This window comes from Pseudoduganella namucuonensis, assembly GCF_900116645.1.
Lineage (GTDB): Bacteria > Pseudomonadota > Gammaproteobacteria > Burkholderiales > Burkholderiaceae_D > Rugamonas > Rugamonas namucuonensis.
On sequence record NZ_FPBO01000009.1, the window covers coordinates 113,936 to 224,100 of the forward strand.

A 110,165-nucleotide genomic window follows, 5' to 3' on the forward strand; every position below is an offset into this window, starting at 1 on the left:
ATCGCCTACCTGCGCACCAGCTACAAGCTAAGCCGCCGCTGGCAGCTGTCGCTGGACATCTTCAACCTGTTCAACCGCCGCATCAACGACATCGACTACTACTACGCGTCGCGCCTGCCGGGCGAGCCGGCCGGGGGCGTGGAGGACATGCACTTCCATCCGGCCGAGCCGCGCTCCTACCGCCTGACGCTGAAGGCCGGCTTCTAAGCGGCGCTTCGGCCAGGCGCTCAGGCCCGGGCGAACATCCACACCGTCAGCGCGGCGCCCACCAGCACCACGAAGCCGCGCATGACCTTCTCGGGCATGCGGTGGATCAGCCAGGAGCCGCACAGGCCGCCCGCGACGCCGCCCACGCACAGGGCCAGCGCGGCCGGCCAACTGATCATGCCGGAGAAGGCGAAGATCAGGGTGGCGGAGGCGTTCATCGCCATCGCCAGCATGTTCTTGGTGGCGGTGGCCATGCGGATCTGCTGGCCGGCGATGGTCAGCGCGGCCAGCATCAGGAAGCCGATGCCGCCGCCGAAGTAGCCGCCGTAGATGGCGATGCAGGTCTGCACCGCCACCAGCACGCCGGTGGGCATGGCGCTCACCGCGTGCAGCGGCTTGCTGCGGAAGCTGCCCCAGGCGAACACCGAGGTGGCGAACAGCACCAGCCACGGCACCAGTTTGGCGAAGAAGGTCGGCGGCGTGATCATCAGCAGGATGGCGCCCAGGATGCCTCCGCCGAAGCTGATGCCGATCAGCTGCTTGAACGACAGGCCGGCCACGCCGCCCGCCAGCTTGCGCCCCGCGATGGCGGACGTGGTCTGGCTGGGGAACATCGCGATGGTGGACGTCATGTTCGCCGCCACCGGGTTCAGGCCCGCCAGCAGCAGGGCGGGGAAGGTGATGAACGAGCCGCCCCCCGCCAGCGCGTTCTGCACGCCGGCGAACAGGCCGACGGCGGCGAGAATGAGAACGGTGTGTAATTCCAGGGCGGGGACGGCGGGCATAAGAAGAGGGAGGAATGGAGGCCGCTCGATTATAGCCTTCCGGGATGCGCGCAGGCCGGTGATGGCGAAAGGCGTGCGGCGCCGCGGCCGGCGTTCCGGCATCATATGGAGCTCGGGGAAAGGAGGCGTGTGATGGTTTATGAACTGTATTACTGGCCGACGATACAAGGCCGTGGCGAATTCGTGCGGCTGGCGCTGGAGGAGGCCGGCGCGGCATACAAGGACGTGGCGCGCCAAAAGAACGGCATGCCGCCCACCATGGCGTCGATCGACCCGTCGAAGGAAGAACATCCGTCCTTCGCCCCGCCGGTCCTGCGGGCCGGGGAACTGCTGATAGGCCAGACCGCCAACATCCTGCTCTACCTTGGCCGCAAGCACGGCCTCGCGCCGCGCGCCGAAGCCGGCTGGCTATGGGCGCACCAGCTGCAGCTGACGATCGCCGACGTCGTCAACGAAGCCCACGACACGCACCATCCGGTTTCCACCAACCTGTATTACGAGGACCAGAAGAAAGAGGCGAAGAAACGCGCCCGGGACTTCACGGCGGAGCGCATCCCGAAATACCTGGGCTACTTCGAGCAGGTCCTGCAAAACAATCCGGGCCGGGGCGGCTTCATGGTGGGCTCGCGCCTGAGCCATGTGGACCTGTCGCTGTTCCAGTTGATCGAAGGCCTGCGCTATGCCTTCCCGAAGGCGATGGCCAGGCTGGAGCCAGGGTGGCCGGGACTGGTGGCGCTGCGCGACAAGGTCGAGCGGCGCCCCAACATCGCGGCCTATCTCAAGTCGAAGCGGCGGATTCCCTTCAACGAGGAAGGCATCTTCCGCCGCTATCCAGAGCTGGAAGACTAGCGCGCCGCCGTCACCGGGAAGCCCGCGGCGACCACCGCCGCCGTCACATCCGCCAGCGCCGCCGACGACGCGACCTTGACCTGTTTGCTCGCCAGGTCGACGTCCACCGTGGCGCTTCCGTCCAGCGCCTTCACGGCCTTGGTCACGCTCGCCACGCAGTGGCCGCAGCTCATTTCCTGCACTTCAAGTTGATACATGGTGGTCCTCCTCGGGTTGGGTACGCTTGCACTGTAATGCTTCCCACGGTGGGAAGGTCAAGCCGAATGACCGGAAGTCCCCTTAAGCAAGCTCAAGTGCAAACACGCTTCTGCGTGCTCCCATCAGGGTGTAATATTTCCGGGAGCGTTACATGCACAGTGCGTTTCTTATCCGTCGCCTGCTGGCGGCAGGATGGTGTCACGTGTCCACGCGGGGCAGCCATTGGAAGTTCAGGCATCCGACTTCGGGCCAGACCGTTATCGTGCCGCATCCAAGAAAGGATCTGCCGATAGGTACGGTGCAGAGCATTTTGAAACAGGCAAATCTCAAGTGAGGACCGGTATGTATTATCCACTCTACGTATGGAAAGATAGTGGTAGCGCCTACGGCGCCACGTTTCCGGACTTGCCGGGCGTGAATACCGCCGCTGACGAAATCGAGGATTTGCCGGCGATGGCGCAAGAGGCTGTCGAATGCATGTACGACGGCGAGGACAGCATGCCGCCTGCCTCCCCGATCGAGCATTGGAAGGACTCAAAGGACTATCAGAGCGGCTTCTGGATGCTCATTGACATAAATCTCGCGCAGATACCTCGAAAGAACCATCGAACGACCTGATCCTAAACACAGCGGTCCATGTAAAAAGCCCCGCGCGCCTTTCGGCGCGCGGGGCTTTCGTTGGGACGCGAAGGCTTACAGCACGTCGCTCGCGTGGTCCGCCAGGCGCGAACGCTCGCCGCGCGCCAGGGTCACGTGGCCGCTGTGCGACCAGCCCTTGAAGCGGTCCACCACGTAGGTCAGGCCGCTCGAACCCTCGGTCAGGTACGGCGTGTCGATCTGCGCGATGTTGCCCAGGCAGAGGATCTTGGTGCCGGGACCGGCGCGCGTCACCAGGGTCTTGACCTGCTTCGGCGTCAAGTTCTGCGCCTCGTCGATGATCAGGAACTTGTTGACGAAGGTGCGGCCGCGCATGAAGTTGAGCGACTTGATCTTGATGCGCGAACGGATCAGGTCCTGCGTCGCCGCGCGGCCCCATTCGCCGCCGTCCGAGTCGGACTTGTTCAGCACTTCCAGGTTGTCGTCGAAGGCGCCCATCCACGGCGACATCTTCTCCTCCTCGGTGCCAGGCAGGAAGCCGATGTCCTCGCCCACCGGCACCGTGACGCGGGTGACGATGATCTCGTTGTACAGCTTGGTCTCCAGCACCTGCGCCAAGCCGGCCGCCAGGGCCAGCAGGGTCTTGCCGGTGCCGGCCTGGCCCAGCAGGGTGACGAAGTCGCACTCGGGGTTCATCAACAGGTTCAGCGCGAAGTTCTGCTCGCGGTTGCGCGCGGTCACGCCCCACACGCTGTTCTTGTTGTGCGAGTAGTCGCGCAGGGTCTGCAGCACGGCGGTCTTGCCGTTGATCTGCTTGACCTGGCCGTAGAACGAGGCCTCGCCGTTGTTCGGCTCCAGGAACACGAACTGGTTCACCAGCAGCGACGGCACGAACGGGCCGGTCACGCGGTAGAACGTGGCGCTCTGGCCGTTCTTGTTCTCCTGCCAGGACTCCATGTCCTTGCCATGCTTGTCCCAGAAGTCGTTCGGCAGCTGGACGATGCCCGAGTACAGCAGGTCGGTGTCTTCCAGCACGTGGTCGTTGAAGTAGTCCTCGGCCGGCAGGCCCAGCGCGCGCGCCTTGATGCGCATGTTGATGTCCTTGGACACCAGCACCACCGCGCGGCCCGGCTGGTCCGCCTCCAGCGAACGCACCACGGCCAGGATCTGGTTGTCGGCCTTGCCTTGCGGGAGGCCCTCGGGCAGGTCCGCCACTTGCAGCTTGGTCTGGAAGAACATGCGGCCCTTGGCGTCCTTGTTGCCCAGCTTGGACAGCGGGATGCCGTTCTCGATCGCGTCGTCGTCGGTGTCGGCCACCAGCGCGTCCAACGTGCGCGACACCTGGCGCGCGTTGCGGGCGACCTCGGACATGCCCTTCTTGTGGTTGTCCAGCTCCTCCAGCGTCATCATCGGCAGGTAGACGTCGTGCTCCTCGAAGCGGAACAGCGACGATGGATCGTGCATCAGCACGTTCGTGTCGAGCACGAACAGCTTGGTGGTGCCGACCTGGTCCGCGTGGCGGCTGGTCGACGATTTCAGTTGCAGCTCCACCGGCTTGTGCTTGACCGGATGCGGCGCCTCCACCGCCACCGGCGGGGTTTTGCCGCGCGGCGACTTGGCCTTGGTTTTGGTTTGCGGGACGTCGTCCAGCTCGGGCACGGGCGCCGGGGCGGGCGCGGCCTTGAGCAGGGCGGCCTTTTTCGGGGCCGACTTCTTGGCGGCCGGAACCAGCGCCGGGGCCGGGGCGGGCGCGGCGGCGACGGCCGGTTTGACGGCGACCGGCTTGGTGGCGGCCGTCTTGACGACGGCGGGCGCCGGCACCGGAACGACCACGGCTTTGGCGGCCTTCGCCGCCGGCACCGCCTTGACGGATGCCTTCTTCGGCGCCGGCGGCGCCTCTTCTATTTCAACGGGCAAAGGCAGGGGGCGCGCGCCGCTGGCCTTCGGGTAATCTTTAGCGAGCAACAACGTGGCTGGCTTGGTTGGCAGTTTTGGCAGTGGCATCAGGATCTCGATCTAAAAATAGCTTGAAGGGTCCGCCCATTGGACACACCGCGCAGATAGCGGCGCATGGGGTGGATGCTGGCGAAACGGTATAAGACTGCCTGCGGGCGGGGAGCGCCCGGATGTGGTGTACCGGGGGGCGGCAGCAGCCGCCGGGTACAGTTGGAGGGAGAACTTTGCGAACTCAAAATCAGATTTACACGCTCTATGATTTTACAAATTCCAGTACTTCGTCGACGTGACCGGCTACCTTCACGCCTCTCCATTCTTTCACCAATCGACCGCTAGCGTCAATGACAAACGTGCTGCGCTCGACGCCGCGCACCGTCTTGCCATACATCTGCTTCATCTTCATCACGCCGAACAGCTGGCACACCACCTCGTCCGGATCGGAGATCAGTTCGAAGGGCAGGCCGAGCTTGGTCTTGAAGCCCTCGTGCGAGCGGATCGAGTCGCGGCTGATGCCGTAGATCTCGGCGCCGGCGGCGGTGAACTGCTCGTGCAGGTCGCGGAAAGCCATGTTCTCGGTGGTGCAGCCGGGCGTGTTGTCCTTCGGGTAGAAGAACAGCACGGTGTGCTTGGCCGGGCGGCCGGACAGCTGGAAGGTCTTGCCGCTGGTCATGGCGGCGTTGAAATCGGCTACGGATGCTACGGATGGGCTATCAGCCACAGATGCTCTCCCGAACGGAACTTTGGCGCTGTTTTCGGTGCTGGCAGCGTACCCAGCGGGGTGTAAATGGGGTTGAAAATCAACATTTCAACCCCGTAACATTGCGAACCGTATACTTGTTACGCCGTCTCGATGATCAGCGCCAGCGTCACCTTGCGGCCCTCGGCCATCAGGATGTTGTAAGTCCGGCAAGCCGCCTGGGTGTCCATGCACTCGACGCCGATGCGCTTGGCGGTCAGCGAGGCGGTCAGCCGCGGGTGCACGAAGCGCTGGCGCTCGCCCGTGCCGAGGATCACCACGTCCGGCGTGTCGGCGGCGATTTGCTCGAAATGCTCGGCCGTCAGCTGGTCGAAATGCGCCACCGGCCACGCGCGCGGCGCCGTCTCCGGCATCACGATCAGGCTGTAATTGAAGGGTTGGGCGTTGATTTCGACGCCGCCGGCGAAATAGCCGGTGACGGTCTGGTATTGCTGCGTGGTACTGGCGTGGAGCTTCATATGAGGTGTATTCGGCTATATCTGTGCGTAAAGTGGCGTAAAGGTACGCGATTCAGGCCACTATTGTAACGTTTTCCCTCGATCCCGGGCCCTTGGAGGTTGATTTAATGGGGCGCTTTCGGCAGAATGGGTATTTTCGCAATGCACCATTTCCGCGCATTGAGCCTCACAAGATAGGATAGATTTTGCGACCGATTCAAAAATCCAACAAGCTGGCGGAAGTCTGCTACGAAATCCGTGGTCCGGTGCCCGAGAAGGCACGCCAAATGGAGGAAGAGGGCCACAAGATCACCAAGCTCAATATCGGCAACCTGGCGGTGTTCGGTTTCGACCCGCCGGACGAGATCGTGCACGACATGATGGTCAACCTGCACAATGCGGCCGGCTACACCGATTCCAAGGGCATGTTCGCGCCGCGCAAGGCGGTGATGCACTACACGCAGGGCAAGAACATCGGCGGCGTCGGCATCGACGACATCTACCTGGGCAACGGCGCGTCCGAGCTGATCGTGATGTCGATGAACGCGCTGCTGAACACCGGCGACGAGGTGCTGGTGCCGGCGCCCGACTATCCGCTATGGACCGCGGCCGTGTCGCTGTCGGGCGGCACGCCGGTGCACTACGTGTGCGACGAGCGGCAGGACTGGTTCCCGGACATCGAGGACATGCGCCGCAAGATCACCTCGAACACGCGCGCCATCGTCGTCATCAACCCGAACAACCCGACCGGCGCGCTGTACCCGGTCGAGATCCTGCAGCAGATCATCGAGCTGGCGCGCCAGCACCAGCTGATCATCTACGCCGACGAGATCTACGACAAGGTGCTGTACGACGAGGCCCAGCACACCTCGATCGCCTCGCTGGCGGACGACATCCTGTGCGTGACCTTCAACGGCCTGTCGAAGAATTACCGCGCCTGCGGCTACCGCGCCGGCTGGATGGTGGTGTCGGGCGAAAAACGCCACGCCAAAGATTACATCGAGGGCCTGAACATGCTGGCCTCGATGCGTTTGTGCGCGAACGCGCCGGGCCAGTTTGCCATCCAGACTGCGCTCGGAGGCTACCAGAGCATACAAGACCTGGTGGGCCCCGGCGGGCGCCTGTTGAAGCAACGCGATCTGGCTTACAAGCTGCTGACCGATATCCCGGGCGTCACTTGCGTCAAGCCGAAAGCGGCGCTGTACATGTTCCCGCGTCTCGATCCGAAGATCTACCCGATCGCGGACGACCAGCAATTCGCCTATGACTTGCTGGCCGAAACCAAAGTATTAATCGTCCAGGGCACCGGATTCAACTGGATTGCGCCCGACCACTTCCGCGTCGTGTTCCTGCCGAACACCGACGACATGACGGAGGCGTTCGGCCGCATCGCGCGCTTCATGGAAGGCTACCGCAAGCGCCACGGCAGCCCCATCTGATCAACCAGCGCCCGGCTCCGCGGGGCGCTGCAAGGAAAACCACTCATTATGAAACCCATCAAAGTAGGCTTGTTAGGCATAGGCACCGTCGGTGCCGGCACGTTCGACGTACTGGCTCGCAACCAGGAAGAGATTACCCGCCGCGCCGGTCGCGGCATCGAGATCGTTGCGGTCGCCGACTTGAACACCGCCCGTGCCACCGAGCTGACCGGCGGCAAATGCAAGGTCGTCGCCGACGCGCGCGAGATCGTCAACGATCCCGAGATCGACATCGTCATCGAGCTGATCGGCGGCTACGGCATCGCCCGCGAACTGGTGATGGCGGCGATCGCCAACGGCAAGCACGTGGTCACCGCCAACAAGGCCCTGCTGGCCACGCACGGCAACGAGATCTTCGCCGCCGCGCAGGAGAAGGGCGTGATGGTGGCCTTCGAGGCGGCCGTCGCCGGCGGCATCCCCATCATCAAGGCGCTGCGCGAGGGCCTGACCGCCAACCGCATCCAGTGGATCGCCGGCATCATCAACGGCACCACCAACTTCATCCTGTCCGAGATGCGCGACAAGGGCCTGGACTTCGACGTGGTGCTGAAAGAGGCGCAGCGCCTGGGCTACGCCGAGGCCGATCCGACCTTCGACATCGAGGGCGTGGACGCCGCGCACAAGGCCACCATCATGTCGGCCATCGCCTTCGGCATCCCGGTGCAGTTCGACAAGGCGCACGTGGAAGGCATCACCAAGCTGTCGGCGACCGACATCAAGTACGCCGAGCAACTGGGCTACCGCATCAAGCTGCTGGGCATCGCCAAGCGCGCCGTGGTGAACGGCGCCGAGGGCATCGAGCTGCGCGTGCACCCGACCCTGATTCCGGCCAAGCGCCTGATCGCCAACGTGGAAGGCGCGATGAACGCCGTGCTGGTGCAGGGCGACGCCGTCGGCGCCACGCTGTACTACGGCAAGGGCGCCGGCGCCGAGCCGACCGCCTCCGCCGTGATCGCCGACCTGGTCGACATCACCCGCCTGGCCACGGCCGATCCGGAACACCGCGTGCCGCACCTGGCGTTCCAGCCGAACGCGATGAACGACATCCAGATCCTGCCGATGTCCGAGATCACCACCAGCTACTACCTGCGCCTGCACGTGGTGGACCAGCCGGGCGTGCTGGCCGACCTGACGCGCATCCTGGCCGACGGCACCATCTCGATCGACGCCATGCTGCAAAAAGAGCCGGCCGAGAACGAGACCCACACCGACATCATCATCCTGACGCACCAGACCCAGGAAAAGAACGTGACCGCCGCCATCGCCAAGATGGAAGCGCTGGCCACGGTGGTGGGCAGCGTGACCAAGATCCGCCTGGAAAACCTGAGCTGATCTAGCAAACGAAAAAGGGGTCAGGTTCAATATTCCGCATAGCGGAATATTGAACCTGACCCCTTTTTCGTTTCGAGGCGAAAAAAAACCGGGCGGCGCTGGGCGCGGCCCGGTTAAAGTCTTACTCGCTGGGTAAAGCTACATCTACTGCAACTGCGATACTACTTGCTGCTTACTGCGGGGTGGAACAAACAGGTAGTTGCTACCTTTGCTGCTACTGCTTACTTGCCTCTTACTCGTCTCTTACTTGCTCGAGACGGTCAGTTCGCTCTTCACTTCCTTCACGCCTTCCACAGCCGAGGCGGCCTGGATGGCTTTGGTGCCGGCGTCCGTGTTGGCGACCTGGCCGGTCAGCGTGACCACGCCCTGGGCCGTCGAAACGCCCAGGCCTTTGTAGTCGGCCAGCGCGGCCTTGACCTTGGAGTTCAGTGCACTGTCAGTCGACGATGCGGCGGTGGCGACGCCCGCGCCAGCCATGGCGCCTTCTTGCTGCGCGGCAGCATGAACGGTGGCCATCGAAGCGGTCAGGGCGGCGGCTGCCAGCAGGCGGGTGATCAGTTTGGTGTTCGTCATGTTTGCTACTCCGTATAAAGTTTTCAAAGGAACGCCTTGTGACGTTGATCTCCATACAGCAAGCGGCGTGCCAGCTTTTGAAAACCCCATGAAATCAATGACTTGGCAGAAAAGACAAGATTAACTTGCTGACAGGAACTGGATTCGGGCGGGGATTTGTCGGGCGGTGGCGACAGCATCCGGCCGCCATGGCCCAAGTGATTGATTTGGAAGGGATTATTGCTGTCGCTCGGGGGCGACAGGCGAGCCGTCGCCGCGAAACTGGGCGGCGTTGAGGTCGTATTTCTGCAGCAGGCGGTAGAACTCCGTGCGGTTGCGCTCGGCCAGGCGGGCCGCGTCGGCCACGTTGCCGTCGGTGAGCTTGAGCAGCTGGACCAGGTAGTTGCGCTCGAAGCGCTGCTTGGCCTCGGTGTAGCTGAGCACCTCCAGCGACGGCACCCGCAGCGCGCGCTGCACCAGCGACAAGGGCACCAGCGGCGACGTCGCCAGCGCGCACACGTGTTCGACCACGTTGTACAGCTGGCGCACGTTGCCGGGCCAGGACGCGCGCGTCAGCGCCTCCAGCGCGTCCGGCGCGTAGCCGGTCACCGTCTTCTGGTACTTGGCGGCCAGCGCGTGCAGGAAGCGCGTGGCCAGCAGGCCGATGTCCTCGCGCCGTTCGGACAGCGGCGGCAGGGTCAGCGTGATCACGTTCAGGCGGTAATACAGGTCTTCGCGGAACTGGCCCTCCAGCATGGCAGCGTCCAGGTCGCGGTGGGTGGCGGACAGGATGCGCACGTCCACCGGCCGGCCCTGGTCCGACCCCAGCTGGCGCACCACGCGCTCCTGCAGCACCCGCAGCAGCTTCACCTGCAGCAGCAGCGGCATGTCGCCTATCTCGTCGAGGAACAGCGTGCCGCCGTCGGCCGCCTGCACCAGGCCCTCGCGGCTGTTGACGGCGCCCGTGTACGCGCCCTTCACGTGGCCGAACAGCTCGGACTCCAGCAGCTGCTCCGGTATCGCCCCGCAGTTGACGGCGATGAAGGGCGCTTTCGCGCGGCGGCTGGCGCGGTGGATGGCGCGCGCCAGCAACTCCTTGCCGGTGCCGCTCTCGCCGCGTATCAGCACGCTGGCGTCGGACGCCGCCACCAGCTTGGCCTCGGCCAGCAGCTCCGCCATGGCGTGGCTGCGGCTGACGATCTCCTCGCGCCAGCTCTCGTCGCCGCCGCCGTGCACCGGGGCGGGCGCCGTGAGGCTCAGCGCCTGCTCTATGCGCTCCAGCAGCACCTTGGCGTCGAAGGGCTTGGTCAGGTAGGCGTAGGCGCCCAGGGTGGTGGCCTCCACCGCGTCCGGTATGGTGCCGTGGGCGGTGAGCAGGATCACGGGCAGGGCGGGGTGCCGCGTGCGGATCTGCTGGAACAGCGCCATGCCGTCCTTCTCGGGCAGGCGCACGTCGCTGACCACCAGTTGCGGCAGTTCCACCGACAGCCGCGCCAGCGCCGCCTCCGCGCTGCCGACGCCGGTGACGCGGTAGCCGTTGGCGGTGAGGCGCAGCGACAATAGCCGCAGCAGGTCCGGGTCGTCGTCGACCAAGAGGATGTGGGCGCCGTTCTGCATCATTTGACTCCCTGCGAATAGGACTGGGATTGCGACTGCACGGTGGGCCGCACCGGCAGGTTGCGCTCGATGGCCTTCAAGCCCTCCAGCATCTCGTTCAACTGTTCGGTCTTGCGCTGGTTTTCCTTCAGCTGGCCGGCCAGGCGGTCGGCCTGCTCGGCCAAGCGGCGCGACTCGGCGCTGTGGCTGGACAGCAGCGCGGCCAACGGCGCCAGCCCCTGCGCGGCGGGTTCGGAGGAGGTGGCCACGCTGTCGAACAGCGCCTGCGCGCGCGCCAGGTCGCCGGGGCCGCGGGTCAGCATCAGGATCATGCCCATCTGGACCGTCACGCGGGGCGTGGGCTGTTGCAGATTCAGGCCGCTCAGTTCCTTCAGCAGCTCCCCCGGCGACTTGCGGCGCAGGTTCTGGTGGTAGGCCAATAGCGGCGAGGTCTCGTCCAGCGGGGCGAGCTGGGTCAGCGGCGGCATCACGGGAACGGTGACGGGCGGCGCCATCACCACGGTGGGCAGCGGCGGCGGGGTGGATGCGCAGCCGCCCAGCAGCAGCGCCAGCAGCGCCGGCAGTGCCGGCAACAGCGCGGCGAATGGATGTTTAGTCTTCATAAGGTAACTCTATCCTGAAGTGCGCCCCGGCCTCGGAGGGCAGGAGCTGGAGGCTGCCGCCGTGGGCGACGACGTATTCGCGCACGATGGACAGGCCGATGCCGTTGCCGCGCCGTGCGCCCGGCGGCTGGCGTTCGCCTTGGTAAAAGGGTTCGAAGACGCGCGCGGCGTCGTCCGGCGCCACGCCCGGACCCTGGTCGACGCAGTCGATGCGCAGCGCGCGCTGGTGTTCGGACAGCGCGAAGCGCACCACGCCGTCCGGCGGGCTGAAACGCACGGCGTTCGACAGCAGGTTGCTGACGGCGATGGCGATCTTGTCCCGGTCCAGCCGCGGCGGCCGCGCCGCGCCCTCGACCACGGCGCGCACGCCGCGCGCCTGCATCTGCAACTGCTGGGAGGCGACCACCCCGGCCAGCAGTTCGGCCGGATCGCAGGGCTGCCGCCGCAGATTCTGGGCTTCGAAGTTGGCGGCGTTGTAGCGCAGCAGGTCCTCGATCTGGTTCTGCAGCGAGGCCGTGTTCTGGCGCAGGATGGCGGCGATCTCGCGCTGCTGCGGCGTCAGCGCGCCCAGCACCTGGTCCTCCAGCAGCGACACGCCCTCGACCAGCGCCGCCAGCGGCGTCTTCAATTCGTGCGAGATGTGGCGCAGGAAGCGCGACTTGTCCGCCTCCAGGTCGAACAGGCGCTGGCGCAGCCAGTTCAGCTGGCGGCCCAGGCGGCGCAGGTCGCCGGGCCCGTACACGTCGATGGCGTCGCCGTACTGGTTCTCGCCCAGGCGGTGGATGGCCTGCTCGATCTGCTTGAGGGGGCGCGACAGCCACGCGCCGAAGCTCAGCGCCAGCAGCGCGGCCAGCGCGATCGACATCGCCACCTGGCTGGTGAGGATGGCGCGGCGCTGGTCCAGTTCATCCAGCAGCGCCTGGTTGCGGCGCTCCACCTCGCGTTTGACCTCCTCTTCCAGCAGGTGGCTGAGGGCGGGCAGGCCGTTCAGGGCCTGGTTCAGCGCCTGCTGGCGCTGGGCGCGTTTCATGCGCGGCGTTTCCAGCACCGCCCACGCGGCCTCGCCGCGCTTGCGCCAGTCGACGAAGGCGCCGGGCGGCGTGCCGGGCAGGCCGTCGGCGATGGCTTGCAGCACGGTCTGCGCGTCGCGCCAGGCGTCGGCGTAGCGGTCGCGGAAGGCGGGGTCGTCCAGCACCAGGAACTGGCGCGCGCTGCGTTCCATGGCGACGCTGCGCTCGGCCAGGCGCTGGGCGTTTTCGGTCAGGGCGATCGCGTGCCTGCCCGCTTCGCGGCTATGCGCGGCGAGGCGGTCCAGGGTGAGCAGGGCGTGGACCGAAGTGGCGCCCAGCAGCGCGGCGATCAACAGGAATACGCCCAGCAGTAATTGACGAAACGAAAGTTTCGGGAACATGGCGGAGTGGACAGGGCGGGGCGGACGAACGGGTTATCAAAGCCATCATAGTGGAAAGCGCCGAAAACCCGCGTCCGATTGGACGCCATCCGCCGGCCGCCGCCGGCGGGTTTGCCGAGGTCAGGACTTCCGGGAACCGTTGGCGACCTTTTTCAGCGTGGCGGCGTCGCCGTGCCGCGGCGGCACCACGCCCGCGAGCCGGGCCACCGGCGCCGGCGCCTTGGACGGAGCCATGGCCTGCATGTCGTGCAGCTTGAACACGCCGACCACCTGCGCCAAATTGTCGGCCTGGTCGTGCAGGGAGCCGACCGCCGCCGCCGACTCCTCGACCAGCGCGGCGTTCTGCTGCGTGACGTCGTCCATTTCCGATATCGCCTGGTTCACCTGGTCGATCCCGCCGCTCTGTTCCTTGCTGGCGTGCGTGATCTCGCCCATGATATCGGTCACCTGGTGGATGCTGGCGACGATTCTTTCCATGGTCGCGCCCGCCTCCTCGACCAGGGTGCTCCCGAGATCGACCTTCTCCACCGAGTCGCCGATCAGGACCTTGATCTCCTTGGCCGCCGCCGCGCTGCGCTGCGCCAGGTTCCTGACCTCGGAGGCCACCACCGCGAAGCCGCGTCCCTGCTCGCCCGCGCGCGCGGCCTCCACCGCCGCGTTCAGCGCCAGGATGTTGGTCTGGAACGCGATGCCGTCGATGACGCCGATGATGTCGACGATCTTGCGCGACGACGCGTTGATCGAGCCCATGATGTCCACCGCCTTCGACACCACCGCGCCGCCCGAGACGGCGATTTCGGAGGCCGTCAGCGCGAGCTGGTTGGCCTGATCCGAATTGGCCGCGTTCTGCCGCACCCGCGCGATCAGCTCCTCCATCGACGACGCGGTCTCCTCCAGCGCCCCGGCCTGCTGCTCGGTGCGCGAAGCCAGATCCAGGCTGCCGGACGCGATCTGGCCGGAAGCCGTGGCGATGGCGTCGGTGCCGGCGCGCACCTGGTTGACGATGCCGGCCAGGCTGTCGTTCATCACCTTCAAGGCTTGCAGCAGCTGGCCGGTCTCGTCCTTGGCGCAGGCGTCTATGCGGCTGGTCAAATCGCCGCTGGCCACGACCTGGGCGATTCTCACCGCCCGTTTGATCGGGCCCGTGATCGAACGGGTGGTGACGTAAGCCAGGCCGACGCCGAGCAACACGGCGGCGGCGCCCAGGCCCAGCATGGCGGAGCGGGCCAGGTCGACGTCCCGCTCCGCCCGCGCGCCGCTGGCCTCGACCAATTTCTTTTGAAATGCCACCAGGGCCTGGATGCTGTCCTGCAGCGCATCCAGCGCCGGCAGCGTTTCCGCCCTCATCAAGCGGCTCGCCTCGTCCCGGTTGCCTTCCGCGACCAGTTTGCCCACGCGGCTGAACGAGGCCACATAGGCCATGCGCTGCTGCCTGATCCGCGCCAGCAGGCTTTTCCCCTCCGGGGTGTCCACCAGGCGGTCCAGCGTTTCAAGCGCGACGTCGATTTTTTTCTTGTTGGCGGCGATCCGCTCGTTGATGGGGGCCAGCTTCGCCGGCTCCGGCTCGATCAGCAATTCCATGCTGCCGCGCGCGTTGGCCCGGGTGAGCGCGTTGACCGTGTTGGCGGCGTCGGCCTTGATCCAATCCACTTCGACGATGCCGCGGGTGACTTCGCCGATGCTGTTGAACCGGGTCACGCCGATCGTGATCAAGGCGATCATCAACGCCAGGACCATGCCGAAACCGATGGCCATGCGCGTGCCAATTTTCAAATCCAGGAAATGCATTCCGTACCTTTGTTTTTTTAATAATTCATCGACCATACCCTGCGACATTTTAGCCGGGTCCGCCGCCGGCCGCTCGCGCCGGCCGCCGCCACGGCCATAACCACGGCCTTAAGCGCCGGCCGGGAAGGCGATGCTGACCTTGAGGCCGTGGCCGCCGGCGCCGTCGGCCAGCGCGATGGTGGCGTGGTGCAGCACGGCGATGTCGCGCACGATGGCCAGGCCGAGGCCGGAGCCGCCGGGATTGTCCTGCATGGTGGCGGCGGCGCGGTAGAAGGGCGAGAACACCCGCTCGCGCTCGGCCGCCGGGATGCCGGCGCCGCTGTCCTCCACCTCCAGCACGGGCCCGGGCAGCACGCGCAGGGTGACGCTGCCGCCGGCGGGCGTGTAGCGCAGCGCGTTGTCCACCAGGTTGGCCACCATCTCGCGCAGCAGCAGCGGCTGTCCCTGCACGGTGGCCTCGTGCTCGGCCTCCAGCGACAGGTCGATGTGCTTGGCCACGGCCGGCACCGCCAGCTGCAGCGCCACCTGTTGCACCATGTCGCGCAGTTCCACCGGCGCCGGCGCCACGCCGCCGCTGTGCTCTATGCGCGCCAGCATCAGCAGGCGGTTGGCCAGGTGCACGGCGGAGTCGGTGGTGGCGGCGATGCTGCCCACCATGCCGCGCAGCGCGGCGGTGTCGCAGTGCTCGCGCGCGGCCTCGCGCTGGGCCAGTTCGGCCTGCGTCTTCAGCACCGTGAGCGGAGTGCGCAACTGGTGGGACGCGTCGGCGATGAAGCGGCGTTGGCTGGCGATCAGGCTCTGGATGCGCGACATCGAGCCGTTCATCGCCTCCACCAGCGGCCGCACTTCCTTGTGCACCAGCGCCGGATCGAGGTTGGACAGGTCGGACACGCTGCGCGTCTGCACCTCCTCCTTCAGCCGCATCAGCGGGCGCAGCACCAGGCGCACGGCGAACCACACCAGCAAGCCGGCCGCCAGCACCAGGCCGGCCTGCCAGATCAGCGTGTCGAACAGGATCTGGCGCGACAGGCCGCGCCGCGCGTCGGTGGTCTCGGCCACCTGGATCAGGGTGATGCCGCGCATGGAATCGTCGTACACCGGCTGCAGCAGGGCGGCGATGCGCACCGGCTGGCCGTTGTAGTCGGCGTGGTAGAAGCGCACCAGCGCCGGGTAGTTCTCGGAGCGCGGCACGTCCGGCGGCACGGGCGGCAGGTCGCCGAAGCCGGACACCGTTTCGCCGTTGATGCCGGTGACCTTGTAGTAGATGCGGCCCAGGGTGTCGGTCTCGAAGCTGTCCAGCGCCACGTAGGGCACGTTGGCCACCACCTTGCCGTCGACGATGGAGACGCGTTCGGCCAGCGCGCGGGTGGAGGCGAGCAGGGAGCGGTCGTAGGCCATGTCGGCCGCGTCCAGCGCGTTGCGGTAGACCGAGACCGCGTTCACCGCCATCAGCAGGATCAGTGGCACCAGCAGCCAGACCAGCAACTGCCTGCGCAGGCTGCCCAGCGGGGCGGCGGCGGCGCTATTGAAACCAGCGGCAACCGCAGGGGACAGACCCGATGGGTCTGTCCCCTGGTTTTGCCTCTGGTTTTCAAGCGGCGGCATATTCAGGCCGGCACGCGCGGCTGCAGCAGGTAGCCGATGCCGCGCAGCGTGGTGATGGCGGCGGCGCCGGGCTGGCCGCTGTCGAGCTTTTTGCGCACGCGGTGGATGTACAGGTCGATCGCGTCCAGGTTGGCGTCGTCGGCCAGCGCGAACACCTCGTCGAACAGCTTTTCCTTGGACACCGCGCGCCCGCTGCGGCTGATCAGCGTCTCCAGCACCGCGTGCTCGCGCGGCGTCAGCGCCAGCGCGGCGCCGTGGTAGCTGAACATGCGGGTGACGGTGTCGAAGCTGAGCGCGCCGCAGCTGTGCACCAGCGCCTCGTTGCCCACGCTGCGGCGCAGCAGCGCCTTCACGCGCGCCTCCAGCTCGGCCAGTTCGAAGGGCTTGGCGAGGTAGTCGTCCGCGCCCAGGTTCAAACCCTGCACGCGCTCCTCCAGCCCGCCGCGCGCCGTCAGGATCAGCACCGGCGTCTTGCCGCGCACGCCGCCGCGCGCGCGCAGGCGCTTCAGCACCTCCAGCCCGTCCATCCTGGGCAGGGTCAGGTCCAGGATCACCAGCGCGTATTCCTGCGTGTGCAGCAGGGCGTCCGCGTCGGCGCCGTTGTCGGCGCACTCCACCGTGAGGTGGGCGTCGCGCAGGGCCTTGGCCAGCCAGTGCTGGAGTTCGGTGTGGTCTTCCACTAATAGAATGCGCATGGTGGCGGGTCCGGTAAGGGGTTCAGGGCAGCATCATCGTCGCCGATGCGCAAAAATAAAAGTTTTTTCTGCTAGTGTTGCAAACACCGACACTGAAACTTGGGCTGAAAGACAATTGAAAGGAAGCCGAACCTATAGTGGAGTCCTGGTATTCAGTTATCAGGCATATCACTCATAATTATATCTATAGGAGACGTCCCAATGAACAAGTCCACTTTGGCACTGGCGGTACTGGCGCTGGCCGCGGGCGCGGCGCAGGCGCAGTCGAACGTGCAGGTCTACGGCCTGATCGACGCCGGTGTCGAGAACGCTTCCAACGCCTCCGCCGGCGGCGGTTCCATGACGCGCGTGGTTTCCGGCGGCATGAACACCTCGCGCTGGGGCCTGCGCGGCTCGGAAGACCTGGGCGGCGGCCTGAAGGCCGTGTTCCAGTTGGAAGGCGGCATCCTGCTCGACACCGGCGCGCAGGACGGCGCGCTGTTCCGCCGCCAGGCCAATGTCGGCCTGGAAGGCAGCTTCGGCCGCGTGGTGCTGGGCCGTTCGTTCAGTTCCGTGTACGACACCGTCATCTCCTACGACCCGATGGGCTTCGCGCCTTTGTATTCCTGGGCCACCAGCGGCCCTGCCACCGGCCCGTCGAAATACGGCTTCACCACCGGCTTCGACAACCTGGTCAAGTACAGCGGCAGCACCGGCGCTTTCAAGTATGGCCTGACCTACGGCTTCGGCGAGCAATCGACCGGCGCCGGCGACAGCCGCAAGATCGGCACCAACGTCCAGTACAACAAGAACGGCCTGGGCCTGATGGCGACCTGGGAGCGCATCAACGGCAACCTGGTGCCCGCCACCGGCAACCGCGACGAGAACACCGTCTACCACCTGGGCGCCAACTACGAGACCGGTCCGCTGAAGTTCTTCGGCGTGATGCGCAACTACACGCTGCAGTCTGGCCGCGCCGCCACGGCGGACGTGAAGGCCACCACGGTGTGGGGCGGCGTGGCCTACAAGCCGCAGCCCAACGTCACCATCACCGGCGCGGTCTATCACGTCAACGTGAAGAACGTCGCGGCCGGCCGGGACGCCGATCCAACCATGTACGTGGCGCGCTACCGCTACGCCCTGTCCAAGCGCACCGACCTGTACGTGGCGGCCGCCTACGCCAAGGCGAAGAACGGCCAGCTCACCGGCCTGTCGCGCGACGACGCCGGCTTCGACACCAACCAGCGCGGCGTCGTCACCGGCATCCAGCACCGCTTCTAAGCCGCCGATCCCAAGCCACCCATCCGAGCCGACCATGAAACGCCTGTTCGCCCTCATCGCCTTACTCGCCGCGGCCGCCACGCCGGCGATGGCGGCGCGCGTCGAATGCGTCGTGCCGTCCAAACCGGGCGGCGCGATGGACCTGACCTGCAAGCTGGCGAAGAAGGGCCTGCAGGCGCTGCCGGACGCCGGCCAGCGCGACATGAACATCAGCTACGTGCCCGGCGGCATAGGCGCCGTCGCCTGGCACTCGCTGCTGTCGCGGCGCGCGGAGCCGAACACGCTGGTGGTGTTCTCGGGCGGCTCCCTGCTCAACCTGGCGCAGGGCAAGTTCGGCAAGGCCACCGCCGGCGACGTGCGCTGGGTGGCGGCGCTGGGCGCGGACTACGGCATGATCGCGGTGCGCGCCGATTCGCCGTACAAGAACCTGGGCGAGTTGCTGGCCGCGCTGAAAAAGCATCCCGAAAAGGTGCTGATCGGCGTCTCCGGCACCATCGGCAGCCAGGACTGGCTGAAGATCGCGCTGGTGGTGAAGGCCGCCGGCATCGATCCCAAAGTGCTGCGCTTCGTGGCGCTGGAGGGCGGCGGCGAGGCCTTCACGGCCATGCAGGCGAACTATGTGCAGGTGGTGTCCGGCGACGCCTCCGAGGCGACGCTGAACGCCACCGCCGGCAAGACCCGCGTGCTGGCGGTGCTGTCCGAACAGCGCCTGCCCGGCGCGCTGGCCGCCGTGCCCACCGCGCGCGAGCAGGGCATCGACGTGGTCTGGCCCGTGATACGCGGGCTGTGGATGGGCCCCAAGGTGGCGGACGCCGACTACCGCCACTGGGTGCAGACCTTCGACCGCATGCTGGCCAGTCCCGAGTTCGCGCAGACGCGGGCGGCCTATGGACTTTATCCCTTTGCCCTGACAGGCGACGCGCTCACCGCCTATGTCAGGAAAGCCGTGGACGACTACGGCAAACGCGCCAACGAATTCGGCCTGGTGCGCTGACAGCCGAGCGCTGAAACACCAAAAAAATCCACTCAACGGAGACTGACATGCAATTCAAAACGACCCTGGCCGTCGCGGCCGCCCTTTTCACGTCTGTAGCTTTCGCGCAGGCGCCCGCCGGCTACCCGGCCGACTACCAGAAAATCATCGACGCGGCCAAGAAGGAGGGCAAGCTGGTGGTGTACGGCGCCACCGACAGCAAGGCCACACACCCCCTGATCAAGGACTTCAGCGCGCTGTACCCCGGCATCACCGTCGAGTACAACGACATGAACTCCACCGAGGTGTACAACCGCTTCATCTCCGAGGCGGCCGCCGGCGGCAACACGGCCGACGTGGTGTGGTCCTCCGCGATGGACCTGCAGATGCGCCTGGCCTCCGACGGCCACGCGATGAAGTACAAGTCCGTGGAGGTGCCCAAGCTGCCGGCGTGGTCGATGTGGGACGACAAGGCCTATGGCACCACCTTCGAGCCGGCCGCCATCGTGTACAACAAGCGCCTGCTGGACGCCAAGGAGGTGCCGCACACGCACGCGGAGTTCGCCGCGCTGATCCAGCAGCCCAAGTTCAAGGACAAGGTCACCACCTACGACATCGAGAAATCGGGCGTGGGCTTCATGTTCATGACGCAGGACGCGCGCGAGTATCCGAAGTTCCTGGAGCTGGAGAACGCCTTCGGCGTGGCCAAGGTGCGGGTGCAATCCTCCACCGGCACGATGATGGAGCGCATCTCGTCGGGCGAGAACCTGATCGGCTACAACGTGCTGGGCTCCTACGCGCTGGTGCGCGCCAAGACCGACCCGTCGATCGGCGTGGTGCTGCCGAAGGACTACACGCTGATCCTGTCGCGCGTGGTGTTCATCAACAAGGCCGCCAAGAACGTCAACGCCGCCAAGCTGTGGCTGGACTACATGCTGTCGCAGCGCGGCCAGACCGTGATCGCCAACGAATCGAAGCTGTACGCGATCCGCGCCGACGTGACGGGTGAAACCACCTCGGCGGACCTGATCAAGCAGATCGGCAAGGACAACGTCAAGCCGGTGCCGGTGCACCCCATCGTGCTGCAATTCCTCGGCCCCGAGAAGCGCATGGCCTTCCTGAAGCAGTGGAAAGAAACCGCCGGCAAGAAGTAACGCCCAACCAAGCGGCGTCAGCCACAAAAGGGGTCTGACCCCAATTCGCGGCTTACGCCGCTTACGCCTGAAGGACCTTGTCATGCAAACTCTCGCTCTCCCCGGCAGCGGCCGCCGCGGCCTGAACTGGCCGCGCGGCGTGGTGGTGACGCTCACCGCGATCGCCATCTTCCTGCCGCTGTACCTGATCTTTTACCAAAGCTTCCTGTCCGCGCCGTTCTTCATGCCGGAAAAGGTGCTGGGCCTGGACGCCTACCGCTTCATCTTCGATGACCCGGACTTCGCCATGGCCTTCAAGAACGGCCTGACCCTGGCCACCGGCCTGACCCTGATCGCCGTGCCGATGGGCGGCGCGCTGGCCTTCCTGATGATCCGCACCGACCTGCCGGGCCGCGGCTGGATCGCGCCCATGCTGCTGGTGCCGATCTTCGTCTCGCCGATGGTGATGGGCTTCGGCTACGTGGTCTCCATGGGCCCGGTGGGCTTCTATTCCACCTGGGCCAAGGATCTGCTCGGCTTCGTCCCCTGGAACATCTACTCCTTCACCAGCATCGTCATCATCGCCGGCCTGACCCACGTGCCGCACGTCTACCTGTACGCCTCGTCGGCGCTGAAAAGCCTGGGCTCGGACGTGGAGGAGGCGGCCCGCGTGGCCGGCGCCTCGCCGCTGCAGGTGATGCTGAACGTGTCGCTGCCGATGATCATGCCGGCCCTGGCCTACGCCGGCGTGCTGGTGTTCTTCCTCGGCTTCGAGGTGTTCGGCCTGGTGCTGGTGCTGGGCGACCCGGAGGGCCACCTGGTGCTGCCGACCTATCTGTACAAGCTGACCAACAAGCTGGGCACCCCGTCCTACCACCTGATGGCCGCCGTCGCCGTCTGCCTGGTGATGGTCACCCTGCCGCTGGTGATGATACAGCGCTGGCTGCTCAAGTCGGCCAACAAGTACGTGTCCATCAAGGGCAAGGGCGCGCGCAGCAAGGCCATGCCGCTCGGCAGATGGAAATGGCTGGCCTTCGGCGTGCTGTTCGCCTGGCTGCTGTTCACCATCATCATGCCGCTGACCGGCATCGTGCTGCGCTCCTTCGTGCAGTACTGGGGCGAGGGCGTCAACCTGGCCGACGTGCTGACCCTGCAGCACTTCCGCGACATCCTGGCCGAGCCGTCGCTGATCCGCGGCATCGTCAACACCGTGCTGATCGGCGTGATCGGCGGCGGCCTGGCCGTGGCCTGCTACAGCGCCATCGCGCTGGCCATGCACCGCAAGCCGGACGGCATCACCCGCGCGTTGGACTACAGCGTGCTGGTGCCGCGCGCCGTGCCTGGCCTGTTGGCCGGCCTGGCCTTCCTGTGGGTGTTCCTGTTCGTGCCCTCCTGGCTGGACGGCATGTTCAAGGCCAGCGACAGCGGCGTCGGCACCTGGCTCAGCGAGCACCTGATCCCGGCCCTGCGTTCGATCCGCTCCACCATCTTCGCGGTGTGGCTGGCGTACTCGGTGGTGTGGCTGGCCTACGGCATGCGCCTGATCTCCACCGCGCTGCTGCAGGTGGGGCCGGAACTGGAGGAGGCGGCGCGCGCCGTGGGCGCCAAGCGCGGCCAGGTGACGCGCGACGTGACCCTGCCGCTGATCAAATACGGCCTGCTGGGCGCGTGGCTGATGGTGTTCCTGATCTTCGAACGCGAATACTCGACGGGCGTGTACCTGCTGTCTCCCGGCACCGAGGTGATCGGCGCCATGCTGGTGTCGCTGTGGGCGGGCGGTTCGACCGACCTGGTGGCGGCGCTGTCTTTCATCAACATCACGCTGGTGGCCATCGGCCTGGGCATCGCCCTGCGCTTCGGCGTCAAGCTGCACAACTAAGCCGCAACACTGGGAGCACTTATTATGAAACGAGACATCATGACGAACGAACTGACCGTCGACGACCTGCACCTGGAATACGGCAGCGGCGCCACCGCCAACCCCATTCTGAAGGGCGTGTCCATGCACCTGCGCAAGGGCGAGGTGGTGGCCCTGCTGGGACCCTCCGGCAGCGGCAAGACCACCCTGCTGCGCGCGGTGGCCGGCCTGGAAAGCCCGAAGCTGGGCACCATCGACATCGGCGAGCGCCGCGTGTTCGACGGTTCGAAGGCCTTCGAGATGCCGGCCGAGCAGCGCAACCTGGGCCTGGTGTTCCAGTCCTACGCGCTGTGGCCGCACAAGACCGTGTTCGACAACGTGGCCTACGGCCTGAAACTGCGCAAGATGGGCGCCTCCGACATCAAGGAGCGCGTGATGGAGGTGCTGAAGCAGCTGGGCCTGGGACACCTGGCCGAGCGCTATCCGCACCAGATGTCCGGCGGCCAGCAGCAGCGCGTGGCGATCGCCCGCGCGCTGGTGTACAACCCGCCCGTGATCTTGCTGGACGAGCCGCTGTCCAACCTGGACGCCAAGCTGCGCGAGGAGGCGCGAGCCTTCCTGCGCGAGCTGATCGTGCGCCTGGGCCTGTCCGCGCTGATGGTCACGCACGACCAGGGCGAGGCGATGGCGATCTCCGACCGCATCCTGCTGCTCAACAACGGCAAGATCGAACAGCAGGGCAACCCGCAAAGCATGTACGAGACGCCCGAGACGCTGTTCACGGCCGAGTTCATGGGCAGCAACAACCGGCTGCCGGCCAAGGTGGTGCAGCGCGACGGCTCGCACGTGCGGATCGACGTCAACGGCGCGGCGCTGCACGCCACCGCGCGCGGCAAGGGCGGCGCCGAGCCGGCGGTGCTGATCCGCGTGGAGGAGGTGCGCGTGAGTTCCACGCGGGCCGACAACGCCATCGAGCTGCCGCTGCTCACCTGCATGTACCTGGGCGACCGGTGGGAGTGCCTGTTCAAGAGCGAGGACGGCGGCATCAACCTGCGCGCCTATTCCAAGTACAAGCTGGACGCCGGCAGCTACTGGCTGCAGCTCCCCGCCGACAAGCTCTGGGTGTTCTAAGCGTCCTAGCGAGCTGAGCCCCATTTGGGGCATGGCGGGGACGCCGAGTCACCAAATGGGGCTCAGCTCGCTTTGCCGGCCCGTAGACCCGAACCCATGCTGAAGTCCTTTCTGTACGCGCTGTTCGCCGGCACCCTGGCCGCGCTGCTGTGCGTCCACCTGAACACCCCGCTGCCCTGGATGACAGGCCCGCTGTTCGCCACCGCCGCGCTGCGGCTGGCGGGCGCGGACCTGCGCGTGCCGGTGCAGGCGCGCGAGGCGGGGCAGTGGGCCATCGGCACCGCGCTGGGACTGTACTTCACCGCGCCCGTGCTGGCGGTGCTGGCCGCCCGCGCCGGCTGGATCGCAGTGGCAGTGGTGTTCGCGCTGGCGCTGGGCTGCTTCTGCGCCTGGCTGCTGCGCAAGCTGTCCCGCACCGACCACGCCACCGCCTTCTTCGCCATGGCGCTGGGCGGCGCCTCCGAAATGGCGGTGCACGGCGAGCGCCACGGCGCCAACGTGGAACGCGTGGCGGCCGCCCACAGCCTGCGCCTCATGCTGGTGGTGGGCACCATACCGTTCGCCATCCAGTACTGGGGCCGGCACGGCCTGGGCATCGGAACGGACCTGTACATCCCCGGCGCCCGCGCCATCGATTATCCCGGCTTGCTGGCGCTGGTCTGCGCCACCGCCTGCGCGGCGCTGCCGCTCAAGCGCCTGAGGGTTCCCAACGCCTGGGTCATCGGCCCGCTCGCCATGGCCCTGCTGCTGACGGCCTGCGGCATCCACCTGAGCCGCCTGCCGGAATGGATGGTGCGGCTGGGCCAACTCCTCATCGGCGTCTCGCTCGGCACGCGCTTTTCGCCCGGTTTCCTGCGCACCGCGCCGCGCTACATGGCCAGCGTGCTGGCCTGCAGCGCCGCCGCGCTGGCACTGGCCGCCGGCTTCGGCCTGCTGCTGGCCGAGGCGGCGGGGCTGAATCCCGGCACCGCCATCCTCGCCACCTCGCCCGGCGGCATCGCAGAGATGTCGCTCACGGCGCAGACGCTGCACCTGGGCGTGCCGGTCGTCACCGCCTTCCACGTGTCGCGCATGGTGATTCTGGTGCTGGCCGTGGGCCCGCTGTTCCGCCGTTTGCGCCGCACTAATTAAATATCGGCCGCCGACAGGAATGCAGTGTGATAATTGGATAGATTGTCAAAAAATCCGAATAGTCAATAGGTGGATACTGAAAATATCTACTTAGTCATTTAATATCTCACCGTTTATAATGGATGCTTTGCGCGTCGCGCGCGCCGTGGCTCCGTTATGCGTGCACAAAGTGTTTCCTTCTCCATCGTCAATCATGCGGCCTGGGCGCCGGGCCTGGTCACGCCCGAGGCATGGGCGGAATGGAGCGGGGCGCCGGGACCGGTGACGGGCGAGGCGGAACCCGGGGTGCGCGCCATGCCCGCCATGCTGCGCCGCCGCGCGGGCCTGTTCGGAAAAATGGCGCTGGAGGCGGCCTACCAGTGCATGGGCGGCGACACCGGCATACCCGTCGTGTTCAGTTCCCGCCACGGCGACGTGGCCCGCGCCCTGGAGTTGCTGACGCAGCTCGCGCGCGGCGAGGCGCTGTCGCCCACCGCCTTCGGCATGGCGGTCCATAACGCGACGGCCGGCCTGTTCTCCATCGCGCGCGCGGAGCGCTGCAACCACATCGCGCTGGCCGCCGGCGCGAGCTCGCTGGAGCACGCGGTGATCGAGGCCTGCGGCCTGTTGGCGGACGGCGCGCCGCGCGTGCTGCTGGTGGCCGGCGATTGCCCGCTGCCCCGCGAGTTCGCGCACTTCGAGGATTGCGCCGAACAGCCGCACGCTTTCGCGTGGCTGATGGCGCCAGCCGGCGAGCAAGCGATATCGCTATCCTGGCGGGGCGCCGGCGGTGATGCGGCCTCTGATGCGGCCTCAGATGCGGCTCCCGACGCGCCCACACTGCCCGGCGGCCTGGACGTGCTGCGCTTCCACATCGCCGGCGACGCGGAACTGGTGCGCACGGCGGACCGCCGCACCTGGCGCTGGAGCCGCGATGCTTGAGCGGCTGTCGCTGGCTTGGCGCACGCTCGCCACCGGCCTGAGTTTCGCCTTGTTCGGCGTGGGCGGTCTGGTGTTGCGGATCGTCGTGTTCCCCTTGCTGCAGCTGCTGGTGCGCCGGCCGGAGCGGCGCGTGGCGCTGTCGCGCCATGTGATCCGGGTGGCCTTCCGCGCCTACATCGCCCTGATGCGCGCCATGGGCGTGCTGCGCTACGAGTTGCGCGGCCTGGAAAAGCTGGAGCGCGGCGGCCTGCTGATACTGGCCAATCATCCCACCCTGCTCGACACCGTGTTCCTGATGGCGCTGGTGAAGCGGGCCGATTGCGTGGTCAAGGCCGACCTGTGGAACAACGCGTTCACGGGCGGCCCGGTGCGCGCGGCGGGCTATATCGCCAACCACGGCGGGCCGGACCTGATAGACGATTGCATCGCCTCGCTGGAGCGGGGCAACAACCTGATCATCTTCCCGGAGGGGACGCGCACCGCGTACAACGGGGAGATCAGCCTGAAGCGGGGCGCGGCCAACATCGCCGTGCGCGGCGCGCGCGACATCACGCCGGTGCTGATACGCTGCGAGCCGGCCACGCTGCGCAAGGGCGAGCCGTGGTGGAAGGTGCCGCCCAGGCTGGCCAGCTTCAGCATCGAAGTGCAGGACGACCTGCGCATCGCCCAATTCGTCGCCGATGGGGCCAGCGAAGTGCTGGCGGCGCGCCGCCTGACGGAACACCTACAACAATACTTTACGGGGAAGTACCAACATCATGGTTGAACAAGGCATGCTTGAACAAGAAGTCAAAGAACTCATCATCGAAGTGCTGCAGCTGGAGGACATCACCCCGGCCGACATCGACGCCGGCGAGCCGCTGTTCGTCGAGGGCCTCGGTCTCGATTCGATCGACGCGCTGGAACTGGGCGTGGCGCTGCAAAAGCGCTACGGCATTTCCCTGTCCGCCGATTCGGCCGAGACGCGCCAGCATTTCGCCTCCGTGCGCGCACTGGCCGCGCTGATCGAATCGCAGGGCAAGAAGGGAGCTTGACATGATCGTACTGAGCGAAATGAGCAGGGACGAGCTTTACCAATGGGTGGTGAAGCTGCTGGTGGAGATGTTCGAACTGGACGCCGGCGGCCTGACGCCCGAGTCCAACCTGTACGCCGACCTGGACATCGACAGCATCGACGCGGTGGACCTGGCGGTCAAGCTCAAGCAGCTGACCGGCAAGCGCCTGCAGCCGGAAGTGTTCAAGACCATCCGCACCATCAACGACGTGGTGGACGCGCTGAGCGGCCTCGCGACCGAAAAGGCGGTGTAATGTTGTGGACGGCGCTGACGGCGGCGGTCACGTTGCTGTATCCGCTGGCGATCTGGTTCGGGCATGGCCAGGTGGAGCCGCGCTGGCTGGCGGCCCTGCTGCTGCTGGCCGCGGCCACCCGCCTGCCGGCGGTGAAGCTGAGCGGCGCCGCGCGCTGGTCGGTGGCCGGCGCGCTGGTGCTGGCCGCGTGCGCGCTGTGGAGCAATCTGCTGCTGCCGCTGAAGCTCTATCCGGTGCTGGTCAACGCCGCCTTTCTCGCCGCCTTCGGCTACAGCCTGACCACGCCGGTATCCATGGTCGAGCGCCTGGCGCGCCTGCGCGAGCCGGTGCTGCCGCCCGAGGCGGTGCTGTACACGCGCCGCGTCACGCAGGTGTGGTGCGGCTTCTTTATTGTCAATGGCGGCGTCGCGCTGGCCACCGCGCTGTGGGCGCCGGAGGCGGTGTGGTCGCTGTATAACGGCGTCATCGCCTACGTGCTGATGGGCGTGCTGGTCGGCGGCGAGTTGCTGACCCGGCGCCATTTCCGCCGCCTGTATCAAAGTTGATGTCCATGTTCGACCGCCTATCCCTATTGCCCGCCGCGTTGTCGGCACGCGACCCCGCCATGCTGGCCGGATGGCGCGACGGCGCGCCCGTGCCGTGCGGCGAAGTCGCCACGCGCATGCGCGCCTGGGCCGCGCTGCTGGCCGGCCAGCCGGGCCGCCACTACGCGCTCTACATCGAGGACAGCCTGGAGTTCGCCGCCGCGCTGCTGGGCGCCTGGCAGGCCGGCAAGACCGTGTGGCTGAGCGCCGACACGCTGCCGGCCAGCTGCGACGCGCTGGCCTTGAAGGTGGATGGCTTCCTGGGCGGGTTCCCGGCCGCGCTGGCGCCGTTGCGGCCGGGCGACGCCTGTGCGGTCGATGCCGGTGCATCCGACGGCGATGCCGATAGCGATGTCGATGCCGCCGTCGTAGCCGATGTCCCGTTCGCCGGAGCCGGCGCGGCGCTGAATCTCGCCGCGCCGGCGCTGGTCGTGCACACGTCCGGCAGCACCGGCGCGGCGCAGGCCATCCCCAAGACCCTGTCGCAGATCGACAGTGAAGTCACCGTGCTGGAACAGATGTTCGGCGCGCGGGTGCGCGGCGCGGCGGTGCTGGCGACCGTCTCCCACCAGCACATCTATGGGCTGCTGTTCAAGGTGTTGTGGCCATTGTGCGCCGGGCGTCCGCTGCACGCGGGCACGGTGGCGTATCCCGAGCAACTCGCGGAGCTGTTGGCTGCGCGGCCGTGCGTGCTGGTGGCCAGCCCCGCGCACCTGAAGCGCCTGCCCGACCATCTGGACTGGCGCGGCGCCGCCGCGCAGCTGCGCGCCGTGTACTCGTCCGGCGGCCCGCTGCCGGAGGACTCGGCCTACGCCTGCGAGGCCCTGCTGGGGCAGGCGCCCATCGAGGTGTATGGCAGTTCGGAGAGCGGCGGCGTCGCGTGGCGCCAGCGCGCGGCCGGCGCGGAGGCGCGGCATAGCGGCACTTGGCAGGCGTTTCCGAACGTGGCCTGGCGCGTCGCGGAGCCCGAAGGGGCGCTCGAAGTGCGTTCGCCGCACTTGCCGGACGACGGCTGGATGACCCTGGCCGACCGTGTCGGGCACGCCGCCGGCGGGCGTTTCGAATTGCTGGGCCGTGCGGACCGTATCGTGAAAGTGGAAGAGAAGCGCGTCTCGCTCGATGCGCTGGAACGCGCGCTGGCCGCCTCGCCGCTGGTGGCGGAGGCGCGCGTGCTGCGGGACGAGGGTCCGCGCGCGCAATTGGTCGCCGTGGTGGCGCTGACGGACCAGGGCAGGGAGCTCCTGGCCGCGCGGGGCAAGCTGGCCTTGAACCGCGCCCTGCGCGCGCTGCTGGCGGAGGTGGCCGAGACCGTCGCCCTGCCACGCCGCTGGCGTTATCCGTCGCAATTACCGGTCAACGCGCAGGGCAAGACCACGCTGGCCGCCTTGCAGGCGCTGTTCGACGACGAGGCGCCGGAGCAGGGGCTGGAGAAGGACGGGGAGGACGCGCGGAGATCGGAGCCGAAGCTGGAGCCAAAGCCCGGGCTAGCGTCGCGTCCACGCCAGCCGCTGCCGCGGGAGCTCGAGGTCACCCCGGACAAGGTCGTGCTGGAACTCTTCATCCCGGAGGACCTGCTGTACTTCGAGGGCCATTTCCCCGGCGCCCCCATCCTGCCCGGCGTCGCGCAGCTGGACTGGGCCGTCGCCTATGCGCGGCGCTACTTCGCGCCGTCCGGCGTGTTCCGCGACGTGGCGGCGTTGAAATTCCAGCAGGTGATCGCTCCCGGCGCCACGGTGCGGGCGGAGTTCACCTACGACGCGGCCAAGGGCAGCGTGCAGTTCCAATACCTGTCGGCCGCCGGCCGGCACGCGAGCGGCCGCATCATTTTCGCGCCGGCCGCCTAAATCAAGACCAAGTCAAGACCAAGAAAGAGACCATGCAAGACAAATCGTTTTCGCCCGAGCGCCAGTCCGCCTTCGCCGCCCGTTACGAGGCACAAAAGATCGCCTTCGGCCCGGTGGTGTTCCAGTGCGTGCGCTACGCCTGGAAGCGCGGCATGCTGCAGGCGCTGGCGGACGTCGGCTCCACCGGCCTGTCCTTGGCCGAGATGGCGGAAGGCGGCCGCTGGACCGAGTACGTGCTGAAAGTGGTGCTGGAATCGTGCCTGTCGGCCGGCGCGGTGCAGCTGCGCGATGGACGCTACGTGCTGGACAAGGTGGGCTTCTGCGTGTTGACCGACAAGATCACGCAGGTCAACCTCGATTTCACGCACGACGTCTGCTACCTGGGCCTGCATGACCTGGACAAGTCGCTGGACGACGAGCGGCCGCACGGGCTGAAAAAGCTGGGCGACTGGCCGACCATATACGAGGGACTGTCCCAGCTGGACGAACCGGCGAAGAGCAGCTGGTTCGCCTTCGACCACCACTATTCGGACACCTCCTTCCCCGCGATCATGCCGGACGTCTTCGCCACCGGCCCCCGGCGGGTGATGGACATCGGCGCCAACACCGGCAAATTTTCGCTGGCGGCGCTGGAATACAACCGGGACGCGAAACTGCACCTGGTGGACCTGCCGCGCCAGCTGGCGGTGGCCGAGCAAAACCTGCAAGCGGCCGGCGTGCGCGAGCGCGCCAACCTGCACGGCGTGGACATGCTGGACGCCGAGGCGCCGCTGCCGGCCGGCATGGACCTGATCTGGATGAGCCAGTTCCTGAGCTGCTTCAGCGAGCCTGTCATCGCCACCATCCTGCGCCGCGCCGCGGCCGCGCTGGCGCCGAACGGCCAGGTTCTGATCCTGGACACCTTCTGGGACCGGCAGCAGTACGACATCGCCGCCTACTGCCTGATCAACACTTCGCCGTACTTCACGGCCATGGCCAGCGGGAACAGCAAGGTCTACGAAAGCGGCGACTACGTGCGCCTGGCCGAGGCGGCCGGCCTGCGCCTGCTGACGGCGCGCGACGGCATCGGCTATTGCCATTCGCTGCTGCGCTTCGCGCTGGCCGGGGAGGTTGCGGAAAACAACGGAGCCGCCGGTGTTTGAACCCTGCTTCATCGTCCCCGTCTACAACCACGAGCACGCGATAGCGGCCGTGGTGGACGGCCTGCTGCCGCATGGCTTGCGCTGCGTGCTGGTCGACGACGGCAGCGCGCCCGCCTGCGCGGCCGAGCTGCAAAGGCTGGCGCGGCTGCATCCGGCGCAGGTGGTGCTGGTGACGCACGCCGTCAACCAGGGCAAGGGCGGGGCGGTGATGACGGGTTTCGCCAAGGCCGCTGAACTGGGCTGCACCCACGCCCTGCAAGTGGACGCCGACGGCCAGCACAATCTGGACGACGTGCAGGCCTTCCTGGCGCGGTCCCGCGCGCAGCCGCAGGCGCTGATCGTGGGCTGCCCGGTGTACGACGAGTCGGTGCCGAAGGGGCGGCTGTACGGCCGCTACGCCACCCATGTCTGGGTCTGGATCAACACGCTGTCGCTGCAGATCAAGGACTCCATGTGCGGCTTCCGCGTCTATCCGCTGGCGCCGGTGCTGGTGCTGATGCGGCGCCGCGCGCTGGGGCGGCGCATGAACTTCGACATCGAAATCCTGGTGCGCCTGTACTGGGACGGCGTGGCCATGGTGAACCTGCCGACCAAGGTCGGCTATCCGGCCGACGGCGTGTCGCACTTCCGCGTGTGGATGGACAATGTGCTGATCTCGCGCCTGCACGCCACGCTGTTCTTCGGCATGCTGCCGCGCGCGCCGCGCCTGCTGGCGCGCAATTGCGCCCGTATCGGAAAGGGACAGCGCGGATGAGCGCCGCGCCGCGCCACTGGGCCGCCATCAACGAAGTGAGCTTCGTGGCCGGCATGCGCCTGCTGTTCTGGATTTTCCGCGTGCTGGGACGCTGGCCCTTCCACCTGCTGCTGTATCCCGTGCTGTGCTGGTACTTGCTCACCAGCCCGCGCGCGCGGCGCGTGTCGGCGGCCTACCTGGACCGCGTGCGCGCCTACGCGCCGGTGCCGCGGCTGGGCGTGCTGCGCCACTTCGCCGCCTTCGCCGAAAGCATCCTGGACAAGATGCTGCTGTGGGGCGGCGTGTACGACGTGGGCGCCGTCACCCTGCATGGCGAGGACGCGTTCAACCGCATGCTGGCCTGCGGCCAGGGCGGCTTGCTGATCTGCTCCCACTTCGGCAACCTGGAGCTGTGCCGCGTGCTGTCGCGCCAGCGGCCGGACGTGAAACTGACGGTGCTGGTGCACACGCGCCACGCGCAGGCGTTCAACCGCATGCTGGCGCGCCTGAACCCGGACAGCCAGCTCAATCTTATGCAGGTGACGGAGCTGACGGCGGCCACGGCGATGCAGCTGTCCGAGCGCGTGGGGCGGGGCGAGCTGGTGGTGATCGCCGGCGACCGCGTGCCCGTGTCGGACAGGCCGCGCGTGGCGGTGGCGGACTTCCTTGGCGCGCCGGCGGCGTTCCCGGTGGGGCCGTACGTGCTGGCCAACGCGCTGCAATGCCCGGTGTTCCTGCTGTTTCCCCTGCAGCGTGCGGGCCGCGCGTCGCTGCACTTCGAACCCTTCCGCGCCTCGCTGCGCCTGCCCAGGCAGGGACGCGACGCGGCGCTGGCGGCGCTGGCGGCGGATTACGCCGCGCGCCTGCAGCACTACTGTGCCCAGGCGCCGCTGCAGTGGTTTAACTTTTACGACTTCTGGCATATAGAAAAACGGGATACCTCCGATGCACCTGGCTGACCTGAAAAACACGCGCCGCACCGTGCGCTTCGACCAATCGCGGCTGACGATAGAAGACATCGTCGACATCGCCCACGGCCGGGCGGGCGCCGCCCTGTCGGACGATCCGGCCTTCCGCGCCGCCATCTCGCGCGGCGCCGACTTCCTCGACCAGTTGCTGCGCGAGGACGGCACCGTCTACGGCGTGACCACCGGCTACGGCGATTCCTGCACCACCACCGTTCCCCCGGAACTGGTGGCCGAGCTGCCGCACCACCTGTACACCTACCACGGCTGCGGCCTCGGCGAGAACTTCTCGCCGGCGCAGACGCGCGCCATCCTGGCCTCGCGCCTGGCGTCGCTGGCCAAGGGCTTTTCCGGCGTCAGCGTCGAGCTGCTGGACCAGATCGTGCGCCTGCTGGACGCCGGCCTGCTGCCGCTGATCCCGTCCGAGGGCTCGGTCGGCGCCAGCGGCGACCTCACGCCGCTGTCCTACCTGGCGGCGGTGCTGTGCGGCGAACGCGAAGTGTGGCGCGACGGCGAGCAGGTGCCGGCCGAACAGGCCTTGCGCGAAGCGGGCATCACGCCGCTGCGCCTGCGCCCGAAGGAGGGCCTGGCCATCATGAACGGCACCGCCGTCATGACCGCGCTGGCCTGCATGGCGCACGAGCGCGCCGAGTACCTGGCCAGGTTGTGCACCCGCATCACCGCCATGGCCTCATTCGCGCTGGACGGCAACGCCCACCACTTCGACGAGGTGCTGTTCTCGGTGAAGCCGCATCCCGGCATGCAGCGGGTCGCGGCCTGGCTGCGCCAGGATTTGCCGACCGACCAGTGGGAACGCAACGGCAAGCGCCTGCAGGACCGCTACTCGATCCGCTGCGCGCCGCACGTGATCGGCGTGCTGGCCGACACGCTGCCGCTGTTCCGCACCCTGATCGAGAATGAGCTGAACAGCGCCAACGACAACCCGCTGATCGACCCGGTGGGCGAGCGCGTGCTGCACGGCGGCCACTTCTACGGCGGCCACATCGCCTTCGCCATGGACGGCATGAAGAACACCGTGGCCAACCTGGCCGACCTGCTGGACCGCCAGATGGCGCTGCTGGTGGACAGCCGCTACAACCACGGCCTGCCGGCCAACCTGGTGGGCGCCACCGGCAGCCGCGCGGCCATCAACCACGGCCTGAAGGCGCTGCAGATCAGCGCCTCCGCCTGGACCGCCGAGGCGCTCAAGCTGACCATGCCGGCCTCCGTGTTCTCCCGCTCCACCGAATGCCACAACCAGGACAAGGTCAGCATGGGCACCATCGCCGCGCGCGACTGCCTGCGCGTGCTGGAACTGACCGAGCAGGTCGCCGCCGCGCTGCTGATCACCGTGCGCCAGGGCGTGTGGCTGCGCTGCCGCGACTATCCGGAAGCCGTGCCGCACGCGGCGCTGGCGCGCATGCAGGAGTTGCTGTCGGAGGACATCGCCGCCGTGGTGGAGGACCGTCGCCTCGACCCGGAACTGCGCGTGCTGCTGGACCGTATCCGCAACCAGGAATGGAAACTCTATGCGTAGGAAGACCAAGGAAAGCCGCTGGTTCGCGGAGATGGAAACCAAGGTCCAGTTCTTCGACCTGGACCCGATGCAGATCGTCTGGCATGGCCGCTATGTGAAGTACCTGGAAATGGTGCGCTGCGAGCTGCTGGACAAGATAGGCTACAACTATGTGGAGATGAAGGAGTCCGGCTATTCCTGGCCCATCATCGACATGCACCTGCGCTACGCGGCGCCGGCCACCTTCGGCCAGGTGCTCAAGCTGCGCGCCGACATCGTGGAGTGGGAAAACCGCCTGACGATCGAGTACACCATCAGCGACGCCGCCACCGGCAAGCGCCTGAACCGCGCCACGACGATGATGGCGGCGGTGGAAATCACCACGGGCGAGATGTGCTTCGTGTCGCCGCCCGTGTTGTTTGAAAAGCTGGGCATAGAAAAGCCGGGGATGGAACAATGAGGAAGATACTGATAACGGCGGCGTTGCTGGGCGCCTGCGCCGCGGCGCCGGCCATCGCGCACGCCGCCGCGCCGATCGCCAAGATCCAGGCCATGCTGGCCAAGCCGGAGGTGCTGTGCGGCCGCTTCGACCAGACCAAGCAATTGGCCGGCATGAAGAAGCCGCTGGCTTCGCACGGCCGCTTCTGTGTAGTCGCGGGCAAGGGCGTGCTGTGGCGCACGCTGAAGCCTTTCCCGAACACGCTGCGCCTGACGCGCGACGAGATCGTCCACTTCCAGGGTGAGCGCGTGGCCATGCGCCTGGAGGCGAAGAACGAGCCGGTGGTCCGCATGATCAACAGCGTGCTGTTCTCGCTGCTGGGCGGCGACCTGGCGCAGCTGGACAAGCTGTTCGAGGTGGACGGCACGGCCGACGCGGCGGGCTGGCAAGTGGCGCTGAAGGCGCGCGAGCCCGCGCTGGCCAAGGCGATCGGCGCCATCAGTCTGGAAGGCGGCGCCCACGTGAAGAACATCGTCATGAACGAGGCCAGCGGCGACAAGACCACCATCGTGTTCTCCGCCATGCAGGCCGGCGCCAGCGCCATGACGTCCGAAGAGGCGGCGCTGTTTTGAGCCTGGGCCAGCCTATGCCGGGCAAGCGGCTCGCGCTGCTTTGGTTGCTGGCCGTGAGCCTGCTGCTGGGCCATAACGCCTGGCTGTGGCTGGGCCAGCGCATCACGCCGGACACCGACATCCTCGCGCTGCTGCCGGTGCAGGAGCGCGACCCGGTGCTGCAGCAATCCTTCCTGCACATGGTGGACGCGGCCCAGCAACGCCTGGTGGTGCTGGTGGGCGCCGAGGACTGGGCCGACGCGAAGAAGGCGGCGGACGCCTACCGCGCCGTGCTGGACACGCAGCCCGGCATGTTCGCCTCCACGCCCGTCAACGACAAGACGCAGGACGACTGGCTGGCGCTGTTCCAGCGCCACCGCCTGGCGCTGCTGACGGCGGAGCAGGAGCAGCGGTTGCGCGTCGAACCCGCCGGCCACTGGGAAGAGGCGGCGCTGGGCCGCATGTACAACGCCTTCGGCGGCCCCAAGCTGGGCAGCTGGCAGGACGATCCCTACGGCCTGTTCGCGGGCTGGATGCAGGAGCGCGCGCAGGAGACGCCCGTGCGCCCGCGCGACGGCTACCTGTTCGTCGCGGAGAAGGGCGGCGCGGGCTCGAACCCGCGTCAATACGTGCTGCTGCCGATGACGCTGAAAGTGCCCGCCTTCTCCATCACCGCGCAGGACACCGTGCTGCCGCTGCTGGCCAGGGCAGCCGAAGCCGCGCGCAAGGCCGTGCCGAAGGTGGACCTGATACCTGCCGGCGTGGTGCTGCACGCGGCCGCAGCCAGCGGCCAGGCGCACCGCGAGATGTCCACCATCGGCCTCGGCTCGCTGGCCGGCATCGTGCTGCTGACGTGGCTCGCCTTCCATACACTGCGTCCCATCCTCCTGATCCTGCTGTCCATCGGGGTTGGCTGCCTGGGCGCGTTTTCCGTGTGCTGGCTGCTGTTCGGCCGCGTGCACTTGCTGACCCTCGTGTTCGGCGCCAGCCTGATCGGCGTGGCGCAGGACTACGGCATCTACTTCCTGTTCAACCGCATGGCCGCCGATCCTGCGCTCGATTCGCGCGCGCTGCTCAAAAAGCTGATGCCGGGCCTGAGCCTGACCCTGCTGGCGGCGGTGATCGGCTACATGGGGCTGGCCTTCACACCATTCCCCGGCCTGCGCGCCATGGCCGTGTTCTCGGCCCTGGGCCTGGTGTTCGCCTGGCTCACCGTGATCTGCTGGTTCCCGCCGCTGCTGAAAGGCGGCGCGCTGAAGCCGGGCGCGCTGGCGCGCGGCTACGGCGGCCTGCTGCGCCGCTGGCCGTCGCCGCGCCTGAACGCACCCACGCTGGCGCTGGCCGCGGTGTTCGCCGTGGCCGCCGGCGCGGGCCTCATGCGCCTGCATCCGAACGACGACATCCGCCTGCTGCAGAATTCACCGAAGCGGCTGGTGCAGGACCAGATCCGCCTGGGCAAGCTGCTGGACGCGCCGACGCCCGTGCAGTTCTACCTGGTGCGCGGCGCCAGCGAGGAGGAGGTGCTGCAACGCGAGGAGGCCCTCAAGCTGCGCCTCGCGCCGCTGGTGGAGCGGGGCGTGATCGGCGGCTGGCAGGCGATGTCGAACTGGGTGCCGTCGCTGCGCACGCAGGATAGCCGCCGCGCGCTGCTGGAAGAGAAGCTGCTGGCGCCGGACGGCCCGTTGCGCGCCGTGGCGCGCCAGGTGGAGGAGGACGCGAACTGGGTCGCCGCCACGGTGGAGCTGCAACGCGCGGCCGGCAAGCCGTTGACGCTGCAGGCCTTCCTGGACGCGCCGTCCAGCGAGCCTTGGCGCCACCTGTGGCTGGGCCGCGCCGAGGGCGTATACGCCAGCATCGTCGCGCTGCGCGGCATGAACTATTCCGGCCTGCCGGCGCTGCGCACCGCCGCCGATGGCCTGGCGGGCGTGCAATGGGTGGACAAGGTGGGCGAGATCTCCACCGTGCTGGGACGCTACCGCGTCTACATGGGCTGGGTGGTGCTGGCCGCCTACGGGCTGGTGTTCGCGCTGCTGCTGCCGCGCTACCGTGGCCGCGCGTGGCGCGTGCTGGCGCCCACCGCGCTGGCCAGCGTCGCCACGCTGGCGGCGGTGGGTTACGCGGGACACAGCCTGCAGCTGTTCCACGTGCTGGGCCTGATGCTGCTGCTGGGCGTTGGCGTGGACTACGGCATCTTCATGCAGGAACAGCCGGACCGGCGCGACGCCACGCCCTGGCTGGCCGTCGGGCTGTCGGCCGCCAACACCATCCTGTCCTTCGGCCTGCTGGGCCTGAGCGGCACGCCCGCCCTGCAGGCGTTCGGATTGACCATGCTGATCGGGACTGCGCTGGTGTGGCTGCTGGTTCCGTGTTTTGCCTACACCGACAACAAGGAAAGCGACAATGGCGCTGCAATTTAAGAACGCCGCGCCGCTGGCTTGCGCGCTGGTGCTGGGGCTGGGTATGGCACTGGGCGGCTGCGCGAGCGCGCCGCCGCCGGCCGCGCGGCTGGGCCTCAAACTGCCGCCCGCCGAGCTGGGGGCGACGGTCGCCGTGCAGCAGCACCTGCGCGTGGAGCGCAACGGCCGCAGCGACGAGCTGGATGTGGCGATGGAGATCGACCCGCAACGCATCGAGCTGGTTGGCCTGGCGCTGGGCCAGCGCGTGCTGTCGCTCAGCTATGATGGCAAGGAGCTGCAAACGTGGCGCCACGTGATGCTGCCGTCGCAGGTGCGCGCCGAGGACGTGCTGGAGGACGTGCAACTGACGCTGTGGCCGGCCGAGTCGATACGCGCGGCGCTGCCGGCCGGCTGGCGCGTCGAGGACCAGGGCCTGCGCCGAACGGTGACGCTGGAGGGCCAGCCCGTGATGGTCATCGACTACGCGTCCATGCCGCGCTGGAGCGGCACGGTGGTGCTGGAGAACCTGCGCTATCGCTATCGCCTGACGATACAATTCGAGCCCAGCGGGGAGGGGCAGCAATGAGCTACTTTTTGAATCAGTGCGGCATCGTGTGCGCGCTGGGCAGCGGCGCCGACCAGGTGCGCGGCGCGCTGCTGCGCGCCGAAAGCGGCGTGCTGCCGACGGACCAGTACACGCCCGGCCGCGTGCTGCCGCTGGGGTGCGCCGTAGACGCAGACTTGCCGTCCGTCGCGCATTTGCCGCCGTGGCAGCGCAGCCGCAACAACCAGCTGGCGCTGGCCGCGCTGGCGCAGATCCGGCCCGCCGTGGACGCGGCCATCGCGCGCCATGGCGCGCACCGGGTGGGCGTGGTGCTGGGCACCAGCACCTCCGGCATCGCGGAGACCGAGCGGGCGATGCACGCGCTCGAGCATGCCGGCGCGCTGCCGGACGGTTTCCACTACGGCCAGCAGGAAATGGGCTCGCCGGCGGAAATGCTGGCGGCGCAACTGGGCGTCTCCGGACCAGCCTATGTGCATTCCAGCGCCTGCTCGTCGAGCGCCAAGGCCATGGCCAGCGCCGCCCGCCTGATGGCGATGGACCTGTGCGACGCCGTGGTCACCGGCGGCGTCGACAGCTTGTGCGGCTTCACCGTCGCCGGCTTCTCGGCGCTGGAGTCGGTCAGCGCGGCGCGCTGCAATCCTCTCAGCGCCAACCGGGAAGGCATCAACATCGGCGAGGGCGCCGCGCTGTTCCTGATGTCGCGCGAGCCCGCCGCCGTTGCGCTGCGCGGCTGGGGCGAGTCGTCGGACGGCCATCATATCTCGGCGCCCGATCCCGCCGGCGGCGGCGCGCGGCTGGCGATCGCGGAGGCATTGCGCCGCGCGGGACTCGAGGCTGGGGACATCGACTACATCAACCTGCACGGCACGGCCACGCGGCAGAACGACGCCATGGAGTCGCAGGTGGTGGCGGACCTGTTCGGCGCGGCGGTGCCGGTCAGCTCCACCAAGCCGTTCACGGGCCACACGCTGGGCGCCGCGGCGGCGATCGAGGCGGCCATTTGCTGGCTGTTGATGCAGGACGATAATCCGCAAGGCGCGCTGCCGCCGCAGCTGTGGGACGGCGTGGCCGACGCCGCCCTGCCGGCCCTGTACGTGGCCGCGCCGGGCGCGCGACTGGGCCGCCCGCTGCGCCACGCGTTGAGCAACTCCTTCGCCTTCGGCGGTTCCAACGCCGCGCTCATATTGGGGAGGACGGCATGACGCTGCCCGACATCCGCGCACTGCTGCCGCACGCCGGCCCCATGGTGCTGCTCGACCGCGTGATCGAGGCGGCGGACGACACGCTGTGCGCCGAGGTGCGCATCCACCAGGACAGCATGTTCTACGCCGACGGCGGCGTGGGCAGCTGGGTGGGCGTTGAATACATGGCGCAGGCGGTGGCGGCGCACGCCGGCTATCTCGCGCACCGCAAGGGGAACGCCGTGAAGCCGGGCTTCCTGCTTGGATCGCGCCGCTACGGCACCACGCGGCCGCTGTTCGCGCTGGGCGCGCTGCTGCGCGTGCGCGTGCGCCAGCAACTGCGCGGGGAAAACGGGCTGGCCGCCTTCGAGTGCAGCGTGGAAGACGCCGCCGACGGCGCGGAACTGGCCAGCGCCATGCTGACGGTGTTCCAGCCCGACGATGTAAACGAATTTCTGCAGGGGATAAACAAAAATGAATAAAAGTGTATTGGTGACGGGTTCGTCGCGCGGCATCGGCAAGGCGATCGCGCTGCGGCTGGCGCGCGACGGCTTCGACGTCGTCGTGCATTGCCGCAGCCAGCGCGCCGAGGCCGACGATGTGGCGAGCCGCATCGTGGAAATGGGCCGCGCCGCGCGCGTGCTGCAATTCGATATCGGCGACCGCGCCGCCGCCGCCGCCGCGCTGGAGGCGGACATCGCGGAGCACGGCTGCTACTACGGCGTGGTGTGCAACGCCGGCGTGGCGCGCGACAACGCCTTCCCCGCCATGTCCGGCGAGGACTGGGACATCGTGCTGCAAACGAACCTGGACGGCTTCTACAACGTGCTCAATCCGCTGGTGATGCCGCTGGTGCAGCGCCGCAAGCCGGGCCGCATCGTCACGCTGGCCTCCGTGTCCGGCCTGGTCGGCAACCGCGGCCAGGTCAACTACAGCGCCGCCAAGGCCGGCATCATCGGCGCCACCAAGGCGCTGGCGCTGGAACTGGCCAAGCGCGCCATCACGGTGAACTGCGTGGCGCCCGGCCTGATCGACACCGACATGACCGAAGGCCTGCCCATGGACGAGGTGCTGAAGATGATCCCCGCGCGCCGCGTCGGCACGGCCGACGAGGTGGCCGCGGCGGTCAGCTTCCTGGTGGGCGAGGAGGCCGGCTACATCACGCGCCAGGTGATTTCCGTGAACGGGGGGCTGGCATGAGCCGCCGCGTGGCCGTCACCGGCATGGCCGGCATCAGCCCGATCGGCAACGACTGGGCCAGCGTGCGCGCCCGCCTGGGCGAATACCGCAACGCCATCGTGCGCATGGCCGAGTGGGCCGACTACGAGGGCCTGAACACGCAACTGGGCGCGCCCGCCGCCGCATTCACGCTGAGCGACCGCTTCAACCGCAAGACCATGCGCAGCATGGGCCGCGTGGCGCTGATGGCGACCCGCGCCACCGAAATGGCGCTGGAGGACGCGGGCCTGCTCGATTCGCCGCTGCTGCAAAGCGGCGACATGGGCGTCTCCTTCGGTTCCTCGGCCGGCACGCCCAGCGCGATCGGCGATTTCGGGCGCATGATGGAGGAGCGCAGCACGCGCGGCATCAACGCCACCACCTACATCAAGATGATGGCGCACACGGCGCCGGTGAACATCGGCGTGTTCTTCGGCGTGACCGGCCGGGTCATCACCACGTCCAGCGCCTGCACCTCGGGCAGCCAGGGCATAGGCTACGCCTACGAGGCCATACGCGGCGGCAAGCAGGTGGCCATGATCGCCGGCGGCGCCGAGGAACTGTGCGCCACCGAGGCGGCGGTGTTCGACACGCTGTTCGCCACCAGCACCCGCAACGCCGAGCCGTCCACCACGCCGCGTCCCTTCGACACCACGCGCGACGGCCTGGTGATCGGCGAGGGGGCGGGCTGCCTGATCCTGGAGGACATGGAGCACGCGCTCGCGCGCGGCGCCACCATCCACGCCGAGCTGGTGGGATTCGGCACCAACAGCGACGGCTGCCACGTGACGCAGCCCAACGCGGCCACCATGCAAAAGGCGATGCGGCTGTCGCTGGCGGACGCCGGACTGCAGGCGGCCGACATCGGCTATGTGAACGCGCACGGCACGGCCACCGCGCAGGGCGACGTGGCCGAGTCCCAGGCCACGCACGCGGTGTTCGGCGGCCGGGTCCCCATCAGCTCCCTCAAGAGCTACATGGGCCACACCCTGGGCGCCTGCGGCGCGCTGGAGGCGTGGATCAGCATCGAGATGATGCGCGAGGGCTGGTTCGCCCCCACCATCGGCCTGCAGCAGGTGGACCCCGCGTGCGCGGAGCTGGACTATATCGCCGGCGAGGGCCGGCGCATCCGCTGCGAGCACATCATGTCGAACAACTTCGCCTTCGGCGGCATCAACACGTCGCTGATCTTCAAACAGTATGGTTGAACTTTGGATCGGGATCTATGAGCGCTAACCTTCAATTGACGCAACCGCCGTCCGAACCCCACGTGCCCGAAACGGCCTTCGGAAAATGGTTTTTACGCACCAACACCTGGACCGTCCACGTCTTGGAACGGGCGCTGGAGGACCTGCAGCGGCTGATGCCGCACGGGCGTACCAGCTACCCGGTGGTGGCGGACGTGGGCTGCGGCTTCGGCCGCTCGCTGGGCAAGCTGCACGCGCGCTACGCGCCGCAGCGGCTGATCGGCATGGACATCGACCCGGAGATGCTGGAGGCGTCCGCGCGCGAGGTGGCGGCGCTGAACATCGAGGCCGAATTCATTTGCTGCTCCAGCTCGAACATCGCGCTGCCGGACGATTCGGTGGACCTGCTGTTCTGCCACCAGACCTTCCACCACCTGATCGACCAGGAGCGCGCCATCGCCGAATTCCACCGCGTGCTCAAGCCGGGCGGGGTGCTGCTGTTCGCCGAATCGACCAGGCGCTACATCCATTCGTGGATCATCCGCCTGCTGTTCCGCCATCCCATGGACGTGCAGAAGACCGCGCCCGAATACCTGGCGCTGGTGCGCGCGGCCGGTTTCCTGGTGCCGGACAGCGCGGTCTCCTACCCCTTCCTGTGGTGGAGCCGCGAGGACCTGGGGCTGCTGGAAACCGCCCTCGGCGTGAAGCCGCCGGCCGAGCGCGAGGAAACCCTGATCAACCTGGTCGCGCGCAAGCCGCTCGCCGCCGTCCCCCTCTCCTGAAAGAAAAGACCGTCATGACGAAATCCCTCAAGGCCGCACTGCTCTGTTCCGCCATGCTGTCGCTCGCGCTGCTGCAGGGCTGCGCCACCAGCATCAAGGCCTCCAGCACCGTCAACCCCGCGCCGTCGGCCGCGTTCAAGACCTTCTCGCGCATCGAGGTCAAGCCGGCCGTGTTCAAGGAAGGCTACAAGGGCAACGCCAGCGGCCTGGCCAAGATCAACGACAACATCCAGAAGGACTTGAAGACCAAGCTGGCCGAGTGGAACAGCCGTCCGTCCAATGGCCGCACCCTGGTGATCGAGCCGGTGGTGGAGGAACTGTCGTTCAAGCGCGGCGCCAAGCGCGTCCTGCTGGGGCCACTGGCCGGCAGCTCGGGCGTGCTGCTGCGCCTGAACATCCGCGACCAGCAGGGCCGCGTGGTGGCTGCCCCCGAGTTCTTCCAGCACGCCGACGCGATGGCCGCGGGCTTCATCTTCGGCGTGCACGACAACCTGATGCTCACCCGCGTGGCCAGCCTGGCCAGCGGCTATGTGATCGCCAATTACGAGCATGCCCAGGGCGGCCCGACCGGCGCCACCGAGCAGAACGTAGCCCTGTAATTTCAACCAACGCAAGGAGCGCACTATGAAGAAAACCAGTTTGGCAGTAGCGGTATTGAGCCTGGCCCTGGCGGCGGCGATGCCCGCGCAGGCGCGCGACACCAAGTTGATGCTGCCGATCGCCGGCGCGATGGCCGACAACGACGCCAAGGGACGGCTGGGCGATTCCGTCCAGTTCTTCTTCGGCGACCAGCCCACCCCGAAAGTGGTGGAGCGCCTGGTCACGGATTCGACCAGCCAGAAGACCAACAGCTTCGGCAAGACCCCGGAGCGCGCCTGCAACTGGGCCTTCCTGTCGGCCATGCTGCAACTGCAGAAGCGCGCGCACTCGGTGGGCGCGAACGCGGTGATCAACATCGTCAGCAACTACAAGAACGTGCCGATGTCCAGCGCCACGGAGTACGAGTGCCATGACGGCGCCATCATGTCCGGCGTGGCCTTCAAGGCCGACTTCGTCAAGATCGAGAAGTAAATAGCTTGGACGCGGCGCGCGCCGACCTGTGGCTGCTGGACGCGGCGGCGGTGGACGCGGCGCTCGCCGCCGAATGGCTGTCCGCGATGGGTCCCGGCGAGCGGCATCGCTACCACGGCTTCAAGCGGCCCGCGCGCCGCGCGCAATTCCTGGCCGGCCGCATGCTGCTGCGGCGGGCCTTGATGGAGGCGGCGGGCATCGCGCCGCACGCGCTAGAAGTGTGTGAACGGCCGGGCGCCGCGCCCGAGCTGCGCGTCGCGCATGGCGCGCGGGCGCCATATTTCAGCCTGTCCCACAGCGGCCACTGGATCGCCTGCGCCGTCAGCGCCGCCACGCCGCTCGGCGTGGACATCGAAATCATGGACGCCGCGCGCGACATCGCCGCGTTGTCCGCCCAGGCCTTCACCGAGGCCGAAGCCGCCGCCATCGCGGCCTTGCCCGAACCCGGGCGCGTCCCCGCCTTCTACGCGCTGTGGAGCCGCCGCGAGGCGGAGTACAAGCTGGGAAGCGCTCCCTCCCATTTCCACGCCGTGTCCCACCCCGAACTGTCCGTCGCGCTGTGCACGGCGTTGCCGCTTCAGTCGTCCATGCTGCACACCCACCGCGTCCGCGCCCAGGACTGGTAGCGAGCCGCCGCTCAGCGCACCGTGATTTCGCGCGCCTGGCCGTCCCGCTGCTTGACGAAGCGCACCACCGCGTCCACCGTGACGGTGTCGATCTGGCCCGCCATGCGGCGCTCGAAGGGATGGTCGTCGAAGGCGACATTGGCGCGAAACATGCGCGCGCCCAGCCGCGTGGCGGCGGGAATCTCCACCGTGATGGGCTGGAAGCCGGCCTTCCTCAGCCAAGCCTGCGCCTCGGCGCGCGTCTCCACCTGGCCCGGCTCGGAGGCCGCCGCCGCGTAGCTCTCCAGCACCCACTGGTTGGAATTCTGGTAGCGCGTGGAAAAGGCGTAGGACAGCATGTTGTACTGCGCGTGGTGCAGGCGGCGCGGCGTGTTCGACGCCAGCAGGCGCGCCAGCCTGGCCTGCATCTCCTCGCCGGGGATGACGATGGAGGCCTGGTACAGGTGCATATTATCGAGGAAGAAGTTGCCCAGGCCTTCGTTGTACAGGGCGGAGCTGGCGCCGCCGCACTGGTTCAGTTCATGCACCACCAGCCAGCGGCCCTTTGGATGGTCGCGCCACGCGAGCGCCATGTGCGAGTAGCGCAGGCCGTACTTCGACAGGTCCTGGCCGGCGCGGGCGATCAGCGCCACTTGCGCGCCGCTGTCGTCCAGCGCCTGGCGCGTGCGCAGCGCCAGGTCCATGCCCTGGACGACGGTTTGCGCGTCGAGCGGCTTGTCGTCGCAGGGCTGGCCGGCGCGGGCGGCGAGGGGGAGCAGGCCAGCCAGCAGCGCGGCGGCGCCGAGTAATGCCAGGGCGGCGCGGCGCACGTCACAGCTCCACGCGGCTGTGGTGCAGCAGCGCCGTGCCGATCTCGTTGGGGATGAAGGCGATGGCCTTGCCGGACATGACCAGCACGAAGCCGGTGGACACCGCCGTCACCATCACGGCCGTGCCGACCGCCCGCGACAGGCTCTCCGCCGCCTTGGCGCCGAGCTTCACGGACGCGGTGGCGGCGTTCGACGCGCCTTTGAGCACGACGACGACGCCGTCGGCCACGGTCTCCACGCTCTCCACCACGACCACGCCCGAGACGGCGACGGCGGACAGGGAACCGATCACCACGAAGCCGGCGGCGGCCGACAGGTGCTCCGAGGCGCGGGACGGCGTGGAGTCGCCGGCGGCGGAGGCGGAATTGACGGTGAAGGCGGCGGTCAGCAGGGATATCAGCAGCAGGCGTTTCATGTGAGTCTCCATTGGGTTAGTGATGCGCATGATGGCGCGCGGGCCGGGAATTAGCAAATTGTCTGCTACCGGTTAGTCATTGAGGTATTGGGGTATTAATTTATGATACTTTGATCTGGCGCAGCAGTTTGAGCGCGAAAAACGCGAGTAGGGCGACGCCGGTCAACAGCACCGTCCACAGGACGATGTCGCCGCCGGCGCGGGAAAGTCCCGCGTGCCGCAAGCCGGGCCGAGGGGCAAGCGCGCCGGCCATTGCCTGCGGCAGGCGGTTCAGTTCCTCCGTCGTGAAACCTGGTGCCACCTGTTCCGGCGCGAGGCCGGTGCGACGCGCGTCCGTTTTGCCGAACGCCAGCCGGTACGGACCCTTGCCGTTCGCGAGGAACAGCAGTGTGGCTGGCGTCCACGATAGCTGCAGTGTGGGCTGCGCATTGGTCTCCACATGCGGCCGCACGATCCATTGCGCGGCGTGCGCCTCGCCGACAGGGATGGGCCGCGAGATGCGTTCCGCGCCATCGTGCCGGACCCTGTAGAAGGTGGAACTGGCCACTGGCCGGAACGAGGGCGCCGTTTGCCTGCGCAGGCCATGGCGGTATGTTTGCAGGTAGCTGCCCACGTCCGCCGGGTACACGACATTGGTCTCGTCAAAGCGCAGGCCGATGCGCTCGACGGGAATCGCCATCGAAGCCTCGTACAGCAGTTCCTTCCGCACGGGCCGGGGTTTCAGGGACAGCGTCTCCATCACCGGCGCGGCTTCCACCACCTTGCCGGATTCCGCGACCACGCCGGCGAATACCAGCGGCTTGCCGCGCCGCCAGCTCAGGCGCGCGTAGCGGAAGCGGCGGGGAGCGAACTCCATGCGATTGTTGGATAGTGTTTGCTCGTCGGAGTTGACGATCCAGTGCAGTTCCGCCGTGGCGGCGGGCTCCCAGCGCTGCAGGTCGTCGCTGGTCTCCAGCTGCAGTTCGGCCGTGTAGCTGGACGTGCCGTGCGGCGGTTCGAAGCGCAGCGCGTGGATGGCGCCGTCCCGGCTGTCGTCGCGGATGCCGCCCAGGTCGAGTATCAGGCCGGACAATCCCTCGCGCTCCCTGCCGGCGCCGCGCGTGGCGACAGCCAGGGCGCAGCCCTGCGCGTCGACGCGGACGTCCAGCCACAAGCCGCCTGGCTGGCCCCGCCAGGCGCCATTCAGCGGGAAAACGCGGGCGGGAATGTCGTCCACCCGTGTCTGCGCCTTGCGCTCGGGCGGAACGATGGCGTGGGGGCGGGGATTGCCGTCCCGGTCGAACACGCGCATGTCGCTCAGGTCGCGCGACATCGCCCCGATGTACACCGCCTGCGGCAGGCGCAGGCTGGCGATTCCCGTATCGGCCGCCAGCGTCAGTGGCATCGTGTAGGCGTAGGCGGATGGCTTGTCGTTGGCCGTGGCGTGCAGCGCGAGGCTTAGCCCTAGCAGCGCGCATGCCTTGCGCGGCACGCTCATGTCACGCTCCCCGCGCCGGACGTTCGGGCAGCGGCGCGAGGTATCCCACCGCCACCATCATCAGACCCGCGCCGATGAAGGAGACGATGCGCGCCACGCTGCCGGCGTTGCTCAGGTCCAGCATGAACAGCTTGAACACCACGAGCGCCACCAGGGACGCGCCCATGCACCATGCCATGCGCCAGCCCCGCCGCGCGGCGGCGCGCATCAGCAGCAGGGCGCTGGCGCTCCACACCAGCGACAGCATCGCCTGCACGAACTGGGAGGCCATCAGCGTGTCGAAGCGGTAGGGCATGTCCATGTAGTTCGCCACGCTGCGCAGCAGGATCAGGTTGAACCACAGGTAGACGGCGCATCCCGCCGCCGCCCGCGCCACCTGTGAAGGCTGCCGCGCGGCGGGATGCATGCGGTGGCACGCCGCGCAGAGCAGCAGTGCGAAGCCGGTGGTGATATCCAGCGGGTTCAATAGCGGCAGGTAAGGCAGCGGCGCCATGGTTCCGTTGTGGATCAGGTTCCAGTAGCCGGCCAGCAGCGCGAGCCAGGCGGCGCCGGCGGGCAGCACGTGGCTCGTGTGCCACGCGGCCAGCGGATGCACGGGCCAGGCGTCGCGGCGGGCTCGCCCCAGCAGCCACGCCAGCGCCCCCGTCATGGCCCAGGCGGGGACGTAGCGGGACCAGCCGCCAAGCTCTCCATCCGCTCCTTCCAACAGCGCCAGCCGCATCGCGCCGGCCGGGTGCATCCAGAGCGTGACCGCTTGGTTCAGCACGGGCCAGATCATCAGCCAGGGCACGGCGATCCTCAGCATGTGCGTTGCCCGCATGGCGGGGAGGGGCAAGTGAATGCCAGCCTTGCCGGAACAATGCTGCACATATTCCGCCGCGGCCCAGACACCGCCGAAGGCGCTCCATGCGAGCCAGCCGGGCATGAATCCCGAGCGATACAGGATGGCCAGCATTGCGACGCTGAGCAACGCCTGCACCAGCCATACGGGTGCGGACAGCCAGCGCAGCGCGGGCCACGCGCAGGCCCGGGACAATGGCTGCACGGCGGCGGCCAGCAATCCAGCCAGCAGGGCATGGAAAGCGAATTGTGGGCGGAGGTCGAACAGGCCGGCAGCGCCCGGGTGGTTCGTGCCCAGCCAGTGTGCGATGGCCGTGAGCGCGGGGCCATACCAGGCCAGGCCAACCAGCGGCAGCATCCGGACGGCGATCGCCGCGTGTGCGGGTTCATTGTCTGCGCCGGCTTGGCGCTGGAAGTTCAGCGCGGTGATGAACAGGGCGGTGGCCAGCAGCAGGGCGCTTGGAATGGGACCCGCGAACAGCCCGCCGGTGGAGGCGAACAGGAATTGATCCGCAACGAAGGACACCCATGCGCCGGCCTGCACCAGCAAGCCGAAGCCCCGGGCCAGCCAGCTGCGCTGGCGCAGTCCCATCCAGACGATGCCCGCGCCCTCCAGCCCCCAGGCGGCGGTGATCCAGTGCCCGTCCAGCGCGTAGGGGATGGAGAGGGTGCCGAACACCACGCCCAGCGCGAGGAAGCTTTCGGCCAGCAGGCGCGCGGTGGCGCCCATGCGGCGCCACACCAGCAGCGCGAGCGCGGTGTAGGCCAGCCCCAGCGCCAGGGTGGAATAGGCCAGGCCGAAGGGCATATCCATGACCAGCCGGTACTGGATGCCCGCCGCCAGCAACGGCGCGCCGAACACCAGCGAGCCGTCGACGTAATGTCCCAGCCTTGGCGCGTCCCGCCGCGCGTGGAAAACGGCGATGGCGATGTACAGCAGCAGGAACAGCGCGAGGAATAGTTGCGACGACAGGTAGTGCTCCGGCCGATAGCGTAGTACGCCCCAACCGGCGCCGATGGCGAAGGTGAAGAACATACCGAACAGGTTCAGCACGCGCCAGGACTTTTTCGCGGCGATGGCGACGATGCCGGCGTTGAGTATCGCGCAGTAGGAGAACAGCGTGATGTGGCTGCCCTCGCCGGTGGAGACGAGGACGGGCGCCGCGAAGCCGCCCGCGATGCCGAAGAAGGCCAGCCAGAACGCGTCCTGCATCACGGCGAGCGCGCAGGTGAGGGCGACCAGGGCGATCAGTATCGCGAAGGCCAGGCCGCCGGGAATCAGGTGATAGGCGCGGAAGGCCGAGAACGTGACTAGCATGAGAATGCCGATGGCCATGCCCTGCACCGGGAGGCTGATGCCGGGGCGGCTGGAGCGTATGCGCCAGCCCCAGGCCAGCAGGGCCATGTCGGCGGCCGCGATGGAGGCGAGGCGCAGTTCGATCGGCACCTGGGTGTGGGCGGCGGCGTATTTGAGCAGGAAGCCGATGCCGAGGAACAGCACCAGCAGGCCCACCCGCGCCACCAGGTTGCCGCCGAATAGCCATTGCCTCACGCCGGCGACCCAGCTGGAGGGGGCGCCACCGGCGGCCGGCGGCGCGGCGGGTGGCTTGGGCGCCGAAGGCCTGTCCTGCGCGCGGTGGAGCGCTGGCTCGGCTCCGGTGGTGGATGCCGCGGAAGGCCGCGTTGGCGCGTCACCAACGGCGTTGGCGCCGGCCGGCGGCGTGGCGCGGGCGCTCGCTCCACCGGGCGCCTCTTGCGCCGTCCGCGCCAATAGCTCGGCGAGCCTGTCGCGCAAGCGCGCCAGTTCGCCCTCGTGACGAAGGGCCATGCCGCGCGCTTTGTTCGCCACGTTGAGGCAGACGATCGGCATCGCGATGACGTACGCGAAGGCGATCAGCGCCATGAATATGAAACCGTCCATTCCAGTCTCCCTGTTTTGAGAATGACGCATCATCGCGCCGAAAACAGGGAAATGCGCGCGTCACGCTACCAGTTTCGCTAGAAGTACTGATAGTATTAACTTTTGATACTTCAATGCCAGAACCACCACCATGTCCAACACCAGCCTCATGATCGACGCACTGAAACGGCAGTTGAAGGCCCGCTCCATCACGTACGCCGAACTGGCCCGCCGCATCGGCCTGTCCGAGCCCAGCGTGAAGCGCATGTTCGCGCTGCGCCATTTCACGCTGGAGCGGCTGGAACAGGTGCTGGACGCGATAGGCATGGATTTCGCCGAGCTGGCCCAGGCGGCGACGGACGCGCCCCAGCTGATCGCGCAGCTGACGTACGCGCAGGAGAAGGAGATCATCGAGGACACCAAGCTGCTGGTGGTGGCGGTGGCGGCGCTGAACCTGATCCCGCTGGAGCAGATCGTGGCGGCCTACCGCATCACCGAGGCCGAGGCGGTGAAGTGCCTGCTGCGGCTGGACCGGATAGGCTTCCTGACGCTGTTGCCGAACAACCGCGTCAAGCTGCTGGTGGCGCGCACCTTCAGCTGGATACCGAACGGCCCGATCCAGACCTGGTTCCGGCAGGAGGCGTACGGCGACTACCTCGACACGCGCTTCGCCGGCAGCCACGAGGTGATGCGGCTGGTGAGCGTGATGCTGTCGCCGCGCTCGACCAAGGCGCTGCTGGAGCGCTTGCGGCAGGTGGCGGACGAGTTCTCGCAGCAGCACCAGGACGACGCCAGGCTGCCCTACGAGCAGCGCCACTCGATCACCTTCCTGCTGGCGGCGCGGCCGTGGATGCCGACGACGTTCAAGGCGCTGATGCGCTAGGTTGTGGTGATCCGGTTACTAATGTATTTTGTCAATATTCCACTTTTGCAAAGAGCACAAACATGAGCAAGCCCAGCCAGTTCTCATTGCTGACGCAACGCCGCTTCGCCCCGTTCTTCTGGGTGCAGTTCCTCGGCGCCTTCAACGACAACCTGTTCAAGACGGCGCTGATGGTGATCCTGGCCTTCGAGGCCGCGAGCTGGACGTCGATGTCGGCGTCCACCGTCACCAACCTGATCCCCGGCCTGTTCATCCTGCCGTACGTGGTGTTCTCCGCCACCGCCGGCCAGATCGCGGACAAGTTCGAGAAGGCCGGCCTGTCGCGCCTGGTGAAGTGGCTGGAGGTGGCCATCATGCTGATGGCCGGCCTGGGCTGGATGACGCACACCCTGTGGCTGCTGATCGCGGCGGTGGTCGGCATGGGCATGCACTCCACGCTGTTCGGCCCCGTCAAGTACGCCTACCTGCCGCAGCAGCTCAAGCCCGAGGAACTCATGGGCGGCAACGGCGTGATCGAGATGGGCACCTTCGTCGGCATCCTGCTGGGCCAGGTGCTGGGCGCGGTGCTGGTGGCGTACAAGGGCATCGGCATCGAGCTGGTGGCCGGCGCCACGGTCGCGGTGGCGGTCATCGGCCTGCTGGCCAGCTACCGCATTCCGCTCACGCCCGCGCCGGCGCCGGACCTGCGCATCAACTGGAACCCGGTCACCGAGACGCTGCGCAACATCGGCCACTCGGCCAAGAACCGCACGGTGTTCCTGTCCATGCTGGGCAACTCGTGGTTCTGGTTCTACGGCGCGCTGATCCTGGCGCAGTTCCCCGTCTACGCCAAGGACTATCTGCACGGCGACCATAGCGTGTTCGTGCTGCTGCTGACGGTATTCTCGCTCGGCGTGGGCACCGGCTCGCTGCTGTGCGAGAAGCTGTCCGGCCACAAGGTGGAGATCGGGCTGGTGCCGTTCGGCTCCATCGGCCTGTCGCTGTTCGGCGTGGACCTGTACTTCGCCAGCCAGGGCTACCTGAACACGGAGGCGGTGGCCTGGCTGGGCTTCCTGGCGCAGGCCGGCGCGCTGCGCATCCTGTTCGACGTGGTGATGATCGGCGTGTTCGGCGGCTTCTTCATCGTGCCGCTGTTCGCGCTGATCCAGATCCGCTGCGAGGCGGCGCACCTGTCGCGCACCATCGCCGGCATGAACATCCTGAACGCACTGTTCATGGTGGCCGCCACCGGCGTGGCCATCGCGCTGCTGGGGCAGGGCTTCACCATCCCCGAGCTGTTCCTCACCACCGCCATCCTGAACGCGGTGGTGGCGGTATACATCTTCTCGCTGGTGCCCGAATTCCTGATGCGCTTCCTGGCCTGGATGCTGATCCACACCATCCACCGCGTGAAGACCATCGACGCCGACCGCATCCCCGAGAGCGGCCCGGCGGTCCTGGTCTGCAACCACGTCAGCTACGTCGACGCCATCGTGATCGGCGCGGCCAGCCCGCGCCCGATCCGTTTCGTGATGGACCACCGCATCTTCAAGATGCCGCTGCTGGGCTGGATCTTCCGCACCGCGAAGGCGATCCCGATCGCGCCGGCCAAGGAGGACCCGTGGCTGATGGAGAAGGCCTTCGTCGACATCGCGCAGGCGCTGCACGAGGGGGACCTGGTGTGCATCTTCCCCGAGGGGCGGCTGACGACCACGGGCGAGATGAACGAGTTCAAGGGCGGCATCACCAAGATCGTCGAGCGCAGCAAGGTGCCGGTGATACCGATGGCGCTGCGCGGCCTGTGGGGGCATTTGCTGAGCCGCAGCCAGGACAATGTGTTCGAGCGCGCCTTCCGCAAGGGCTGGCGTTCCAGCCTGGCGCTGGCCGTGGGCCAGCCGGTGGCGGCCGACCATGTGACGCCGGAGCTGCTGCGCGCGCAGGTGGCGGAGTTGCGGGGAGACTGGAAGTAGGGGGGATTCCGGCGTCATCGCCCAGGGGACGGACCCGCGATCCGGGTCCCGTGCCTTTGCGGCGGCTGATGGCGCGATGGGTCTGTCCCCGGTTTTACGGCGCCTTCACGCGGCCTGGCGGCCCTTGTCCGCCAGGCGCAGCAGGTCGTCGAAGTCCACCGGCTTGATCAGGTGGCAGTCGAAGCCCGCGTCCAGGGTGCGGCGGCGGGCGTCGTTCTGGCCCCAGCCGGTCAGCGCCACCATCAGGATGTGCTCCGCGCCGGGATGCTGGCGTATCAGCCGCGCGGCCTCGTAGCCGTCCATGCCGGGCATGCCCAGGTCCATCACGATCAGGTCCGGCGGCACCTCGGTGGCGGCGGCCACCGCCGCATAGCCATCGTAGGCGGTGCCCACATCGAAGTTCTCCATCTTGAACAACTCGCCCAGCGAATCGGCGGCGTCGCGGTTGTCGTCCACCACCAGCACGCGGCCCTTGCGGTCGCGCGCCGGCTGCGCGGCCCGCGCGCACGGCGCCGCGGCGGGCGTCTGCTCCGGCAGCGGCAAGCGGATCACGAACTCGCTGCCCTTGCCGGCGCCCTCGCTGTAGGCCTCCACCGAGCCGCCGTGCATCTGCGCGAACTGGCGCGCCAGGCTCAGGCCGATGCCCAGGCCGCTGGAGATCTGCCCGCTGACGGTGCGGCTTTGCTCGAACATGTTGAAGATGGTGGGGATGGCCTCCGCGTCCAGGCCGATGCCGCTGTCGCGGATGGACACGCACATGTCGTGGCCGTCGCGCCAGGCGCGCACGCCCACCTGGCCGCCCTGCGGCGTGAATTTGATGGCGTTCGACAGGATGTTGGAATAGATCTGCACCACGCGCGCGTAGTCGGCGTCCAGGTACAGGGTTTCACCGGGCAGGTCCTGGTCCAGGCGGATGCGCTTGGCGATGGCGGACTGCATGCACAGTTCGATCACATGGCGCATCACCTCGCCGAACACCACCGGCTGGCGCTGCAGCTGGATCTTGCCGCTGGTGATGCGGGCCACGTCCAGCAGGTCGTCCACCAGCCGCGTCAGGTGCACCACCTGGCGCTCGACCACGTCCTTGATGCGGGCCGCCGGCTCCGAGTGCGGGAACAGCTGCGTGAGCAGCTTGGCCGAGGTGCGGATCGGCGCCAGCGGGTTGCGCAGTTCGTGGCCCAGGCTGGCGAGGAACTCGTCCTTGCGGCGGTTGGCCTCGCGCACCTGGTACTGCTTGTCGCGCGCGCGCAGCATGGCCTGCACGGCGGCGATCAGGGTCACCGTGCGCACCGGCCGCTCCAGCAGCGTGAGATTGCCCAGGTCGACCACGGCGCAGCGCACCATCAGCGAGTCGCCGCCCTTGTGGGTGAGCAGCAGCACGGGCAGGTCGGACCACTCGGGCTGGCAGGACACGTAGTCGCTCAGCATGCGGTAGCCGCTGGCCGACAGCGCCTCCTCCACCGTCACCAGCGCGCCGGCGCCCAGTGCCAATTGCTCGCGCAGCTCGTTCACCGTCTCGCACACGTGGCTGTCGATGTGCGCCATGCCCAGTACTTTCCCGGTGAGGGCCGCGTTCTGGCCCGCCGGCGCATAGATGAGGATGCGCTTTTCCATGGCGCCCGCCTTACGCCGCCGCTCCGCCCGCCGCGGCCGGGGGGGCCGGGGCGTGGGTGGGCAGGCCGGTCAGCACGCCGTGGAAGCCGGACAACACCTCGCCCACGCGCGGGCCGCCGACGCCGATGCTGAAGCGGCGCAGCGTGCGCTCATGGGCGCTGCCGCGCTTCTTGAACACGGAAATGGCCTGCCGCACCTCGCCCTCGGCCTCGAAGTAGCGCATCATGATGATGTTGTCGGCCAGGTAGCTGGCGTCGATCGAGGTCGATATGTTGCCGCCGATCAGGCCCGCCTGCACGCCCACCACGATGGCCACCACGCCGCGCTGGCCCAGATACGTCAGCAGTTCGTGCAGATAGGTGGTCATGAAACGCTCGTCCGGCACCGCGTTCATGTAGCCGTTCAGGCTGTCGATGACGATGATGCGCGCGCCGGCGCCGGCCGCGTCCGCCACGGCCTGCGTGAACTGGCCCGGGGTCAGCTCGGCCGGATCGACCTGCTGCACCGTCAGCAGGTCCCGCTCGATGGCCGGCCGCAGGGGCAGGCCCAGGCCCTCGGAGCGGTTCAGCATGTTGTTGCGCGCCTCCTCGAACAGGAACATCGCGCAGCGTTCGCCGCGCCGCGTGGCGGCCCAGACGAATTGCGCCGCGACGGTGGACTTGCCGCAGCCCGGCGGCCCGGCGATCAGGGTGCTCATGCCTTCCTCCAGGCCGCCGCCCAGCAGCGCGTCGAGCTCGGGCAACCCGCTGGAGAGCTGGCGGAGCGCGCCGTCGCCGCGGGTGTCGGCCGCCACCAGGCGCGGGAACACCTTCAGGCCGCCGTGCAGGATGCGGTAGTCGTGCGAGCCGCCGCGGAAGGCGATGCCGCGGTACTTCACCACGCGCAGGCGGCGCCGCTCGTTGCCGTAGGACTGGCCGGCCAAGTCCAGCGTGATCACGCCGTGCGCCACGCTGCGCACCTGCAGGTCGGTGCTGAGGGCGGTGCGGTCGTCCAGGAAGATGGTGGTGCAGTTGCGGCTGGCCAGGTACTGCTTCAGCGCCAGCACCTGGCGCCGGTAGCGCAACGGGCTTTCGGCCAGCAACTGCAGCTCGGACAGCGAATCGAGCACCACCCGCGTGGGCCGGTACTTCTCGACGGCGGCCAGGATGCGCTGGGTGGTGGTGCCCAGTTCGATCTCGGACGGGTGGAAGATCGAATACTGCTGCTCGGGATCGAGCGCGCTCTGGTCCGGGATGATCTCCTCGATGTGGATGCCGGCCATGTCCCAGCCGTGCGAACTGGCCACCGAGCCCAGCTCGATCGAGGTCTCCGCCAGCGTGATGTACAGCACCGATTCGCCCTGGCGCACGCCCTCGTTCAGGAACTGCAGCGCCAGCGTGGTTTTGCCGGTGCCGGGCTCGCCCTCGACGAGGTAGAGGCGGTCGCGCGTCAGGCCTCCGGCCAGGATGTCGTCCAGGCCGGAAACACCCGATGAGAGGAAACGGCCGCTGTCGCTGTTCTGTGATTCCATGATGCTGGGTCCTGGGAAAGTATGTCCTGTCGATAATAACCCAAGTCAAAAACACAGCATTTTCTGTAGACTTTTTGTATCGATTTGTAGCTGTTCGCTACATATAAATGGTTACAACAATGACGGTTGCGGCGCGGCTGCGTTTTTTACAATATGCGCTCTTACACAAACCGGATGAATGCTATGAAACACATTGCGAAGACAGGCATGGCCACCGCCGCGCTGGCGCTGCTGGCCGCCTGCGGCGGCGGCGACGGCGTCGCCGTCAACCCGCCGCAGGGCGCGCCGCAGCCGGTGGCGCCGAAGGCGGTGCAGCTGGTGGCCGACTTCAACACCAGCGTCGAGGGCTGGAAGGGCGAGAGCAGCGACTACTCGGCGGCCGACGCGCCGGAGCACGTGGTGTTCGAGCAGCGCACGCTGGACGCGCCGCTGACGGGCAAGGGCTATTACGTGGCCGGCCGCAACAAGAGCGACGACCTGTTCCTCTACGTGAAGAAGCAATACGGCGGCCTGGCGCCGAGCACCAGCTACAAGCTGGGCTTCACGGTCAAGTTCGCCACCGACGTGCCGAGCGGCTGCATGGGCGTGGGCGGATCGCCCGGGGAATCGGTGTGGATGGTTGGCGGCGCTTCCGACTTCGAGCCGAAGGCGGTGGTGAAGGACGGCCGCACCGAGGTCAACATCGACCGCGGCAACCAGGCCGGCGGCGGCAAGGCCGGGCAGGTGCTGGGCACCATCGGCAACAGCGTGCAGGACTGTGGCGCGTCGCGGAACGAATCGAAGACGCTGAAAAGCGCCGAGCCGCTGGTGGTGAAGACGGACGTGGACGGCAAGCTGTGGGTGCTGGTGGGCATCGACTCCGGCTTCGAATCCGCCTCCCACGTCTCGTTCCAGAGCGTGACGCTCGACCTGGACCCGGTCAAATAAAGAGTAAGCGCACACTTTCCCTGCCGCGGCCGTCCCGACCGCGGCTTTCACAGCCCGCCGTCACACCGGCGGGTTTTTTTTTCGCCCCCCATAAATAGCCCAGGGCGCTTATTCCCATGCGGACAAATAAGCCTTGGGCTCTTTTCGTCGGATGGGCCGCGCTCCGCCTCTCGGGATCCGCCCGGCGCCGTAAAAGGCCCAGGGCGGATTTTGCCGTGCAGGAATAATAGCCCTGGGCGGTTTTTGCTGTGCGGAAATGTATTTGGGCTTGACTTTGTTAGAATGATCGTTCATTCTATAAAAAGTGAAACGCTGAGAGTGTGATATGAAACCGTTGACCCTGGTACTGATTTCCGCGGCCGCCCTGAGCGCCGGCTGCAAACCGACCACCGCCGGAGCACCTGGGGGCGTCAACCCGCCCCAGGTGCCGGAAGTGGGCATTTACACCGTGGCGCCGCGCGCCCTCGCGGTGACCACCGAGCTGCCGGGCCGCACCGCCGCCTACCAGGTGGCCGAGGTGCGCCCGCAAGTCGGTGGCTTGATCCAGAAACGCCTGTTCGCCGAGGGCGGCGATGTGAAGGCCGGCGCGCAGCTGTACCAGATCGACGCGGCGACCTACCAGGCGGCCCACAACTCGGCCAAGGCCGCGCTGGCGAAGGCGAGGGCGAACCTGATGGCGGCCGGTCCGAAGGTGGCGCGCTACAAGGAACTGGTGGCCATCGAGGGCGTGAGCCGCCAGGAGTACGACGACGCCGTGGCCGGCGCCGAGCAGGCGAAGGCGGAGGTGGAGGCCGCCGCCGCGGCAGTGGAAACGGCGCGCATCAATCTCGATTACACCAGGGTGGCCGCGCCGATCTCGGGCCGCATCAGCCGCTCGAACGTGACGCCGGGCGCGCTGGTGACGGCCGGCCAGGCCACCGCGATGACCACCGTGCAGCAGCTCGATCCGATCTATGTCGACGTGACCCAGTCCAGCACGGACTTGCTGCGCCTGAAGCGCGACATGGAGGACGGCAGCCTGAAACGGGGCGGAGGCCAGGCCAGGGTGACCTTGGTGCTGGCCGACGGCAGCCGGTACGCCCAGCCGGGCAAGCTGCAGTTCGCCGACGTGACCGTGGACCCCGGCACCGGCAACGTGGTGTTGCGCGCGATCTTCCCCAATCCCCGCCACGATCTGCTGCCCGGCATGTTCGTGCGCGCCATCGTGGAGAGCGGCGTCGACGAGCGGGCCATCCTGGTGCCGCAGCAGGGCGTGACCCGCAACCCGAAAGGCGAGGCAACCGCGCTGGTGCTGAACCGGCAGGGCAAGGTGGAGCAGCGCGCGCTGGTCACCGGCGCCACCGTGGGCGACCAGTGGCTGGTGAAGTCCGGCCTGTCGGCCGGCGACCGCGTGATCGTGGAGGGCGTGCAGAAGGTCCAGCCCGGCGCCAGCGCGCTGGCGGCCCGCACCCCCGCCGAGCCCGCGGCGCCGGCACCCGCGCGCACCGTGGCCGCCGCCGCCGGCGCGGCGCCCGGCCCCCGCGCGGCCAACTAAGCGGAGCTCGACACCATGGCACGTTTCTTTATCAACCGGCCCATCTTCGCGTGGGTCGTCGCGATCGTCATCATGCTCGCGGGCGTGATCGCCATCCTGGGCCTGCCGGTCTCGCAGTATCCCAGCATCGCGCCGCCGGCCATCACCATCAGCGGCAGCTATCCCGGCGCGTCGGCCAGGACCGTGGAGGACGCGGTCACCCAGGTCATCGAACAGAAGATGAAGGGCATCGACGGCCTGCGCTACATGTCGTCCAGCAGCGATTCGACCGGCGGCATCAGCATCACGCTCACCTTCAAGAACGGCACCAGCCCGGACATCGCGCAGGTGCAGGTGCAGAACAAACTGCAGCTGGCCACGCCGCTGCTGCCGGCCGCCGTCACGCAGCAGGGCCTGGTGGTGTCCAAGTCCACCAAGAACTTCCTGATGGTGCTGGGCTTCGTCTCCGAGAACGGCGCCATGAAGCAGTCCGACCTGGGCGACTACGTGGCCGCCAACGTCATCGACCCGCTCAGCCGCGTGCAGGGCGTGGGCGACGTGACCCTGTTCGGCTCCCAGTACGCGATGCGCATCTGGCTGGATCCGTCCAAGCTGCAAAGCTACCAGCTCACGCCGGCCGACGTGTCGGCCGCCATCACCGCGCAGAACGCGGAAGTCTCGGCCGGTGAGCTGGGCGGCGCGCCCGCGATGCCGGGCCAGCAGCTGAACGCCACCGTCAACGCGCAGAGCCGCCTGCGGACGCCCGAACAGTTTGGCGCCATCCTGCTGAAGACCGCCGCCAGCGGCGCCACCGTGCACCTGCGCGACGTGGCCACGATAGAGCTGGGCAGCGAGAACTACAACACGCTGGCGCGCTTCAACGGCAACCCCGCCGCCGGCGTGGCGGTCAAGCTGGCCACCGGCGCCAACGCGCTGGAGACGGCGGACGCCGTCAAGGCCAGGATCGACCAGCTGGGCAAGACCTTCCCGGCCGGGATGAAGGCCGTCGTCGCCTTCGACACCACGCCCTTCGTCAAGCTCTCCATCGAGGAGGTGGTGAAGACGCTGGCCGAGGCGGTGGTGCTGGTGTTCCTGGTGATGTATCTGTTCCTGCAAAACTTCCGCGCCACGCTGATCCCGACCATGGCGGTGCCGGTGGTGCTGCTGGGGACCTTCGCCGTGTTGTCCGCGCTGGGCTACTCGATCAACACGCTGACCATGTTCGCCATGGTGCTGGCGATCGGCCTGCTGGTGGACGACGCCATCGTGGTGGTGGAGAACGTCGAGCGCGTGATGACGGAGGAGGGCTTGCCGCCCAAGGAGGCGACCGAGAAGTCGATGGGCCAGATCACCGGCGCGCTGGTCGGCATCGCGCTGGTGCTGTCGGCCGTGTTCGTGCCGATGGCCTTCTTCGGCGGCTCCACCGGCGTGATCTACCGCCAGTTCGCGGTGACCATCGTGTCCGCCATGGCCTTGTCGGTGGTGGTGGCGATGGTGTTCACGCCGGCGCTGTGCGCGACCTTCCTGAAGCCCGTCGCCAAGGGCCACCACGCGGCCAGCACCGGTTTCTTCGGCTGGTTCAACCGCAGCTTCGACCGCGGCAGCGGCAAGTACCAGGGCTGGGTGGGCGCGATGCTGCGCCGGGGCCCCCGTTCGATGCTGATGTACGCGCTGCTGATCGGCGCGCTGGCCTTGCTGTTCATGCGCCTGCCGACCTCCTTCCTGCCTGAGGAGGACCAGGGCGTGCTGTTCGCCCAGGTGCAATTGCCGGCCGGCGCTACCCAGCAGCGCACGCTGAAGGTGATCGAACAGGTCGAGCAGCATTTCCTCACGAAGGAAAAGGACAACGTGGCCTCGGTGTTCGCAGTGGCCGGTTTCAGCTTCGGCGGCAACGGCCAGAACGCCGGCATCGCCTTCGTCAGGATGAAGGACTGGGCCGAGCGCCCGGGCAAGGAGAACGGCGTGCAGGCCATCGTCGGCCGCGCCATGGGCGGCTTCTCGCAGATACGCGACGCGATGGTGTTCGCCTTCGCGCCGCCCGCCGTGCTGGAACTGGGCAACGCCAGCGGCTGGGACATGCAGTTGCAGGACCAGGGCGGCCTGGGCCACGAGGCGCTGATGGCCGCGCGCAACCAGTTGCTGGGCATGGCCGCCAGGAATCCGCTGCTGGCGGGCGTGCGGCCCAACGGCCAGGGCGACACGCCGCAGTACAAGATCGGCATCGACCAGCAGCGCGCCGCCGCCCTGGGCCTGTCCATCGCGGACGTGAACAAGGTGCTCAGCACAGGCTGGGGCAGCGCCTACGTGAACGACTTCGTCGACCGCGGCCGCGTGAAGAAGGTGTTCATGCAGGGCCAGGCCGATTCGCGCATGGCGCCGGAGGACTTGAACAAGTGGTTCGTGCGCAACGCCGGCGGCGAGATGGTGCCTTTCTCGGCCTTCGCCAGCGGCCAGTGGGTGTATGCGTCGCCGCGCCTGGAGCGCTACAACGGCGTGCCGTCGATGGAGCTGCTGGGCATGCCCGCGCCGGGCGTCAGCTCGGGCGCCGCGATGGCGGAGATGGAGAAGCTGGCGGCGCGGCTGCCGGCGGGCATAGGCTACGAGTGGACCGGCCTGTCGATGGAGGAGCGCGACTCCGGTTCGCAGACGCCGGTGCTGTACACGCTGTCGTTGTTGATCGTGTTCCTGTGCCTGGCCGCGCTGTATGAAAGCTGGTCGGTGCCGTTCTCGGTGCTGCTGGTGGTGCCGCTGGGCGTGATCGGCACGGTGCTCGCGACCTGGGGCTTCCACTTGTCGAACGACGTGTACTTCCAGGTCGGCCTGTTGACGGTGGTGGGCCTGGCGGCGAAGAACGCCATCCTGATCGTGGAATTCGCCAAGGAGCTGCAGGAGCAGGGCGTGGAACTGAGGGAGGCGACGCTGCGGGCGGTGCGCCTGCGGCTGCGCCCCATCCTGATGACCTCCATCGCCTTCGGCCTCGGCGTGCTGCCGCTGGCGATCGCGAGCGGCGCAGGTTCGGGCAGCCAGAACGCCATCGGCGTCGGCGTGTTGGGCGGCATGTTGTCCGCCACCTTCCTCGGCATCTTCTTCGTGCCGGTGTTCTTTGTGCTGGTGCGCGGCCTGTTCCAGAAACGGAAACCGGCAGCCGCCACCGGCACCGTAGCGGGAGCGCATTGATATGCAAAAGACTTTACTTTCCATCGCGGCCACGATGTTCTTGAGCGCCTGCGGCCTGGCGCCGGTGTACGAGCGTCCCGCCGCGCCGGTGACGGCGGCCTGGCCGCGGGGCGACGCCTACCAGCCCGCGCCTGTGGCGGCGGACGCCAGGCCGGCGGCCGACATCGCCTGGCGCGACTACTTCGGCGACGCGCAGCTGCGCGAGACCATCGCGCTGGCGCTGGCCAACAACCGCGACCTGCGCGTCTCGGCGCTGAACATCGAGAAGGCGCGCGCGCAGTACGGCATACAGCGCGCGGCGCTGGCGCCGAACGTGTCGGCATCCGGCGGGCAGACCGCGACCCGCTCGCCGGACAATATGGGCGCGAACGGGCAGGGGGCGTTGTCCCGCCAGTACACGGCCAACCTGGGCGTGTCGTTCGAACTGGACTTCTTCGGCAAGGTCCGCAGCCTGTCCGAGGCGGCGTTGCAGCAGTACCTGGGCACCGAGGAGGCGCGCCGCGCGCAGCAGATCACGCTGGTGGCCGAGGTGGCGAACACCTGGCTGTCATTGCAGGCGGACCGCGAGCGCCTGCGCCTGGCGGCGGACACGCTGAAAAGCCAGCAGATCACGCATGAGCTGAGCAAGCGGCGCTTCGCGGCCGGGGCCACGTCCGGCCTGGACATGTACGAGGCGCAGACCAGCGTGGAGGCGGCGCGCAACGACATGGCGGTGTACACCGCCGAGGTGGCGGCCGGCGAGAACGCGCTGGCGCTGCTGGTGGGCGCGCCGTTGCCGGAGGCGCTGCAACGGCCGGCGGCGCTCGGCAATGTGGCCGCCGTGGCGGAACTGCCGGCGGGCCTGCCGTCCGACGTGCTGCAACGCCGGCCGGACGTGCTGGGCGCCGAGCGCGCGCTGCGGGCGGCCAACGCCAACATCGGCGCGGCGCGCGCCGCCTTCTTCCCCAGCATTTCGCTGGTGGGTTCGGCGGGCAGCGCGAGCGGCGCCCTGTCCGGCCTGTTCAAGGCGGGCTCGGGCACCTGGAGCTTCATGCCCGGCGTGACCCTGCCCATCTTCGACGGCGGCGCCAACCGCGCCAACCTGGCCGTGGCCAAGGTGGACCGCGACATCGCCGTGGCGCGCTACGAGCGGTCCATCCAGTCCGCCTTCCGGGAGGTGGCGGACGCGCTGGCGCAGCGCGGCACGCTGGACGAGCGGCTGGCGTCGCAAACGGCGTTGGTGGAGGCCACACAGAAGAGTTTCCGCATCCACGAGGCGCGCTACCAGAAGGGCAGCGAATCCTACCTGAACGCGCTGGTGTCGCAGCGCGCGCTGTACGCGGCGCAGCAAAGCCTGATCGGCGTGCGCCTGGCGCGGGCCGGCAACCAGGTCACCTTGTACAAGGTGCTGGGCGGCGGCTATTTATGAGGGGCACCACTCCATCGTCGCGTACAGGCCGTCCAGGCCCTGCATGACGAAGTCGCAGCGCTGGCACAGGCGCTGCGCGGGATTGCCGAGCAGGACTTGCAGGCGCACCGGCAGGTCCAGCCGCTGGCCGTGCGCCTGCAGGCCGCGCAGCAGGCCCTTGCCGATGCCGCGGCCGCGGTACTCGGGCAGCAGGCTCAGGTCCACCAGGCGCACCTCGTCGGTGCGGTAATCCACGTACAGGCGGCCGATCGGACTGTCGCGCTCGACAATGACGGTGACCTCGGCGTGCGGATAATGCAGCTGGAAATCGGTTTGCTGCGCCTTGAACTGCAGGTTCAGCAACATGGCCTCGGTGGACGGATCGCAGCCGTGCAGCCGGGACTCGGCGCCGCGCGTGCTCAGGTACAGGCGTTGCAGGAAGGCCTGGTCCGCTTGCGTGGCCGGGCGCAACTCGATGGAAGGGGCGGTTTTGTAAGTCATCATGGGGTAGCGTCCCGGTGACTGTTGATGTTGTCTTTATGGTATCACCAAAAGCGGGCACTGTAGCGGCAAATTGACAAATCGCGCCGCGTTCTCCACAGTACCGCCAGCAACCGAGGATTATTGGATGAGTACAGTGGAGAAGAGACATAGCGACCCCGAGCGCGCGCAGACGCGTCGCCAGCAGGTACTGGACGCGGCCGAGACCTGTTTCCGGCGCAGCGGCTTCCATGGGGCGAGCATGGCGGAGATATCGAAGGCGGCCGGCATGAGCGCCGGCCACATCTACAACTACTTCGACAGCAAGGACGCCATCATCGCCGCCTTCGTCGAACAGAACGTGGAGCGGGTGACGGCGATCATGCGCAACCTGGAGCAGCAGGAAGATCCGCTGCAAGCCATCGTCGACGACACCGCCCGCAGCGTGCGCGAGCACCTGGAGCGGGACACCTGGGCGCTGCCGCTGGAGATTTCGGCCGAGGCCGCGCGCAACCCGACCATCGCCGCCGTGGTGCGCGACGCCGACGCGCGTTCCCGCGGCCAGCTGCGCGCGATGCTGAAAACGGCCCGCGAGCGCCACCATTTGCCGGTCGACGATTTCGCGCTGGACGGCCTGGTGGAACTGGTGATCACGCTGTACCAGGGCCTGGGCGTGCGCGTGGTGCACCACCCCGATCTGGACGCGGAGGCGCTGATCGCCAGATTCCGTGCTACGCTGAAGGCCCTGCTGTTTTCCTGACACCTATCAATATGACCATCAACTACGTCGTCCCCGCGCGTGGCGTCGTCGGCCTGCCGGTGGCCGGCACGGACGCGCTGTTTCCCGTCCGGCGCGTGTACTGCGTCGGCCGCAACTACGCCGGCCACGCCCGCGAAATGGGCTCGGACCCGGACCGCGAACCGCCGTTCTTCTTCTGCAAGCCCGGCGACGACGCGGCCATCGTGCCGGCGCCAGCGTCCGGCGTGGCCGAGCTCCCGTACCCGCCGCTGACCAGCAATTACCACTACGAGTGCGAACTGGTGGTGGCCATCGGCAAGGGCGGGCGCGACATCGCGGTCGCGGACGCGATGGACCACGTGTTCGGTTACGCGGTCGGCTTCGACATGACGCGGCGCGACCTGCAGGGACAGATGAAGGACGCGGGCCGGCCGTGGGAGATCGGCAAGGCCTTCGACTACTCGGCCCCGGTCGGCGTGATCCACCGCGCGGAAGAGGTGGACGGGATAGAGCGGGCCGCCATCACGCTGGAAGTCGATGGCGTGGTCAAGCAGTCCAGCCATATCACGCATTTGATTTGGTCGATCGGCGAGACCATCGCCAACCTGTCGACCTTGTTCGAGCTGCGGCCGGGGGACTTGATCTTCAGCGGCACGCCCGAGGGCGTGGGCGCGGTGAAGCGGGGGCAGACGCTGGTGGGGAAGGTCGAGGGCCTGTCACCGATAACCGTGAAAATCGTTTAGCCATCACGCCGTCGTCCCCGCGAAGGCGGGGACCCGGGTTCTATGCGCGCTTGGCCAGTCGCGCCGCGATCGCGCTTAGTCCTTCCAGCGCCCCCATCGCCAGTCCCACGTCCCGCGGGCCCGGCACCTCCGGCTCGCGCGGATTGATGCGGATCAGCCGTCCGCCATGGCGCTGCACGATGCCGTGGCTGAAGTGGCGCACCGACGGTATCGCCGTCCCCGCGCCCAGCTCGACCACCACCGGCCGGCGCACCCCGGCCAGCCACGCCTGCTGTCGCGCCGCCTGCGCCTCCGAGCGCCGCTCCAGCCAGTCCCAGTCGCCGAACATCAGTATGTTCGGCCGCGCCAGCTTGCCGCAATGCGGACAGGCCGGCGGCGCGTTGCGCAGGCGGCAGGCCGCCGCGTCCACGTCCGGCTGGAACCGGTCCGCGCTCCAGATATCGCCGTCGCAGGCCGCCATGCATTGCAGGTGATGGATGGAGCCGTGGCACTCGACGATGCGCTGCGGATCGAAACCCGCCAGCTGGAACTGCCCATCCACGTTGCTGGTGAAGACGCTATAGCCGTGCTCCATCCGCCCGCCCCAGGCGCGCAGCAAGTCGAAGCCGGCGTGCGGCCTGGTGTCGCGGTACAGCCGCAGGCGATGGCCGTAAAAGCCCCAGGCCAGCGACGGGTCCACGCGGAAGGTTTGCGGCGAGGCGACGCTGGTGAATTCCAGCCGCGCCCGGGCGAGGGCGGGGTAGGCTTTCCAGAAGCCGGCGTTGCCGCGAAAGTCGGGCAGGCCGGAATCGACGCCCATGCCGGCGCCGGCGGCGATGATGAGCGAGTCGGCTTGGGCGATGAGGTCGGCGGCTTGTTCTATGGTCATGGGTCAGATGAGCGCCAAGGTCTTGGCCGCGAACCCAAGCGTTGCCAGCAAGTTGGCGATGAGCAGACCCATCATCCAGCGCCTTTCCGTGGCGGAGTCCTGGTGCTGGCGCTCGAGCTTTTGGTCGAATTTATCCTCCAGCCGTTGCAGGTCATGTCGCATTTCCGCGCGGTGAGCGTCCAGGGCGGCGCGAAGGGACCGGAATCCCTCGTTCATGTCGCCCCGTAAAGTTGTGACTGCCTGCCCCAAGTTGTCCACACCGACCTCTAGTTTTGCTATGCGTGATTCATGTCCATGATGGTCAGCACCCGGGGTGCTGTCAAGCGGGGTGGGGCTCATGTGCGTGCTCCTTTCGGTGGGGCTCGGGGCGATCACACGACTCTGCGCTTGTGCGGAATTTGCCGGCTTGCGGGACCGCAAAGGTTGAGAAGCCGCTATTCCTTTCACAAACATGGCAAATCCTTAAACCGCCTGCTATAATGCGCCAGTCGTCGGGGCGTAGCGCAGCCTGGTAGCGTACTTGCATGGGGTGCAAGGGGTCGGAAGTTCGAATCTTCTCGCCCCGACCAATAGATTCAACGAGTTAGGCCAGCCTTCGGGTTGGCCTTTTTCGTTTGGGGCCCCCCGGTGCCGTGCAACGCCATCCGATCCCGTGATGTTGTGTTTAGTCAACTTGCCTCGGCGTAACCCTGATTAAACTCGATCAAAACCATCATCGGGCGAGCACATGAACCTCAAACGCATGCATCCGCAACGCGGCATCGCCGCAATCGAGCTAGCGTTGCTGCTGCCGGTCTTAATCGTGCTGCTGGCGATGCCGCTGTATCTGGGCCGGGTCTTCTGGCACTACTCGGTCGCGCAGAAGGCCGCCCACGACGCGGTGCGTTACCTGGCGTCGGTGCCGCTGGCGCAGATGCGCGACCCCATACGCATCGCCGCCACAGTGGAGGCCACGAGATCGATTGTCCTGGAGGAAACGGCGGACCTTCAGCCGGGCTCGATACCGGTGATCGTCGACGTCCAGTGCGACGGGCTGTCGTGCATGGGCGTTACGACCCCCACGAATGTCCGGGTTGTGGTGCGCCTCTATATGGAGGATATCTTCTATGCCGAGATATCCCAGAGGACAGATCTGCTGACGGCCGACGTCACAGCCGTTTATGTGGGCATATGAACGCGGAAGTTCGAGTCTTCCGAGCCAGGAAAAAAGGCCAGCCTTCGGCCCGGCCTTTTTCCTGGCTCAACACTTTTCCCAAGCCATTGAGCGCCGCACGGCCTCACGCCACCTGAGTATCCTCTCCGCCCGCTGGTCGTCCGAAATCGATGGCGCGAAGCGATGCTGCGCGCGCCACAGGCCCGCCAATTCGGCCGGGCTATCCCACAGCCCCACACCCAGCCCGGCCAGTTGCGCCGCGCCCAGCGCCGTCGTCTCGATGTTCGCCGGCCGCACCACGGGCACGCCCAGTGCATCGGCCATCAGCTGCATCAGCAGATCGTTCTTCGCGCCGCCGCCGTCCACCCGCAGTTCGGACAGTTTGACGCCCGCGTCGGCCTCCATCGCGAGCAGTACATCGACCGTCTGATACGCGATGCCTTCCAGCGCCGCGCGCGCGATGTGCGCCTTGGTCGAGCCCCGGTGCAGGCCCAGTATGGCGCCCCTGGCGTAGGGATCCCAGTGCGGCGCGCCCAGGCCGGAAAAGGCCGGCACCAGCACCACGCCGTCCGCGTCGCCGACGGTGCCGGCCAGCCGTTCGACCTGCGCGACGTCGTCGACGATGCCCAGGCCTTCCCGCAGCCATTGCAGGGTGGCGCCGGCCATGAAGGCGCTGCCTTCCATCAGGTGCGTGACCTCGCTCCCGCGCGACCAGCCCACGGTGGACAGCAAGCGGTGGCGCGACGGGGCGGGGCGGCCACCCACGTTCATCAGCATGAAGCTGCCGGTGCCGATGGTGTTCTTGGCCATGCCCGGCGCGTGGCAGGCTTGGCCGAAGGTGGCGGCCTGCTGGTCGCCGGCCAGTCCGGCGATGGGCACGGCGCCGCCCAGCAGCTCGGGCAGCGTGTGGGCGATGACGCCGCTGCTGGAGACGACTTCGGGCAGCACGGACGCCGGAATGTCGAACAGTTCCAGCAACCGCCGGTCCCATTGCATGGTCGTGATGTTGAACAGCATGGTGCGCGACGCGTTGCTGGCGTCGGTGACGTGCGCGCCACTGAGCTTGTACACCAGCCAGGAATCGATGGTGCCGAACGCGAGTTCGCCGCGCGCCGCGCGCTGGCGGGCGCCGGGGATGTGGTCCAGCATCCATTTCAGCTTGGTGGCGGAGAAGTAGGCGTCGATCACGAGACCGGTTTTCTCGCGCACCAGTTCTTGCAGACCCTGTTCGCACAGGCTGGCGCAGTGGTCGGCCGTGCGGCGGTCCTGCCAGACGATGGCGTTCATCAACGGCTGGCTCGTGGCGCGGTCCCACAGCACGCTGGTCTCGCGCTGGTTGGCGATGCCGATGGCGGCGATCTTGGAGGCGGCGACGCCATGCGCGTCCAGCACCTGCCGCGCGGCGGAGAGCTGCGAGTTCCAGATGTCGCGCGGATCGTGCTCGACCCAGCCCGGCCGCGGGAAGATCTGCCGGAACGCGTTCTGCGCCATGCCGACCACGCCGCACTCGCCGTCGAACAGCACGGCGCGCGAACTCGATGTGCCCTGGTCCAGGGCGAGGACGTAGTTGCTCATGCCCGTGCGGTCCTGTAGCCGGGGGCAACCTGGTGCCCGCGCAGGCGCATCCAGGTATCGACCGCCGCCGCGGCGGACGATGGCGCGTGCAGGCCGAGTTTCGTGCGGCGCCACAGCACGTCTTCCGCCGTGGCGGCCCATTCCACGTCCATCAGGTATTCAAGTTCGCGTTCGTACAACTGCGGCGCCACCTCCGCACCCATGTCGCTCAATTGCCTGCAGCCGTCCAGCATGCGGTTGGCGCGGGTGCCGTAGGTGTGGGCGTAGCGCCGCACCAGGGCCGGCGGCAGCCAGTGGTAGCGGGCGCACAGGCTGGTGGCGAAGCGGGTGAAGTGGCGCACCGAGTCGTTCGTGGCGCCCGCGCCGAGCACGTCGCCGCCGGGCAGGCAGGCGTGGGCCGTCCAGGCCTTGCCCGGCACTTCCATCATCCCGGCCAGGCTGTCGACGGCGTTTTCGGCCAGCGTGCGGTAGGTGGTGATCTTGCCGCCGAATACGGACAGCAGTGGCGCCGCGCGCCGGTCGGTGACGATCTCGTAGTCGCGCGTCAGCGCCTGGGCGCTGCCCGCGCCGTTGTCCACCAGCGGACGCACGCCCGCGTAGCTCCAGATCACGTCCGCCGGCGCGATCTTGTTCTTGAAGTAGGTGTTGCTCAAGCCGCACAGGTAGTCGACTTCCGGTTCGCTGATGCGGACCTCCCTCGGGTCGCCGTCGTAGTCGATGTCGGTGGTGCCTATCAGCGTGTACTCTTCCTGGTAGGGGATGGCGAAGACGATGCGGCCATCGGCGTGCTGGAAGATGTAGGCGTCGTCGTGGCCGAACAGCTTGGGCACGACGATATGGCTGCCTTTCACCAGGCGCAGCGGCCGCTGCTTCGGGCCGTCGGCCATGGCGTGCAGCTTCATGGCCCACGCGCCGCTGGCGTTGACCAGGCTTTTCGCGCGCACGTCGATCCGCGCGCCGTCGCCGGCGCGCAGCTCCGCGTGCCAGCGCTTGTCCCGCGCGGCCACGGCGGCGAGGCGGGTGCGGGTGAGTATGCGGGCGCCGTGCTCCGCCGCCGCGACCGCATTCAGCACCACCAGGCGCGCGTCGTCCACGCAGGCGTCGGAGTAGATGTAGCCTCGGTTCAGCCCGGGCGCCAGCGGCACACCGGCGGGATGCAGCGTCAGGTCCAGCTGGCGCGAGGCGCGCAGCAGTTCGCGTTTGGCCAGGCGGTCGTAGAGGAACAGGCCGCAGCGCAGCATCCACGCGGGACGCAGGCCGCGCACGTGCGGCATCACGAAGCGCAGTTCGCGGATCAGGTGCGGGGCGGAGCGCAGCAGCACTTCGCGTTCGCGCAGCGCCTTGCGCACCAGGCCGAATTCGTAGTACTGGAGGTAGCGCAGGCCGCCGTGTATCAGTTTGGACGAGGCGGAGGAGGTGTGCGCGCCGAGGTCGTCCTGCTCGCACAGGATGACGGAGAGGCCGCGTCCGGCGGCGTCGCGGGCGATGCCGGCGCCGTTGATGCCGCCGCCCACCACCAGCACATCGCATTCGAGCTGTTCTGTCTGTCGCATCTTCATTCGGCCTGGTTGGTTAAGGTGGCGCCGCTCATCAGCCAGTCCGGCCAGCGGAAGGCGGCGGGCTGGCGTGGTGGCCGCGCGCGCGCCGGGGCGGACGCCACGGCGGCCGGCGGCGCGGCGCGGTACGGCAGCAGCGCGCCCTCGAAGCGGGCATGCGTGCGTTCCACGGCCTCGAACGGCTCGGCGTCCGCCGCCCTGTCGTGCAAGGCGTGGAGCAGCTTGAAGAGGGACGCCGCGAGCGGGCCTGGCTGGCATTCGGGCGCCAGGTGTCCCGCGGCGATCGCCTCGTGTATGGCCTGCGTGAAGGCGTTGCGCCAGCGCGCCTTGCCCAGTTCCACGCACGCCGCCAGGGCGCCGGGCAGCTTGTCGAGGCGCGCCGGAGGCATCAGGTAGATGCAGTGCCGCGCCTCGCCCGCGAAGTGCGCCCCGCTGGCGTCGAACAGCTTGCGGAGCCGGGGCAGGCCGGCCTCCGCCTCCCGCGCCGCTTGGAGCACCTGGCGCGCGAACTCCTCCTCGTAGGCGCGCAGCACGACCGCCTGCAGCGCGGCCATGGTGCCGGCCTGCTCGTAGATGGCGCTGCGGCTGGCGTTCATGTGCCGCGCCAGCCGCACCATCGACAGCGCGTCGAAGCCATGCTGGCGCACGATGGCGAGCGCCGTGCGCGCCAGCCGCTCGTGGGCGAGCTGGCATTCGCGCAGCTGGCTGCGCACCTCCATGGGTGACGGCGGCGGCAGGCCGGAGGCCCGGCGCTGGCGCAGCCAGGCGCGTACCGCCGCCTTGCCCCGCGGCGCCGCGGTCAGCGGGGAATCGTAGCGGCGCGCGCCGGCCGTGTATGGCGTGTTCATGCGGCGTTCCCGCCTGGCCGCGTGGTCACGCCGTCGAGCACGCGGTCCAGCCACGCCAGCAGGTTGGCGATGACTTCCGCGCGGTTGGTCTCGTTGAGCACCTCGTGCCGCGCGCCGCCATACACGTGGGTGGACACGTCGCGCATGCCGGTCTTGCGCAGGCGCCGCACCAGCACGTCGAACCAGGCCAGCATGCCGTTGACCGGATCGCTGTCGCCGGTGAACAGCAGCAGCGGCAGGTCCTTCGGCATGCGCTCCAGCTGCGCCGGATCGGCCGTGCGCGCGCCGGTGTCGAAGATGGAGAACAGCGATTCCAGCGTCAGCGCGAAGCCGCACAGCGGATCCGCCACGTAGGCGTCCGGCACGGCCGGGTCGCGGCTGAGCCAGTCCACCGGCGTGCGGGCGTTCGGCACCGTGGCGTTGGCCCCTTCGACCGTCCAGCCGGACACCCTCGGGTCGAGCAGCTCCAGCGCCGTGGTGCCGGACAAGGCGCAGGCGTGCAGCAGGTCCGCGTGGTCGAGCAGGTAGATCTGCGCGGCCATCGATCCCATGCTGTGCGCCAGCATGACGAGCGGCACGCCGGGATGCGTGGCGCGGATGTGGCGCGACACCGTCGCCATGTCGTCCACCAGCCCCTGGAAGCCGCGCGGGCCGAAGTCACCCAGCTCGCCCTTTTCCCGCGCCAGCCGGCCGTGCCCGCGATGCTCGCTGGCGACCACGCCGTAGCCGGCGTCCACCAGCGCCTCGGCCACGTGCTGGTAGCGGGCCGAATGCTCGGCCATGCCGTGGACGATCTGCACGATCGCCCGCGGCGCGCCGCGCCCCCATGACATGGTCTCGATCTCCCGGCCGTCGCCGGCCCGCAGGGTGTGGCGTTGTGCCTGTGTGCTCATCATTGCCTCCGTCGTCCTGGTTAGTAGCGGAACGTCACGTCCACGCCATAGCGGCGCGGGTACGGCACGGTGGTGAACTTCGTCTGCGACGTCGGGTCCAGCACGATGCCGGTGGGATTGCGGTTGTCGCTCAGATTTTTACCATACACCGCCACTTCGACCTTTTTCGATGGACTGAGCAGGGCCACGCGGGCCGCCACGTCGCGCGTCACGCCCACGCGCGACTTCGGCGCGTTGGTGGCGAGGAAGTACTGCTCGCCGACCAGGCTGGCGTCGCCGTGGAAGCTCAGCTTGTAGCCGCCGGCGACCAGCATGTTGTAGTCGATGCCGGCGTTGGCGGTGTAGCGGGGCGCCTCGATCATGCGCTTGCCCGACAGGTCGGCGCCGTTCAGCAGCAGCGAACGATAGGTGCCGTCCAGCAGGCCGACGCTGGCGTTGAAGCGCAGGTCGCGGGTGGCCTGCAGCATCGCTTCGAATTCCGCGCCGGTGATCTGCGACTGCCCTGCGTTGACCAGTTGCTGCGAGCTGATGCCGACCACGTTCAGGAATTGCTGCTGCTTGAAGTCGTAGCGGAAGGCGGACGCGTTCAAGGTCAGCTTGCGGTCCAGCACCTGCGACTTCACGCCCACCTCGAAGGAGTTCAGGTACTCCGGCTTGGCCACGTTCAGGTCCGCCGCGTTGGTCAGCGCGCCGCCGTTGAAGGCGCTGCTGCGGTAGCCGCGCGCGTAGTGGCCGTAGACCATCAGGTCGCGCGTGACCTTCATGCTGGCGCCCAGGCGGCCGGTGGGCTTGGCGTCGCTGTAGCTCAGGGTGGGCTGCACCGGGATGATGGGGGTGACGTGGAAACCGCTCAGGTCGCCCTCGTCGCGCGTGTAGCGCAGGCCGCCGTAGACGGTGACGCGTTCGTCCACGTCGTAGGTGCCGTCCACGTAGGCGGCGTGGGAACGGCGCTCCTGGTGGTAGCGCTGGCCCAGGATCGGCAGCACCGGCGGGCCGCCGAAGATGGTGTAGGTGGTGCCGATGTCGACGTTGTCGCGCTGGTGGTAGACGCCGGCGATGAACTGGAACGGGCCGTCGAAGGAGCTGGAGAAGCGCAGGTCCTGGCTGAACTCGTGCGTCTTCGAGCGGAAGTCGATGTGCAGCAGCGGGTCCATGGTGCCGTCCGCGTCCACCAGGTTCAGGAAGCGGCCGTTCAGGAAGGAGGTGATGGAGGTGATGGTGCCGAAGTCCAGGCTCTTGTTCAGCGTCAGGTAGCCGCCGCTGCCGCGCACCTCGATGACGCCGGAGCGGTCGGTGGCCACTTCGCGGTCGCCCAGGCGGGCGCCGGTGAAGGGATTGACGCGCGGGTCCTTGCCGTTGGCGTTCAAGCCGTTCGCCGCCAGGCCCTCGTTGGTCGCGCCGATGGCTTCCGGGTTGTTGTTGACCGCGAACAGGCGCAGCGTGCCGGTGAGGCCGTCGTCGCCCTTGTAGCCCAGCGTCAGGCGCATGGCCTTGCGTTCGATGTTGGACAGGTCGTGCCCGGCCGGGTTGACGTTCTTGATGTAGCCGTCCGACCGCGCGCCAGTGAAAGCCAGGCGCGCGCTCAGGCGGTTCTCGATCAGCGGCACTTCCACCATGCCCTTGGCCTCGCGGTAGTTGTTGCTGCCCACGCCCAGCGTCAGTTCGCCCTGCTGGCGGAAGGTCGGCTTCCTGGAGATGAAGTTCACCGCGCCGGCCGTGGTGTTCTTGCCGAACAGCGTGCCCTGCGGGCCGCGCAGCACCTCCACCCGCTCGACGTCGAAGATCTGCGCGCCGCCCAGGTATTGGGCGCCGACGTAGACCTCGTCGAAGAAGGCGCCGGTGGGCGAGATGGCGTTCAGGTTGAACTCGGAGCTGGAGATGCCGCGCAGCGAGAACTTGGGCTGCGATTCGTCGCCCAGGGTGGACACGCGCAGGTTGGCCACCAGGCGGGCGATCTCCGTGCCGGTGTCCAGCTTGGCGTTGGCCAGCGACTGGGCGTTCATCACATTGACCGACACCGGCACCTCCTGCAGGAACTGCTCCCGTTTCTGGGCGGTGACCACGACCTTGTTTTCGTCCGCGATGTGGTTGGCCGGCGCGGGGGCTTGCTGGGCGTGGGCGCTGGCCGCCATGCCGAGCACCGCCACGGTGCCGAGTACATTCTTTTTGGTGTTGCGCATTGTTGTCTCCTTTGTTGTAGTTGTAGTGCCGCTGGCAAAAAACCAGCGGCAAAATCAGGGGTCAGACCCGCGGGGTCTGACCCCGGTTTTCGCTTGTGGTTTTGATCAGGTGGTCGCGGTACCGCTCCCTGATTCTGTTTTTCTGCACCTTGCCGGTGGGCCCCATGGGCAGGCTGTCGACGAACACCACGTCGTCCGGTATCCACCAGCGCGCCACCTTGCCCTCGAAGTGCGCCAGCAGCGCGTCGCGCTCCAGCGCGCAGCCGGGCTTGCGCACCACCACCAGCAAGGGCCGCTCCTCCCACTTGGGATGCGCCACCGCGACGCACGCCGCCTGCAGCACCGACGCGTGCGCCATGGCGATGTTTTCGAGGTCGATGGAGCCTATCCACTCGCCGCCGGATTTGATGAGGTCCTTGCTGCGGTCCGTGATGCGCATGTAGCCGTCGGCGCTGATGGTGGACACGTCGCCGGTGGGGAACCAGCCGTCGACGACGGCGGAGCCGGGCGGCTGCTGGAAGTAGGCGTCCACCACCCACGGGCCGCGCACCATCAGGTGGCCGAAGGTCTGGCCGTCCCAAGGCAGCTCGGCGCCGTCGTCGTCGACGATCTTCATGTCGACGCCGAACGGCACCCGGCCCTGGGCCTGCAGCAGCAGGCGCTGTTCCGCCGGCGGCAGCGCAGCGTGGTGCGCCTGCAGCGTGCACACGGTGGCGATGGGCGAAATCTCGGTCATGCCGAAGGCGTGGATCACCTGCACGCCGTAGTCGTCGCGGAAGGCGTCCATCAGCGCGGGCGGGCAGGCGGAGCCGCCGATCACGGTGCGCGCGAACGTGGAGAAGCGCAGGCCGTTGCCGCGCACGTGGTTCAGCAGGCCGAGCCAGATGGTGGGCACGCCGGCGGAGAAGGTCACGCCCTCCCGCTCGAACAGCTCGTGCAGCGAGGCGCCGTCCAGCGCGGGGCCGGGCAGCACCAGCTTGGCGCCCACCAGCGCCGCCGAGTAGGGCAGGCCCCAGGCGTTCACATGGAACATGGGCACCACCGGCATCACGCAGTCGCGCGCCGACAGGTTGAGCATGTCCGGCGCCACGGAGGCGTAGGAGTGCAGCATGGTGGAGCGGTGCGAGTACAGCACGCCCTTGGGATTGCCGGTGGTGCCGGAGGTGTAGCACAGGCCGGAGGCGGCGTCCTCGTCGAACACCGGCCAAGTGTAATCGTCGTCCCGGGCGGCGATCAGGTCCTCGTAGCAGACCAGCCTGGGAATGCCTTCGATGCCCGCGGCGTCGCGGTCCAGCAGGATGAAGGACTTGACGTTCGGGCATCGCGGCGCGATGGATTTCACCAGCGGCGCGAAGGAGCGCTCGAAGAACAGGTGCTGGTCGCCCGCGTCGTTGATGATGAAGGCCAGCTGCTCGGCGTGCAGGCGCGGGTTGATGGTGTGGATGACGGCGCCGGAGCCGGACACCGCGTAGTACAGCTCCAGGTGGCGATGGCCGTTCCAGGCCAGCGTGCCCACGCGGTCGCCCATGCGCACATCCATGGCGGCCAGCGCGCCGGCCAGCTTGCGCGAGCGGCTGTGGCAGTCGCGGTAGGTGTAGCGGTGCAGGGAGCCATCGTCCTGGCGCGACACGATTTCGCGGTCGCCGAAGTGGCGGTCCGCGTGGCGCAGGATGGAGGAAATCAAAAGCGGGCGCCGCATCATCTGGCCTGGCAGCGGACTGTGGACATGCTGGTACATAAAGGTCTCCTGGCCCGCGGTGCGGGAAAAGACCTGCCCGCGGCGCTCTGTTTCAGTGATATATTTTGGAGGGACAGACTGGCCCGCCCTGTGTTGTAGTGACTTTAGGGGAGGGGCGGACGGGCGTCTTGCCCGGGAAGGCCAAGTTATTGTTTGGCGAGGACAGCGGCGGCGAAGACCGCGCGCACGGAGACGGATCGGGATGGTAATGAGTCAGGCGCAACCAACCACGGCGGGATCGTGGCTGCACGGTATCAGGGACATGCTGGTCAGCGCGGGGATGGATCCGGCGCCGATTTTCGCCGACGCGGGCATCCCCGCCGAGCACGTGGGCGATCCGCACCAGCGCATCCAGAGCGACCAGCTGAGCCGCCTGTGGAACGTGATCACGGCGGTGTCGGGCGACGAGGCGATTTCGCTGGCCTCGTCCGACTGCCCGCGGCCGGCCACGCTGGACCTGCTGACCTACACCATGATGACGGCGCCCAACCTGGACGTGGCGCTGCAGCGCTTCGTGCGCTACCTGCGCGTCATCAGCGACGCCGCCCGCTTCGCGCTGGTGCCCGACGGCGCGCGCGGAACGTGGCTGACGCTGTCCATCGCCGGCGGCGAACTGCCTGTGCCGCGGCAGCGCGGCGAATTCATCCTCATCACCATCCTGAACATCTGCCGCTGGATCAGCGGCAGGCCGGTCAACCCCACGGCGGTCGAGTTCGAGCACGAGGAGCCGGGCAGCACGCAGGCGCACGCGCGCGCGTTCGCCGGGCCGCTGACCTTCAGCGCGCGCCGCAACGGCTTGCTGATCTCGGCGGCCGACCTGGCCGCGCCGCTGCCGGCGGCGAACGTCAAGTTGTCGGAGATGCACGAGAAGTTCGCCTGCGACTTCCTGGACCGCATGGACGGCACCCGCATCACGCCGCGGGTGCGCGACATCATCGTGCGCAGCCTGCCGGACGGCGACCCGCCGCGCGGCGCCGCCGCGGCCGCGCTGTGCATCAGCGAGCGCACCCTGCAGCGGCGCCTGCGGGAGGAGGGCACCAGCTACCAGGACCTGGTGGACCACACGCGGCGCGAACTGGCGCGCGAATACCTGGGCAAGGAGCAGATGGCGCTGGGCCAGGTGGCCTTCATGCTGGGCTTCGCCGACCAGAGCACCTTCTGCCGCGCGTGCCAGCGCTGGTTCAACACCACGCCCAAGCAGTACCGCAAGCGGCTTTCCGACGCGTGAAAGGCGGCGCGGCCGGGATGTTGTTTTTCCGGCGGATGTGACATTGCGTGAACATTCTCGCATCGAATGGCGATCAGAATCGGGGTCTGGCCGCCGCTCACACTTCACGCTATGGAGCAAACGATGCACTTCACCTCCCCCGGCAACGCCGACAATCTCCCGCCCTCCCTGCTGCAGCGCTGGAACGACACCATCAAGAGGAAGTACGCTGGACAGGGCGGCTTGCACAGCAAGTTCTTCGTGCTGGATCCGCAACTGATCCAGGCCGGCGACACCCCCGTGTCCTGGCCGGGCGATCCGGCCGAACCGGCCTTCTGCATGAGCGAGGCCGTGGCCCGGGTATTGAGCGACTGGGGCGTGCGCGGGCGCCACGCGCTGCACAACGAGTATTGCGAATACCGCGTCATCGACGGCGTGGACGCGGCCGGAAACCTGAGGCCCAAACGGGTGCAGGTCACCACCGAACTGCGCGAATACTGGGAGTGCGTCGCCGTGCACGATCCGGTCGCCCTGCGCTCCATGTGCGAGCAGGTGCTGGGCGCCGCGCCCACGTGGCAGGACCTGTACGGCGTGTCCGACCCGGTGGCGCTGTCGGCCCGCCGGCGGAAAGTCGCCTTCGCCAGGCAAACGGCCGGCAACGGTGGCGATCCTGAATTGCAGGACGCCGGCGTGCCCGCGCAGCCCGAGGGGGACCTCAACCGGCGCAACGCGCTGTTCATGACCCATCCCATCAACGGCCTGGACGACCTGCTCTACATCGTGCTGTTCGGCGCCCAGCCCTACGCCCGGATGGTGGGCGGCGAGCGCAGGCCCGCCACCAAGGAGCAGATCTTCAGGGCCTTCGGCGTCACCCAGCTGGCGTGCCGCCACGCCGATCCGGCGGCGGCGACCGCCGCGCACCAGCAGGCGTACGAGGGGCGCAAGATCTCCTTCAGCCCGGACCTGGGCGTCTACATCAACGAATTCACCGAGTCCGCCTTCGAGTACCAGGACCAGCCCCTGCCGCCGGCGTGGCTGCGCAGGAGCCGGGGCAATCAGCGCCTGGAGTTCGGGCCGCCCGACACCGAGGACGTGTTCCTCGACGATATCGTGCTGGTCGAAGGCGCCAGCAGGACGCCGCTGACCGGCGGCTACGACGTGGTGCGCCACATCGAGGTCGGCCCCAAGCTGCGCATCGGCCCGCCCAGCGTGCTGAAGGAGGCCGACTACAAGATGCTGACCGAGGACGCCACCGCGATCCCGTGCTCCGAGGCGGAGATATGCCAGCGCATCAAGTCGCTCAAGGCCGAGTACGACCAGGCCGCGCAGGCCGGGCGCGTGGCGCCGCGCCGGATGGGCTGGCGGGAGTAGGCGGTGGGCGCCATCCAGGAGGGCATTTACTATCGCGAGGGCGAGCGGCCGGGCAAATTCTTCGTGCTGGCCTGCCTCTCCGCGGCCGACCAGGCGGACGCCGCGTCGGTGCACGCCTGCATGGCCGGACTGTGGGCGGTGTACCAGGGCCTCAAGGCGGGGAGGATTCCGGACCTGCCCGGCGTGGCGGTACCTACCGGCGAGCTGACCGTGACGCTGGGTTACGGCTCCAACGCCTTCCGCATCGACGGGTCGGTGTCGCGGCCGGACGAGCTGGGGCCGCAGCACCAGTTCCTCGCGGCCCGGACCTCCGGCGGCGGCCCCCTGCTGCCCGGCGCGGGTTTGCAGTACGAGGCGCATGTCGTGAAGAACCGGGCGACGGAGGCGGTCATCGTCCAGTTCATCGCCAACACGGAACTCGCCGTGCAGCGCGCGCTGCTCGAAACCTGGAAGTACCTGCACGACCAGCAGCGCGAGACGGGCGACGCGCCGCTCTACCTGGCCAGCAGCTACAGCGGCTTTCAGCGGGACGACGGCCGCAGCTGGATCGATTTCCACGACGGTGTCTCCAACCTGCGCAGCGGCGAGGAGCGCGAGCAGGCCATCGCGATCAAGACCGGGGCCTACGCGGGCGGCAGCTATCTGTGCTTCATCCGGCTCAACGTGGCCATCGCCCGCTGGCGTCAACTAAGCCGGCCGAATCAGGAGCTGCTGGTGGGACGCGACAAGGTCACCGGCTGCCCCATCGTGGCGCGCACGCCGGAGGGCGTGCCGGTGCCGAAGCAGGGATGTCCCTTCGCCGGCACGGGCGGGATAGGCGAACCGGGCAACAACGACCACCGGGAGCCGCCGTATGTCACCGACACGGCGCTCCGGCAGAGCCACGTCCAGCGCGCCAACCTGCAGCACAACCAGGCCGTCGCGGACCCGCAGTCCCTGCGGATCTACCGCCAGGGCTACGAATTCATGGAGAGCGCCACGGGCGACCCGCCATTCGAACTGGGGCTTAATTTCGTCAGCTTCCAGGACACGCCGGCGCGCGTGTTCCGCTTGCTGACGCGCGCCGGGTGGCTGGGCAACACGAATTTCGGCGGGGCGGTGGCGGGCGGCGCCGACGCGGTGGAGCTGCTGAAGGTGTCGGCCGCCGGCGTCTACCTGGTTCCGCCGCTGGACGACGCGGACGCCTTCCCCGGCGCGTCCATTTTCGCGGGCGGCTGACGGCGCCGCGCGGACAAAAAAAAGCCCGCTACGGGAGCGGGCTAAATCCAATTCTTTGGGAAGAAGTGGAGGAGACGGGTCTATTATGCGGCGATGGCGCGATACGGTCCAATTTTTTATTCCGATCTCTGATATTCCCCGCATGAATACCAGGCGCCTAGATGTAGGCGCCGCCGCCCTGGTAGATCAGCTGCAGTCCCGTCACGAACAGGCAGGTCTGCGAAATGCGGTAGAACCAGGCGAGGTTGATTTTGTCCTGCAGCCAGATGCCCAGGTACACGCCCACCGGCACCAGCGGGAACAGCACCAGGCTGGTGCCCAGGTTGTCCAGCGAGAGCTGTCCCAGCCAGGCGTAGGGAATCAGCTTGATGGCGTTGACGAAGGTGAAGAACACGCTGACGGTGGCGACATAGCGCACCTTGTCCATCCGCTGCGGCAGCAGATAGACCATCACCGGCGGCCCGCCGGCGTGGGCGATGAAGCTGGTCAGCCCGGAGATGGCGGACCAGAAGGTGCCCTTGATGGCGGACAGGCCGGCCGCGTGCTGCTTCGCCGCCAGCCCCAGCCAGTTGTTGACGCAGAAGAGCACGGCGATGCCGCCGATCAGGATGCGGATCGCGTCCTCGCTCAGCATGCCGAAGGTGAGCGTGCCGGCCAGGATGCCGAGCACCGCGCCGGGCAGCATGACCCGCAGGTTGGCCCGGTCCCATTTGCCGAAGTAGGCGCGCAGGCCCACCAGGTCCATCAGGCACAGCACCGGCAGCATGATGGCCGCCGCGTGCACCGGCGAGACCGCCAGCGCCATCAGCGGCACGGCCACGCCGCCCAGGGCGCTGCCGAAGCCCCCCTTGGAGATGCCGGTGAGCAGGACGGCCGGCACGGCGACGGCGTAGAAGAGGGGATCGGCGATCAGCATGCGGGGGGACTTTCGGTTTCTTGTGGCCTGGACGGGAGCCCCGCCATTCTAGGGCCATCGCGGCATTCCTGCAGACGGGGCCGCCAAATGCGATACTGTGGGCATCCAGCCCAGCGTTCCGCCCCCCAATGCTCGACATCCTCGCCATCACCAGTCCCATCTACGTCATCATTTTCCTCGGCTACGCCACCACGCGCGCCGGCGTGTTCGCCAAGGCCGAGATGCGCACCTTCGGCAAATTCGTCATCAACCTGGCGCTGCCGGCGCTGGTGTTCAACGCCATCGCCCAGCGCCACGTCTCGGACATCCTGTATCCGGGCTATCTGCTGGCCTATCTCGGCGGCTCGCTGCTGATGCTGGCGACGGTCTACCTGGCGTGCCGGCGCGGCTCCGGCATGGAGCGCACCAAGGCGGCGCTGTACGCCATGGGCACCTGCTGCTCGAACAGCAGCTTTATCGGCTACCCCATCCTGTTGCTGACGCTGGCCCCGGTCGCCGCCGTGGCGCTGGCCCTGAACGTGCTGGTGGAGAACGTGGTGATGCTGCCGCTGGTGATCGCGATGGCCGAGGCGGGGCGCGGCGCCGCCGCCGGCAACAGCTGGGGCAAGACGCTGGCGCGGTCGCTGGCGCGGCTGGCGCGCAATCCGCTGGTCCTCAGCCTGGCCGCCGGGATGGCGGTGTCGCTGCTGGAGTGGAAGCTGCCGGCGCCCGTGAGCCGCACGGTCACGCTGTTCGCCCAGGCCAGCGGCGCCTTGTCGCTGTTCGTCATCGGCGGCACGCTGGTCGGCCTGCAGATGCGCGGCATGGTGAAAAAGGTGGCGCCGGTGGTGTTCGCCAAGCTGGTGCTGCATCCGCTGGCGGTGGCGCTGGTCATCGCCGGCCTGCCGTGGCTGGGCATGGCGCCGCTGGACGCCGACCTGCGCGCGGCGGCGATCATGATGGCGGCCATGCCCATGATGAGCATCTGTCTCATCGTGGCGCAGGCCTATGGCCAGGAGGACCGCTGCGCGGCGGCGCTGGTGCTGACCACCATCGCGTCCTTCTTCACGCTGAGCGGCCTGCTGTGGCTGTTGGGCTGACGCGGGCGGCGTGGCCGGCGCAAATCCGAGCTTGAATATTTGGAAATATTCCATTCCGGCGCGCGCTGGAAAGGCCGGCCTTGCGCTACACTGGCAGCCGACCTTTTGCCCACTCAGGAGCCGACCAATGACGCGTAAAACAGCAGCTGATTTCGACCCCGAAGTAATGAAACTGTTCGACCAATATGTCCACGGCGGCATCTCGCGCCGTGACTTCCTTTCGTCCGCCAGCCGCTACGCGGTGGGAGGCGCCACGGCCGCCAGCCTGCTGGGCGCGCTGAGCCCCAGCTTCGCCGCGCCCATCGTGAACGCGGACGACAAGCGCATCAACGCGCGCTTCGTCGAATACGCCTCGCCGCAGGGCAATGGCACGATACGCGGCTACCTGGTGACGCCCGCCACCACGGGCGCCAGCCGCAAGCTGCCGCTGGTGCTGGTGGTGCATGAGAACCGGGGCCTGAACCCCCACATCGAGGACGTCGCGCGGCGCCTGGCGCTGGAGGGCTTCGTGGCCTTCGCGCCGGACGCGCTGACGCCGCTGGGCGGCTACCCGGGCGACGAGGACAAGGCGCGCGCGGCCTTCGCCAAGCTCGATGCGGCCAAGACCCGCGCCGATTTCGTCGCCGCCGCGCAGTGGCTGCAGAAGCTGCCGGAGGGGAATGGCAAGATCGGCGTGGTGGGGTTCTGCTTCGGCGGCGGCATCGCCAATTACCTGGCCACGCAGTTGCCGGACCTGGCGGCCGCGGTGCCGTTCTATGGCCAGCAGCCGGCGGTCACCGACGTGGCGCGCATCAAGGCGCCGCTGCTGATACACGACGCGGAAAAGGACGAGCGCATCCGCGCGGGTTGGCCGGCGTACGAGAAGGCGCTGAAGGAGGCCGGGGTGAATTACCAGTACCACCTGTATCCGGGCGTGGAGCATGGCTTCAACAACGACACCACGCCGCGCTACGACGCGGCGGCCGCCAAGCTGGCGTGGCAGCGGACGGTGGATTTCTTCAGGGCCAAGCTGGCCTGAGCATGCCGCGGGCGTTCGGCGGAGTGGCTTTCAGCTACTCCTCCCTACGCCGCTGTCCCCGGTTTTATGCCGTGCGCCGGGTGGATTCGCGGACGATCAACTCCGTGGTCAGCTGGCGCGGTTCGGGGCGGCCGCCCGCCACCTGGGCGAGCAGCGACTCCACCAGCACGTTGCCCGCTTCCTCCATCGGCTGCCGCACGGTGCTGAGCGCCGGGCGGAAGTAGGAAGCCAGCTCGATATCGTCGTACCCCACCACCAGCACATCGTCCGGCACCGCGCGGCCGTTGCGTATCAGCGTGTTGATCACGGTGATCGCGGCCAGGTCGCTGCAGGCGAACACGCCGTCGAACGGCGCGCCGCTGTCGATCAGCGCCTGCATGTCCCGCTCGATGTGCGCCGTGTGGAACTTGGTGTTGATGAGCAGCGCCGGATCGGCCGCCACGCCGCGCTCCGCGTGCGCCTGGCGGTAGCCCGCCAGCCGGTTCTCCAGTTCCACCGTGCCGAAATCGCCGATGATGGCGATCCGCTTCGCGCCCTGCGCGAACAGGTGCTCGGTGGCGATCTTGCCGCCATGCTTGTTGTCCGTGCCGACCGTGCAGTACATCTGGCGCGGACGCTGCTCGCCCCATAAGGCCATCGGCACGCGCGCCATCGCCAGCTCGTTCAGGCGGTCGTGCGGCAGCCATTGCCCGGTGTAGATCAAGCCTATCGCGCGGCCGGTGTAGTACAGGTCCGCGAAGTTGGCGGTGTCGGCGTCTATGCGCAGCAGCAGCATCTCGTAGCCGCGGTCGGTGAGGGTGTTGGCGAGCGAGCTGATCAGGCTGATGAAGAACGGCTCCGTCAACTGCTCCCGCAGGTTGTTCATCGGCGGCACCACCACCGCCACCGTGTTGTTCTGCTTGAGCCGCAGGTTCTGCGCACTCACGTTCACCGTGTAGTTCAGCGACTGCGCCAGCTCCACGATGCGCTTGCGCGTCTCCTCGCCGATGTCCGGCTTGCCGCGCAGGGCGCGCGACACCGCCGACACGGACACCCCGGCCAGCCGCGCGATATCCGACATCTGCGGCCTGCCTGCCGGCGGCGTCTGCTCGCCCGCGGCGGGTGTCGAAAGTGCTTGCTTGCGCGGTGCGCCCATGAGTGCCTTGCCAGAGTTGTGAATGTCGCGAGCGATTGTAGACGAAGCGCGCGGCGTGGAGCGGCCATTTTACGCCCGCGCGGCAGTTTACGTAAACGTTAAAGTTGGTTCCCCGGCGCTTCGGTCCGCCAATTCTCTTTACCAGTGCGATGTAGCCAAACTACAACGTTAAAGTAAAAGCCGCGAAAAAAATGTTTACGTAATCGATTGCGTAATCGGCTAATATTCATTCCGTTGCAGACGAAACAGGCGCCCAGCGCCGACCATTCGAAGAAAATCGGGAGACAGTAATGCCAAGCAAACAGATTTCCATCGCACGCCTCACGCCCATCGCCGCCGCCGCGGCCCTGGTGGCCATGTCCGGCGGAGCGCAGGCGCAGAACACGGCCCCTGGCGCGGCCGCCAGCGAAAAGATGAGCGAAGTGGTGGTGGTCGGTATCCGCAAGGGTATCGAGGACGCCATCTCGGTGAAGAAGTCCTCGGACTCCATCGTTGAAGCCATTTCGGCCGAGGACATCGGCAAGCTGCCCGATTCCAGCATCGCCGAATCGATCGCCCGCCTGCCGGGCCTGACCGCCCAGCGCGTGGCCGGCCGCGCGCAAGAGGTGAGCGTGCGCGGCATGTCCGGCGACTTCGCCGCCACCCTGATGAACGGCCGCGAGCAGGTCAGCACCGGCGACAACCGCAGCGCGCAGTTCGACCAGTACCCGTCCGAGCTGCTGTCCGGGGTGGTGATCTACAAGACCCCGGACGCCGCCCTGATCGGCCAGGGCCTGGCCGGCACCATCGACCTGCAGACCGTGCGTCCGCTGTCGTTCTCCGGCCGCACCATGGCGGTCAACCTGCGCGGCCAGCGCAGCGGCATCGGCGCGGACGGCGGCGGCGACGGCAAGCGCCTGTCGGCCTTCTACATCGACCAGTACATGAACCGCACGCTGGGCCTGGCGGTCGGCTACGCGCGCTTCGAGGAGAGCGGCGACTCGGTGCTGCGCCAGGGCGACTATTCGGACGTGCTGGTGAACGGCGTGAAGGTCAGCGCGCCGACGCGGCTCAAGGCCTTCACCAACCACAAGGAGGAAAAGCGCGACGGCCTGATGGCCGCGCTGCAATGGCGTCCCAACAAGAACTTCTCCAGCCTGCTGGACCTGTACTACTCGAAGTTCGATTCGCCCACCATCCGCAAGGGCATCGAGTTCGTCACCAACGCCACCTGGACGGCGGGCTGCGCGCCGGCCTGTGCCCTGATCAACCCGGTCGTCAAGGACGGCAAGGTCGATAGCGGCGCGTGGACCAATGTGCACTCGGTGCTGGCCAACAACGTGGACAGCAACTCCGCCACCTTGAAGGCGGCCGGCTGGAACAACAAGCTGCGCGTGGACGACGACTGGAGCGTGGAGGCCGACCTGAGCTACTCCAGCGCGATGCGCAAGGAAACCCCGTACGAAACCTGGGCCGGCGCGCCGAAATCGGTGGGCGACACCATCAAGTTCGCCAACGGCGCGGCGGGCCTGCCGGGCGTGGTGTTCACGCCGTCGCTGAACTACGCCGACGCGCAGACCATCCGCCTGATGGACGCCGGCGGCTGGGGCATGGCCGGCTATCTGAAGAAGCTGGAGGTGCGCGACACGCTGAAGTCCGGCCGCGCCTCGGCCGAGCGCGCGCTGCCGGACGGCTGGCCGCTGTCCAAGGTGACCTTCGGGGTCAACTACTCGGACCGCTACAAGAGCCGCTCGGTGCCGGAATTCCAGATGCAGTTGAAGGAGGGCGTGACGGCGACCGGCGCGCTGCCGGAAGGCGTGGGCAGCATCATGGCGGGCGATTCGGGCATTTCCATGGTCAGCTACAACGAGCTGGGGATCGCGGACCGCTACAATCTGGTGAACAACAACTTCTTCGACATCTACCTGAAGGCGTGGGAAGTGATGGAGAAGGCCGCCACCAGCTACGTCAAGTTCGACGTCGACACCAGCGTCGCCGGCATTCCGCTGCGCGGCAACGTGGGCGCGCAGCTGGTGCACATCAAGCAAAGCTCGACCGGCAACACGGTGGACACCAGCAGCGGCACCGGCGACTCGGACCGCGTGGTGTCGGCCCTGACGGACGGCGACAGCTACCGCGACTTCCTGCCCAGCATGAACCTGGCGGCGGACCTGGGCGGTGGCCAGACCATGCGCCTGGGGATGGCCAAGGTGATGGCGCGCCCCCGCATGGACCAGATGAGCAACAGCGGCACCTACTACGTCGATGGCCTGGACAAGCACGGCCCGATCTGGAAGGGCGGCGGCGGCAATCCGAAGCTGCGTCCCTTCCTGGCCAAGGCGGTCGACCTGTCGTACGAGAAGTACTTCGACAAGCAGGCCTACGTGGCGGCGGCGGCCTTCTTCAAGAAACTCGACTCCTACATCTACACCTACACCAACGGCAATTACGACTTCACCGGCCACCGCAACGAGTCAACCTTCACGCCGAAGTCGAACATCGGCGAGTTCACGCAGCCGCAGAACGGCTCGGGCGGCAATATCCACGGCGTGGAGTTGTCGGCGTCGCTGCCCTTCGGCATGCTGACCCGCTACCTGGACGGCCTGGGCGCGCAAGCCAGCTACGCCCGCACGCAAAGCTCGATCAAGCCCTTCGGCACGTCGGACACCAGCCCGCTGCCCGGCCTGTCGCGCCAGACCAGCAACCTGACGGTGTACTACGAGCGGCACGGCTGGTCGGCCCGCGTGTCGCAGCGGGCGCGCTCGGACTTCCTGGGCGAGATCATCGGCTTCGCGTCCACCCGCCGCTTCCAGTACATCAAGGCGGAGCGCGTGATCGACCTGCAGCTCGGTTACGAGTTCCAGAGCGGCCCGCTGAAGGGCGCCTCGCTGATGGTGCAGGTGAATAATGCCAACAACGCCAAGTACCAGGAATACCAGGACCGTCCGGACAACATCACCAACACCGTGAAATACGGCTCCACGGTGCTGTTCGGGCTGAACTACAAGCTGTAAGCATTATAACCAACGGCAACTGCTGGGGTCAGACCCGCTGGGTCTGACCCCGGTGTTTGCATCTGGTTTGGATTTGGAAAACAAGCGCCGCCCACGCAGCGGCCCGAAGGAGACAACAATGAACATACAACTGGACAATCTGCGCGGCGCGCAGGCCTCCGCCATCGCGGCGCTGCTGGCCGCCGCCCTCTCGGGCTGCTCGGCCGGATCGGCCGCGCCGTCCGCCCCGGCGGTCGTCACGCCCACGCCGTCCCCGGTGGTCACGCCGCCCGCGACCGATCCCATCCCGGTGCCGGCGCCGCCGGTGACCATCGCCGCGCAGACCGACAAATCGGCCTACCAGCCCGGCGCGGTGGTGCGCATCAAGCTGGACATCGGCAACACCGGCGCGGCCGCCGTCGCGGGCGCGAAGCTGACCCTGACCGTGCGCCACCTGGAGGAGCAGGTCGGCGTCCCCGCCGTCACGACGCTGGACCTGCCGGTGGGCACCGCCGCGCCGCTGGAATTGCGCTGGACCGCCCCCGCTGCCGACTTCCAGGGCTACAGCTTCGAGGTGACCATCACGGACGCCAATGGCGCGCCGTTGGGCAGCGAAACCGGCGCCATCGACGTCTCCAGCAACTGGCTCAAGTTCCCCCGCTATGGCTACCTGTCCGGCTTCGCACCGGGCCTGGACACCAAGGCCATCGTTGACCAGCTCAAGACCTACCACCTGAACGGCCTGCAGTTCTACGACTGGCAGTGGAAACACCATATCCCGCTGAAGTCCTCGGCGGGCGGCGTGGCCGAGACCTGGCCGGACATCGCCAACCGCACCATCAGCCGCGACACCATCCACAACTTCATCCGCGACGCGCACGCCGCCGGCATGGCCGCCATGCAGTACAACCTGATCTACGGCGCCGCCATCGACTACCAGGCCGACGGCGTCAGCCCGGCCTGGGGCCTGTACGACAGCAAGGGCGGCAAGCAATGGCAGTACACGCTGCCGTCCAGCTGGGCCTCGCCCATCATCTACTTCTTCAATCCGGCCGACCCGGGCTGGCGGAACTTCCTGCTGGAGCGGGAGATGGACGTGTTCAAGGCCTTCGACTTCGACGGCTGGCACGCCGACACGGTGGGCGACCATGGCGCGAAGTACACGGCGGCCGGCGAGGCGGTGGACATCAAGCAGACCTTCAAGCCCTTCCTGAACGCGGCCAAGGCGCGCATGGGGAGCAAGACGCTGATCATGAACACGGTGGGCAACAAGGGCCACGAGCAGGTCAACAGCAGCAACGTGGACGCGGTCTACGTGGAAGTGTGGCCGGGCGACGGCTTCCCCAACTACCTGTCGCTGAAGAACGTGGTCGACCAGTCGCGCGCCGAGAGCGGCGGCAAGTCGCTGATCGTGCCGGCCTATATGAACTACGACTACGCCAAGGGCAAGTCGACGGAGTCGCCCGGCCGCTTCAACGATCCCGGCGTGCTGCTGACGGGAGCGACCGTGCTGGCGGCGGGCGGTTCGCGCCTGGAACTGGGCGACGACAACCGCATGCTGTGCAACGAGTACTTCCCGAACCGCAACCTGGCGATGGGCGCGGAGCTGAAGAAGCGCATCCGCTACTACTACGACTTCTCGGTGGCCTATGAAAACCTGCTGCGCGACGGCCAAGTGGAAACCGCCCAGGCGGTGGAGATCGAGGGCGTGAAAACGGGACGCGACAGCCTGCCGAACACCGTGTGGTCCTTCACCAAGGCGGACAGGAAGTACGAGATCGTCCACTTGATCAACCTGAGGGAGTTGAACGACACCAGCTGGCGCGACACCAACGCCACGCAAAAAACGCCCGCGCCGCTGCGGAATTTCAAGCTGAAGTATTACACTGCCTCCAAGGTGTCCCACGCGTACGTCGCGTCGCCGGACACGGCCGGCGGCGCCTCGCGCAGCCTGGCGCTGGAATCCGGCAGCGACGGCAAGGGGGCGTTCGTCACCGTGACCGTGCCGTCCCTGGATTACTGGGACATGGTCTACTTCAGGAAGGCTGAGTAATGATTCCAGCAAAACTCCGCGATGCGCTTGCGTTGGGCCTCGCGCTATCCTGCGGCCAGGCCCTGGCCGCCGAGGTCACCATCGCCTGCGGCTCGGTGGGCAGCGACGTCGAGATCTGCCGCAAGATGACGGACGAGTGGGCCGCGCGCAGCGGCCACACGGTGCGCATCTTCGTCACGCCCAATTCGAGCACCGACCAGCTGGCGCTGTACCGCCAGCAGTTCGGCGCCGGCTCCGGCGAGGTGGACGTGCTGATGGTGGACGTGGTGTGGCCCGGCATCGTCAAGCAGCACCTGGTGGACCTGGCGCCGCACGCCAGGGAGGCGCGCAAGGAGCATTTCCCGTCCATCATCGCCAACAACACGGTGGACGGCAAGTTGCTGGCGCTGCCCTGGTTCACCGACGCGGGCGTGCTGTACTACCGCGGCGACCTGCTGAAGAAATACAACGCCAGGGTGCCCGCCACCTGGAACGAGCTGACCGCGACCGCGCGCCTGATCCAGGACGGCGAACGCGCCGCCGGCAACCGCGACATGCACGGCTTTGTCTTCCAGGGCAAGGCCTACGAGGGGCTGACCTGCAACGCGCTGGAGTGGGTGGCCAGCTTCGGCGGCGGCACCATCGTCGAGCCGGATGGCCGCATCAGCATCAACAACGCGCAGGCGGCCAAGGCGCTGGACCTGGCGGCCAGCTGGCCGGGCAACATCGCGCCGAAGAACGTGGTGAGCTTCGCCGAGGAGGAGGCGCGCGGCGTGTTCCAGAACGGGAACGCGGTCTTCATGCGCAACTGGTCCTACGCCTGGGTGCTGGCGCAGCGCGCCGACAGCAAGGTCAAAGGCCGTATCGGCATGACGGTGCTGCCGGCCGGCGACGACGCCGGCAAGGGCGGCCGGGGCGCGGCCACGCTGGGCGGCTGGAACCTGGCCGTGTCCAGGTACTCGAAGAACCAGGCCGCCGCGATCGACCTGGTGCTGTACCTGACCGGCAAGGACGCGCAGAAGAAGCGCGCGCTGCTGGTCGGCTCGCTGCCCACCCATCCGGCGCTGTACAAGGACGCGGACATCCTGAAATCGGCGCCGTACTACGGCCAGTTGCTGGACGTGTTCAACGCGGCGCTGGTGCGCCCGTCCACCGTCACCGGGGACAAGTACAACGCCGTGTCGTCGGCCTTCTGGAACGCCGCGCAATCGGCGCTGGGGGCGCGCGGCAACGGAACGGACGCGGTGAGGAAGCTGGAAAAGGACATCACGCGCGTGCGCCGGGGCGCGGCATGGTAGCGGAGGGGCCGGCTGGCCGGGATGCATCGGCCGGGCACGGGGCCGAACGCGGGCGAGAAGCCCGGCGCGCGCGGGAGGGCGCGGGGCCGCGCAGCGCCCTGGCGCGCCAGCGCCTGCGCAGCGCGGCGCTGTTCCTGGCGCCCATGCTGCTGGTGCTGGCGCTGGTGGCCGTGGAGCCGCTGGGCCGCAGCATCTGGCTCAGCCTCACGGACGCGAAGCTGGACAATCTGGCCGGCGCCTTCGTCGGCCTGGAAAACTACTTCGGCGAATACGGCCTGTTCATGACCGGCGAGGGCTGGATCGATCCGGCCTGGGCCAGGGCGGTGGGCAACACGCTGCTGTTCGCGTTTTCCTCGGTGGTGATCGAAACGGTGCTGGCCTTCGGCGTGGCGCTGATGCTGAACACGGAGTTCCGCGGCCGCGGCCTGGTCACCGCCGCCGTGCTGGTTCCGTGGGCCGTGCCCACCGTGGTCTCGGCCAAGCTGTGGGACTGGATGCTGCAGCAGCAATACGGCATCGTCAACGTGGCGCTGGCCGGCGCCGGCTTCGAGCGCATCGCCTTCACCACCGAGTATCCGATGCTGTCGGTGCTGGCGGTGGACGTGTGGAAGACCACGCCCTTCATGGCGCTGCTGATCCTGTCCGCCCTGAAGATGCTGCCGCGCGACTGCTACGAGGCGGCCGAGGTGGACGGCGTGCATCCGCTGCGGGTGTTCCTCCAGGTGACGCTGCCGCTGGTGCGGCCGGCGCTGATGGTGGCGGTGATCTTCCGCCTGCTCGACGCGCTGCGCGTGTTCGACGTGATCCATGTGCTGACGGGCAGCAGCGAGAACACGATCAGCATGTCCGGCTTCGTGCGCCAGCAGATGGTGGAGAACGGCAGCGTGGGCTTCGGATCGGCCGCCTCCACCGTGCTGTTCCTGGTGATCGGCGCGTGCACGCTGCTGTACATGAAAATCAACCGGGTGAGGGCGGAAGGATGAAGACGTTGCGCGATTCGATACGCAGTCCCTTCTGGCGCGCGGCCTTTCGGCTGTACGTCGCCCTGGTGGTGGCGGTGGCGGTGCTGCCGTTCTGCTACGCCGTGTTCTCGTCGCTGCTGACCGGCTCCGCGCTGGCCGACGTGCGCGACGCCACGCTGGCCGGCCTGTCCTTCGCCAACTATCCGGCGCTGTTCGGCAGCGGCCAGTACTTCGGCCACAGCATCCTGAACTCGCTGATGGTGGCGTCGGCGGTGGTGGCGGCCTCGCTGCTGCTGGGCGTGACGGCGGCCTACGCGCTGGGCCGCATCGAGTTCCGCGGGCGCGGCCTGCTGCTGATGGCGATCCTGGCCGTGTCCATGTTCCCGCAGGTGGCGGTGCTGGCCGGCATGTACGAGGTGATGCGGGTGCTGGGACTGTACAACAAGGCGCTCGGCCTGGTGCTGCCCTACATGCTGTTCACGCTGCCGTTCACCGTGTGGGTGCTGACCACCTTCATGCGCGAGCTGCCCAAGGAGCTGGAGGAGGCCGCGATCATGGACGGCTGCAGCCCGTGGCGCGTGCTGGTGGACGTGTTCATGCCGCTGTTGTGGCCCGTGCTGGTGTCGGTCGGCCTGCTGGCCTTCGTCGCGGCCTGGAACGAGTTCCTGTTCGCGCTCACCTTCGTCAACCAGGACACGGGCCGCACGGTGCCGGTGGCGATCTCGCTGATCGGCGGCGGCGCCACCTCGCACGAGCTCCCCTGGGGCAAGCTGATGGCCGCCTCGGTGCTGGTCACGCTGCCGCTGGTGGCGCTGGTGATGGTATTTCAACGCAAGATCGTGTCGGGCCTGACGGCCGGCGCGGTCAAAGGCTAGGAAAAACGATGTCTGAACTGGTTTTCAAGAATGTCTGCAAGCGTTACGGCAAGGGACCGGACGTGATACGCGACATCAACCTCACCATACGCCAGGGCGAGTTCTGCGTGTTCATCGGCCCCTCCGGCTGCGGCAAGTCGACGCTGCTGCGCATGGTGGCGGGGCTGGAGGAGATATCGTCGGGCGAGCTGTCCATCGCCGGGCGCCTCGTCAACGACGTGGCGCCGGCCCAGCGCGGCGTGGCCATGGTGTTCCAGAGCTACGCGCTGTACCCGCACATGACGGTGTACCAGAACATGGCCTTCGGCCTGAAGGTCATGAAGGGGCTGCCCGAGACCATAGACCGCAAGGTGCGCGAGGCGGCGCGCGCGCTGCAACTGGATGGCTTGCTGGAACGCCTGCCCAAGGAGCTATCGGGCGGGCAGCGGCAGCGCGTGGCGATCGGCCGCGCCATCGTGCGCCAGCCGGGCGTGTTCCTGTTCGACGAGCCGCTGTCCAACCTGGACGCGGAGCTGCGCGTCCAGACCCGGCTCGAGATCGCGCGCCTGCACGCGGACCTGGGCAACTCGACCATGATCTATGTGACGCACGACCAGGTCGAGGCCATGACGCTGGCCGACAAGATCGTGCTGCTCAACACCGGCGAGGCGGTCCGGCGCGACGGCAGCGTGGCGCAGGCCGGCGCGCCGCTGGAACTGTACCACCATCCCGTCAACCGCTTCGTGGCGGGCTTCATCGGCTCGCCGAAGATGAACTTCATCGGCGCCGCGCTGCTGAAGGCGGAAGCGGAGACCGCGACGCTCGGCGTGGCGGGCGTGCCGTTCGCCGCCCGCGTCGACGCGCGCGGCGTGGACGCCAGGGCCGGCGCCGGGCGGCTGGAGATCGGCATCCGGCCCGAGCACGCCCGGCTGCTGGGCCGGCCCGCGCCGCGGACCGGCCAGGATCCCGGCCAGGACTCCGGTTCGGCGGACGACGCGCCACCGAACACGCTGGCGGGCACGGTGGCCTTCGTCGAACAGCTGGGCGAGGCCACGCTGGTGTACGTGAAGCTGGCCGACGGCGCGCTGTTCACGGTGCGCGAGCCGGGCGGTTCGGCCAGCCGCGTGGGCGAGCGCGTGGCCATCGCCTGCGATCCGGACCAGCTGCATCTGTTCGCGCCCGACGGGCGCGCGTGCCGCCGCACGGTGGACCCCATCAATTCAACCAGAGACTGAAACACATGAGCGACCGAAACCCGAGCAACAAGCTGACGGCCATCGCCGGCGCGGCGGCACTGTGCGCGCTTGCCGCATGTTCGCCGCTGAAATCGAACACAGAACCAGGAGCAGGCACTTTGACCAAGGACACCCCAGCGGCGGCGGATGCGACACTGCGATTCGCGCGGAACGACGCCATCTCGGACGCCAACCCCGACGCCACCCTCAGCGCCACTTTCAGCGCCACCGCCGACGCGGCCGGGCTGCGCAGCTACCGGCACAGCACCACGATGGCCACGCGCGAGGGCGACCCGTCCACGGTGAGCTACACGGAATCGGCCGCGCTGCCGACGGTGCGCAGCGGCAGCCTGGCGTTCGACGCGCTGTTCGCCAACGCCGTCCACGAGATGCGGCAGAATTCCGTGTCCGCCATCCAGGACGGCATCTACAACGGCGGCAAGCCGATCGGCTGCGAGTGCTTCGAAACCGGCGAGAAGTGGCACTATGTGTGGACGCGCGACCTGTCCTACGCGGCGCACCTGGGCCTGGCGCTGCTGGACCCGCAACGCGTGCGCAATTCGCTGGAGTTCAAGCTGTCCGGCTACCGTCCCGGCACGCCGGCCACCGTGCTGGCGGCGGGCGAGGGCGACGGCCTGCAGATCCTGCAGGACACGGGCAGCGGCGGCAGCTGGCCGGTGTCGTCGGACCGCGTGAGCTGGGCCTTCGGCGCCGACGCCGCGCTGCGCGCGCTGCCGGCCGCCGAGCGCGCGGCCTTCGCGCCCACCGCGCTGAGGGCGCTGGTCAACACCGTGGAGAACGACCGCGTGGCGGCCTTCGACACGCAGGACGGCCTGTACACGGGCGAGCAGTCCTTCCTGGACTGGCGCGAGCAGACCTATGCCGACTGGGTGGCCAACGACCTGGCGCACATGGCCAGCGCCAAGGCGCTGTCGACCAACGTGGCGCACTACAAGGCCATCACCCTGGCGGCGCGGCTGGCGGCCGAGCAGGGCAGGCCCGCGCTGGCGGGCAAGTACGGCGACTGGGCCGCGCAGCTGAAGGCGGCCATCAACAAGCGCTTCTGGCTGCCGGAGGCGGGCCTGTACAGCAGCCTGACCGGGCCGCACTTCGACGGCGCGGCGCTGCACAAGTTCGACTGGCTGGGCCTGTCGCTGGCGATCACCACCGGCGTGGCCGACGCCGCGCAGACCGCGCGCATCCTGGCCAGCTATCCGCACGGCCCGGTGGGCGCGCCCGTCATCTACCCGCAGCAGCCGGGCATGCCGATCTATCACAACCGCGCGATCTGGCCCTTCGTCACGGCCTACGGCCTGGACGCGGCGGTGGCGGGCCGCAACGTCAGCGTGGCCGACGAGGCCTATGCGACGCTGATGCGTGGCGCGGCGCTGCACGCGTCCAACATGGAAAACATGGAGTGGCTGTCCGGCGCGCCCATCGTGCGCCATCCGGGCCAGGCCGCGCTGGACGGGCCGGTGATCAACTCGCGCCGCCAGCTGTGGTCCGTGGGCGCCTACCTGGGCATGGTGGTGCGCAACGTGTTCGGCGTGGACGTGACGGACGACGGCGTGCGCGTGGCGCCGTTCATCACCACCAGACTGCGGCGCGAGGCCTTCGGCGGCAGCGGCCGCATCGAACTGCGCGGGCTTCGGCTGCGGGGCAAGGTGCTGGACGTGAACATCGCGCTGCCCCCCGCGAGGGAAGGGGAGGCCGACGGCTACTACGGCATCGAGCTGATGAAGCTGGACGGGCGGCTGGGCGGGCCGTCGTTCAGCTGGAAGCAACTGGAGGAGGCCACCGGCGCGAACAACGGCACCAGCGTCATCGACATCGTCCTGGGCCCGGTGCGGGCGGGCGAGCAGGGCATCAAGCGTGTCGCGGGACAGCCGCGGGAAACCTCGGGCGCCACCTTCGCGCCCTTCGATCCGGTGATCGCCGGCTGGTCGCGCGACGCGCAGGGACAGGTGCAGCTAACGATAGCGGACCCGCGCAATCCGGCCGGCGAGGTCAGTTACAACGTCTACCGCAACGGTGCGCTGGCGGCCGAGGGCGTGGCGGCGGGCGTGTGGCGCGACACGGGCGGCGCCGCGCGCGCCGCCTGCTACGCGGTGGAGGCGGTGTCGCGCGCGAGCGGCAACCGTTCGCACCACAGCGCGCCGCGCTGCGTGGGCGAGGCGCTGGAGGTGGCGGTCGGCGACGCGCGGCTGCGCTCCAGCGTGGCGGCTAGCGCGCCGGACGGCATGCACAAGTCGGCGTACCTGAAGAACTGGGGCGCGGCGGCGGACCAATTGACGGTGGACGGCCTGCGGGTGGCGACCGCCGGACGCTACGCGGTGCAGCTCAATTACCGCAACCTGAGCTATCCGATCAACACCGGGGTGACCAACGCGGTCAAGCGCCTGGTGCTGCGCGACGCCAACGGCAAGATCGTCGCCGAGCGCATCATCCAGCTGCCGCACACGCCGCCGGACACCGCGCAGGCGCCCGTGTATTCGACGCCGGCCATCGCCTGGCTGGAGCCGGGCGTGTACCGCGCCGAACTGGGCGACCATTTCAACATGAGCCATTTGCAGAGCAACAGCGTGTACGGCGGCGCCGGCGGCGCGCAGCCGGTCAACCGGGCCGACATAGGCGGCCTGCGCATGCTGGCGCTGGATTGAGCGGGCGCCTCAGGTCTCGTCGGTGAACTTCGGGGGCGGGGCTTGTCGTCGGGCCACGAGGCCGACCAGGCCCACGCCGATCAGCAGCATGATGTAGACCGGCGGCTCCGGTATGGTACTGGGAGCGGCCAGCAGCGGGATCGCGTAGCGCGGCCCCACCGCGGCGCTGGCCTGGGCGGCCAGCGTGGTGTTGTTGTAGTGCGAAGTGCTGGACTGGGCGCCGGCCGCGCAGGCGGTACCGGCAGCAGTACCCGTCAGCAGCAGCGTAAGCAGCGCGTTCCTCAGAGCAGTGTGCATGGTATTCCCCCAGGACGAAAGACCGTCTCTATGCATTCGCAACCCTATCACGAAACAGGGGGAATATGGCGCGTCACTCAATCATTTCAATTTTGCAATGTTGCCGCCGCGAGGGCTCAATTGCGCCGGCGCAGGTCCGGAAAAGCCAGCACGCGGGTGATCACGCCCTTGGGAACGGCTTTATAGGCCATGTAGACCCACGCGTTGGCGGCGCCGGCCTGGCCGTTGATGGCGATGCCGGTTTCGACCTCCTGTGCCAAAACGTGGTTTTTCCGGTCGGGCTGATGTTGATCCATTGCTGTCTCCAGGGTTAATGTGGCCGCTGCCGCCATTCCTCGCGCAGCGCGCGGCGCAATATCTTGCCCACCGGCGTCTTCGGCAGGGTGTCCTGCATTTCGATGATGCGCGGGCATTTGTAGGCCGCCAGGTTGGCGCGGCAATGCTGGGCGATGGCGTCCTTGGTCAGCGACGTGTCGCGCGGCACGACGATGGCGCACACGGCCTCGCCGCTGCGTTCGTCCTCCACGCCGATCACCGCCGCCTCCATCACGCCGGGCAGCGAGGCCAGCACCTCTTCCACCTCGTTCGGGAAAACGTTAAATCCCGAAACCAATATCATATCCTTTTTCCGGTCGACAAGATGCAGCATTCCCTGCTGGTCGAGGTAGCCGATGTCGCCGGTTTTCAGGTAGCCGTCGGCCGTCATCGCGGTGGCGTTGTCCTCCGGCCGGCCCCAGTAGCCGCGCATCACCTGCGGACCCTTGGCGCACACCTCGCCCACCCCGCCGTCGCCCACCTCGGCGCCGTCCTCGCCGCGGATGCTGATGTCGGTCAGCGGCAGCGGCATGCCGCCGGTGCCGCTGAAGTGCTCGCTGTCGATGCGGTTGACCGTCAACGCGCCGGACGCCTCCGACATGCCGTAGCCCTCGCAGATGTGCAGCCCGGTCAGCGCGTGCCAGCGCTCGTTCACGCTGTGCTGCGTGGCGGCGCCGCCGGCCGCGCACAGGCGCAGCGCGGTCAGGTCCACCTTGAGGATGTCGGGATGGTTGAGCAGGGCGTTGTACAGCGTGTTGATGCCGCTGAGGATGCCGATGCGGTAGTGCCGCATGGTCTTGATGAGGTCGTCCAGCGCGCGCGGATTGGCCACCAGCACGCAGGTCGCACCCATCATCAAGGTCGGCACCAGCACCAGCATCAGCGCGCTGATGTGGTACAGCGGCATGATGGCCATGGACACCGAGCCGTCCTTGCGCATCTGCTCCAGCGCCGGCTTGACCCAGGCCTCCAGCAGCGTCTCGTGCGCGATCAGGTTGCCGTGGGTGAGCACCGCGCCCTTGGACACGCCGGTGGTGCCGCCCGTGTATTGCAGCAGCGCGATGTCGTCCTGCCCCACGTGGTGGGGCACGGGCCGCTTCGCGTGGCCGGCGCGCAGCGCGGCGGCGAAGGGGACGTGGCCCTCGATGCGCCAGTCCGGCACCAGGTGCTTCACGTGGCGCACCACCAGGTTCACCAGCGGCGCCTTGAAGCCCTGCAGGTCGCCCAGCGTGGCCACCACCACCTTCTCCACCCGCACCGACGGCAGCACCTGCTGCACCACGTGGGCGAAGTTCTCCAGCACCACGATCACGCGCGCGCCGCTGTCGGCCAGCTGGTGCGTCAGTTCGCGCGGGGTGTACAGCGGATTGCAGTTGACCACCACGTAGCCGCCCTGCAGGGCGCCGAACAGGCAGACCGGGTAGGCCAGGATGTTGGGCAGCATGATGGCGACGCGGTCGCCCGGTTCGATGCCGTTCTGCTGCAGCCAGGAGGTGAAGTTGTCGGCGTGGCCCTGCAGCTCGGAGTAGGTCATGCCGGTGCCCATGCCCACCAGCGCGTCCTTGCCGCCGTTCTGCGCGCAGGAGACCTGGAAGCGGTCCACCAGCGTGTCGCCGGGGAGGGACAGCCGCGGGTCGATGTAGTCGGGGTACTGCTTGATCCAATTCTGGTTCATGCCGCTCTCCCTGTGGTGTGACTAGCAACAGTTTGCGCCAAAACCCGCCGGTCAGGTAATAAAAAAATAATTGATGCAATAAGGCTACAATGTAAAGCTTCCTTCACAGTGGAGTAAGCCCATGGCCAGCCAAGTGGTGCTTGTATTGCAGGGTGGTGGCGCGCTGGGCGCCTACCAGTTGGGCGTCTACCAGGCCATGAGCGAGGCGGGCATGGAGCCGGACTGGGTGATCGGCACCTCGATCGGCGCGCTCAACGGCGCCATCATCGCCGGCAACCCGCCGGGCCGGCGGCTGGAGCGGCTGCGCCAGTTCTGGGCGCTGATGGAACACCATTCGGCGCTGTACCCCGGCATGCCGCGCGCCTTCGACAACGTGCTCACCGTGACCCAGGGCATCCCGGCCTTCTTCTCGCTCAACCCGGCCACGTGGTGGAACCCGAACGCGAAGGTCGGCGTGGAGAACGCCTCCTTCTACCGCACCGGGCCGCTGACCAAGACGCTGTCCATGCTGGTCGATTTCGACTACCTGAACGGCGGCGCCACCCGCTTCACCGTCGGCGCCGTCAGCGCGCGCAGCGGGCACATGCGCTACTTCGACAGCAAGAAGGAGGCGCTGCGCGTCGAGCACGTGGTGGCCTCCGGCTCCATCCCGCCCGCCTTCCCGGCCGTGATGATAGACGGCGAACCCTATTGGGACGGCGGCATCTACTCCAACACGCCGATCGAGGCGGTGCTGGACGACGAGCCGCGGCGCGACTCGCTGATCTTCTCGGTGCAGGTGTGGAACCCGGACGGCAAGGATCCGGAGAGCGTGCTGGACGTGCTGGAAAAGCACAAGGAAATCCAGTACGCCAGCCGGGCCGGCAACATCGAGCAGCAGCGCCGCCTGCACCGGCTGCGCCACGTGATCCGGGACCTGACCCGGCACCTGCCGGAGGGCGAGCGGAATTCCCCGGAGGTGCGCGAACTGGCGTCCTGGGGCTGCGGCACCGAGATGCACGTGGTGCTGCTGAAGGCGCCGCGGCTGGACGCGGAGGACCACACCAAGGACATCGACTTCACCGCCGCCGGCATCCGCCGCCGCGTGCGGGCCGGCCACGAGGACACCCTGCGCGCGCTGGCCGCCAAGCCATGGGAACGGGACACGGATTCCATCGAAGGGGTGAGCATCCACGAGCACTTCTGATGGATTTAAAAAATCTATTGCATCGATAAAATCAATTATCTTTGGCAATGTATCGTCTTGATTTAAAGTTGCCTCATCAAACAACGTGATCCAGGAGATACCATGAGCCAGCCCCCAGTGACCTTGACCACCGCCTCCGGCATCCCGGTCGCCGACAACCAGAACTCCCTCAGCGCCGGCCCGCGCGGCCCGCTGCTGCTGCAGGACTTCCACCTGATCGAAAAGCTGCAGCACTTCAACCGCGAGCGCATCCCCGAGCGCGTGGTGCACGCCAAGGGCTCCGGCGCCTACGGCACCTTCACCGTCACGCACGACATCTCGCGCCACACCAAGGCCAGGCTGTTCTCGGCCATCGGCAAGCAAACCGAGACCTTCGTGCGCTTCTCCACCGTGGGCGGCGAGCGCGGCAGCGCCGACACCGAGCGCGACCCGCGCGGCTTCGCGGTGCGCTTCTACACCGAGGAAGGCAACTGGGACCTGGTGGGCAACAACACGCCGATGTTCTTCATCAAGGACCCGATCAAGTTCCCGGACTTCGTCCACACGCAGAAGCGCTGCCCGCAGACCAACCTGAAATCGGCCACGATGATGTTCGACTTCTGGAGCAAGGCGCCGGAAAGCCTGCACCAGGTGACGATGCTGTTCTCGGACCGCGGCACGCCGGACGGCTACCGCCACATGGACGGCTTCGGCAGCCACACCTATAGCCTGGTCAACGAGGCCGGCGAACGGGTCTATGTGAAATGGCACTTCAAGACCCGCCAGGGCGTGAAGAACCTGGCCGCGGCCGACGCCGTGCGCCTGGCCGGCGAGGACCCGGACTACGCGCAGCGCGACCTGTTCAACGCGATCGCCGCCGGCGACTTCCCGCGGTGGGACGTGAAGGCGCAGATCGCCACCGAGGATGAATTGAACGCGTGGAGCGCGCGCACCGGCTGGAACCCGTTCGACCTGACCAAGGTGTGGCCGCACGGCGACTTCCCGCTGCAAGCGGTGGGCACGCTCGAGCTGAACCGCAATCCGCTGAACTACCACGCCGAAGTGGAGCAGGCCGCCTTCTCTCCGGCGAACGCGGTGCCCGGCATGGGCTACTCGCCGGACAAGATGCTGCAGGGACGCCTGTTCGCCTACCACGACGCGCAGCTGTACCGGGTGGGCACCAACCACCAGCACCTGCCGGTGAACGCCCCGCGCTGCCCCTTCCACAACCAGCAGCGCGACGGCGCCATGGCCATCCACAGCGGCGGCGCGGAGCGGAACTACGCCACGGTGGAGGCGGGCGGCGTCGACCCGCGGGGCATGGGCCACGGCGAGCCACCGCTGGCGCTGCACGGCGCGGCCGGCCGCTACGACGGCCGCGGCGGGGAGGACGACTACACCCAGGCCGGCAACCTGTTCCGCCTGCTGACGGACCAGGAAAAGCGCAACCTGTTCGACAACCTGTCCGGCCCTCTGAGCCAGGTCAGCGACGAGATCGTGCAGCGTCAGCTCGGCCACTTCGACCAGGCCGACCCGTCTTACGGCGCAGGCGTCCGCGCCGCCCTCAAGGCGCGCGGCCGCAACATCGCCTGAAGTTGCTCCGCTAACATCGGTGTCAGGCGCGACATTCGGACATTCGGACAAATGACTCGGCGTCCCCGTCCGAATGTCGCGCCTGACACCGATGTGGTGGCGGCAACAATGGCGGATGTAGAATAGCGGTCTCGGAACTTTCACGACGGGATCGTCCCATGACCATCAAAATCAGCCAAAACTTCGATTCGGGCGCCATCGACGTGGTGCGCGCGGACAGCGCGTCCACCATCGAACTGAACCTGCGCAAGGACAGCCACGCCGACATCCGCCAGTGGTTCCATTTCCGCCTGCAGGGCGCGCGCGGCCAGGCCGTGACCATGCGCTTCCTGAACGCCGGCCAGGCCACTTACGCGAAGGGCTACGAGGGCTACCACGCCGTGGCCAGCTACGACAGCGAGAACTGGTTCCGCGTGCCGACCACCTTCGATGGCGAGGTGATGACCGTCAAGCACACGCCGGACCTGGATAGCGTCTATTACGCCTATTTCGAACCCTATTCGTGGGAGCGCCACCTGCGCCTGCTGGGCGAGGTGGCCGAGAACCCGGCGGCCCGCGTGCTGGACCTGGGCAACACCGTCGACGGCCGCGACATGAACCTGGTGGTCATCGGCGAGCCGGAGGCGGAGAAGAAGATCTGGGTCATCGCGCGCCAGCATCCGGGCGAGTCCATGGCCGAGTGGTTCGTCGAGGGCCTGATCGACGGCCTGCTGGACGACGCCAACCCCGTCTCGCGCAAGCTGCTGCAGCGCTGCTGCTTCTACATCGTGCCGAACATGAACCCGGACGGCTCGGTGCGCGGCAACCTGCGCACCAACGCGGCCGGCGCCAACCTGAACCGCGAGTGGATGACGCCGTCGGCCGAGCGCAGTCCCGAGGTGCTGTGCGTGAGGAACAAGCTCCACGAGACCGGCGTCGACATGTTCTTCGACATCCACGGCGACGAGGCGCTGCCCTACAACTTCGTGGCCGGCAACGAGATGCTGGAGAACTTCACGCCGGAGCAGGCCGCCGCGCAGAAGGCCTTCATCGACCGCTACAAGGCCGCCAGCCCGGACTTCCAGGACACCTACGGCTACGCCGCCAGCAAGTACAAGGAGGACATGCTGACCCTGGCCTCCAAGTACATCGGCCACCACTTCCAGTGCCTGGCGCTGACCCTGGAGATGCCGTTCAAGGACAACGCGGACCTGCCGGACGCCCACGTCGGCTGGAACGGCGCGCGCAGCGCGGCGCTGGGCCGGGCGCTGATGCAGCCCATCCTGCTGTCGCTGGACGATTGACCATGGGCGTCGAAATCGAACGCAAGTTCCTGGTCGTGAACGACGACTGGATGCGCCTGGGCGAACCGGTGCTGCTGCGCCAGGGCTACCTGTCCTCCCACGCGCAGCGGGTGGTGCGGGTGCGCATCGAGGGCGACGGGGCGGTGATGACCATCAAGGGCAAGAACGTGGGCGCCAGCCGGGGGGAGTGGGAGTATCCGATCCCGATGGCCGACGCGCAAGAGTTCCTGGGCAAGCTGTGCGAGCAGCCCATCATCGAGAAATACCGCCGCCGCATCCCGTACGCGGGTTTCGTGTGGGAGGTCGACGAGTTCCTGGGCGTGAACGCCGGGCTGGTGGTGGCCGAGATCGAACTGCCGTCCGAGGACCAGCCCTTCGACAAGCCGGACTGGGTGGGCGAGGAAGTGACGGCGGATGTGCGCTACCTCAATTCCAACCTGATCAAGCAGCCTTACTCCACTTGGTAAACGTCCTGTCCAGGGCTATGCTGGAAGGATGGAAGACGACTGGAAAATCTTTGCCGCGCGCATCGACGCCATCCTCCCTACTTTGGCAACAAAGGGGGATTTGGAGGCGCTGCGCGCCGATGTGGCGCGCTGGACCGTTGCCACGGTGATCGGTTTGTTCATCGGATTTGCGGGCTTGTTCGTGGCGATGGGGAACATTCTGAGGCCGGTGTCCCCGCCTGCGGCGCAGCCCCAGCAGCCCATCATCATTTACCTGCCCGCCCCGCCACCGCAGCAGCCCCAACAGCCTCAGCAAAAATAAAGCCCTCCGAAGAGGGCTTTATTTTTGGCGACAACGTTTTACCGCAAGCGCTTAGTGGAAGTGCTCGTTCCCGGCCGGGGCGTCCTCCGGCATTTCGGCGTGCACCAGCTCGCCGGTCGGGTCGGCGAACAGCGGGGCGCCGCAGTCGTCGCAGTACTCGGACACATAGCGCTCGCCCAGCTTCTTCACTTGCGTGACGCCGGCCGCGTTCAGGTGCTCGACGATCTCCTCCACCGGCGTGCGCGGTTTCAGCATGTCCTCGATGCCGCCGCCGCCGATCGGGCCCTCCGGCGGCGTGCCTTCCTCGTCCTCCTGGCCGTACAGCGGCCACACCACGCCGTACACCACGTCGGCGCTCTGGCGCGGCGTGAAGGCCACGCGGTATTCGTCGATCTGGCCGTCGGCCGCCTCCTCGCCGAAGCCGGCGATCACCGCGCGCAGCTCGGACGGCTCCACCGCCAGCGTGTGCGTCAGGTAGTGCACGGCGGCGCGGATCGACACCGGACGGATCAGCTTGTCCGCCTCGCGGCAGGCCATGTAGTAGGCCTCGGGCAGCAGCAGCTCGATGCCGCAGCCCGGCAGCAGGCGGTTCACGGTCGGCATGGCCTGCGCGCGCCACTGCTCCAGCGCGGCCTTGCGCTCGTCGGCGTGGTGCGCCACGGCGGACGGCGCCTGCCAGCGGAACACCGGGCCGCCGTGCGGCGCCACCACGGCGCACAGCAGGTAGCGCGTGTCGGCCAGGAAGGGCGCCGTTTCCGGCGGCTTGGCTTCCGACTTGAACGCCACCCCCTTCAGCGCGGCCTGCGCCAGCTTGTGGGTCTTGGCGTAGGCCTCGGCGTGGCTGCGCGGCAGCTGGTCGATCGAGTACAGCGTCGAGGCCATGGCCATGTGCGTGCCGTCGGCCAGCAGATGGGCCGAGAAGTGCGCGGACAGCGTGTTCAGCACGTCGGCCGGGATCGGGCCGGAGGCGATCGAGAAGCGGGTCCAGGCCAGGATGGGCGCGGCCACCAGCAGCACGTCGTACTGCGTGGACACGCCGTCGGCCTCCACCGTGATGGTGCCGGACTCGCTGGCGGCCTCGACGCCGTCCATCAGCACGTCGTAGGCGTTCAGGTCGTCGCGGAACAGGCTGTTCAGCGCGGCGTCGACGGTGTCCTGGTGCCCCGTTTTGAGCAGCTTCTGCAATTGGAGATCCAGGCCGCGTTCCCAGTTGCGCTCTTCGAGGCGGGAGGCGGCCTGGCCCACGGCTTGGGCGAGGGTGGCAAGGCGCTGGCTGTCGGCAGTTAATTTATTTGATGAATCTTTGGATGGGCGACGCATAGCGCTACAGGTTTCTCTTGTATGGAAAAAGTCTTCGTTATCCATATTGTAGTGGATTCACGCGGATGCGGCGGCGCAAATAAAAAACGCCGGACGAATCCGGCGTTTCCAAGGCAAAACCAAGAGCAGAGGCTGGGGTCAGACCCAACGGGTCTGACCCCGGATTTTGCAGTGGGTTTAGGCGGCCAGCAGCTGGCGCAGCACGAACGGCAGGATGCCGCCATGCTTGTAGTAATCGACCTCGATCGGGGTGTCGATACGCAGCAGCACGGTCACTTCCTGTTTCGAACCGTCGTCGCGGTTGATCACCAGGGTGGCCAGCTGTTGCGGCTTGATCTCGCCCTCCAGGCCCTTCAGGTCGTAGGTTTCCTTGCCGGTGATGCCCAGCGACTCGACGCTGTCGGTGCCGATGAACTGCAGCGGCAGCACGCCCATGCCCACCAGGTTGGAGCGGTGGATGCGCTCGAAGGAGCGGGTGATCACGGCCTTCACGCCCAGCAGCTGGGTGCCCTTGGCGGCCCAGTCGCGCGAGGAGCCGGTGCCGTATTCCTCGCCGCCGAAGATCATGGTCGGGGTGCCCTCGGCCACGTACTTCATCGCCGCGTCGTAGATCGACAGCTGTTCGCCGGACGGCTGGTGGATGGTGATGCCGCCCTCGACCGCCGAACCGTCGGCCTTGGCCGGGATCATCTTGTTCTTGATGCGCACGTTGGCGAAGGTGCCGCGCATCATGATCTCGTGGTTGCCGCGGCGCGAGCCGTAGGAGTTGAAGTCCGCCTTCAGCACGCCGGCCTCCTTCAGCCATTTGCCCGCCGGGCCGTCTTCCTTGATCGAGCCGGCCGGGGAGATGTGGTCGGTGGTGATCGAGTCGCCGAACACGCCCAGCGCGCGCGCGCCGGTGATGCCGGTGGCGGCCGCCTTCGGGGTCATCTCGAAGCCGTCGAAGAACGGCGGCTCGGCGATGTAGGTCGAATCCGGCCAGTTGTAGACCTGGCCCTCGGTCGACGACACGGCTTCCCACAGCTTGCCGGGGTTGCCCTTGACGTCGGCGTAGTTGTCCTTGAAGACCTTGGAATTCATCGCGTGCTTCATCAGCGCGCCGATTTCCTGCGACGACGGCCAGATGTCGCCCAGGTAGACGTCCTTGCCGTCGGTGCCCTTGCCGACCGGCTCGGTCATCAGGTCGCGCGTCATGTTGCCGGCGATGGCGTAGGCCACCACCAGCGGCGGCGAGGCCAGGAAGTTGGAGCGGATGTTCGGGTGGATGCGCGCCTCGAAGTTGCGGTTGCCCGACAGTACGGCCGAGGCCACGATGTCGTGCGATTGGATCGCGGCGTTCAGTTCCGGGGTCAGGTCGCCGGCGTTGCCGATGCAGGTGGTGCAGCCGTAGGCGGTCACGCCGAAGCCCAGTTGCTCCAGGTAGGGCAGCAGGCCGGCGGCGGTCAGGTACTCGGTCACCACGCGCGAGCCGGGGGCCAGCGAGGTCTTGATGTGCGGGGCGACGGTCAGGCCGGCCTCCACGGCCTTCTTGGCCAGCAGGCCGGCGGCCAGCAGCACCGACGGGTTCGAGGTGTTGGTGCAGGAGGTGATGGCGGCGATCAGCACGTCGCCGTTGTGCACTTTCACGCCGTCGGAGGTGGTGTACTCGGTGGTCAGGTCGGCGGCGGCCTTGTTGAAGCCGTTCTCGGTGGTCGGCTTGGAGAACAGTTCGATGAAGTTGTTCTTCACGTTGCCGATTTCGATGCGGTCCTGCGGACGCTTCGGACCGGCCAGCGACGGCGTGACGCTGGTCAGGTCCAGTTCCACCACGCTGGTGTAGTCGATCTCGCCGGCCTTCGGCACGCCGTACAGGTTCTGGGCCTTGAAGTAGGCCTCGAAGGCGTCGATCTCGGCCTTGGTGCGGCCGGTGCCGCGGAAGTAGTCGATGGTGGCGTCGTCGACCGGGAAGAAGCCCATGGTGGCGCCGTATTCGGGGGCCATGTTGGCGATGGTGGCGCGGTCGGTCAGCGACAGCGTCTCGGTGCCGGCGCCGAAGAACTCGACGAACTTGCCGACCACCTTGGCCTTGCGCAGCAGTTCGGTGATGGTCAGCACCAGGTCGGTCGCGGTGCAGCCTTCGCGCAGCGCGCCGGTCAGGTTCACGCCGACCACGTCCGGGGTCAGGAAGTAGACCGGCTGGCCCAGCATGCCGGCTTCCGCCTCGATGCCGCCCACGCCCCAGCCGACCACGCCGATGCCGTTGATCATGGTGGTGTGCGAATCGGTGCCCACCAGGGTGTCGGGGTAGTACACCGACTCGTCGGTCTTGTGTACGCCGCGCGCCAGGTACTCCAGGTTCACCTGGTGCACGATGCCGAAGCCGGGCGGCACCACGCCGAAGGTGTCGAAGGCCTGCATGCCCCACTTCATGAACTGGTAGCGCTCGTTGTTGCGCGAGAATTCCAGTTTCATGTTCAGGTCCAGCGCCTTCGGTTCGCGGAAGTGGTCGATGGTGACCGAGTGGTCCACCACCAGGTCGACCGGCACCAGCGGCTCGATCTTTTTCGGGTTCACGCCCATCTTGGAGGCGACGTTGCGCATCGCGGCCAGGTCGGCCAGCAGCGGCACGCCGGTGAAGTCCTGCAGCACCACGCGCGCCACGACGAAGGGGATCTCGTCGGTGCGCTCGGCGGTCGCGCCCCAGCCCGCCAGCTGCTTCACGTGCTCTTCGGTGACCTTCTTGCCGTCGCAGTTGCGCAGCACGGACTCCAGCACCACGCGGATCGAAACCGGCAGGCGGGATACGTTGATGCCCAGGCTTTTCTCCAGGGCCGGCAGGGAGTAGAACTTGCCCTTCTTGCCGGCGATGTTGAATTCCTTCAGGGTGTTCAGAGTGTTGCGGGACATGACTTCTCCTTCAGTGGGTGTCGTCTGTAATTAATGTGATGATTCACTAGTTCGGACGTGTGCTGCGCGCTTCTTGCGACTCGTTGCGATTTGCTTGTGCGATCAACCCTGCGCCGCCGGGACCGGCGCGGCCGCCGGCTGCAGCTGCTCCGGGCTCCTGCATTCGTTGGCCAGCTGGCGGTTCAGCTTGGAGTCCAGCAGCATGCCCTTGGCGGGAATGCCGATCCAGATCAGGCCGTACAGCTTGTTCTCGAAACGGTTGGCGCCGGTGGTGGTGCCCACGCGCGTGAGCCGGTGCAGGCGTTTTTTCCAGCGCAGCGCGATGTAGTTGTCGTCGCTGGCGTTGCGGTAGATGGTGATCTTGTTGCCCAGTTCGCAGTCGAACTCGGTGACCGAGGTGCCTTCGATGCCGGGCTCGTTGGCCTCCTCGGCGTTCTCCGGGGTGGCGGCGATGGCGGCGGCGGCGCCGGCCGCGGCCGCGCCGGCGGCGGCCTTCTTCACCGCCTTTTTCTTGGCGGCGGGTTTTTTGGCCTCGGCCTTGGCGGAGGCGTCGGGGGCGGCCGCGTGGGACGCGGGCGACAGGCACAGCGAGCCCAGCGCGAAGCCGCAGGCCAGGATGAGTTTGGAAATCGACATCAGTTTGCTTCCGTAGGGGTGTCTATGTTGTTGAGCAGGGTGGCCGCCGATTCGGGCAGCGTCAGGCCGGCCAGGCGCGCGCGCTGCAGCACGGTCCAGTAATAGCGGTAGCTGGCGCGGTCGTGCAGGCGGCCGTTCTGCGAGATCGGGCCCCATTGTGCGCGCTCGGCGTCGTGCAGGATGTGGGCCGCCTCGTTCACTTCCGACAGGCGCGGCGTGAAGGCCTTGATGACCGGCTTGATCTGGTTCGGGTGGATGCTCCACATGCGCGTGTAGCCGAATTCGGCGGCGGCGCGCTGGGCGTCGTTGGCCACCACGGCCGGGTCCTTGATCTCGGTGGTCACGTTGTGCGAGGGCACCTTGCCGTGCGCGTGGCAGGCGGCGGCGATCTCGAGCTTGGCGCGCACCACCAGCGGGTGCGTGAACTGGCCCGGGGTGCGCATGGCGTTGCCGGGCACCGCGCCGTAGTGCGAGGACACGAAGTCCATGATGCCGAACGACAGGCACTCGACCTGGGGCAGGGCGGCGATGGCGTAGGCGTCGCGCAGCGCGCCGTGGGTCTCGATCAGCACGTGCACCGGCAGCGCGTCGCGGCCGGCGCGTGCGGCGTGCTGGTTGATCACGTCGATGGCGCGCATCACGTCCTGCGCGCTGTCCGGCTTGGGCAGCACCACGTAGGCCAGCTTGTGGGCGGCGGCGCCGCAGATGATGTCCACGTCGCGTTCGAAGTGGGGGCTGCGCAGGTCGTGCACGCGGGCGCCGACGCGGTTGAATTTGTTGCCCTCGTCGAGCAGCAGGCTGGCGATGAGCCGCGCGTGCGCCTCCTCGCCGCCGGCGGAGGCGCCGTCCTCGCAGTCGAAGGTGATGTCGAACAAGGGACCAAGTTCTTGTTGCAAGGCAAGCGATTTGCGCATCAGCTTTTCGGAGCCGGCGTAGTGGTCGCAGGCGGGAAGCAGCAGCGGCTGGCGCGTGCCCTGGAATAAAACCTCGGAAGGATGCATGCGGGGGGTGTCTGGGTGGGGTGCGGGGGATGAAGTGACTGCGGATGGGGCCGCCGCACTGCTCTCGGCAGTGCGGCGGATGCGACGAATGGGCGGTTTGACCGGTTCCACAGCCGCGGGCTGGCCGGTTACGGCAGCAGGTGTTTCACGCCTTCACGCTCTTCGGTCAGTTCCTTCAGCGTGATGTTGATGCGCTCTTGCGAGAAGGCGTCGATCTCCAGGCCCTGGACGATGGTGTACTCGCCGTTGTCGGTGGTGACAGGGAAGCCGAACATGGTGCCTTCGGGGATGCCGTAGGAGCCGTCCGAAGGGATGCCCATGGTGGTCCACTTGCCGTTGGTGCCCAGCAGCCAGTCGCGCACGTGGTCGATGGCCGCGTTGGCCGCCGACGCCGCCGACGACAGGCCGCGCGCCTCGATGATGGCCGCGCCGCGCTTGCCGACGGTCGGCAGGAAGGTGTTGGCGTTCCATTCCTGGTCGTTGATCAGGTCCTTGACCGATTTGCCGTTCACGGTGGCGAAGCGGTAGTCGGCGTACATGGTTGGCGAGTGGTTGCCCCACACGGTCAGCTTCTCGATGTCTTTCACCTGGGTGCCGGTCTTGGCGGCGACCTGCGACAGGGCGCGGTTGTGGTCCAGGCGCAGCATGGCGGTGAAGTTCTTGGCCGGCAGCGACGGCGCCGATTTCATGGCGATGTAGGCGTTGGTGTTGGCGGGGTTGCCGACCACCAGCACTTTGACGTTGCGCGATGCGACGGCGTCCAGCGCCTTGCCCTGCACGGTGAAGATCTGGGCGTTCGCTTCCAGCAGGTCCTTGCGTTCCATGCCGGGGCCGCGTGGACGCGCGCCGACCAGCAGGGCCACGTCGGCGTCCTTGAAGGCGGTCAGCGGGTCGGAGTGGGCGGTCATGCCGGCCAGCAGCGGGAAGGCGCAGTCGTCGATTTCCATCATGACGCCTTTGAGCGCTTTTTGCGCTTTTTCGTCAGCGATTTCAAGCAGTTGCAGGATGACCGGCTGATCTTTGCCCAGCATGTCGCCGTTGGCGATGCGGAACAGCAGGGAATAGCCGATCTGGCCGGCGGCGCCGGTGACGGCAACACGCATTGGGGTTTTAGCCATGATGAATCTCCAAAGTGGAATAAAAACGATCTGAAGCTGGGCCTACGCTTATTTGAAAAACGTGTAATGATACCAAACCGGCACGCCATGGGGGCCGCCTTTAGCGCGCCCCCGGGTTGCCTTTAGCTTGTCCTGCGACTATGCTTTTCCTGTCCGGTGATGCGCGCGCGCGTGCCTTCAGGAAGAGTACAGCCACCGAGTTTAGGCTGCTCCCGCCCTTCTGTCAATGCTATCTTATGTCTTATATAAGACAGATAAGTTGTCGTTTTTTGCTGGACGGCACGTGGCTTTTGTGGTGAAATCGCTGTCTATGAATTCCGCCCCGTCCAACCTGACCAACAATGGCGCTCCTGCCTCCGGCGCGGTCAGTCCGACGGCGGCCCCGTCCTCCGCGGTCCCGTCCCCCGCGGCGCCTTCGCCCACCTTCTCGCCGCTGTACCAGCAGATCAAGGCGCTCATCACGCAAAGCCTGCAGTCCGGCGAGTGGAAGCCGGGCGAACTGATCCCCAGCGAGGTCGAGTTGGCCGGCCGCTTCAAGGTCAGCCAAGGCACCGTGCGCAAGGCGATCGACGAGCTGGCGGCCGAGAACCTGGTGGTGCGCAAGCAGGGCAAGGGCACCTTCGTGTCCACCCACCACGAGGCGCGCGCCCATTTCCGCTTCCTGCGGCTGATGCCCGACGAGGGCGTGCCGCACTATCCCGAATCCCGTTTCGTCGAGGTCAAGCGCCTGAGGGCGCCGGCCGACGTGGCGCGCCTGCTGGAACTGAAGTCCGGCGACGCCGTGGTCTACATCAAGCGCGTGCAGCTGTTCGACGGCGTGCCCACCATCGTCGAGGAGCTGTGGCTGCCCGGCCTGGTGTTCAAGGGCCTGACGGCCGAGCGCCTGAACGAATACAAGGGGCCGATGTACGGCCTGTTCGAGTCCGAATTCGGCACGCGCATGATACGCGCGGCCGAGAAGATCCGCGCCGTGTGCGCCGACGAGGGCGTCGCCGAACTGCTGCGGGTCGATCCGGGCACGCCGCTGCTGATGTCCGAGCGCGTCTCGTTCACCTACGGCGACAAGCCGGTGGAGCTGCGCCGGGGCCTGTATTCGACCGAGCGCCACCACTACCAGAACGATCTGAATTAAGGGGGATGTGCTGCATTGCCGCACGCCCCGCGGCGATGTTGCGCGAACAACACGCGGGCTGGTCGACTTGGCATGCCCCGGCCGGTGATAAACCAGAATTATCACCATATGTAACGATAGATATTGGTCTGGACCGCGAAAATAAGCGAAAATGTCGGTCTTTACATAATTTTGCAATAGTATAGGGAGGTTTTGTCATGTCTGAAGCCGTAAAGGAAGTACCAAGAAAAGAGCGGCCGCAGTTTCGTAATATCCACATCACCGAATTGTCCAACTACCGTCTGCCGCTGGCCGGCGTGGTCTCCATTTTGCACCGCATCAGCGGCTTCCTGATGTTCGCGCTGCTGCCGGTGATCCTCTATCTGTTCGAGAAAAGCATCGTCTCCGAGATCTCCTTCGAGCAT

99 protein-coding genes and 1 tRNA gene (1 of these 100 cut by a window edge) are annotated in these 110,165 nt (G+C 67.7%); 63 read left to right on the top strand and 37 right to left on the bottom strand.

What is annotated here, in order from left to right:
* Positions 1-207 carry the 3' end of a TonB-dependent receptor gene (locus BM436_RS11980; protein WP_093555747.1) on the top strand. Its footprint begins 1,881 nt before the window's first position, so the window shows 207 of its 2,088 coding nt (coding positions 1,882-2,088); its start codon lies beyond the left edge, outside the window; the stop codon is at positions 205-207.
* Between the two features lie 20 nt (positions 208-227).
* Here BM436_RS11980 and BM436_RS11985 read toward each other — a convergent pair whose 3' ends face one another.
* Positions 228-992: a sulfite exporter TauE/SafE family protein gene (locus BM436_RS11985; RefSeq protein ID WP_093555748.1), complete on the bottom strand. Its 765-nt coding sequence runs from the start codon at positions 990-992 to the stop codon at positions 228-230.
* Positions 993-1,124: 132 nt separating this feature from the next.
* Here BM436_RS11985 and BM436_RS11990 point away from each other — a divergent pair, with 132 nt between their 5' ends.
* Positions 1,125-1,841 (top strand): glutathione S-transferase, encoded by a 717-nt coding sequence (locus BM436_RS11990; protein ID WP_093555749.1) that lies wholly within the window; start codon positions 1,125-1,127, stop codon positions 1,839-1,841.
* On the opposite strand, the gene BM436_RS11995 is transcribed toward BM436_RS11990, so the two are convergent.
* Positions 1,838-2,038 carry a heavy-metal-associated domain-containing protein gene (locus BM436_RS11995; RefSeq protein WP_093555750.1) on the bottom strand — a complete coding sequence of 67 codons (201 nt, stop codon included), beginning with the start codon at positions 2,036-2,038 and terminating at the stop codon, positions 1,838-1,840. The two genes, BM436_RS11990 and BM436_RS11995, sit on opposite strands and share 4 nt — an antisense overlap.
* A 152-nt stretch (positions 2,039-2,190) precedes the next feature.
* On the opposite strand from BM436_RS11995, the gene BM436_RS12000 reads away from it, so the two are divergent.
* Positions 2,191-2,373, top strand: coding sequence for a type II toxin-antitoxin system HicA family toxin (locus BM436_RS12000; protein WP_093555751.1), 183 nt, complete (start codon positions 2,191-2,193; stop codon positions 2,371-2,373).
* A gap of 8 nt (positions 2,374-2,381) precedes the next feature.
* Positions 2,382-2,657, top strand: a complete 276-nt coding sequence (locus BM436_RS12005) for a type II toxin-antitoxin system HicB family antitoxin (protein WP_093555752.1) — start codon at positions 2,382-2,384, stop codon at positions 2,655-2,657.
* Between the two features lie 75 nt (positions 2,658-2,732).
* On the opposite strand, the gene BM436_RS12010 is transcribed toward BM436_RS12005, so the two are convergent.
* From BM436_RS12010 to BM436_RS12020, 3 genes are all read right to left on the bottom strand, one after another.
* Positions 2,733-4,640, bottom strand: a complete 1,908-nt coding sequence (locus BM436_RS12010) for a PhoH family protein (RefSeq protein WP_093555753.1) — start codon at positions 4,638-4,640, stop codon at positions 2,733-2,735.
* Positions 4,641-4,845: 205 nt separating this feature from the next.
* Positions 4,846-5,310 (bottom strand): peroxiredoxin, encoded by a 465-nt coding sequence (locus BM436_RS12015; RefSeq protein ID WP_093555754.1) that lies wholly within the window; start codon positions 5,308-5,310, stop codon positions 4,846-4,848.
* A 119-nt stretch (positions 5,311-5,429) separates the two neighbouring features.
* Positions 5,430-5,807: an Mth938-like domain-containing protein gene (locus BM436_RS12020; protein ID WP_093555755.1), complete on the bottom strand. Its 378-nt coding sequence runs from the start codon at positions 5,805-5,807 to the stop codon at positions 5,430-5,432.
* A gap of 185 nt (positions 5,808-5,992) precedes the next feature.
* On the opposite strand from BM436_RS12020, the gene BM436_RS12025 reads away from it, so the two are divergent.
* A complete protein-coding gene (locus BM436_RS12025; protein WP_093555756.1) occupies positions 5,993-7,225 on the top strand; it encodes a pyridoxal phosphate-dependent aminotransferase in 1,233 nt (410 codons plus the stop codon).
* A 48-nt stretch (positions 7,226-7,273) separates the two neighbouring features.
* The gene (locus tag BM436_RS12030; RefSeq protein WP_093555757.1) at positions 7,274-8,596 is read left to right on the top strand and encodes a homoserine dehydrogenase; all 1,323 of its coding nucleotides are present in this window, start codon (positions 7,274-7,276) and stop codon (positions 8,594-8,596) included.
* Positions 8,597-8,839: 243 nt separating this feature from the next.
* Here the strand turns inward: BM436_RS12030 and BM436_RS12035 are convergent, their stop codons facing one another.
* The 7 genes from BM436_RS12035 to BM436_RS12065 form a co-directional block, all read right to left on the bottom strand.
* Entirely contained in the window at positions 8,840-9,169 is a 330-nt protein-coding gene (locus tag BM436_RS12035) for a BON domain-containing protein (protein ID WP_093555758.1), read from the bottom strand.
* A gap of 216 nt (positions 9,170-9,385) precedes the next feature.
* On the bottom strand, positions 9,386-10,768 hold the full coding sequence (locus BM436_RS12040; RefSeq protein WP_371859634.1) for a sigma 54-interacting transcriptional regulator: 1,383 nt from the start codon (positions 10,766-10,768) through the stop codon (positions 9,386-9,388).
* A complete protein-coding gene (locus tag BM436_RS12045) occupies positions 10,765-11,367 on the bottom strand; it encodes a hypothetical protein (RefSeq protein WP_143133091.1) in 603 nt (200 codons plus the stop codon). The genes BM436_RS12040 and BM436_RS12045 overlap by 4 nt, the downstream gene beginning before the upstream one ends.
* Positions 11,357-12,778: a HAMP domain-containing sensor histidine kinase gene (locus BM436_RS12050; RefSeq protein ID WP_093555761.1), complete on the bottom strand. Its 1,422-nt coding sequence runs from the start codon at positions 12,776-12,778 to the stop codon at positions 11,357-11,359. Before BM436_RS12050 ends, BM436_RS12045 begins: the two co-directional genes overlap by 11 nt.
* 120 nt (positions 12,779-12,898) lie before the next feature.
* Complete coding sequence (locus BM436_RS38470) at positions 12,899-14,566, bottom strand: methyl-accepting chemotaxis protein (RefSeq protein WP_093555762.1); 1,668 nt, start codon at positions 14,564-14,566, stop codon at positions 12,899-12,901.
* A gap of 108 nt (positions 14,567-14,674) precedes the next feature.
* A complete protein-coding gene (locus BM436_RS12060) occupies positions 14,675-16,171 on the bottom strand; it encodes a sensor histidine kinase (RefSeq protein ID WP_093555763.1) in 1,497 nt (498 codons plus the stop codon).
* 2 nt (positions 16,172-16,173) lie between these two features.
* On the bottom strand, positions 16,174-16,866 hold the full coding sequence (locus BM436_RS12065; protein WP_093555764.1) for a response regulator: 693 nt from the start codon (positions 16,864-16,866) through the stop codon (positions 16,174-16,176).
* A gap of 201 nt (positions 16,867-17,067) precedes the next feature.
* Between BM436_RS12065 and BM436_RS12070 the strand changes: the two genes are divergently transcribed.
* The 28 genes from BM436_RS12070 (at position 17,068) to BM436_RS12205 (ending at position 43,441) form a co-directional block, all read left to right on the top strand.
* On the top strand, positions 17,068-18,126 hold the full coding sequence (locus tag BM436_RS12070) for a porin (protein WP_093555765.1): 1,059 nt from the start codon (positions 17,068-17,070) through the stop codon (positions 18,124-18,126).
* A 34-nt stretch (positions 18,127-18,160) separates the two neighbouring features.
* The gene (locus BM436_RS12075) at positions 18,161-19,120 is read left to right on the top strand and encodes a Bug family tripartite tricarboxylate transporter substrate binding protein (protein ID WP_093555766.1); all 960 of its coding nucleotides are present in this window, start codon (positions 18,161-18,163) and stop codon (positions 19,118-19,120) included.
* 47 nt (positions 19,121-19,167) lie between these two features.
* Entirely contained in the window at positions 19,168-20,253 is a 1,086-nt protein-coding gene (locus tag BM436_RS12080; RefSeq protein WP_093555767.1) for an ABC transporter substrate-binding protein, read from the top strand.
* Positions 20,254-20,335: 82 nt separating this feature from the next.
* The gene (locus BM436_RS12085) at positions 20,336-22,111 is read left to right on the top strand and encodes an ABC transporter permease (protein WP_093555768.1); all 1,776 of its coding nucleotides are present in this window, start codon (positions 20,336-20,338) and stop codon (positions 22,109-22,111) included.
* Positions 22,112-22,150: 39 nt separating this feature from the next.
* Entirely contained in the window at positions 22,151-23,221 is a 1,071-nt protein-coding gene (locus BM436_RS12090; RefSeq protein ID WP_093555769.1) for an ABC transporter ATP-binding protein, read from the top strand.
* A gap of 96 nt (positions 23,222-23,317) precedes the next feature.
* Positions 23,318-24,352, top strand: a complete 1,035-nt coding sequence (locus BM436_RS12095) for an AbrB family transcriptional regulator (RefSeq protein WP_093555770.1) — start codon at positions 23,318-23,320, stop codon at positions 24,350-24,352.
* Positions 24,353-24,508: 156 nt separating this feature from the next.
* Positions 24,509-25,273 (top strand): beta-ketoacyl synthase chain length factor, encoded by a 765-nt coding sequence (locus BM436_RS12100; RefSeq protein WP_093555771.1) that lies wholly within the window; start codon positions 24,509-24,511, stop codon positions 25,271-25,273.
* Positions 25,266-26,039: a lysophospholipid acyltransferase family protein gene (locus BM436_RS12105; protein ID WP_093555772.1), complete on the top strand. Its 774-nt coding sequence runs from the start codon at positions 25,266-25,268 to the stop codon at positions 26,037-26,039. The genes BM436_RS12100 and BM436_RS12105 overlap by 8 nt, the downstream gene beginning before the upstream one ends.
* A gap of 7 nt (positions 26,040-26,046) precedes the next feature.
* The gene (locus tag BM436_RS12110; RefSeq protein WP_229490110.1) at positions 26,047-26,307 is read left to right on the top strand and encodes a phosphopantetheine-binding protein; all 261 of its coding nucleotides are present in this window, start codon (positions 26,047-26,049) and stop codon (positions 26,305-26,307) included.
* Position 26,308: 1 nt separating this feature from the next.
* Positions 26,309-26,581: an acyl carrier protein gene (locus BM436_RS12115; protein WP_177307144.1), complete on the top strand. Its 273-nt coding sequence runs from the start codon at positions 26,309-26,311 to the stop codon at positions 26,579-26,581.
* On the top strand, positions 26,581-27,126 hold the full coding sequence (locus BM436_RS12120; RefSeq protein ID WP_093555774.1) for a COG4648 family protein: 546 nt from the start codon (positions 26,581-26,583) through the stop codon (positions 27,124-27,126). The genes BM436_RS12115 and BM436_RS12120 overlap by 1 nt, the downstream gene beginning before the upstream one ends.
* Positions 27,126-29,009, top strand: coding sequence for an ApeI family dehydratase (locus BM436_RS12125; protein ID WP_229490119.1), 1,884 nt, complete (start codon positions 27,126-27,128; stop codon positions 29,007-29,009). Before BM436_RS12120 ends, BM436_RS12125 begins: the two co-directional genes overlap by 1 nt.
* A gap of 32 nt (positions 29,010-29,041) precedes the next feature.
* A complete protein-coding gene (locus tag BM436_RS12130; RefSeq protein WP_093555775.1) occupies positions 29,042-30,151 on the top strand; it encodes a class I SAM-dependent methyltransferase in 1,110 nt (369 codons plus the stop codon).
* A complete protein-coding gene (locus BM436_RS12135; RefSeq protein WP_229490128.1) occupies positions 30,144-30,905 on the top strand; it encodes a glycosyltransferase family 2 protein in 762 nt (253 codons plus the stop codon). Before BM436_RS12130 ends, BM436_RS12135 begins: the two co-directional genes overlap by 8 nt.
* A complete protein-coding gene (locus BM436_RS12140; protein WP_093555776.1) occupies positions 30,902-31,843 on the top strand; it encodes a lysophospholipid acyltransferase family protein in 942 nt (313 codons plus the stop codon). Before BM436_RS12135 ends, BM436_RS12140 begins: the two co-directional genes overlap by 4 nt.
* Complete coding sequence (locus BM436_RS12145) at positions 31,830-33,386, top strand: HAL/PAL/TAL family ammonia-lyase (protein ID WP_093555777.1); 1,557 nt, start codon at positions 31,830-31,832, stop codon at positions 33,384-33,386. Before BM436_RS12140 ends, BM436_RS12145 begins: the two co-directional genes overlap by 14 nt.
* Positions 33,379-33,825, top strand: a complete 447-nt coding sequence (locus BM436_RS12150) for an acyl-CoA thioesterase (protein WP_093555778.1) — start codon at positions 33,379-33,381, stop codon at positions 33,823-33,825. The genes BM436_RS12145 and BM436_RS12150 overlap by 8 nt, the downstream gene beginning before the upstream one ends.
* The gene (locus BM436_RS12155; protein ID WP_093555779.1) at positions 33,822-34,436 is read left to right on the top strand and encodes an outer membrane lipoprotein carrier protein LolA; all 615 of its coding nucleotides are present in this window, start codon (positions 33,822-33,824) and stop codon (positions 34,434-34,436) included. Before BM436_RS12150 ends, BM436_RS12155 begins: the two co-directional genes overlap by 4 nt.
* A gap of 14 nt (positions 34,437-34,450) precedes the next feature.
* Entirely contained in the window at positions 34,451-36,832 is a 2,382-nt protein-coding gene (locus BM436_RS12160; RefSeq protein WP_093555780.1) for an MMPL family transporter, read from the top strand.
* Positions 36,816-37,397 (top strand): DUF3261 domain-containing protein, encoded by a 582-nt coding sequence (locus tag BM436_RS12165; RefSeq protein WP_093555781.1) that lies wholly within the window; start codon positions 36,816-36,818, stop codon positions 37,395-37,397. Before BM436_RS12160 ends, BM436_RS12165 begins: the two co-directional genes overlap by 17 nt.
* Positions 37,394-38,578: a beta-ketoacyl-ACP synthase gene (locus tag BM436_RS12170; protein WP_093555782.1), complete on the top strand. Its 1,185-nt coding sequence runs from the start codon at positions 37,394-37,396 to the stop codon at positions 38,576-38,578. The genes BM436_RS12165 and BM436_RS12170 overlap by 4 nt, the downstream gene beginning before the upstream one ends.
* A complete protein-coding gene (locus tag BM436_RS12175) occupies positions 38,575-39,039 on the top strand; it encodes a hotdog family protein (protein WP_093555783.1) in 465 nt (154 codons plus the stop codon). The genes BM436_RS12170 and BM436_RS12175 overlap by 4 nt, the downstream gene beginning before the upstream one ends.
* Positions 39,032-39,757 (top strand): 3-oxoacyl-ACP reductase FabG, encoded by a 726-nt coding sequence (gene fabG, locus BM436_RS12180; protein WP_093555784.1) that lies wholly within the window; start codon positions 39,032-39,034, stop codon positions 39,755-39,757. The genes BM436_RS12175 and fabG overlap by 8 nt, the downstream gene beginning before the upstream one ends.
* A complete protein-coding gene (locus tag BM436_RS12185) occupies positions 39,754-40,983 on the top strand; it encodes a beta-ketoacyl-ACP synthase (RefSeq protein WP_093555785.1) in 1,230 nt (409 codons plus the stop codon). Before fabG ends, BM436_RS12185 begins: the two co-directional genes overlap by 4 nt.
* Before the next feature lie 17 nt (positions 40,984-41,000).
* A complete protein-coding gene (locus BM436_RS12190; RefSeq protein WP_093555786.1) occupies positions 41,001-41,744 on the top strand; it encodes a class I SAM-dependent methyltransferase in 744 nt (247 codons plus the stop codon).
* 14 nt (positions 41,745-41,758) lie between these two features.
* Entirely contained in the window at positions 41,759-42,343 is a 585-nt protein-coding gene (locus tag BM436_RS12195; protein WP_093555787.1) for a hypothetical protein, read from the top strand.
* Between the two features lie 25 nt (positions 42,344-42,368).
* A complete protein-coding gene (locus tag BM436_RS12200) occupies positions 42,369-42,815 on the top strand; it encodes an excinuclease ATPase subunit (RefSeq protein WP_093555788.1) in 447 nt (148 codons plus the stop codon).
* A 5-nt stretch (positions 42,816-42,820) separates the two neighbouring features.
* Positions 42,821-43,441 carry a 4'-phosphopantetheinyl transferase family protein gene (locus tag BM436_RS12205; RefSeq protein ID WP_093555789.1) on the top strand — a complete coding sequence of 207 codons (621 nt, stop codon included), beginning with the start codon at positions 42,821-42,823 and terminating at the stop codon, positions 43,439-43,441.
* An 11-nt stretch (positions 43,442-43,452) separates the two neighbouring features.
* Here the strand turns inward: BM436_RS12205 and BM436_RS12210 are convergent, their stop codons facing one another.
* The 4 genes from BM436_RS12210 to BM436_RS12225 all read right to left on the bottom strand — a co-directional run bounded on the left by BM436_RS12210 (position 43,453) and on the right by BM436_RS12225 (position 48,903).
* Entirely contained in the window at positions 43,453-44,250 is a 798-nt protein-coding gene (locus BM436_RS12210) for a DUF2145 domain-containing protein (RefSeq protein ID WP_177307146.1), read from the bottom strand.
* A 1-nt stretch (position 44,251) separates the two neighbouring features.
* Positions 44,252-44,665: a hypothetical protein gene (locus BM436_RS12215; protein ID WP_093555790.1), complete on the bottom strand. Its 414-nt coding sequence runs from the start codon at positions 44,663-44,665 to the stop codon at positions 44,252-44,254.
* Between the two features lie 100 nt (positions 44,666-44,765).
* Positions 44,766-46,142 (bottom strand): DUF3999 family protein, encoded by a 1,377-nt coding sequence (locus BM436_RS12220; RefSeq protein ID WP_093555791.1) that lies wholly within the window; start codon positions 46,140-46,142, stop codon positions 44,766-44,768.
* A gap of 1 nt (position 46,143) precedes the next feature.
* Positions 46,144-48,903 (bottom strand): DUF2339 domain-containing protein, encoded by a 2,760-nt coding sequence (locus BM436_RS12225; protein ID WP_229490133.1) that lies wholly within the window; start codon positions 48,901-48,903, stop codon positions 46,144-46,146.
* A gap of 130 nt (positions 48,904-49,033) precedes the next feature.
* Between BM436_RS12225 and BM436_RS12230 the strand changes: the two genes are divergently transcribed.
* Both BM436_RS12230 and BM436_RS12235 read left to right on the top strand, forming a co-directional pair.
* On the top strand, positions 49,034-49,765 hold the full coding sequence (locus tag BM436_RS12230; RefSeq protein ID WP_093555792.1) for a helix-turn-helix domain-containing protein: 732 nt from the start codon (positions 49,034-49,036) through the stop codon (positions 49,763-49,765).
* Positions 49,766-49,827: 62 nt separating this feature from the next.
* Positions 49,828-51,714, top strand: a complete 1,887-nt coding sequence (locus BM436_RS12235) for an MFS transporter (protein ID WP_093555793.1) — start codon at positions 49,828-49,830, stop codon at positions 51,712-51,714.
* A 105-nt stretch (positions 51,715-51,819) separates the two neighbouring features.
* Here the strand turns inward: BM436_RS12235 and BM436_RS12240 are convergent, their stop codons facing one another.
* Positions 51,820-53,328 (bottom strand): hybrid sensor histidine kinase/response regulator, encoded by a 1,509-nt coding sequence (locus BM436_RS12240; protein WP_093555794.1) that lies wholly within the window; start codon positions 53,326-53,328, stop codon positions 51,820-51,822.
* Between the two features lie 10 nt (positions 53,329-53,338).
* Complete coding sequence (locus tag BM436_RS12245; protein ID WP_093555795.1) at positions 53,339-54,838, bottom strand: ATPase domain-containing protein; 1,500 nt, start codon at positions 54,836-54,838, stop codon at positions 53,339-53,341.
* A gap of 183 nt (positions 54,839-55,021) precedes the next feature.
* Here BM436_RS12245 and BM436_RS12250 point away from each other — a divergent pair, with 183 nt between their 5' ends.
* The 4 genes from BM436_RS12250 to BM436_RS12265 all read left to right on the top strand — a co-directional run bounded on the left by BM436_RS12250 (position 55,022) and on the right by BM436_RS12265 (position 61,863).
* Positions 55,022-55,765: a hypothetical protein gene (locus BM436_RS12250; protein ID WP_143133093.1), complete on the top strand. Its 744-nt coding sequence runs from the start codon at positions 55,022-55,024 to the stop codon at positions 55,763-55,765.
* A 325-nt stretch (positions 55,766-56,090) separates the two neighbouring features.
* A complete protein-coding gene (locus BM436_RS12255) occupies positions 56,091-57,299 on the top strand; it encodes an efflux RND transporter periplasmic adaptor subunit (protein ID WP_093555797.1) in 1,209 nt (402 codons plus the stop codon).
* 15 nt (positions 57,300-57,314) lie between these two features.
* Positions 57,315-60,455 carry an efflux RND transporter permease subunit gene (locus BM436_RS12260; protein ID WP_093555798.1) on the top strand — a complete coding sequence of 1,047 codons (3,141 nt, stop codon included), beginning with the start codon at positions 57,315-57,317 and terminating at the stop codon, positions 60,453-60,455.
* Between the two features lies 1 nt (position 60,456).
* A complete protein-coding gene (locus BM436_RS12265; protein ID WP_093555799.1) occupies positions 60,457-61,863 on the top strand; it encodes an efflux transporter outer membrane subunit in 1,407 nt (468 codons plus the stop codon).
* On the opposite strand, the gene BM436_RS12270 is transcribed toward BM436_RS12265, so the two are convergent.
* Positions 61,858-62,346: a GNAT family N-acetyltransferase gene (locus BM436_RS12270; protein ID WP_093555800.1), complete on the bottom strand. Its 489-nt coding sequence runs from the start codon at positions 62,344-62,346 to the stop codon at positions 61,858-61,860. The two genes, BM436_RS12265 and BM436_RS12270, sit on opposite strands and share 6 nt — an antisense overlap.
* A 124-nt stretch (positions 62,347-62,470) precedes the next feature.
* On the opposite strand from BM436_RS12270, the gene BM436_RS12275 reads away from it, so the two are divergent.
* Positions 62,471-63,082, top strand: coding sequence for a TetR/AcrR family transcriptional regulator (locus tag BM436_RS12275; protein WP_093555801.1), 612 nt, complete (start codon positions 62,471-62,473; stop codon positions 63,080-63,082).
* A gap of 17 nt (positions 63,083-63,099) precedes the next feature.
* A complete protein-coding gene (locus BM436_RS12280) occupies positions 63,100-63,804 on the top strand; it encodes a fumarylacetoacetate hydrolase family protein (RefSeq protein ID WP_371859635.1) in 705 nt (234 codons plus the stop codon).
* A gap of 40 nt (positions 63,805-63,844) precedes the next feature.
* On the opposite strand, the gene BM436_RS12285 is transcribed toward BM436_RS12280, so the two are convergent.
* Both BM436_RS12285 and BM436_RS12290 read right to left on the bottom strand, forming a co-directional pair.
* The gene (locus tag BM436_RS12285; protein ID WP_093555803.1) at positions 63,845-64,672 is read right to left on the bottom strand and encodes an SIR2 family NAD-dependent protein deacylase; all 828 of its coding nucleotides are present in this window, start codon (positions 64,670-64,672) and stop codon (positions 63,845-63,847) included.
* Positions 64,673-64,675: 3 nt separating this feature from the next.
* Complete coding sequence (locus BM436_RS12290; RefSeq protein ID WP_143133095.1) at positions 64,676-65,011, bottom strand: hypothetical protein; 336 nt, start codon at positions 65,009-65,011, stop codon at positions 64,676-64,678.
* Positions 65,012-65,164: 153 nt separating this feature from the next.
* Here BM436_RS12290 and BM436_RS12295 point away from each other — a divergent pair.
* Together BM436_RS12295 and BM436_RS12300 are read left to right on the top strand one after the other, a co-directional pair.
* A tRNA-Pro gene (locus tag BM436_RS12295) sits at positions 65,165-65,241 on the top strand.
* Positions 65,242-65,399: 158 nt separating this feature from the next.
* Entirely contained in the window at positions 65,400-65,846 is a 447-nt protein-coding gene (locus BM436_RS12300; RefSeq protein ID WP_093555805.1) for a TadE/TadG family type IV pilus assembly protein, read from the top strand.
* 66 nt (positions 65,847-65,912) lie between these two features.
* Here BM436_RS12300 and glpK read toward each other — a convergent pair whose 3' ends face one another.
* The 6 genes from glpK to BM436_RS12330 form a co-directional block, all read right to left on the bottom strand.
* Complete coding sequence (gene glpK / locus BM436_RS12305) at positions 65,913-67,400, bottom strand: glycerol kinase GlpK (protein WP_093555806.1); 1,488 nt, start codon at positions 67,398-67,400, stop codon at positions 65,913-65,915.
* Positions 67,397-68,959, bottom strand: coding sequence for a glycerol-3-phosphate dehydrogenase (gene glpD, locus BM436_RS12310; RefSeq protein WP_093555807.1), 1,563 nt, complete (start codon positions 68,957-68,959; stop codon positions 67,397-67,399). Before glpD ends, glpK begins: the two co-directional genes overlap by 4 nt.
* Positions 68,956-69,804, bottom strand: a complete 849-nt coding sequence (locus BM436_RS12315; protein WP_093555808.1) for a TetR/AcrR family transcriptional regulator — start codon at positions 69,802-69,804, stop codon at positions 68,956-68,958. The genes glpD and BM436_RS12315 overlap by 4 nt, the downstream gene beginning before the upstream one ends.
* Positions 69,801-70,697 carry an alpha/beta hydrolase gene (locus tag BM436_RS12320; RefSeq protein WP_093555809.1) on the bottom strand — a complete coding sequence of 299 codons (897 nt, stop codon included), beginning with the start codon at positions 70,695-70,697 and terminating at the stop codon, positions 69,801-69,803. The genes BM436_RS12315 and BM436_RS12320 overlap by 4 nt, the downstream gene beginning before the upstream one ends.
* A gap of 20 nt (positions 70,698-70,717) precedes the next feature.
* Positions 70,718-72,877 (bottom strand): TonB-dependent receptor, encoded by a 2,160-nt coding sequence (locus BM436_RS12325; RefSeq protein ID WP_093555810.1) that lies wholly within the window; start codon positions 72,875-72,877, stop codon positions 70,718-70,720.
* A 61-nt stretch (positions 72,878-72,938) separates the two neighbouring features.
* The gene (locus BM436_RS12330; protein ID WP_093555811.1) at positions 72,939-74,615 is read right to left on the bottom strand and encodes a 3-(methylthio)propionyl-CoA ligase; all 1,677 of its coding nucleotides are present in this window, start codon (positions 74,613-74,615) and stop codon (positions 72,939-72,941) included.
* A gap of 208 nt (positions 74,616-74,823) precedes the next feature.
* Between BM436_RS12330 and BM436_RS12335 the strand changes: the two genes are divergently transcribed.
* From BM436_RS12335 to BM436_RS12345, 3 genes are all read left to right on the top strand, one after another.
* Positions 74,824-75,843 carry an AraC family transcriptional regulator gene (locus BM436_RS12335; protein WP_177307148.1) on the top strand — a complete coding sequence of 340 codons (1,020 nt, stop codon included), beginning with the start codon at positions 74,824-74,826 and terminating at the stop codon, positions 75,841-75,843.
* Between the two features lie 123 nt (positions 75,844-75,966).
* On the top strand, positions 75,967-77,193 hold the full coding sequence (locus tag BM436_RS12340; protein WP_093555813.1) for a DUF8225 domain-containing protein: 1,227 nt from the start codon (positions 75,967-75,969) through the stop codon (positions 77,191-77,193).
* Positions 77,194-77,196: 3 nt separating this feature from the next.
* Complete coding sequence (locus tag BM436_RS12345; RefSeq protein ID WP_093555814.1) at positions 77,197-78,411, top strand: Dyp-type peroxidase; 1,215 nt, start codon at positions 77,197-77,199, stop codon at positions 78,409-78,411.
* Between the two features lie 157 nt (positions 78,412-78,568).
* Here the strand turns inward: BM436_RS12345 and BM436_RS12350 are convergent, their stop codons facing one another.
* Positions 78,569-79,327, bottom strand: a complete 759-nt coding sequence (locus BM436_RS12350; protein ID WP_093555815.1) for a sulfite exporter TauE/SafE family protein — start codon at positions 79,325-79,327, stop codon at positions 78,569-78,571.
* Between the two features lie 128 nt (positions 79,328-79,455).
* Between BM436_RS12350 and BM436_RS12355 the strand changes: the two genes are divergently transcribed.
* The gene (locus BM436_RS12355; protein ID WP_093555816.1) at positions 79,456-80,406 is read left to right on the top strand and encodes an AEC family transporter; all 951 of its coding nucleotides are present in this window, start codon (positions 79,456-79,458) and stop codon (positions 80,404-80,406) included.
* A 127-nt stretch (positions 80,407-80,533) separates the two neighbouring features.
* Entirely contained in the window at positions 80,534-81,424 is an 891-nt protein-coding gene (locus BM436_RS12360) for a dienelactone hydrolase family protein (protein ID WP_093555817.1), read from the top strand.
* Positions 81,425-81,488: 64 nt separating this feature from the next.
* On the opposite strand, the gene BM436_RS12365 is transcribed toward BM436_RS12360, so the two are convergent.
* Positions 81,489-82,484: a LacI family DNA-binding transcriptional regulator gene (locus BM436_RS12365; protein ID WP_093555818.1), complete on the bottom strand. Its 996-nt coding sequence runs from the start codon at positions 82,482-82,484 to the stop codon at positions 81,489-81,491.
* A gap of 365 nt (positions 82,485-82,849) precedes the next feature.
* Between BM436_RS12365 and BM436_RS12370 the strand changes: the two genes are divergently transcribed.
* The 7 genes from BM436_RS12370 (at position 82,850) to BM436_RS12400 (ending at position 94,572) form a co-directional block, all read left to right on the top strand.
* Positions 82,850-85,552, top strand: coding sequence for a TonB-dependent receptor (locus tag BM436_RS12370; RefSeq protein ID WP_093555819.1), 2,703 nt, complete (start codon positions 82,850-82,852; stop codon positions 85,550-85,552).
* Between the two features lie 118 nt (positions 85,553-85,670).
* Positions 85,671-87,584 (top strand): glycoside hydrolase family 66 protein, encoded by a 1,914-nt coding sequence (locus BM436_RS12375; RefSeq protein WP_093555820.1) that lies wholly within the window; start codon positions 85,671-85,673, stop codon positions 87,582-87,584.
* Positions 87,584-88,861, top strand: a complete 1,278-nt coding sequence (locus tag BM436_RS12380; RefSeq protein ID WP_093555821.1) for an ABC transporter substrate-binding protein — start codon at positions 87,584-87,586, stop codon at positions 88,859-88,861. Before BM436_RS12375 ends, BM436_RS12380 begins: the two co-directional genes overlap by 1 nt.
* A complete protein-coding gene (locus BM436_RS12385; RefSeq protein WP_093555822.1) occupies positions 88,855-89,844 on the top strand; it encodes a carbohydrate ABC transporter permease in 990 nt (329 codons plus the stop codon). Before BM436_RS12380 ends, BM436_RS12385 begins: the two co-directional genes overlap by 7 nt.
* Positions 89,841-90,698, top strand: a complete 858-nt coding sequence (locus BM436_RS12390; protein ID WP_093555823.1) for a carbohydrate ABC transporter permease — start codon at positions 89,841-89,843, stop codon at positions 90,696-90,698. Before BM436_RS12385 ends, BM436_RS12390 begins: the two co-directional genes overlap by 4 nt.
* A gap of 8 nt (positions 90,699-90,706) precedes the next feature.
* The gene (locus BM436_RS12395) at positions 90,707-91,912 is read left to right on the top strand and encodes an ABC transporter ATP-binding protein (protein WP_093555824.1); all 1,206 of its coding nucleotides are present in this window, start codon (positions 90,707-90,709) and stop codon (positions 91,910-91,912) included.
* A gap of 119 nt (positions 91,913-92,031) precedes the next feature.
* Positions 92,032-94,572, top strand: a complete 2,541-nt coding sequence (locus BM436_RS12400; protein ID WP_093555825.1) for an MGH1-like glycoside hydrolase domain-containing protein — start codon at positions 92,032-92,034, stop codon at positions 94,570-94,572.
* 9 nt (positions 94,573-94,581) lie between these two features.
* On the opposite strand, the gene BM436_RS12405 is transcribed toward BM436_RS12400, so the two are convergent.
* From BM436_RS12405 to BM436_RS12415, 3 genes are all read right to left on the bottom strand, one after another.
* A complete protein-coding gene (locus BM436_RS12405) occupies positions 94,582-94,869 on the bottom strand; it encodes a PEP-CTERM sorting domain-containing protein (RefSeq protein WP_093555826.1) in 288 nt (95 codons plus the stop codon).
* A gap of 116 nt (positions 94,870-94,985) precedes the next feature.
* Entirely contained in the window at positions 94,986-95,165 is a 180-nt protein-coding gene (locus BM436_RS12410; protein ID WP_093555827.1) for a hypothetical protein, read from the bottom strand.
* A 14-nt stretch (positions 95,166-95,179) separates the two neighbouring features.
* The gene (locus tag BM436_RS12415; RefSeq protein WP_093555828.1) at positions 95,180-96,859 is read right to left on the bottom strand and encodes an AMP-binding protein; all 1,680 of its coding nucleotides are present in this window, start codon (positions 96,857-96,859) and stop codon (positions 95,180-95,182) included.
* A 121-nt stretch (positions 96,860-96,980) separates the two neighbouring features.
* On the opposite strand from BM436_RS12415, the gene BM436_RS12420 reads away from it, so the two are divergent.
* The 5 genes from BM436_RS12420 (at position 96,981) to BM436_RS12440 (ending at position 101,668) form a co-directional block, all read left to right on the top strand.
* A complete protein-coding gene (locus BM436_RS12420) occupies positions 96,981-98,045 on the top strand; it encodes a patatin-like phospholipase family protein (protein WP_093555829.1) in 1,065 nt (354 codons plus the stop codon).
* A 102-nt stretch (positions 98,046-98,147) separates the two neighbouring features.
* On the top strand, positions 98,148-99,617 hold the full coding sequence (locus BM436_RS12425) for a catalase (RefSeq protein ID WP_093555830.1): 1,470 nt from the start codon (positions 98,148-98,150) through the stop codon (positions 99,615-99,617).
* 158 nt (positions 99,618-99,775) lie between these two features.
* Positions 99,776-100,900, top strand: a complete 1,125-nt coding sequence (locus tag BM436_RS12430) for a M14 family metallopeptidase (RefSeq protein ID WP_093555831.1) — start codon at positions 99,776-99,778, stop codon at positions 100,898-100,900.
* Between the two features lie 2 nt (positions 100,901-100,902).
* Positions 100,903-101,367, top strand: a complete 465-nt coding sequence (locus BM436_RS12435) for a CYTH domain-containing protein (protein WP_093555832.1) — start codon at positions 100,903-100,905, stop codon at positions 101,365-101,367.
* 28 nt (positions 101,368-101,395) lie between these two features.
* Entirely contained in the window at positions 101,396-101,668 is a 273-nt protein-coding gene (locus tag BM436_RS12440) for a hypothetical protein (RefSeq protein WP_093555833.1), read from the top strand.
* 51 nt (positions 101,669-101,719) lie between these two features.
* Here BM436_RS12440 and BM436_RS12445 read toward each other — a convergent pair whose 3' ends face one another.
* The 5 genes from BM436_RS12445 to BM436_RS12465 form a co-directional block, all read right to left on the bottom strand.
* Positions 101,720-102,988, bottom strand: a complete 1,269-nt coding sequence (locus BM436_RS12445) for a DUF2863 family protein (protein ID WP_093555834.1) — start codon at positions 102,986-102,988, stop codon at positions 101,720-101,722.
* A 177-nt stretch (positions 102,989-103,165) separates the two neighbouring features.
* The gene (gene acnA / locus BM436_RS12450) at positions 103,166-105,874 is read right to left on the bottom strand and encodes an aconitate hydratase AcnA (protein ID WP_093555835.1); all 2,709 of its coding nucleotides are present in this window, start codon (positions 105,872-105,874) and stop codon (positions 103,166-103,168) included.
* Positions 105,875-105,976: 102 nt separating this feature from the next.
* Entirely contained in the window at positions 105,977-106,510 is a 534-nt protein-coding gene (locus BM436_RS12455; RefSeq protein ID WP_093555836.1) for a hypothetical protein, read from the bottom strand.
* Positions 106,510-107,511 (bottom strand): HpcH/HpaI aldolase/citrate lyase family protein, encoded by a 1,002-nt coding sequence (locus BM436_RS12460; RefSeq protein ID WP_093555837.1) that lies wholly within the window; start codon positions 107,509-107,511, stop codon positions 106,510-106,512. The genes BM436_RS12455 and BM436_RS12460 overlap by 1 nt, the downstream gene beginning before the upstream one ends.
* 128 nt (positions 107,512-107,639) lie before the next feature.
* The gene (locus tag BM436_RS12465; RefSeq protein ID WP_093555838.1) at positions 107,640-108,629 is read right to left on the bottom strand and encodes a malate dehydrogenase; all 990 of its coding nucleotides are present in this window, start codon (positions 108,627-108,629) and stop codon (positions 107,640-107,642) included.
* A gap of 310 nt (positions 108,630-108,939) precedes the next feature.
* Here BM436_RS12465 and BM436_RS12470 point away from each other — a divergent pair, with 310 nt between their 5' ends.
* Both BM436_RS12470 and BM436_RS12475 read left to right on the top strand, forming a co-directional pair.
* The gene (locus tag BM436_RS12470; RefSeq protein ID WP_093555839.1) at positions 108,940-109,761 is read left to right on the top strand and encodes a GntR family transcriptional regulator; all 822 of its coding nucleotides are present in this window, start codon (positions 108,940-108,942) and stop codon (positions 109,759-109,761) included.
* 197 nt (positions 109,762-109,958) lie between these two features.
* The coding region (locus BM436_RS12475) for a succinate dehydrogenase, cytochrome b556 subunit (protein ID WP_443094103.1) at positions 109,959-110,165 on the top strand (207 nt) is incomplete at its 3' end.

Excerpts from the sequence above, each read along its gene's own strand:
- BM436_RS12325 (WP_093555810.1), bottom strand. The coding sequence starts at position 72,877 with ATGCGCAACACCAAAAAGAATGTACTCGGCACCGTGGCGGTGCTCGGC.
- BM436_RS12375 (WP_093555820.1), top strand. The coding sequence starts at position 85,671 with ATGAACATACAACTGGACAATCTGCGCGGCGCGCAGGCCTCCGCCATC.
- BM436_RS12420 (WP_093555829.1), top strand. The coding sequence starts at position 96,981 with ATGGCCAGCCAAGTGGTGCTTGTATTGCAGGGTGGTGGCGCGCTGGGC.
- BM436_RS12160 (WP_093555780.1), top strand. The coding sequence starts at position 34,451 with ATGCCGGGCAAGCGGCTCGCGCTGCTTTGGTTGCTGGCCGTGAGCCTG.
- BM436_RS12335 (WP_177307148.1), top strand. The coding sequence starts at position 74,824 with ATGAGTCAGGCGCAACCAACCACGGCGGGATCGTGGCTGCACGGTATC.
- BM436_RS12045 (WP_143133091.1), bottom strand. The coding sequence starts at position 11,367 with ATGAAGACTAAACATCCATTCGCCGCGCTGTTGCCGGCACTGCCGGCG.
- BM436_RS12230 (WP_093555792.1), top strand. The coding sequence starts at position 49,034 with ATGTCCAACACCAGCCTCATGATCGACGCACTGAAACGGCAGTTGAAG.
- BM436_RS12455 (WP_093555836.1), bottom strand. The coding sequence starts at position 106,510 with ATGTCGATTTCCAAACTCATCCTGGCCTGCGGCTTCGCGCTGGGCTCG.
- BM436_RS12220 (WP_093555791.1), bottom strand. The coding sequence starts at position 46,142 with ATGAGCGTGCCGCGCAAGGCATGCGCGCTGCTAGGGCTAAGCCTCGCG.
- BM436_RS12005 (WP_093555752.1), top strand. The coding sequence starts at position 2,382 with ATGTATTATCCACTCTACGTATGGAAAGATAGTGGTAGCGCCTACGGC.
- BM436_RS12260 (WP_093555798.1), top strand. The coding sequence starts at position 57,315 with ATGGCACGTTTCTTTATCAACCGGCCCATCTTCGCGTGGGTCGTCGCG.
- BM436_RS12240 (WP_093555794.1), bottom strand. The coding sequence starts at position 53,328 with ATGGAAAAGCGCATCCTCATCTATGCGCCGGCGGGCCAGAACGCGGCC.
- BM436_RS12430 (WP_093555831.1), top strand. The coding sequence starts at position 99,776 with ATGACCATCAAAATCAGCCAAAACTTCGATTCGGGCGCCATCGACGTG.
- BM436_RS12275 (WP_093555801.1), top strand. The coding sequence starts at position 62,471 with ATGAGTACAGTGGAGAAGAGACATAGCGACCCCGAGCGCGCGCAGACG.
- BM436_RS11990 (WP_093555749.1), top strand. The coding sequence starts at position 1,125 with ATGGTTTATGAACTGTATTACTGGCCGACGATACAAGGCCGTGGCGAA.
- BM436_RS12035 (WP_093555758.1), bottom strand. The coding sequence starts at position 9,169 with ATGACGAACACCAAACTGATCACCCGCCTGCTGGCAGCCGCCGCCCTG.
- BM436_RS12125 (WP_229490119.1), top strand. The coding sequence starts at position 27,126 with ATGTCCATGTTCGACCGCCTATCCCTATTGCCCGCCGCGTTGTCGGCA.
- BM436_RS12085 (WP_093555768.1), top strand. The coding sequence starts at position 20,336 with ATGCAAACTCTCGCTCTCCCCGGCAGCGGCCGCCGCGGCCTGAACTGG.
- BM436_RS12395 (WP_093555824.1), top strand. The coding sequence starts at position 90,707 with ATGTCTGAACTGGTTTTCAAGAATGTCTGCAAGCGTTACGGCAAGGGA.
- BM436_RS12245 (WP_093555795.1), bottom strand. The coding sequence starts at position 54,838 with ATGGAATCACAGAACAGCGACAGCGGCCGTTTCCTCTCATCGGGTGTT.
- BM436_RS12065 (WP_093555764.1), bottom strand. The coding sequence starts at position 16,866 with ATGCGCATTCTATTAGTGGAAGACCACACCGAACTCCAGCACTGGCTG.
- BM436_RS12250 (WP_143133093.1), top strand. The coding sequence starts at position 55,022 with ATGAAACACATTGCGAAGACAGGCATGGCCACCGCCGCGCTGGCGCTG.
- BM436_RS12435 (WP_093555832.1), top strand. The coding sequence starts at position 100,903 with ATGGGCGTCGAAATCGAACGCAAGTTCCTGGTCGTGAACGACGACTGG.
- BM436_RS12460 (WP_093555837.1), bottom strand. The coding sequence starts at position 107,511 with ATGCATCCTTCCGAGGTTTTATTCCAGGGCACGCGCCAGCCGCTGCTG.
- BM436_RS12090 (WP_093555769.1), top strand. The coding sequence starts at position 22,151 with ATGACGAACGAACTGACCGTCGACGACCTGCACCTGGAATACGGCAGC.
- BM436_RS12110 (WP_229490110.1), top strand. The coding sequence starts at position 26,047 with ATGCTTGAACAAGAAGTCAAAGAACTCATCATCGAAGTGCTGCAGCTG.
- BM436_RS12010 (WP_093555753.1), bottom strand. The coding sequence starts at position 4,640 with ATGCCACTGCCAAAACTGCCAACCAAGCCAGCCACGTTGTTGCTCGCT.
- BM436_RS12115 (WP_177307144.1), top strand. The coding sequence starts at position 26,309 with ATGATCGTACTGAGCGAAATGAGCAGGGACGAGCTTTACCAATGGGTG.
- BM436_RS12185 (WP_093555785.1), top strand. The coding sequence starts at position 39,754 with ATGAGCCGCCGCGTGGCCGTCACCGGCATGGCCGGCATCAGCCCGATC.
- BM436_RS12190 (WP_093555786.1), top strand. The coding sequence starts at position 41,001 with ATGAGCGCTAACCTTCAATTGACGCAACCGCCGTCCGAACCCCACGTG.
- BM436_RS12020 (WP_093555755.1), bottom strand. The coding sequence starts at position 5,807 with ATGAAGCTCCACGCCAGTACCACGCAGCAATACCAGACCGTCACCGGC.
- BM436_RS12195 (WP_093555787.1), top strand. The coding sequence starts at position 41,759 with ATGACGAAATCCCTCAAGGCCGCACTGCTCTGTTCCGCCATGCTGTCG.
- BM436_RS12255 (WP_093555797.1), top strand. The coding sequence starts at position 56,091 with ATGAAACCGTTGACCCTGGTACTGATTTCCGCGGCCGCCCTGAGCGCC.
- BM436_RS12370 (WP_093555819.1), top strand. The coding sequence starts at position 82,850 with ATGCCAAGCAAACAGATTTCCATCGCACGCCTCACGCCCATCGCCGCC.
- BM436_RS12155 (WP_093555779.1), top strand. The coding sequence starts at position 33,822 with ATGAGGAAGATACTGATAACGGCGGCGTTGCTGGGCGCCTGCGCCGCG.
- BM436_RS38470 (WP_093555762.1), bottom strand. The coding sequence starts at position 14,566 with ATGCATTTCCTGGATTTGAAAATTGGCACGCGCATGGCCATCGGTTTC.
- BM436_RS12465 (WP_093555838.1), bottom strand. The coding sequence starts at position 108,629 with ATGGCTAAAACCCCAATGCGTGTTGCCGTCACCGGCGCCGCCGGCCAG.
- BM436_RS12130 (WP_093555775.1), top strand. The coding sequence starts at position 29,042 with ATGCAAGACAAATCGTTTTCGCCCGAGCGCCAGTCCGCCTTCGCCGCC.
- BM436_RS12165 (WP_093555781.1), top strand. The coding sequence starts at position 36,816 with ATGGCGCTGCAATTTAAGAACGCCGCGCCGCTGGCTTGCGCGCTGGTG.
- BM436_RS12150 (WP_093555778.1), top strand. The coding sequence starts at position 33,379 with ATGCGTAGGAAGACCAAGGAAAGCCGCTGGTTCGCGGAGATGGAAACC.
- BM436_RS12095 (WP_093555770.1), top strand. The coding sequence starts at position 23,318 with ATGCTGAAGTCCTTTCTGTACGCGCTGTTCGCCGGCACCCTGGCCGCG.
- BM436_RS12145 (WP_093555777.1), top strand. The coding sequence starts at position 31,830 with ATGCACCTGGCTGACCTGAAAAACACGCGCCGCACCGTGCGCTTCGAC.
- BM436_RS12385 (WP_093555822.1), top strand. The coding sequence starts at position 88,855 with ATGGTAGCGGAGGGGCCGGCTGGCCGGGATGCATCGGCCGGGCACGGG.
- BM436_RS12330 (WP_093555811.1), bottom strand. The coding sequence starts at position 74,615 with ATGTACCAGCATGTCCACAGTCCGCTGCCAGGCCAGATGATGCGGCGC.
- BM436_RS12105 (WP_093555772.1), top strand. The coding sequence starts at position 25,266 with ATGCTTGAGCGGCTGTCGCTGGCTTGGCGCACGCTCGCCACCGGCCTG.
- BM436_RS12360 (WP_093555817.1), top strand. The coding sequence starts at position 80,534 with ATGACGCGTAAAACAGCAGCTGATTTCGACCCCGAAGTAATGAAACTG.
- BM436_RS12340 (WP_093555813.1), top strand. The coding sequence starts at position 75,967 with ATGCACTTCACCTCCCCCGGCAACGCCGACAATCTCCCGCCCTCCCTG.
- BM436_RS12040 (WP_371859634.1), bottom strand. The coding sequence starts at position 10,768 with ATGATGCAGAACGGCGCCCACATCCTCTTGGTCGACGACGACCCGGAC.
- BM436_RS12270 (WP_093555800.1), bottom strand. The coding sequence starts at position 62,346 with ATGATGACTTACAAAACCGCCCCTTCCATCGAGTTGCGCCCGGCCACG.
- BM436_RS11985 (WP_093555748.1), bottom strand. The coding sequence starts at position 992 with ATGCCCGCCGTCCCCGCCCTGGAATTACACACCGTTCTCATTCTCGCC.
- BM436_RS12410 (WP_093555827.1), bottom strand. The coding sequence starts at position 95,165 with ATGGATCAACATCAGCCCGACCGGAAAAACCACGTTTTGGCACAGGAG.
- BM436_RS12355 (WP_093555816.1), top strand. The coding sequence starts at position 79,456 with ATGCTCGACATCCTCGCCATCACCAGTCCCATCTACGTCATCATTTTC.
- BM436_RS12315 (WP_093555808.1), bottom strand. The coding sequence starts at position 69,804 with ATGAACACGCCATACACGGCCGGCGCGCGCCGCTACGATTCCCCGCTG.
- BM436_RS12075 (WP_093555766.1), top strand. The coding sequence starts at position 18,161 with ATGAAACGCCTGTTCGCCCTCATCGCCTTACTCGCCGCGGCCGCCACG.
- BM436_RS12415 (WP_093555828.1), bottom strand. The coding sequence starts at position 96,859 with ATGAACCAGAATTGGATCAAGCAGTACCCCGACTACATCGACCCGCGG.
- BM436_RS12300 (WP_093555805.1), top strand. The coding sequence starts at position 65,400 with ATGAACCTCAAACGCATGCATCCGCAACGCGGCATCGCCGCAATCGAG.
- BM436_RS12320 (WP_093555809.1), bottom strand. The coding sequence starts at position 70,697 with ATGAGCACACAGGCACAACGCCACACCCTGCGGGCCGGCGACGGCCGG.
- glpD (WP_093555807.1), bottom strand. The coding sequence starts at position 68,959 with ATGAAGATGCGACAGACAGAACAGCTCGAATGCGATGTGCTGGTGGTG.
- BM436_RS12050 (WP_093555761.1), bottom strand. The coding sequence starts at position 12,778 with ATGTTCCCGAAACTTTCGTTTCGTCAATTACTGCTGGGCGTATTCCTG.
- acnA (WP_093555835.1), bottom strand. The coding sequence starts at position 105,874 with ATGTCCCGCAACACTCTGAACACCCTGAAGGAATTCAACATCGCCGGC.
- BM436_RS12405 (WP_093555826.1), bottom strand. The coding sequence starts at position 94,869 with ATGCACACTGCTCTGAGGAACGCGCTGCTTACGCTGCTGCTGACGGGT.
- BM436_RS12030 (WP_093555757.1), top strand. The coding sequence starts at position 7,274 with ATGAAACCCATCAAAGTAGGCTTGTTAGGCATAGGCACCGTCGGTGCC.
- BM436_RS12365 (WP_093555818.1), bottom strand. The coding sequence starts at position 82,484 with ATGTCGGATATCGCGCGGCTGGCCGGGGTGTCCGTGTCGGCGGTGTCG.
- BM436_RS12235 (WP_093555793.1), top strand. The coding sequence starts at position 49,828 with ATGAGCAAGCCCAGCCAGTTCTCATTGCTGACGCAACGCCGCTTCGCC.
- BM436_RS12000 (WP_093555751.1), top strand. The coding sequence starts at position 2,191 with ATGCACAGTGCGTTTCTTATCCGTCGCCTGCTGGCGGCAGGATGGTGT.
- BM436_RS12170 (WP_093555782.1), top strand. The coding sequence starts at position 37,394 with ATGAGCTACTTTTTGAATCAGTGCGGCATCGTGTGCGCGCTGGGCAGC.
- BM436_RS12225 (WP_229490133.1), bottom strand. The coding sequence starts at position 48,903 with ATGGACGGTTTCATATTCATGGCGCTGATCGCCTTCGCGTACGTCATC.
- BM436_RS12290 (WP_143133095.1), bottom strand. The coding sequence starts at position 65,011 with ATGAGCCCCACCCCGCTTGACAGCACCCCGGGTGCTGACCATCATGGA.
- BM436_RS12140 (WP_093555776.1), top strand. The coding sequence starts at position 30,902 with ATGAGCGCCGCGCCGCGCCACTGGGCCGCCATCAACGAAGTGAGCTTC.
- BM436_RS12470 (WP_093555839.1), top strand. The coding sequence starts at position 108,940 with ATGAATTCCGCCCCGTCCAACCTGACCAACAATGGCGCTCCTGCCTCC.
- BM436_RS12200 (WP_093555788.1), top strand. The coding sequence starts at position 42,369 with ATGAAGAAAACCAGTTTGGCAGTAGCGGTATTGAGCCTGGCCCTGGCG.
- BM436_RS12070 (WP_093555765.1), top strand. The coding sequence starts at position 17,068 with ATGAACAAGTCCACTTTGGCACTGGCGGTACTGGCGCTGGCCGCGGGC.
- BM436_RS12215 (WP_093555790.1), bottom strand. The coding sequence starts at position 44,665 with ATGAAACGCCTGCTGCTGATATCCCTGCTGACCGCCGCCTTCACCGTC.
- BM436_RS11995 (WP_093555750.1), bottom strand. The coding sequence starts at position 2,038 with ATGTATCAACTTGAAGTGCAGGAAATGAGCTGCGGCCACTGCGTGGCG.
- BM436_RS12265 (WP_093555799.1), top strand. The coding sequence starts at position 60,457 with ATGCAAAAGACTTTACTTTCCATCGCGGCCACGATGTTCTTGAGCGCC.
- BM436_RS12080 (WP_093555767.1), top strand. The coding sequence starts at position 19,168 with ATGCAATTCAAAACGACCCTGGCCGTCGCGGCCGCCCTTTTCACGTCT.
- BM436_RS12390 (WP_093555823.1), top strand. The coding sequence starts at position 89,841 with ATGAAGACGTTGCGCGATTCGATACGCAGTCCCTTCTGGCGCGCGGCC.
- fabG (WP_093555784.1), top strand. The coding sequence starts at position 39,032 with ATGAATAAAAGTGTATTGGTGACGGGTTCGTCGCGCGGCATCGGCAAG.
- BM436_RS12380 (WP_093555821.1), top strand. The coding sequence starts at position 87,584 with ATGATTCCAGCAAAACTCCGCGATGCGCTTGCGTTGGGCCTCGCGCTA.
- BM436_RS12120 (WP_093555774.1), top strand. The coding sequence starts at position 26,581 with ATGTTGTGGACGGCGCTGACGGCGGCGGTCACGTTGCTGTATCCGCTG.
- BM436_RS12350 (WP_093555815.1), bottom strand. The coding sequence starts at position 79,327 with ATGCTGATCGCCGATCCCCTCTTCTACGCCGTCGCCGTGCCGGCCGTC.
- BM436_RS12425 (WP_093555830.1), top strand. The coding sequence starts at position 98,148 with ATGAGCCAGCCCCCAGTGACCTTGACCACCGCCTCCGGCATCCCGGTC.
- BM436_RS12060 (WP_093555763.1), bottom strand. The coding sequence starts at position 16,171 with ATGCCGCCGCTTGAAAACCAGAGGCAAAACCAGGGGACAGACCCATCG.
- BM436_RS12175 (WP_093555783.1), top strand. The coding sequence starts at position 38,575 with ATGACGCTGCCCGACATCCGCGCACTGCTGCCGCACGCCGGCCCCATG.
- BM436_RS12445 (WP_093555834.1), bottom strand. The coding sequence starts at position 102,988 with ATGCGTCGCCCATCCAAAGATTCATCAAATAAATTAACTGCCGACAGC.
- BM436_RS12440 (WP_093555833.1), top strand. The coding sequence starts at position 101,396 with ATGGAAGACGACTGGAAAATCTTTGCCGCGCGCATCGACGCCATCCTC.
- BM436_RS12100 (WP_093555771.1), top strand. The coding sequence starts at position 24,509 with ATGCGTGCACAAAGTGTTTCCTTCTCCATCGTCAATCATGCGGCCTGG.
- glpK (WP_093555806.1), bottom strand. The coding sequence starts at position 67,400 with ATGAGCAACTACGTCCTCGCCCTGGACCAGGGCACATCGAGTTCGCGC.
- BM436_RS12285 (WP_093555803.1), bottom strand. The coding sequence starts at position 64,672 with ATGACCATAGAACAAGCCGCCGACCTCATCGCCCAAGCCGACTCGCTC.